103 protein-coding genes and 1 tRNA gene (1 of these 104 running past the window's edge) are annotated in these 115343 nt (G+C 56.0%); 62 read left to right on the top strand and 42 right to left on the bottom strand.

Features of this window, described 5'->3' with window-relative positions; all coding sequences use genetic code 11:
* Positions 1 to 109: 109 nt before the first annotated feature.
* Positions 110 to 874, top strand: a complete 765-nt coding sequence (locus AAF463_RS16355; RefSeq protein WP_101763005.1) for a transporter substrate-binding domain-containing protein — start codon at positions 110 to 112, stop codon at positions 872 to 874.
* Between the two features lie 138 nt (positions 875 to 1012).
* Here the strand turns inward: AAF463_RS16355 and AAF463_RS16350 are convergent, their stop codons facing one another.
* The 6 genes from AAF463_RS16350 to AAF463_RS16325 all read right to left on the bottom strand — a co-directional run bounded on the left by AAF463_RS16350 (position 1013) and on the right by AAF463_RS16325 (position 6358).
* A complete protein-coding gene (locus AAF463_RS16350) occupies positions 1013 to 1876 on the bottom strand; it encodes a ketose-bisphosphate aldolase (protein ID WP_101763006.1) in 864 nt (287 codons plus the stop codon).
* 128 nt (positions 1877 to 2004) lie between these two features.
* The gene (locus AAF463_RS16345) at positions 2005 to 2856 is read right to left on the bottom strand and encodes a class II fructose-bisphosphate aldolase (protein ID WP_101763007.1); all 852 of its coding nucleotides are present in this window, start codon (positions 2854 to 2856) and stop codon (positions 2005 to 2007) included.
* A gap of 9 nt (positions 2857 to 2865) precedes the next feature.
* Positions 2866 to 3957, bottom strand: coding sequence for a PTS fructose transporter subunit IIC (locus tag AAF463_RS16340; RefSeq protein WP_101763008.1), 1092 nt, complete (start codon positions 3955 to 3957; stop codon positions 2866 to 2868).
* An 11-nt stretch (positions 3958 to 3968) separates the two neighbouring features.
* Entirely contained in the window at positions 3969 to 4283 is a 315-nt protein-coding gene (locus AAF463_RS16335; protein WP_101763009.1) for a fructose PTS transporter subunit IIB, read from the bottom strand.
* Between the two features lie 24 nt (positions 4284 to 4307).
* A complete protein-coding gene (locus AAF463_RS16330; RefSeq protein ID WP_061720482.1) occupies positions 4308 to 4778 on the bottom strand; it encodes a fructose PTS transporter subunit IIA in 471 nt (156 codons plus the stop codon).
* Positions 4779 to 4795: 17 nt separating this feature from the next.
* Positions 4796 to 6358 carry a transcription antiterminator gene (locus AAF463_RS16325; protein WP_101763010.1) on the bottom strand — a complete coding sequence of 521 codons (1563 nt, stop codon included), beginning with the start codon at positions 6356 to 6358 and terminating at the stop codon, positions 4796 to 4798.
* Between the two features lie 407 nt (positions 6359 to 6765).
* Here AAF463_RS16325 and parC point away from each other — a divergent pair, with 407 nt between their 5' ends.
* The 3 genes from parC (at position 6766) to ftsP (ending at position 11362) form a co-directional block, all read left to right on the top strand.
* A complete protein-coding gene (parC, locus tag AAF463_RS16320) occupies positions 6766 to 9036 on the top strand; it encodes a DNA topoisomerase IV subunit A (protein WP_350261115.1) in 2271 nt (756 codons plus the stop codon).
* Positions 9037 to 9077: 41 nt separating this feature from the next.
* Entirely contained in the window at positions 9078 to 9815 is a 738-nt protein-coding gene (locus AAF463_RS16315) for a 1-acylglycerol-3-phosphate O-acyltransferase (RefSeq protein WP_101763012.1), read from the top strand.
* Positions 9816 to 9934: 119 nt separating this feature from the next.
* Positions 9935 to 11362 (top strand): cell division protein FtsP, encoded by a 1428-nt coding sequence (gene ftsP / locus AAF463_RS16310; protein ID WP_101763013.1) that lies wholly within the window; start codon positions 9935 to 9937, stop codon positions 11360 to 11362.
* 173 nt (positions 11363 to 11535) lie between these two features.
* Here the strand turns inward: ftsP and dkgA are convergent, their stop codons facing one another.
* On the bottom strand, positions 11536 to 12363 hold the full coding sequence (gene dkgA / locus AAF463_RS16305) for a 2,5-didehydrogluconate reductase DkgA (protein WP_222234869.1): 828 nt from the start codon (positions 12361 to 12363) through the stop codon (positions 11536 to 11538).
* A 205-nt stretch (positions 12364 to 12568) separates the two neighbouring features.
* Here dkgA and AAF463_RS16300 point away from each other — a divergent pair, with 205 nt between their 5' ends.
* Complete coding sequence (locus AAF463_RS16300; RefSeq protein WP_101761795.1) at positions 12569 to 13480, top strand: AraC family transcriptional regulator; 912 nt, start codon at positions 12569 to 12571, stop codon at positions 13478 to 13480.
* On the opposite strand, the gene AAF463_RS16295 is transcribed toward AAF463_RS16300, so the two are convergent.
* Both AAF463_RS16295 and metC read right to left on the bottom strand, forming a co-directional pair.
* Positions 13481 to 14143: a DedA family protein gene (locus AAF463_RS16295; protein WP_101761796.1), complete on the bottom strand. Its 663-nt coding sequence runs from the start codon at positions 14141 to 14143 to the stop codon at positions 13481 to 13483.
* Positions 14144 to 14241: 98 nt separating this feature from the next.
* Positions 14242 to 15432 (bottom strand): cystathionine beta-lyase, encoded by a 1191-nt coding sequence (metC, locus tag AAF463_RS16290; RefSeq protein ID WP_350261114.1) that lies wholly within the window; start codon positions 15430 to 15432, stop codon positions 14242 to 14244.
* A 260-nt stretch (positions 15433 to 15692) separates the two neighbouring features.
* Here metC and exbB point away from each other — a divergent pair, with 260 nt between their 5' ends.
* The 3 genes from exbB to AAF463_RS16275 all read left to right on the top strand — a co-directional run bounded on the left by exbB (position 15693) and on the right by AAF463_RS16275 (position 18377).
* On the top strand, positions 15693 to 16421 hold the full coding sequence (gene exbB / locus AAF463_RS16285) for a tol-pal system-associated acyl-CoA thioesterase (RefSeq protein WP_192236537.1): 729 nt from the start codon (positions 15693 to 15695) through the stop codon (positions 16419 to 16421).
* 5 nt (positions 16422 to 16426) lie between these two features.
* Positions 16427 to 16849, top strand: a complete 423-nt coding sequence (exbD, locus tag AAF463_RS16280; RefSeq protein ID WP_008103349.1) for a TonB system transport protein ExbD — start codon at positions 16427 to 16429, stop codon at positions 16847 to 16849.
* Positions 16850 to 17030: 181 nt separating this feature from the next.
* Positions 17031 to 18377 carry an MFS transporter gene (locus AAF463_RS16275; protein ID WP_350261113.1) on the top strand — a complete coding sequence of 449 codons (1347 nt, stop codon included), beginning with the start codon at positions 17031 to 17033 and terminating at the stop codon, positions 18375 to 18377.
* Between the two features lie 65 nt (positions 18378 to 18442).
* On the opposite strand, the gene AAF463_RS16270 is transcribed toward AAF463_RS16275, so the two are convergent.
* From AAF463_RS16270 to AAF463_RS16250, 5 genes are read right to left on the bottom strand one after another with little or no spacing between them, the layout of a single operon-like run.
* Complete coding sequence (locus AAF463_RS16270) at positions 18443 to 19408, bottom strand: spore coat U domain-containing protein (protein ID WP_192236297.1); 966 nt, start codon at positions 19406 to 19408, stop codon at positions 18443 to 18445.
* A complete protein-coding gene (locus AAF463_RS16265; protein ID WP_350261112.1) occupies positions 19405 to 21840 on the bottom strand; it encodes a fimbria/pilus outer membrane usher protein in 2436 nt (811 codons plus the stop codon). The genes AAF463_RS16270 and AAF463_RS16265 overlap by 4 nt, the downstream gene beginning before the upstream one ends.
* Positions 21840 to 22538 carry a molecular chaperone gene (locus AAF463_RS16260; RefSeq protein ID WP_210421269.1) on the bottom strand — a complete coding sequence of 233 codons (699 nt, stop codon included), beginning with the start codon at positions 22536 to 22538 and terminating at the stop codon, positions 21840 to 21842. Before AAF463_RS16260 ends, AAF463_RS16265 begins: the two co-directional genes overlap by 1 nt.
* A gap of 24 nt (positions 22539 to 22562) precedes the next feature.
* Positions 22563 to 23069: a spore coat U domain-containing protein gene (locus AAF463_RS16255; protein WP_240632893.1), complete on the bottom strand. Its 507-nt coding sequence runs from the start codon at positions 23067 to 23069 to the stop codon at positions 22563 to 22565.
* 26 nt (positions 23070 to 23095) lie between these two features.
* On the bottom strand, positions 23096 to 23665 hold the full coding sequence (locus tag AAF463_RS16250) for a spore coat protein U domain-containing protein (protein ID WP_101761803.1): 570 nt from the start codon (positions 23663 to 23665) through the stop codon (positions 23096 to 23098).
* Positions 23666 to 24213: 548 nt separating this feature from the next.
* Here AAF463_RS16250 and AAF463_RS16245 point away from each other — a divergent pair.
* From AAF463_RS16245 to AAF463_RS16235, 3 genes are all read left to right on the top strand, one after another.
* Positions 24214 to 26316: a bifunctional diguanylate cyclase/phosphodiesterase gene (locus tag AAF463_RS16245; protein ID WP_192236303.1), complete on the top strand. Its 2103-nt coding sequence runs from the start codon at positions 24214 to 24216 to the stop codon at positions 26314 to 26316.
* Positions 26317 to 26474: 158 nt separating this feature from the next.
* A complete protein-coding gene (locus AAF463_RS16240; protein ID WP_192412112.1) occupies positions 26475 to 28565 on the top strand; it encodes a bifunctional diguanylate cyclase/phosphodiesterase in 2091 nt (696 codons plus the stop codon).
* Between the two features lie 81 nt (positions 28566 to 28646).
* The gene (locus tag AAF463_RS16235) at positions 28647 to 30059 is read left to right on the top strand and encodes a PLP-dependent aminotransferase family protein (RefSeq protein ID WP_350262009.1); all 1413 of its coding nucleotides are present in this window, start codon (positions 28647 to 28649) and stop codon (positions 30057 to 30059) included.
* On the opposite strand, the gene AAF463_RS16230 is transcribed toward AAF463_RS16235, so the two are convergent.
* Complete coding sequence (locus AAF463_RS16230) at positions 30056 to 30538, bottom strand: YlaC family protein (protein ID WP_217549692.1); 483 nt, start codon at positions 30536 to 30538, stop codon at positions 30056 to 30058. The genes AAF463_RS16235 and AAF463_RS16230 overlap by 4 nt on opposite strands.
* A gap of 224 nt (positions 30539 to 30762) precedes the next feature.
* A complete protein-coding gene (locus AAF463_RS16225; protein WP_350262008.1) occupies positions 30763 to 32475 on the bottom strand; it encodes an FHIPEP family type III secretion protein in 1713 nt (570 codons plus the stop codon).
* Between AAF463_RS16225 and AAF463_RS16220 the strand changes: the two genes are divergently transcribed.
* From AAF463_RS16220 to AAF463_RS16195, 6 genes are all read left to right on the top strand, one after another.
* Positions 32453 to 33364, top strand: coding sequence for a flagellar motor protein MotB (locus AAF463_RS16220; RefSeq protein WP_233501758.1), 912 nt, complete (start codon positions 32453 to 32455; stop codon positions 33362 to 33364). The genes AAF463_RS16225 and AAF463_RS16220 overlap by 23 nt on opposite strands.
* Before the next feature lie 279 nt (positions 33365 to 33643).
* Positions 33644 to 34258: a cupin domain-containing protein gene (locus AAF463_RS16215; protein WP_110867284.1), complete on the top strand. Its 615-nt coding sequence runs from the start codon at positions 33644 to 33646 to the stop codon at positions 34256 to 34258.
* Between the two features lie 111 nt (positions 34259 to 34369).
* Complete coding sequence (locus AAF463_RS16210) at positions 34370 to 35809, top strand: circularly permuted type 2 ATP-grasp protein (protein WP_101761811.1); 1440 nt, start codon at positions 34370 to 34372, stop codon at positions 35807 to 35809.
* Complete coding sequence (locus AAF463_RS16205) at positions 35803 to 36732, top strand: alpha-E domain-containing protein (RefSeq protein ID WP_101761812.1); 930 nt, start codon at positions 35803 to 35805, stop codon at positions 36730 to 36732. The genes AAF463_RS16210 and AAF463_RS16205 overlap by 7 nt, the downstream gene beginning before the upstream one ends.
* Positions 36729 to 37529, top strand: a complete 801-nt coding sequence (locus AAF463_RS16200) for a transglutaminase family protein (protein WP_101761813.1) — start codon at positions 36729 to 36731, stop codon at positions 37527 to 37529. Before AAF463_RS16205 ends, AAF463_RS16200 begins: the two co-directional genes overlap by 4 nt.
* A 17-nt stretch (positions 37530 to 37546) precedes the next feature.
* A complete protein-coding gene (locus AAF463_RS16195) occupies positions 37547 to 38251 on the top strand; it encodes a proteasome-type protease (protein ID WP_101761814.1) in 705 nt (234 codons plus the stop codon).
* Between the two features lie 35 nt (positions 38252 to 38286).
* On the opposite strand, the gene AAF463_RS16190 is transcribed toward AAF463_RS16195, so the two are convergent.
* Entirely contained in the window at positions 38287 to 38907 is a 621-nt protein-coding gene (locus tag AAF463_RS16190; protein ID WP_101761815.1) for a response regulator transcription factor, read from the bottom strand.
* Between the two features lie 275 nt (positions 38908 to 39182).
* Here AAF463_RS16190 and AAF463_RS16185 point away from each other — a divergent pair, with 275 nt between their 5' ends.
* The 5 genes from AAF463_RS16185 to AAF463_RS16165 all read left to right on the top strand — a co-directional run bounded on the left by AAF463_RS16185 (position 39183) and on the right by AAF463_RS16165 (position 48315).
* The gene (locus AAF463_RS16185; protein WP_350262007.1) at positions 39183 to 40883 is read left to right on the top strand and encodes a lysophospholipid acyltransferase family protein; all 1701 of its coding nucleotides are present in this window, start codon (positions 39183 to 39185) and stop codon (positions 40881 to 40883) included.
* A gap of 566 nt (positions 40884 to 41449) precedes the next feature.
* Positions 41450 to 42517, top strand: coding sequence for an ABC transporter ATP-binding protein (locus tag AAF463_RS16180; protein ID WP_192412107.1), 1068 nt, complete (start codon positions 41450 to 41452; stop codon positions 42515 to 42517).
* Between the two features lie 49 nt (positions 42518 to 42566).
* Complete coding sequence (locus AAF463_RS16175; RefSeq protein ID WP_350262006.1) at positions 42567 to 43532, top strand: ABC transporter substrate-binding protein; 966 nt, start codon at positions 42567 to 42569, stop codon at positions 43530 to 43532.
* 2 nt (positions 43533 to 43534) lie between these two features.
* A complete protein-coding gene (locus tag AAF463_RS16170) occupies positions 43535 to 45271 on the top strand; it encodes an iron ABC transporter permease (RefSeq protein WP_350261111.1) in 1737 nt (578 codons plus the stop codon).
* Between the two features lie 200 nt (positions 45272 to 45471).
* The gene (locus AAF463_RS16165; RefSeq protein WP_192412104.1) at positions 45472 to 48315 is read left to right on the top strand and encodes a bifunctional diguanylate cyclase/phosphodiesterase; all 2844 of its coding nucleotides are present in this window, start codon (positions 45472 to 45474) and stop codon (positions 48313 to 48315) included.
* A gap of 85 nt (positions 48316 to 48400) precedes the next feature.
* On the opposite strand, the gene ftnA is transcribed toward AAF463_RS16165, so the two are convergent.
* Positions 48401 to 48907 carry a non-heme ferritin gene (ftnA, locus tag AAF463_RS16160; protein ID WP_137386484.1) on the bottom strand — a complete coding sequence of 169 codons (507 nt, stop codon included), beginning with the start codon at positions 48905 to 48907 and terminating at the stop codon, positions 48401 to 48403.
* Positions 48908 to 49145: 238 nt separating this feature from the next.
* Here ftnA and AAF463_RS16155 point away from each other — a divergent pair, with 238 nt between their 5' ends.
* The 11 genes from AAF463_RS16155 (at position 49146) to mrdA (ending at position 61932) form a co-directional block, all read left to right on the top strand.
* Positions 49146 to 50249 carry an amidohydrolase gene (locus AAF463_RS16155; protein ID WP_210081135.1) on the top strand — a complete coding sequence of 368 codons (1104 nt, stop codon included), beginning with the start codon at positions 49146 to 49148 and terminating at the stop codon, positions 50247 to 50249.
* Positions 50250 to 50488: 239 nt separating this feature from the next.
* A complete protein-coding gene (gene prfC / locus AAF463_RS16150) occupies positions 50489 to 52078 on the top strand; it encodes a peptide chain release factor 3 (RefSeq protein ID WP_101761823.1) in 1590 nt (529 codons plus the stop codon).
* A gap of 261 nt (positions 52079 to 52339) precedes the next feature.
* Positions 52340 to 52954 (top strand): molecular chaperone OsmY, encoded by a 615-nt coding sequence (gene osmY, locus AAF463_RS16145; protein WP_101761824.1) that lies wholly within the window; start codon positions 52340 to 52342, stop codon positions 52952 to 52954.
* A 93-nt stretch (positions 52955 to 53047) separates the two neighbouring features.
* Positions 53048 to 53209: a DUF1328 domain-containing protein gene (locus AAF463_RS16140; protein ID WP_007893192.1), complete on the top strand. Its 162-nt coding sequence runs from the start codon at positions 53048 to 53050 to the stop codon at positions 53207 to 53209.
* A gap of 179 nt (positions 53210 to 53388) precedes the next feature.
* Positions 53389 to 54441 (top strand): DUF6363 domain-containing protein, encoded by a 1053-nt coding sequence (locus AAF463_RS16135; protein ID WP_110867276.1) that lies wholly within the window; start codon positions 53389 to 53391, stop codon positions 54439 to 54441.
* Complete coding sequence (locus AAF463_RS16130; protein ID WP_350261110.1) at positions 54438 to 55217, top strand: TatD family hydrolase; 780 nt, start codon at positions 54438 to 54440, stop codon at positions 55215 to 55217. The genes AAF463_RS16135 and AAF463_RS16130 overlap by 4 nt, the downstream gene beginning before the upstream one ends.
* A 292-nt stretch (positions 55218 to 55509) precedes the next feature.
* On the top strand, positions 55510 to 56289 hold the full coding sequence (gene deoC, locus AAF463_RS16125; protein WP_350261109.1) for a deoxyribose-phosphate aldolase: 780 nt from the start codon (positions 55510 to 55512) through the stop codon (positions 56287 to 56289).
* Positions 56290 to 56446: 157 nt separating this feature from the next.
* The gene (gene deoA, locus AAF463_RS16120; protein WP_350261108.1) at positions 56447 to 57769 is read left to right on the top strand and encodes a thymidine phosphorylase; all 1323 of its coding nucleotides are present in this window, start codon (positions 56447 to 56449) and stop codon (positions 57767 to 57769) included.
* A gap of 94 nt (positions 57770 to 57863) precedes the next feature.
* Positions 57864 to 59087 carry a phosphopentomutase gene (gene deoB / locus AAF463_RS16115; protein ID WP_101761829.1) on the top strand — a complete coding sequence of 408 codons (1224 nt, stop codon included), beginning with the start codon at positions 57864 to 57866 and terminating at the stop codon, positions 59085 to 59087.
* 33 nt (positions 59088 to 59120) lie between these two features.
* Entirely contained in the window at positions 59121 to 59834 is a 714-nt protein-coding gene (gene deoD, locus AAF463_RS16110; RefSeq protein ID WP_008103284.1) for a purine-nucleoside phosphorylase, read from the top strand.
* Between the two features lie 223 nt (positions 59835 to 60057).
* On the top strand, positions 60058 to 61932 hold the full coding sequence (mrdA, locus tag AAF463_RS16105; protein ID WP_350261107.1) for a penicillin-binding protein 2: 1875 nt from the start codon (positions 60058 to 60060) through the stop codon (positions 61930 to 61932).
* Positions 61933 to 62006: 74 nt separating this feature from the next.
* On the opposite strand, the gene AAF463_RS16100 is transcribed toward mrdA, so the two are convergent.
* Positions 62007 to 63329 carry a PAS domain-containing methyl-accepting chemotaxis protein gene (locus tag AAF463_RS16100; RefSeq protein WP_350261106.1) on the bottom strand — a complete coding sequence of 441 codons (1323 nt, stop codon included), beginning with the start codon at positions 63327 to 63329 and terminating at the stop codon, positions 62007 to 62009.
* Between the two features lie 193 nt (positions 63330 to 63522).
* On the opposite strand from AAF463_RS16100, the gene AAF463_RS16095 reads away from it, so the two are divergent.
* Positions 63523 to 63598, top strand: a tRNA-Phe gene (locus AAF463_RS16095).
* 130 nt (positions 63599 to 63728) lie between these two features.
* Here the strand turns inward: AAF463_RS16095 and tssD are convergent.
* Complete coding sequence (gene tssD, locus AAF463_RS16090; RefSeq protein WP_350261105.1) at positions 63729 to 64220, bottom strand: type VI secretion system tube protein TssD; 492 nt, start codon at positions 64218 to 64220, stop codon at positions 63729 to 63731.
* 242 nt (positions 64221 to 64462) lie between these two features.
* The gene (locus AAF463_RS16085) at positions 64463 to 64981 is read right to left on the bottom strand and encodes a DUF2778 domain-containing protein (RefSeq protein WP_350262005.1); all 519 of its coding nucleotides are present in this window, start codon (positions 64979 to 64981) and stop codon (positions 64463 to 64465) included.
* Positions 64982 to 65341: 360 nt separating this feature from the next.
* On the opposite strand from AAF463_RS16085, the gene AAF463_RS16080 reads away from it, so the two are divergent.
* Positions 65342 to 65800, top strand: coding sequence for a GNAT family N-acetyltransferase (locus AAF463_RS16080; protein WP_350261104.1), 459 nt, complete (start codon positions 65342 to 65344; stop codon positions 65798 to 65800).
* A gap of 6 nt (positions 65801 to 65806) precedes the next feature.
* Here AAF463_RS16080 and AAF463_RS16075 read toward each other — a convergent pair whose 3' ends face one another.
* The 7 genes from AAF463_RS16075 to AAF463_RS16045 all read right to left on the bottom strand — a co-directional run bounded on the left by AAF463_RS16075 (position 65807) and on the right by AAF463_RS16045 (position 73773).
* On the bottom strand, positions 65807 to 67849 hold the full coding sequence (locus AAF463_RS16075; protein WP_350261103.1) for a pyridoxamine 5'-phosphate oxidase family protein: 2043 nt from the start codon (positions 67847 to 67849) through the stop codon (positions 65807 to 65809).
* A 10-nt stretch (positions 67850 to 67859) separates the two neighbouring features.
* Positions 67860 to 68477, bottom strand: a complete 618-nt coding sequence (locus AAF463_RS16070) for a glutathione S-transferase (RefSeq protein ID WP_101761859.1) — start codon at positions 68475 to 68477, stop codon at positions 67860 to 67862.
* A gap of 129 nt (positions 68478 to 68606) precedes the next feature.
* Complete coding sequence (locus AAF463_RS16065; RefSeq protein ID WP_101761860.1) at positions 68607 to 69119, bottom strand: DUF892 family protein; 513 nt, start codon at positions 69117 to 69119, stop codon at positions 68607 to 68609.
* A gap of 70 nt (positions 69120 to 69189) precedes the next feature.
* Complete coding sequence (locus AAF463_RS16060; RefSeq protein ID WP_101761861.1) at positions 69190 to 69372, bottom strand: general stress protein; 183 nt, start codon at positions 69370 to 69372, stop codon at positions 69190 to 69192.
* Positions 69373 to 69787: 415 nt separating this feature from the next.
* Positions 69788 to 71194: an MFS transporter gene (locus tag AAF463_RS16055; RefSeq protein ID WP_350261102.1), complete on the bottom strand. Its 1407-nt coding sequence runs from the start codon at positions 71192 to 71194 to the stop codon at positions 69788 to 69790.
* Between the two features lie 161 nt (positions 71195 to 71355).
* A complete protein-coding gene (locus tag AAF463_RS16050) occupies positions 71356 to 72444 on the bottom strand; it encodes a tartrate dehydrogenase (protein WP_350261101.1) in 1089 nt (362 codons plus the stop codon).
* Positions 72445 to 72462: 18 nt separating this feature from the next.
* Positions 72463 to 73773, bottom strand: a complete 1311-nt coding sequence (locus tag AAF463_RS16045; protein WP_350261100.1) for an MFS transporter — start codon at positions 73771 to 73773, stop codon at positions 72463 to 72465.
* A gap of 129 nt (positions 73774 to 73902) precedes the next feature.
* Between AAF463_RS16045 and AAF463_RS16040 the strand changes: the two genes are divergently transcribed.
* Positions 73903 to 74811, top strand: a complete 909-nt coding sequence (locus tag AAF463_RS16040) for a LysR family transcriptional regulator (protein WP_350261099.1) — start codon at positions 73903 to 73905, stop codon at positions 74809 to 74811.
* Positions 74812 to 74888: 77 nt separating this feature from the next.
* Here the strand turns inward: AAF463_RS16040 and AAF463_RS16035 are convergent, their stop codons facing one another.
* Positions 74889 to 76043, bottom strand: coding sequence for an IS481 family transposase (locus tag AAF463_RS16035; RefSeq protein ID WP_350260848.1), 1155 nt, complete (start codon positions 76041 to 76043; stop codon positions 74889 to 74891).
* A 265-nt stretch (positions 76044 to 76308) separates the two neighbouring features.
* Between AAF463_RS16035 and AAF463_RS16030 the strand changes: the two genes are divergently transcribed.
* From AAF463_RS16030 to AAF463_RS15980, 11 genes are all read left to right on the top strand, one after another.
* Complete coding sequence (locus tag AAF463_RS16030) at positions 76309 to 77268, top strand: LysR family transcriptional regulator (protein ID WP_309833313.1); 960 nt, start codon at positions 76309 to 76311, stop codon at positions 77266 to 77268.
* Positions 77269 to 77608: 340 nt separating this feature from the next.
* Positions 77609 to 79063, top strand: a complete 1455-nt coding sequence (locus tag AAF463_RS16025) for an NAD(P)/FAD-dependent oxidoreductase (protein ID WP_350261098.1) — start codon at positions 77609 to 77611, stop codon at positions 79061 to 79063.
* On the top strand, positions 79060 to 79542 hold the full coding sequence (locus AAF463_RS16020; RefSeq protein ID WP_350261097.1) for a hypothetical protein: 483 nt from the start codon (positions 79060 to 79062) through the stop codon (positions 79540 to 79542). The genes AAF463_RS16025 and AAF463_RS16020 overlap by 4 nt, the downstream gene beginning before the upstream one ends.
* Positions 79539 to 80105 carry a peroxidase-related enzyme gene (locus AAF463_RS16015; protein ID WP_137386449.1) on the top strand — a complete coding sequence of 189 codons (567 nt, stop codon included), beginning with the start codon at positions 79539 to 79541 and terminating at the stop codon, positions 80103 to 80105. Before AAF463_RS16020 ends, AAF463_RS16015 begins: the two co-directional genes overlap by 4 nt.
* Positions 80106 to 80115: 10 nt before the next feature.
* Positions 80116 to 80853 carry an amino acid ABC transporter ATP-binding protein gene (locus AAF463_RS16010; protein ID WP_101761870.1) on the top strand — a complete coding sequence of 246 codons (738 nt, stop codon included), beginning with the start codon at positions 80116 to 80118 and terminating at the stop codon, positions 80851 to 80853.
* 20 nt (positions 80854 to 80873) lie between these two features.
* Positions 80874 to 81689, top strand: a complete 816-nt coding sequence (locus tag AAF463_RS16005; protein ID WP_350261096.1) for a transporter substrate-binding domain-containing protein — start codon at positions 80874 to 80876, stop codon at positions 81687 to 81689.
* 82 nt (positions 81690 to 81771) lie between these two features.
* Positions 81772 to 82458 carry an amino acid ABC transporter permease gene (locus tag AAF463_RS16000; protein ID WP_154155525.1) on the top strand — a complete coding sequence of 229 codons (687 nt, stop codon included), beginning with the start codon at positions 81772 to 81774 and terminating at the stop codon, positions 82456 to 82458.
* 15 nt (positions 82459 to 82473) lie between these two features.
* Entirely contained in the window at positions 82474 to 83166 is a 693-nt protein-coding gene (locus tag AAF463_RS15995) for an amino acid ABC transporter permease (protein ID WP_217549359.1), read from the top strand.
* Positions 83167 to 83338: 172 nt separating this feature from the next.
* A complete protein-coding gene (locus tag AAF463_RS15990; protein WP_350261095.1) occupies positions 83339 to 83884 on the top strand; it encodes a helix-turn-helix domain-containing protein in 546 nt (181 codons plus the stop codon).
* Positions 83885 to 83926: 42 nt separating this feature from the next.
* A complete protein-coding gene (fabF, locus tag AAF463_RS15985; protein WP_350261094.1) occupies positions 83927 to 85189 on the top strand; it encodes a beta-ketoacyl-ACP synthase II in 1263 nt (420 codons plus the stop codon).
* A 191-nt stretch (positions 85190 to 85380) separates the two neighbouring features.
* The gene (locus AAF463_RS15980) at positions 85381 to 85803 is read left to right on the top strand and encodes a MarR family transcriptional regulator (RefSeq protein WP_192412083.1); all 423 of its coding nucleotides are present in this window, start codon (positions 85381 to 85383) and stop codon (positions 85801 to 85803) included.
* Here AAF463_RS15980 and AAF463_RS15975 read toward each other — a convergent pair.
* The 4 genes from AAF463_RS15975 to AAF463_RS15960 form a co-directional block, all read right to left on the bottom strand.
* A complete protein-coding gene (locus AAF463_RS15975) occupies positions 85786 to 86199 on the bottom strand; it encodes an ester cyclase (RefSeq protein ID WP_350261093.1) in 414 nt (137 codons plus the stop codon). The genes AAF463_RS15980 and AAF463_RS15975 overlap by 18 nt on opposite strands.
* A 198-nt stretch (positions 86200 to 86397) precedes the next feature.
* A complete protein-coding gene (gene uxuA / locus AAF463_RS15970) occupies positions 86398 to 87462 on the bottom strand; it encodes a mannonate dehydratase (RefSeq protein WP_350261092.1) in 1065 nt (354 codons plus the stop codon).
* Positions 87463 to 87580: 118 nt separating this feature from the next.
* Positions 87581 to 88285 carry a response regulator transcription factor gene (locus tag AAF463_RS15965; protein ID WP_277974090.1) on the bottom strand — a complete coding sequence of 235 codons (705 nt, stop codon included), beginning with the start codon at positions 88283 to 88285 and terminating at the stop codon, positions 87581 to 87583.
* On the bottom strand, positions 88282 to 91506 hold the full coding sequence (locus tag AAF463_RS15960; RefSeq protein WP_350261091.1) for a transporter substrate-binding domain-containing protein: 3225 nt from the start codon (positions 91504 to 91506) through the stop codon (positions 88282 to 88284). The genes AAF463_RS15965 and AAF463_RS15960 overlap by 4 nt, the downstream gene beginning before the upstream one ends.
* Before the next feature lie 350 nt (positions 91507 to 91856).
* Here AAF463_RS15960 and AAF463_RS15955 point away from each other — a divergent pair, with 350 nt between their 5' ends.
* Positions 91857 to 92804, top strand: coding sequence for a sensor domain-containing diguanylate cyclase (locus tag AAF463_RS15955; protein ID WP_350261090.1), 948 nt, complete (start codon positions 91857 to 91859; stop codon positions 92802 to 92804).
* A gap of 123 nt (positions 92805 to 92927) precedes the next feature.
* Here AAF463_RS15955 and treF read toward each other — a convergent pair whose 3' ends face one another.
* Positions 92928 to 94586: an alpha,alpha-trehalase TreF gene (gene treF / locus AAF463_RS15950; protein WP_350262004.1), complete on the bottom strand. Its 1659-nt coding sequence runs from the start codon at positions 94584 to 94586 to the stop codon at positions 92928 to 92930.
* Between the two features lie 413 nt (positions 94587 to 94999).
* Positions 95000 to 95854: an SDR family oxidoreductase gene (locus AAF463_RS15945; protein WP_192236378.1), complete on the bottom strand. Its 855-nt coding sequence runs from the start codon at positions 95852 to 95854 to the stop codon at positions 95000 to 95002.
* Between the two features lie 97 nt (positions 95855 to 95951).
* On the opposite strand from AAF463_RS15945, the gene AAF463_RS15940 reads away from it, so the two are divergent.
* Positions 95952 to 96314 (top strand): helix-turn-helix domain-containing protein, encoded by a 363-nt coding sequence (locus AAF463_RS15940; protein WP_101761882.1) that lies wholly within the window; start codon positions 95952 to 95954, stop codon positions 96312 to 96314.
* Positions 96315 to 96347: 33 nt separating this feature from the next.
* Here AAF463_RS15940 and yghX read toward each other — a convergent pair whose 3' ends face one another.
* A complete protein-coding gene (gene yghX / locus AAF463_RS15935; protein ID WP_137386438.1) occupies positions 96348 to 97238 on the bottom strand; it encodes a YghX family hydrolase in 891 nt (296 codons plus the stop codon).
* A gap of 565 nt (positions 97239 to 97803) precedes the next feature.
* On the opposite strand from yghX, the gene AAF463_RS15930 reads away from it, so the two are divergent.
* The 4 genes from AAF463_RS15930 to AAF463_RS15915 all read left to right on the top strand — a co-directional run bounded on the left by AAF463_RS15930 (position 97804) and on the right by AAF463_RS15915 (position 101490).
* Positions 97804 to 99225 carry a cytochrome ubiquinol oxidase subunit I gene (locus tag AAF463_RS15930; RefSeq protein WP_101761884.1) on the top strand — a complete coding sequence of 474 codons (1422 nt, stop codon included), beginning with the start codon at positions 97804 to 97806 and terminating at the stop codon, positions 99223 to 99225.
* A 1-nt stretch (position 99226) separates the two neighbouring features.
* A complete protein-coding gene (gene cydB, locus AAF463_RS15925; RefSeq protein ID WP_064738586.1) occupies positions 99227 to 100231 on the top strand; it encodes a cytochrome d ubiquinol oxidase subunit II in 1005 nt (334 codons plus the stop codon).
* A 1-nt stretch (position 100232) separates the two neighbouring features.
* On the top strand, positions 100233 to 100400 hold the full coding sequence (locus tag AAF463_RS15920; RefSeq protein WP_101761885.1) for a DUF2474 domain-containing protein: 168 nt from the start codon (positions 100233 to 100235) through the stop codon (positions 100398 to 100400).
* A gap of 223 nt (positions 100401 to 100623) precedes the next feature.
* Positions 100624 to 101490: a helix-turn-helix domain-containing protein gene (locus AAF463_RS15915; protein WP_192412078.1), complete on the top strand. Its 867-nt coding sequence runs from the start codon at positions 100624 to 100626 to the stop codon at positions 101488 to 101490.
* A 195-nt stretch (positions 101491 to 101685) separates the two neighbouring features.
* Here the strand turns inward: AAF463_RS15915 and AAF463_RS15910 are convergent, their stop codons facing one another.
* The gene (locus AAF463_RS15910) at positions 101686 to 101742 is read right to left on the bottom strand and encodes an SEC-C metal-binding domain-containing protein (RefSeq protein ID WP_137386906.1); all 57 of its coding nucleotides are present in this window, start codon (positions 101740 to 101742) and stop codon (positions 101686 to 101688) included.
* Here AAF463_RS15910 and AAF463_RS15905 point away from each other — a divergent pair, their 5' ends adjacent.
* From AAF463_RS15905 to AAF463_RS15895, 3 genes are all read left to right on the top strand, one after another.
* Complete coding sequence (locus AAF463_RS15905) at positions 101743 to 101886, top strand: hypothetical protein (protein WP_167391184.1); 144 nt, start codon at positions 101743 to 101745, stop codon at positions 101884 to 101886. It abuts the gene before it with no gap.
* Between the two features lie 274 nt (positions 101887 to 102160).
* Entirely contained in the window at positions 102161 to 102943 is a 783-nt protein-coding gene (locus tag AAF463_RS15900) for a siderophore-interacting protein (protein WP_350261089.1), read from the top strand.
* 89 nt (positions 102944 to 103032) lie between these two features.
* Entirely contained in the window at positions 103033 to 103572 is a 540-nt protein-coding gene (locus AAF463_RS15895; RefSeq protein ID WP_137386436.1) for a PadR family transcriptional regulator, read from the top strand.
* Between the two features lie 69 nt (positions 103573 to 103641).
* Here AAF463_RS15895 and AAF463_RS15890 read toward each other — a convergent pair whose 3' ends face one another.
* Entirely contained in the window at positions 103642 to 103929 is a 288-nt protein-coding gene (locus AAF463_RS15890; RefSeq protein WP_192412075.1) for a SelT/SelW/SelH family protein, read from the bottom strand.
* A gap of 220 nt (positions 103930 to 104149) precedes the next feature.
* Here AAF463_RS15890 and AAF463_RS15885 point away from each other — a divergent pair, with 220 nt between their 5' ends.
* The 5 genes from AAF463_RS15885 to AAF463_RS15865 all read left to right on the top strand — a co-directional run bounded on the left by AAF463_RS15885 (position 104150) and on the right by AAF463_RS15865 (position 110262).
* The gene (locus AAF463_RS15885; RefSeq protein WP_350261088.1) at positions 104150 to 106483 is read left to right on the top strand and encodes a TonB-dependent receptor; all 2334 of its coding nucleotides are present in this window, start codon (positions 104150 to 104152) and stop codon (positions 106481 to 106483) included.
* Between the two features lie 48 nt (positions 106484 to 106531).
* Complete coding sequence (locus AAF463_RS15880) at positions 106532 to 107554, top strand: ChuX/HutX family heme-like substrate-binding protein (RefSeq protein WP_350261087.1); 1023 nt, start codon at positions 106532 to 106534, stop codon at positions 107552 to 107554.
* Positions 107551 to 108393 carry an ABC transporter substrate-binding protein gene (locus AAF463_RS15875; protein WP_280172050.1) on the top strand — a complete coding sequence of 281 codons (843 nt, stop codon included), beginning with the start codon at positions 107551 to 107553 and terminating at the stop codon, positions 108391 to 108393. The genes AAF463_RS15880 and AAF463_RS15875 overlap by 4 nt, the downstream gene beginning before the upstream one ends.
* Positions 108394 to 108488: 95 nt before the next feature.
* Complete coding sequence (locus AAF463_RS15870) at positions 108489 to 109490, top strand: iron ABC transporter permease (RefSeq protein ID WP_350261086.1); 1002 nt, start codon at positions 108489 to 108491, stop codon at positions 109488 to 109490.
* Positions 109483 to 110262: a heme ABC transporter ATP-binding protein gene (locus AAF463_RS15865; protein WP_350261085.1), complete on the top strand. Its 780-nt coding sequence runs from the start codon at positions 109483 to 109485 to the stop codon at positions 110260 to 110262. The genes AAF463_RS15870 and AAF463_RS15865 overlap by 8 nt, the downstream gene beginning before the upstream one ends.
* A 72-nt stretch (positions 110263 to 110334) precedes the next feature.
* Here the strand turns inward: AAF463_RS15865 and AAF463_RS15860 are convergent, their stop codons facing one another.
* Positions 110335 to 111318, bottom strand: a complete 984-nt coding sequence (locus AAF463_RS15860) for an MDR family oxidoreductase (RefSeq protein WP_110868031.1) — start codon at positions 111316 to 111318, stop codon at positions 110335 to 110337.
* A 303-nt stretch (positions 111319 to 111621) separates the two neighbouring features.
* Here AAF463_RS15860 and AAF463_RS15855 point away from each other — a divergent pair, with 303 nt between their 5' ends.
* Positions 111622 to 113772 carry an ornithine decarboxylase gene (locus tag AAF463_RS15855; RefSeq protein WP_350261084.1) on the top strand — a complete coding sequence of 717 codons (2151 nt, stop codon included), beginning with the start codon at positions 111622 to 111624 and terminating at the stop codon, positions 113770 to 113772.
* A 146-nt stretch (positions 113773 to 113918) separates the two neighbouring features.
* Here AAF463_RS15855 and mltC read toward each other — a convergent pair whose 3' ends face one another.
* The 3 genes in view from mltC to mutY are tightly spaced (at most 53 nt apart) and all read right to left on the bottom strand, a layout consistent with a single transcriptional unit that may run on beyond the window.
* Positions 113919 to 114998 carry a membrane-bound lytic murein transglycosylase MltC gene (gene mltC, locus AAF463_RS15850; RefSeq protein ID WP_192236401.1) on the bottom strand — a complete coding sequence of 360 codons (1080 nt, stop codon included), beginning with the start codon at positions 114996 to 114998 and terminating at the stop codon, positions 113919 to 113921.
* 53 nt (positions 114999 to 115051) lie between these two features.
* Positions 115052 to 115324, bottom strand: coding sequence for an oxidative damage protection protein (locus AAF463_RS15845; RefSeq protein ID WP_007890330.1), 273 nt, complete (start codon positions 115322 to 115324; stop codon positions 115052 to 115054).
* Positions 115324 to 115343 carry the end of an A/G-specific adenine glycosylase gene (gene mutY, locus AAF463_RS15840; RefSeq protein ID WP_350261083.1) on the bottom strand. It continues 1066 nt past the right edge of the window, so 20 of the gene's 1086 nt are visible here — the last part of the coding sequence; its start codon lies beyond the right edge, outside the window; it ends in the stop codon at positions 115324 to 115326. Before mutY ends, AAF463_RS15845 begins: the two co-directional genes overlap by 1 nt.

Below are 115343 nucleotides of genomic sequence, written 5' to 3'. Positions count from 1 at the left end.
AGAAAAATGCGTGATCGATCACAACACTTTTGCTAATAAAGCAATAATACGCAGGGTTATGAAACAATCCGTGAGCAAACCAACATCAACTCCCATAAAAGAAGAAAACATGAAAACCGCGATACTGAGTGCATTACTTATGGTGACGGGCGCTGCTCAGGCGCAATCCCACCTCGATGACATCCGCGCAAGCAAAACCTTAAAAGTCTGTACTACCGGTGATTACAAGCCATATAGCTATTTGCGCAGCGATGGCCAATACGAAGGATTGGATATCAGCATGGCGCAATCGCTGGCGGCAAGTCTGGGCGCAAAAGTGCAGTGGGTGCCAACCACATGGAAAACCCTGAGCGATGATTTTGTGGCCAAGCAGTGTGATATCGCATTGGGCGGCGTATCAGTCACCCTCAAGCGTCAGCAGATCGCCTGGTTTGCTCAGCCGCTCGGTGTCGATGGAAAAATTCCACTGGTGCGCTGTGCTGATAAAGCGAAATATCAGACGGTTGAACAGATTAACAAGGCGAGCGTGCGCGTGATCGAACCGGCGGGCGGCACTAACGAAGCCTTCGTGCACAGCCATCTGCCGCAGGCAACGCTGCAGCTGGCTGACAATGTGGGGATTTTCCAGCAGTTGGTGGATAACAAAGCGGACGTAATGATCACCGATGCGTCTGAAGCGCTGTTCCAGCAGCAGCATTATCCCGCGCTGTGCGCCATCAATCCGGACAAACCGATGCAGTACGGCGAGAAGGCCTACATGATCCCGCGCGATGATATGAGCTGGAAGTTGTATGTTGATCAGTGGCTGCATCTCAGCACCGCCACCGGCGAATACGCGCAGATTGCTAAACAATGGTTGGGTGCGACTAAATAACAAAAGAGCGCGATAAATCGCGCCGCTACAAATATGTGCGCGTGGCTGATTACCATACTTAATATCTGCACATACCGTAGCGGCGCAATTTATTGCGCATTGCCGAGCACGTTGAAGATGCCAGGCTTACTACTTAACTCAACGATACAAACTCGCCTTACCCAACCCGCCAAACAGATTCATTTTGTAGCGAATGACTTCCTTCGCCGCCGCAATGGCATCGGGATAAATCACATTCGGATCCCACCAGGTTTCGCGTGCCAGAATCTCGCGCAGCTTAGCGAAATAGGCGAACTTCATGTCGCTGGAAATATTGATTTTGCCCACGCCCAGCGTCACCGCTTCCGCGATCTCGGCATCCGGATTTGCTGAACCGCCGTGCAGCACCAGCGGAATAGTGGTGCGCTGCGCAATGTCTCTGAGGATATGCATCTGCAGCTCAGGCTTCATATCTTTCGGGTAGATGCCGTGCGCGGTGCCAATCGCTACCGCCAGCGTATCTACACCGGTGCGCTGCACGAAATCCTCTGCCTGCGCCGGTTCGGTGTAGATCACTTTACTCACGCCGCCTTCCACTGAAGTGCCGGTATCGCCGATGGTGCCGAGTTCACCTTCCACCGAAACGCCCACCGCATGCGCCAGTTTCACCACTTCTTTGGTCAGCGCCACGTTCTCTTCATAAGGCAGCAATGAACCATCGATCATCACTGAGGTAAAGCCGCATTGAATAGCGCGCAGCACCTGAGCAATGGACGCACCGTGATCGAGGTGGATGGTGAACGGCACTTTGCTTTTCAGCGTGCGCTCGCGCACATAGCCAAAGAACTCATCAGTGACAAACTCCAGCTCGCTTGGATGGATGGAAATGATCGCCGGCGTATGGGTAGCTTCAGCTTCTTCAACTACCGCGCGGATAAAGCAGCTGTCGGCCACGTTAAAAGCGCCAATCGCGTAGCGGTGTTCACGAGTCGGTGCCAACATCTCTTTCATTGAAATCAACATGTTAATATTTCCTCAGCGTGATGTTTACCGGAGCCGACGCATGCGCCGACCCGATAGTGGATATGAATGTGAAATTGATAATGCGACCTTGTGTCGCCATTCATGGCGAACACCAACCAACCTGATGACTAAACCTTGCCCGCCGATCCCGACCAGCTTAGGTACTCCGCCACCACTTCGCGGCAGGCGGACTCCATCAGCCCAAGCACATCGGCTAACTCAGCGTGAGGATGCTGCTTCAAGGCCTGTTCCACCGCCATTTTTCCGGCATCAAACACCGCCGCGCCGACGTTGATCTTAGCAACGCCAAACTCACTGACGCGGCGAATATCCTCAGCGGGCGTGCCCGATCCGCCGTGCAGCGCCAGCGGTCGCGAAGAAACCGCCTGCAACTCCTGCAAGCGCTGAAAGTCGATCTTTGGCTTCACACCCGCCGGATAAAGCCCGTGCGCGGTGCCAACCGAGATCGCCAGCAGGTCGATATCGGTCTGTTCGATAAACGGCAGCACATCGGCCACCTGCGTCATCTTCACTGAGGCATCAGCCAGTTCGTAGGTTGGCGCATCGGCGATATGTCCTAGCTCGCCCTCGACGCACACGCCGGCGGTATGCGCCATCTTCACCACGGCGGCGGTCTGGCGAATGTTCTCGGCGAGCGGTTCAGAAGAGGCATCGATCATCAAGCCGGTAAAACCGGCGCGAAACGCCTGACCAATCAGCGGGAACGCTTTGCCGTGATCGAGTGCCAGCGCCACCGGCACGCTGGCGGTCTCGGCCAGCGCACGCACTAACGGCACCGCGACAGCAGGCGGGAAGTGCGCGCTGTGTCCCTGATAAACATTGAGGATCAGCGGAGCACGCTGCTGCTCGGCGGCCTGAATGGCGGCGCGCGCGGTTTCAAGGTTGAAACAGTTGATCGCTAACACCGCATAGCGCTGTTGGGCGGCGGCCTGAATCAGGTCGTTCATCATGGCAAACATGGTGGCTCCTTATTCCAGAGTGAATTTGATCTCTTCATCGCGGACGCCGGGAGCTTCCACGTCATCGAACTCTTCATCCGCCTGCGTCACCGGCTTTTTCAATACCGACAGCATCACGCCGCACACTGTGGTGCCGATGCCGAGTGCCAAACAGAACAGCCAGGGTTTGGTGAACAGCGGCACCACAAACATGCCGCCGTGCGGCACCGGTGCGCCGACGCCCCACACCATAATCAGCCCACCGGCGATGGCGGAGGCCACCACGCAGCTGCCGACCACGCGGAACAGGTCGCGCGCTGCAATTGGAATCACGCCTTCGGTAATCATGCAGATGCCCATCGGGAAGGCGGCTTTTAGCGCCTCTTTTTCCGCTTTGGTATATTTGTTGCGGCTCAGCAGATAAGAGAGCGTGATGCCGAACGGCGGAATCATTGAGCCGACAAACTTCACCGCTTCCGGTCCGTAAATGCCATCAACCAGCATACCGTCGGCGAACAGCGACATGGTTTTATTCACCGGACCGCCGAAGTCGAAGGTGGCCATCGCGCCGAGGATCGCGCCCATCACAAATTTCGAACCGCCTTGCATCGACTCCAGTAGGGCAATCAGCGCCTTCTGCAGCCAGACAATCGGCTGGCCGATGAAGGTCATCATCAGCAGCCCGGCGATAATGGTGCTCAGCACCGGCAGCACCATAATCGGCATCAAGCCCTGCATCGATTTCGGCAACTTAATGGTGCGGCGCAGCAGCAGCACGGTGTAACCGACCAGAAAACCGCCGAAGATGCCGCCGATAAAGCCGGTACCGATCTGCCCGCAGATAAAACCGACGATCAGGCCAGGCGCGAAGCCGGGACGATCGGCAATCGAGTAAGCAATCGCCGCGCTGATCAGCGGCACAATCAGCCCCATGCCCCAACCGCCGATCTGATTCAGCATCCACGCGAGAGTGCCGGTCTGTTTACCGACATCCGGCCCGCCGATCACCTGGCCGAGCGCGATGCAGATCCCGGCGGCGACGATCAGCGGGATCATCCACGAGATCCCGGTAAGCAAATGCCCTTTGATCTCCTGGCCGTACTGACGTTTGTTGTCACTCATGATGGATCTCCTCAGGCGCGCGCCAGTGAATCCGCCACTTTTTCGAGGAATTTCACCGGTGATTTGATCACTACTTCGGTTTTCACTCGCACAATGGGTTTGCCCTGAAAGCGCTCCTCGCCTTTGATCTTCACGTCAACGGCGAGGATCACCACGTCCGCAGCGGCGATATCTTGCTGCGTCAGCGCCGTTTCGGTGCCGATGGTGCCCTGAGTTTCAACGTGGATGGTGTGGCCCAGCGCGTGGGCCCCTTTAATCAGTTTTTCGCGCGCAATGTAGGTATGCGCGATGCCTGCCGTGCAGGCCGCTACACAGACGATATTCATGTGTCACCTCAGAGAGTTAGGGTGTTAACAGAGGTCGGTTTCGGCGTACTGACTAAACAGCCGGATGATATTGCTGGCATCGTTTTCCACCAGCAGTTGGGCTATCACCTCATCATCGGCCAGCGCACTGGCCACCTGCGACAACAGGCGAATATGGGTGGTGTTCTGATCTTCCAGTCGCACCGCGAACAGGATGATGCAGCGCACCTGGCTGCCATCGAGCGTTTCCCACGGAATGTCGTGTTGGGTGCGGCCGATGGCGAGCGTGGTTTGTTTCACCGCGGCGGATTTACCGTGCGGGATGGCGATATGATTTTCGAAGCCGGTGGAACCTTCAGCTTCCCGCAGCCAGACGTCTTCAATAAAGGCAGCGCGGTCGCTGATGGCGCCGTCGTGGTAGAGCAAATCGGTGAGCTCATGAATCGCTTGCTCTTTGGTGGTGGCGGTCAGCGCCAGGTTAACGCGGCGTGGCGTCAGAATGCGCGAAATATCCATGATCAATCCTCATTCAATTAATGTTCAGCCAAAGCGCAGGAGGCGCCGTCGGGCAGCTGGCTGCCAATCATGGCGTCAGTCACCCGCCGAATATCGTCATCGTTAAAAAAGGCGCTGACATACACCGCCGGAACCGCTCCGGCGTTGAGGTGAATAGTAGTAATCACCAAATCCACCGTTTCTCGCTGGCAAAACTCCGCGTGATTACTGGCGGAAACCACGCCGACAATCTCCCAATCCGGGAAGGCGCGCAGAATGCGACTCTTCAAAAGGTGCGAGGTTCCCACGCCGCTGGAGCACACCACCAGAATGCGTTTGTGGGCGATTTGTCGCTCCAGCGCTGCCTGGAAATGCACGCACAGATAACCTATTTCGTCATCCGCCACCGATGAAAGTCCCTGGCTGCGCGCGGTTAATTGCATCGCCTGTTGCGTTAATGAAAATATTTCCTTCATCTCCTGCTGAATATCCTCCAGCAGCGGATTACGAATATGAATATGATATTTGAGTCGATTTAATAATGGCTTTATATGAACTAATAATCCTTCAAATAATAATCGGTCCTGCGCTAAGTCCTGCTGAATAAATGACGCGAAGCGATCGATTAATTCACAGGTTATTTTTACTGATTCAGCGGTGGAAAATTGATTATGCAGCGGCGCGTTATCGCCACGCTCTTCCACCACAATGCCGGACGAGACAATATATTGATAAATAAAACCCACTTCATCGGCTGGCAATGCGCAGCACATGCGCTGTTCAATCTGCACCACCATATTTTGGGCAATCTTAAGAATGCGCTGGTCGAGATCCTGCGCGCTGGTCAGGGTTTCCAGCGCCAGCGCGTTACCTTGCGCCATGCGATGCATCATGATCAGAATATGGGTGCAGAGATTGAGGTACCACGCGTCGCCCAACGGATAACTCAGTTGCTGCTCCATTTGCTGCAGCAGCGCCTGCACAAAAGCCACATCCTCGTCGCCAAAATAGTGCACCAGCGCTTGCTGGCTGCCGGGATCGAGGCGTGGTAGCAGCGGCGTGCCGGCTACGTTCTGCTGCATCACATCATTGATCAGCGAGACCATCGCCTGGCGCAGCGTCTGCTCATTGCCTTCGATGTGGGTGCCGCCGGGGCCGCGCTGCAGCACCAAACCCAGCGGCTGCAGCCACTCTTCGATCACCTTCAGGTCATTCACAATCGACGCATGACTGATAAAGTAGCGTTCCGACAATTTACTGATTGAAGTCGCGCGTGGCGCATCACTCAGCAGCTGCGAGGCAATCTTCACCCGTCGGCTGTTGTGGCTCAGCGCATCCGAACTGCTTTCGTCGCCGTTAAGCTGCTGCTCCAGTTGCAGACGCTGCTGCAGATCGTCTACCCGCAGACGTATGCCGCGTCCCGGCATTTTTTCCAGCTGCAGCGACCAGTCGCGAAGCCAACTCTCCAGCCACTGCAAATCGCGCTGGATGGTTTTCTCCGACACGCCAAGCTGTAAAGCTAATTCTTTTGTCGGCTGCGGTGCGGCATGATGCAGCAGCAATTTTACTAATCGGTGTTGTCGCGAAGTCAGTATTTGCATTCGTTCACCCTTATTTTGGCAAAACGTTTATGGCTAATTGGTGGTTATATTTATTCCATGCCAGAAATCAGACGCGCAAAAATGTGGGGCTTGTGGAGTATGAATTTAGGAGAGTAATCACTAAGCAACAATACTAAATGTTGTCCCGGCTTGCGGACACCATTAATACGCTAAATGCCTCGCGATATTAATTGCGAAGTTGCTCACAGATTATTGCCGATATTCACTGTGAGATGGCTCCCATTCCGTTTTAATTTTCCAACCAATATCACGCTATTTAATGCAAGACGATTCTGTTTGCTGAACGGGCTTCTCTGTGACTAAACCGCACGAATAAGGTAATATCCTCGCCAAATGACCGCCGGATGTCCCGCCGTTGCGGGCCACGAAGTGAGGATGCGAGCTGAATGAGCGAATTGACGCAGGATGGTGCAGAGCGTCTTGCCCTGCACACGTTTACCGAAAACGCGTACCTGAACTACTCCATGTACGTGATCATGGACCGCGCGCTGCCGTACATCGGCGATGGCCTCAAGCCAGTGCAGCGCCGTATTGTGTATGCCATGTCGGAATTGGGTCTCAATTCCAATGCCAAATTCAAAAAATCGGCGCGTACCGTTGGTGACGTGCTGGGTAAATACCATCCGCACGGCGACAGCGCCTGTTATGAAGCGATGGTGTTGATGGCGCAGCCGTTCTCCTACCGCTATCCGCTGGTGGATGGCCAGGGAAACTGGGGTGCGCCGGATGATCCAAAATCCTTCGCCGCGATGCGTTACACCGAATCGCGCCTGTCTAAATACGCTGAAATCCTGCTGGGTGAACTCGGTCAGGGCACGTCCGATTACATCCCGAACTTCGACGGCACCATGCAGGAGCCGAAGATGTTGCCGGCGCGTCTGCCCAACATTCTGCTCAACGGCACCACCGGCATCGCCGTGGGGATGGCGACCGACATTCCGCCGCATAACCTGCGCGAAGTAGCGGAAGCAGCGGTCAAGCTGATCGACAACCCGAAAACCACGCTGAATGAGCTGCTGGATATTGTGCAAGGTCCGGATTACCCGACCGAAGCGGAGATCATCACGCCACGCAGCGAAATCCGTAAGATTTATCAGAGCGGTCGCGGTTCGATTCGCCAGCGTGCGGTGTGGAAAAAAGAAGATGGTGATGTGGTGATCACCGCGTTGCCGCATCAGGTGTCGGGCGCACGCGTGCTGGAGCAGATCGCTAACCAGATGCGCAATAAAAAGCTGCCGATGGTAGAAGATCTGCGTGATGAGTCCAACCACGAAAACCCGACGCGTTTAGTGATTGTGCCGCGCTCCAATCGCGTGGATCTCGAGCAAGTGATGAATCACCTGTTTGCCACCACCGATCTGGAAAAAAGCTACCGCGTTAACCTGAATATGATCGGACTGGATAACCGTCCGGCGGTGAAAAACCTGCTGGAAATCCTCTCTGAATGGCTGGTGTATCGCCGCGATACCGTGACGCGCCGCCTCAACTATCGTTTAGATCGCGTGCTGCGTCGCCTGCATATTCTTGAAGGTATGCTGGTGGCGTTCCTCAATATTGATGAAGTGATCCACATCATCCGTACCGAGGATGAGCCGAAGCCGGTGCTGATGTCGCGTTTTGACATCAGTGAAACCCAGGCCGAAGCGATTCTCGAACTGAAACTGCGCCATCTCGCCAAACTGGAAGAGATGAAGATTCGCGGCGAGCAGGCGGAGCTGGAAAAAGAGCGCGATCAGCTGCAGGCGATTCTGGCGTCCGAGCGTAAGATGAGCAATTTGCTGAAGAAAGAGCTGCTGGCCGATAGCCAAACCTACGGCGACGATCGCCGTTCGCCGCTGCACGAGCGCGAAGAAGCCAAAGCGCTGAGCGAAACCGAGCTGGTGAGCGCTGAGCCGGTGACCATCGTGCTGTCGCAAATGGGCTGGGTGCGCAGCGCCAAAGGCCACGATATCGATCCGGCGGGCTTAAGCTACAAAGCGGGCGACAGCTATCTGGCCGCCGCACGCGGCAAGAGCAATCAGCCGGTGGCCTTTATCGACTCCACCGGACGCAGCTACACGCTGGATCCGACCTCATTGCCGTCCGCGCGCGGACAGGGCGAGCCGCTCACCGGCAAACTGACGCCACCGCCGGGCGCGGTGATTGAGCAGGTGCTGATGGAGCCCGACGATCAGAAGCTGTTGATGGCCTCTGACGCCGGTTACGGTTTCATCTGTACCTTTGCCGATCTGGTGTCGCGCAACCGTGCCGGTAAAGCGCTGCTGACGCTGCCGGAAAACGCCAAAGTGATGACGCCAATGGCGGTACATTCGGGCGATGATATGCTGCTGGCAATTACCCAGGCCGGACGCATGTTGATGTTCCCGGTTGGCGATCTGCCGCAGATGTCGAAAGGCAAAGGCAACAAGATCATTTCGATTCCTGCAGCGGAAGCCGCGGCGGGCACCGACAAACTACAATGGTTGCTGATTCTGCCGCCGGGCGCGTCAATCACCGTATATGTCGGTAAACGTAAGCTGATCATGCGTGATGAAGATCTGCAGAAAGTGCGTGCCGAGCGCGGTCGTCGCGGCAGCGTGGCGCGTGGCCTGCAACGCATCGATAGCGTAGAAGTGAATGCACCAGCGCGTCCGAAAGCCGACGCGAGTGAAGAGTAACGCTGTAATTCAGGCGATGGAATGTCCCATTTGAGGAATCTATGTTACTAATTTTACGAGCAATTATTGTTATTGTTTATTCGATTCTGGTCAGTATTGTTGGCTGTATCTGGTGTCTGTTTTCACCGCGTAATCCGCGTCACGTCGCAACCTTCGGCCATCTACTCGGTCGTCTGTCGACGGTGTTTGGTCTCAAAGTGGAACTGCGTAAACCGGCGGAAGCCGCGCATTATGGCAACGCGATCTATATCGCTAACCACCAGAACAACTACGACATGATCACGGCGGCCAAAATCGTGCAGCCGACCACCGTGACCGTGGGCAAGAAAAGCCTGCTGTGGATTCCGTTCTTTGGCCAGCTCTACTGGCTGACCGGTAACCTGCTGATTGACCGTGATAACCGCTCCAAAGCGCACGGCACCATCGGTGAGTTGGTGGAGCAGTTCAACAAAAAGCGCATTTCGTTCTGGATGTTTCCGGAAGGGACGCGCAGCCGCGGTCGTGGTTTGCTGCCGTTCAAAACCGGTGCGTTTCATGCAGCGGTAGCAGCCGGTGTGCCAATCATCCCGATTGTGGTTTCCAACACCCACGACAAGATCAAGCTGAACCGCTGGAACAACGGTTTGGTAATTGTGGAGATGTTGCCGCCGGTCGATACCTCGCAGTTTGCCACCACCTCGGTGCGTAAGCTCGCCACGCACTGCCGTGAATTAATGTCGACTAAACTGGAAGAATTGAACGCCGAAGTCGCCGAACGCGAAAAAAACGGTAAACTCTGAGCAGCCAAAATGGGGCAGGTGATCATCTGCCCCGTTCTCAAGCCACACAGCAACTCATCATTAATTAGAACAACATGGACACGGCGTCCTCACGCCACGCTCAAAAGGTCTGAAGTTTTATGTCTTGCAGCAGACGTCAGTTTATTCAGCTTTCTGCCGGTGTCGCACTGGCTTCCGGTGCTATGCCTTTCGCCGCCCGCGCCGCCGCGCCATTGGGCGATACGCCACTTCCTATTCCACCGCTGATTGAATCACGTCGCGGTCAGCCGCTGTTTCTCACCTTGCAGCGCAGCCATTGGTCGTTCAGCGGCAATAGCAACAAAGTGCCGGTGTGGGGCTTTAACGGCATGTATCTCGGCCCAACGGTGCGCGTGTATAGCGGCGACGATGTGAAGCTGATTTACAGTAACCGCCTCAACGAACCGGTATCGATGACCGTCAGCGGTTTGCAGGTGCCGGGCGCGTTAATGGGCGGTGCGCCGCGCATGATGTCGGCCGGAGCTGATTGGGCGCCGGTGCTGCCGATTCGTCAGGGCGCGGGCACATTGTGGTATCACGCCAATACGCCAAATCGCATGGCACCGCACGTCTACAACGGACTCGCCGGCATGTGGCTGGTGGAAGATGACGTCAGTAAATCGCTGCCGCTACCGAAGCATTATGGCGTCGATGATTTCCCGCTGATTATTCAGGACAAGCGCCTCGATAACTTCGCCACGCCGGTTTATAACCCGCCCTCCAGCGGCGGTTTTATGGGCGACGTGCTGCTGGTGAACGGCGTGCAAAATCCCTATGTCGAAGTCTCACGCGGCTGGGTGCGTTTGCGTTTGCTGAACGGCTCGAACGCGCGCCGCTTCGATCTCACCTTCTCCGATAATCGTCCCTTTACGGTTATCGCCAGCGATCAGGGCTTCCTGCCTGCGCCGGTGGCGGTGCAGCTGCTGACGTTGGCTCCCGGCGAACGTCGCGAAGTGCTGGTGGATATGTCACAGGGCGATGAAGTCTCGATCATGGCCGGAACGGCGGCGGGTTTGATGGATCGCCTGCGCGGATTGTTTGAGCCGTCATCGATTCTGACCAATACGCTGGTGCTGAGCTTACGCCCAACCGGTTTATTGCCGCTGGTGACTGACAATCTGCCGATGCGTTTGCTGGCGGATCAGATTCTTGATGGCGTGGCGGTGCGCACGCGCGAATTCCGCATTGGCGATAGCGAGCCGGGCATTAATGGCGTGTTGTGGGACATGAACCGCATTGATACCACCGTGCAGCAGGGCACCTTTGAGCGCTGGATTATCCACGCCGATCGCCCGCAGTCGCTGCATATTCAGGGCGTGATGTTCCTGATTAAGAACGTCAATGGCGCGCAGCCGATGGGCGAAGATCGCGGCTGGAAAGATACCGTTTGGGTGGATGGCAGCGTGGAGCTGCTGGTGAGCTTCCCGCAGAGTTCGTCGGATCACTTCCCGTTTGTCTATTACAGCCAGACGTTAGAGATGGCGGATCGCGGGACGGCGGGGCAGTTATTGGTGAATTCAGCGTCTTAATGCCCTCACACCAGCCCTCTCCCGCAAGCGGGCGAGGGAGCAGAGCGAGCAAAACGCACCTTACGGTTCCCTCTCCCGCAAGCGGGCGAGGGAGCAGATTGAGCAAAACGCACCTTACGGTTCCCTCTCCCGCCTGCGGGAGAGGGTTAGGGTGAGGGGAAACGCGCGCCATTCTACCCGTTAAACGCCTCCGGATCCGGTCCCAAACGGTTACCGCTATCCAGCCTACTGATCTCACTCACTTCAGTTTTATCCAACCTAAAATCAAACACCTGGAAATTCTCACGAATGCGTTCCGGGGTAATCGACTTCGGAATCACCACCAGGCCGCTATCCAGATGCCAGCGAATCACGATTTGTGCCGGCGTCTTGCTATATTTTTTCGCCAACTCGCGGATAATCTCCTGATCAAACACGCCTTTACCGCCTTGCGCCAGCGGGCTCCAGGATTCGGTTTGAATCTGGTGCAGCGCATTCCACGCATGCAGCGTGCGCTGTTGCAGCATCGGATGCAGCTCGATCTGGTTCACCACCGGCGACACGCCGGTTTCATCGATCAAACGCTTCAGATGCGCCTCGTGGAAGTTACATACGCCGATGCTCTTGGTTAAGCCCTGTTGCTGCAGCTCAATCAAGCCTTTCCAGGCTTCAACGTAGTTATCTTTTTCCGGGCACGGCCAGTGCATGAGATACAAATCCACCTGCTCTAACTGCAGCTTCTTCAGGCTGGTTTCCATTGCCTGTTGCCAGTTGGTCTGGTCGTCGTTCCACAGCTTGGTGGTGATAAAAATGTCATCGCGCGCCACGTCGGTCTCTTGCAGCGCTTGCCCAACCGCTTCCTCATTTTTGTAGATAGCGGCGGTATCGATGGAGCGATAGCCGACTTTCAGGGCTTCCAGGATAGCGTTGCGCGCATCCTCAATGCTCGCTTGCCACACGCCGAGGCCAAGCTGCGGCATCATGTTGCCGTCGCGCAATTTAATAATGGGTTGATCTGCCATAATTGCTCCTTATCTGTTGCAGGGACTTACCGTAGAAAAGATGTGCTTAAGTCTAGTCAACAAACCTCACCTCAGGATCATTGTGGCAAGCGGGCGGCACTTTTGCCTGATGGATTTCTACAAGAATCTTGCCTGATTCTCCAGAATAGTGGAGCTTTGCACAGCCTTACGGCAAACTGACTTTTTAGCTGCCCAAGAGAGATGCATGCCAAACGACGCCCTTTGCCGCCAGCTAGCGCAGCGCGTAGTTGCGCTGATGAGTGACCTGCATAAGCCGCTGTGCGCGGTAGAAAATGTCAAATTGATCTATGCCTGCGAAACCTTGCCGCGAACGCCGATGATGTATCAACCCGGCATCGTGATTCTGTTTCAGGGGCGTAAAACCGGCTATCTCGGCAGCACCGTTTTCCACTACGACGCCACCAAATATCTGATGCTCACCGTACCGCTGCCGGTGGAGTGCGAAACCGAAGCCACGCTGGCGGAGCCGCTGGCCGGCATGTGTTTGAGCGTGGATGTCGCCAGCCTGCAGGATTTGCTGATGGATATCGGCGATGACGAGCAGTTCCAGCCGCAGGCACAAACTTCCGGCATCCATTCGGCGTTCATGAGCGAAGAGATGCTGTGTGCGGCCGAACGCTTGCTGGATGTGATGAATAACCCGCGCGACGCCCGCGTGCTGGGGCCGCAGCTGGTGCGCGAGATCATCTATTACGTGTTAACCGGACCGATTGGCGGCGCGCTGCTGTCGCTGGTCAATCGTCAGACGCAGTTCAGCCAGATTGCGCGCGCGCTGCGTCGCATCGAAAATCATTTCGCGGAGAGTTTGAGCGTCGACATGCTGGCCGCTGAAGTGAACATGAGCGTTTCGGCGTTTCATCATAACTTCAAAGCGGTGACGCAAACCTCGCCGCTGCAATACCTTAAGCGCTATCGCTTGCATCAGGCGCGCCTGATGATGCTGCAGGATGGCATGAAAGCCAGCGCGGCGGCGGTGCGCGTCGGTTATGAAAGTCCATCGCAGTTTTCGCGTGAGTTTAAGCGCTATTTCGGCGTGACGCCGGGAGAAGAGGCGAGCCGCGTGCGTCAAACCTTACCGTTTGACGCCGCGTCGTAATCAGGAGAGTTTCTGGCGGCGTTTTTTCCAGATCACCACAATGCTGCCGGCCAGGCCGATAAACAGCAGCGCGATCGGCAGAATCATCAGGATCGCCATCACCTGATCTTCATGGCGCTTGATAAAGGGCACATGGCTGATGCCGTAGCCCAGCGTCACCACAATCCCAACCCACAACAAGCCGCTCAGCCAGTTAAACAGCTGGAAGCGGCCATTGTTTAAGCCGGAAATGCCGGCCATGGTCGGCAGCAAGGTGCGCACAAACGCCAGGAAGCGGCCAACGAGCAGCGCCATCAAACCGTGGCGGTTAAACATATTCCACGCGCGCTGATGATATTGCGCGGGCAGATGCAGCAACCAGCTTTTCACCAGTTTGGTGTTGCCGAGCCAGCGTCCTTGCAGATAGCTGAGCCAGCAGCCGAGACTGGCCGCCGTGGTCAGAATCACAATGGTCGGCACGAAGTCCATCACACCTTTGGCGACCATCGCGCCCGCCAGTAACAGCAGGCTATCGCCCGGCAGGAATGACGCGGGCAGCAAACCGTTTTCCAGAAACAGCGTTAAAAACATCACGCCGTAGACAATCCAAACCACATCCGGATTGCCGAGCGCGGCAAAATCCTGATGCCAAAGCGCCTGGACAATCTCATGTAAAACACCCATCAGCTATTCCATCGAGTCACAAGGAGTCTAATTTTAACCTTCTGTGGCATCGCATACGTTGATCTCTCATCGCCGCCACAGCGTGGTTTATCTTCTGTTTAACTTCTTAAACGTGCAAAACCGGCTTTAAGATCATCCAGCAAGTCATCGACATGTTCGAGGCCGATATGCAGACGCACCAGCGTGCCGTCAAAATCCACGCCGCCCGCCGGACGAATCGCCGCCAGCTCTTCAGGCTGGTTCGCCAGAATCAGGGATTCATAGCCGCCCCACGAATACGCCATGCTGAAATGGTGGAAGTGATCGAGGTAATTTGCCAGCTGCTCACGGCTCAGTTTTTCATGCAGGATGAACGAGAACAAACCGCTACTGCCGCTGAAATCGCGCTGCCAGAATGCGTGGCCTTTACACTGCGCCAGCGCCGGATGATTAACGCGCGCCACTTCCGGCTGCGTGGCCAGCCATTCGGCCACCTGCAATCCGCTCTCTTCATGCTGACGCAGACGTGTGCCCAGCGTACGAATGCCGCGGCTCGCCATATAAGCGGTATCGGCATCGACCATTTGGCCCATCAGATAGGAGTTCTCGCGCAGCTGCGGCCAGCAACGCTCATTTGCTACCGCCGTGCCAATCATCGCGTCGCTGTGACCAATAATGTATTTGGTGCCGGCCTGAATCGAAATATCGATGCCATGCTCCAGCGCGTTAAACAACACGCCCGCCGCCCAGGTGTTATCGATCATGATGATCGCCTCCGGCGCTTTGGCGCGCACGGCGGCAACAATCGCGGGAATATCCTGCACTTCCATGGTGATCGACGCCGGTGATTCCAGGAACACCACGCGCGTATTCGGCTGCACCAGTTCGCCAATTTCGCTGCCGATGCAGTGATTGAAATAGGTGGTGGTGACGTTCAGCTTACTGAGAATTTTCGAGCAGAAATCCTGCGTCGGTTCGTAGACCGCGCCGCTCACCAGAATATGGTCGCCGGCTGCGACAAAGGACAAAATGGCATTAGAGACCGCCGCCGCGCCGCACGGATAGAGCGCGCAACCTGCGCCGCCTTCCAGCTCGGTCATGGCGTCTTGCAGCGAGAAATGGGTGAGGGTGCCGCGACGACCATAAAACAGCTCGCCTGACGCGCGGCCAGCGGTAGCACGTTTCTTGTCGGCGACCGTGTCAAAAACCAGGGATGAAGCGCGTTGAATTACGCTGTTAACTGAGCCTTGCGTGTAACGTTTACTGCGTCCCGCGCTGACAAGCGTGGTGTCTATTTTTTTCGTTGCCATCACTGCCTTTCCTGACATTTCCCACAAAACATTCACGTTACCACGAATCAGTGTAGCGGGTTGAGCCTGATTGCGGATTATCAGAGTGAGGCCAGTATTGCGCATAACATCCGCTAACTTGTGGAAATCGCGGGCATCTTTGCTTTGTAAATAGTAATGAGAACCACTATCACTTCGGTGATGTTTTTTGCTATGATCCGCGCTTCAATCGTGAACTGTGCAACAGAAGTTGGAGATGCAGCGTGGTAGCCAGTGATTTGATGCAAACGGATCTTTCCGTTTGGGGCATGTATCAGCATGCCGATATCGTGGTAAAGATTGTGATGATTGGCCTGTTACTGGCTTCGGTTGTCACCTGGGCAATTTTCTTCGGTAAGTTTGCTGAGCTGAGCGGGGCGAAACGTCGCCTGAAACGCGAGCAGCAAGCGCTGGGCGAAGCCCGCTCATTAAACGATGCTTACCGTGCTGCTGAAAACTTCAAAAGCAACAGCCACAGCGCTGTGCTGCTAAACGACGCGCAGAATGAGTTGGAGCTCTCCGCTGGTACTGAAGATCTGGATGGCATCAAAGAGCGCACCAGCTTCCGTCTCGAACGCCGCGTGGCTGCATTTAGCCGTCATGCCGGTCGCGGTAATGGATTCCTCGCCACCATCGGTTCCGTTGCGCCGTTTATCGGTCTGTTCGGTACCGTTTGGGGCATCATGAACAGCTTCATCGGCATCGCGAAAACGCAAACCACTAACCTTGCAGTCGTCGCGCCGGGCATCGCCGAAGCGCTGCTGGCTACCGCGATTGGTCTGGTGGCGGCAATCCCCGCCGTGGTTATCTACAACGTCTTCGCGCGTATGATTGCCAGCTACAAAGCGTCGCTGGGCGATGTCGCCGCGCAGGTGATGTTGCTGCAGAGCCGCGATCTGGATCTCGGCAACGTGGATACCGCGAAAGAAGCCAACCGTCCAGCGGCGGCACAGAAACTGCGCGTAGGATAAGTATTATGGCGATGCGTTTAAACGATGACTCGGTCGGCGATGGCGAAATGCACGAAATCAACGTGACGCCGTTTATCGACGTCATGTTAGTTCTGCTGATCATCTTTATGGTCGCCGCGCCATTAGCTACCGTCGATGTGCGCGTTAACCTGCCAGCATCGACCAGCGCGCCGCAGCCGCGTCCGGAAAAACCGGTTTATCTCTCCATCAAGGAAGATAAGCAGATCTTCATCGGAAACGATGCGGTCACCAAAGAGACGCTGGTGAATGCGCTGACGGCACAAACCGAAGGCAAGAAAGACACCACCATCTTCTTCCAGGCGGATAAATCGGTGGATTACGCCACCCTAATGGAAGTGATGGATCAGCTGCGTGAAGCCGGTTATCTGAAGATTGGTTTGATGGGCATGGAAACGGTGAAGAAGTAACGTCACTCCACTTAGCCTTGCCGTAAAGGTCGCTCCCGTAGCGGCCTTTTTTAATGCCTGCACGCAATTTGTTAATTTATTGTTACTATTGGTCGTATTTTTGTAAACTGCAATGGTGAAGAAGATCACGTTTATTCCTGGCCCGGCACGCTACAACGGAAGAAAAACCAGGAAGGACAATATGAGCGCGAGTCACTCTTTACAAAAGTCGCCGCAAAGCGGTGCCAAAACCATCTTTAGCGTTACCAGCGGTAACTTCCTTGAGATGTACGATTTCATGGTGTTTGGCTATTACGCCACGGCAATCGCCAAAACCTTTTTCCCCGGCGATGATCCCTTTGCCTCTCTCATGCTGACGCTGATGACCTTCGGCGCAGGCTTCCTGATGCGCCCGCTCGGCGCGATTATTCTTGGTGCTTACATTGACCATCATGGCCGTCGTAAAGGCTTGCTGTTAACGCTCGGCTTGATGGCGATTGGGACCTTAACCATCGCGCTGGTGCCCGGATACGCCACGCTCGGTGCCGCCGCACCGATCCTGATTCTGCTCGGTCGTTTATTGCAGGGCTTCTCGGCGGGCGTTGAGCTGGGCGGCGTCTCGGTGTATCTGGCGGAAGTGGCGCCGAAAGGGCGCAAAGGCTTCTATGTCAGTTGGCAATCGGGCAGCCAGCAGGTTGCGGTGATCTTCGCCGCGCTGCTCGGTTTGGGCCTGAACCATCTGCTGGCGAAAGACGCCGTCACCGAATGGGGCTGGCGTATTCCGTTCGTGGTGGGATGTATGATCGTGCCGTTCCTGTTCTATATCCGCGCTATGCTGGAAGAGACCGAAGCCTTCAGCCAGCGTAAACATCACCCCTCAATGCGTCAGATTATGCGTTCGGTCGGGCAGAACTGGGCGCTGGTGCTGGCAGGGATGTTGATGGTGGTGACCACCACCGTAATGTTCTACATGATCACCGCCTTTACCCCGACGTTCGGCAAAACCGTGCTGATGATGAGTGACAAACAGAGCTTCCTGGTGACGCTGTTTGTCGGCATCTCCAACCTGTTTTGGCTGCCGGTGATGGGTTCGCTGTCGGATCGCATCGGTCGTCGTCCGCTGCTGATTGTCTGCACCCTCTTGATGATTTTAACTACCTGGCCGGTGCTGCATTGGCTGGTGGGAGCGCCGACCTTCTCCCATCTGGTTGAGGCCGAGCTGTGGCTGTCGTTCCTGTATGCCAGTTATAACGGCGCGATGGTGGTGTATCTGGCTGAGATCATGCCGGCAGAAGTGCGCGCTTCGGGTTTCTCACTGGCCTACAGCCTGGCAACCGCGCTATTTGGCGGTTTTACGCCAGCGGTGTCGAGCTATCTGATTCATGCGACAGGCGATAAAGCGATGCCGGGCGTGTGGCTCTCTTTTGCTGCGGTGTGCGGATTGGTCGGCACGCTGCTGATTGGCCGCATGGTGAAGCAATATCAAGCGCAACATCGTTCCCCTCACCCTAACCCTCTCCCGCAAGCGGGAGAGGGAATGTTTAGGTAACGGCGCGATCAGCTCCTTCTCCCGCCTGCGGGAGAAGGCTGGGATGAGGGACTGCGCGCACCCCGCTAAAACGACACATCCACCACCACGCTATCGGTATAATTCCCCGCCGCGGGCGTATTCTGCGTGGTCAAAATCTGCGCCGTATAGGTAAAGTTGCGCGTCACGGTATCCGCATTCAACGATGTCGAGGTGGTGCTGCTCCAGCGATCGGTGCCGGTCGGTCCCCAGCGCGATGTGGTGGTGGTGCCTTTGTAGATGTCATACGCCAGCCGGTTAGTTCCGCTCGCCATCTGCCGCGTGGTGCCGCTGTAGTAACTGCCGTTGCTCAAGCCCACGGTATAAGTGCTGCCCTTCGAACACACCACGTTAATCGTCTGCTGCACCGTTGAGAAACTGCCCACCAAAGGCGCGCTGCCAAAACTGACGTTGGGCGCAGTGATGGTGGTGCAATCGTTGGTCACCACCAGATTCACGGTAATCGGCATCGCCGTACCGGTGCTGGACTGCACCGTTCCCACACACAATCCTGCCACGTTCAACCCGGCGCACACCGTATAACTGACGGTCAACGTAATAGTGGTGGTGTAAGTTCCTGCGGCGATCACCTGTCCGGGAATGGTACGGAAATAGAGCGGAATATTGAAGTTAAGGGTGTTTCCCAACGCCAGCAGCGAGGCTGAACTCCAGCGATAGCTGCCGCCCTGCTGTAATTCGGTGGCGCAGGCGCTGTCGATACACAGCTGAATCGGAATGTTATCGGTGCCGCCGCTGGCGGTTTTCAACACGGCGCGCGTGCCACTGAGGTTTGAGGCGGTGGTAAAAGCGTAGGTAATGTTATCGGAGCCCAGCAGCGAAAGTGTACCCGAACCGCAGTTGACGTTAGTGGTGCTTGAGGTGTTATTCACCGTTGAAGCGACGGAAAACGTGGTAACCGATCCGAACGTGGCGGCGGGGGCCGATAAGCTACACAACGCATAGCTGGTGCCCGGCAGTAAAAACAGCGCCAGCAGGAGCAGAAGCTTTCTCATGGTGAAATCCCTGACGGTGAATTATCCGCGCTGCTCACCGCAGAGCCTTGCGGCGGCGGTGGCAGCGGGCAGGTAAGCGGTCCGTAAGTTTCCAGCGCTTTTGGCTGCCCGTCGGCGATAGCCAGTTGCGTATCGCAGCTGCGTCCATCCGGCGTCACCACATGAATCGGGTTATTAGCACCGAGATCTTCCATCCACACAATGCCGTCCCAGCCGACATATTCGGTGGCCTGATTCGGACGTAACACCTGGCTGGAAATCGGCAGCGGCTGATGATTGCTGTCATGCAATACCACGCTGGCGGCGCGCAGACGCTCCACCGGGAAGTTGAGCAGATAGCCACTCTTACGCTTCACCGCAAAGCGCTGTTCAACTTTCGGCGCGGTGCGATCGGCGGGCAGATCCAGCGTATCGATATCGTACTTCGCACCGTAATAGCTGCTGATCGATGGCACCAGCAGATAGCCTTGTTTATCGGTGCGGCCCATGGTCTGGTTCTCATAACGCACCGTGACATCCGGATAATCGGTTTTCACCACCACAAAGGCATCGTTAATGTCGTTGGCAGCGAACACGCGGTTATCCATCAATACCACCGAGCCGGTAAAATCGGCCCATTGCGTGGTGTTGTCGTTATCGCCGTAGAAACCGGCTGAGGTATCAATTTTGTTATTGCGATAACGCAGGCTGCCCTGGCGATAATCGCCGCTGTCGCTGGCCTGATTAGCCCAGGCCGCATCCCAGGAGAAGCCACCGTCGGTGGGCATCGCGCGCGACACATACAGACGCTGGCTGTTATTGCCCTCCTGATCGCGTTCCGTACTTACCGAGGCGTTGCTCTGTTCGCCGAAAGGGATGATTAGCGAAATGGCGCCGCTCCAGTTGCCCTGATCCTGATCGCGGCTGGCGGAGATATACAGGCTGCTGTTGCCCCACAGATTTTTACTCCACGACAGATTTAATAAACGGGTGCGGTCACCGTTGCCGCCGGAGATATCAAAATAAGCCAGGCCAAGGCTGCCGTAGTCACTTAGCGACACGCTAGCGGTGTATTGCGCGCTGCGTCGTGCCAGCGAGTAACTGGTGTTCGCGCTGTCACCACGGCTGCCGACCAACGCGAGATTCCCGAAATCGACGCTGCGAATGATGTGCTGGGTTCCCAGGCTGAACCAACTATTGTTGTACTGATAGCCCCAGCTGTATTGCGTGCCGGGATTACCGTCCATCTGGCTCTGCGCCAGCGCGCCATTCACCACGCCAAAACTGCCCAGTTTCACCAAGCCACCCGCACCGCCCATCGCCACGCTGTCGCTGCCTTCCGCATGGCTCTCCAGCGTCAGCCAGTCGTTCAGCCCGTAGCGATAGGAGCCGCTGGCCGCCGCCGCACCGTAATCAAAATTGTTGATGCCGTAGTTTTCGCGAATGGCACCGGCGGAGAATGAATAATCGGATAACCCGGTTTTCAGCAAGCTGCTGGAGACGTAAAACGGCAGCGTGGTGGTGACTTGTCGGCCCACCGCATCGGTGGTGGTGATCACTGCATCGCCGGCGCCGTTAACGAAAGGGACATTGGTGAGCGACCACGGGCCCGGTTGCACGTCGGCCTGTGTGCTGCGATAGCCGTTGATAAACAGATCGACCGAAGAGGGCACCGCCGCCTGGCCGGAAAAGGCGGGCAGCGGATAGGTCACCAGATCCGGCCGTACGCTGAAGTCGCGGCCAATCTGCACGCCACCCAGCCGCACGCTGTTGCTCCAGCTCAGCGCATCAGTAACCAAATCCCCGGCGCGCCAACTGATCGCTGCGTTCTCGTTTTCATTACTGAACCACGTATCGTAGCGAATATAGCCTTCCTGCTGACCGGCAACGCCACCTTCCAGTTGCTGCACGTAAACGCCGTTGGTAGAAAACTGACCAGCCGGGCCAAACAAGCGCAGTTCGTCCCAGCTGGAGAGGCGCGAACCGGCGTTATCGGTACGGGTGGCGTAAAAGTCATAGTTGAGCAGCGCGCCATTGCTGGCGAGACCGGGAAAGCGCGGTGCATGCTGTAACTGGCCAATGGTTTGACCCGGCAGCCAGGCAGGTGGCACCGTCAATAACAGGCGCTGGCGTCGTTCGTCATACTCCACTTTCGCTCCGCTGAGTTGATTGACATCGATCTGCTGGCCTTGCAGTTTCTCGGCCGGAATACCGGCGCGTTGCAAATCGCCGCGTCGCAACCAGAAATCACCATTCTTACGTTCAACCGGCACGATGTCGCCACGTTCGCCCTGATTCACCACCAGTTCCAGCATGTATTGCTGACCGCTGGCGTTATTCTCCAGCGCAGGCGGCGGTGGCAGTTCGGAGAAGGTCTCCGCGCTGCTACTCATCGGACTGATACAAAGCACGCTGGCGACGGCCAGCGCGCAGGGATGCGGCGTAAACTTCATCAACGCGCGGCCGCGCTGCTCCAGTGACCTTTATTCATTTCGGCCGACAGCTCACCGCTCACGCTGCGGGTTAACGGCCAGCGATGGCTGCTGTTGGCCAGCACATAGCCAAACAAGCCGTTGCCCATTTTGCGTCCGCCAATGGTGACGTTACTTAAGCGCGCGTGGCCATTACCGCGATTAGTCAGCTCCAGCCAGCGTTTGCCGCCGCTGTTCACTTCCTGCCAGCTCAGCTGCGGTTTTGCCGTGTCGCGCGTCACGCCGCTGCCGTAGATGAACAGCGGCACCGAATAGCGCATCTGGAAAGTGAGTCCGGCCTGATTCTCGCCTGGCGTGCGCGGCGTAGGGATCTCATCCAGCACCACGCGAAAGGCCACTTCACGTCCGGCTTCAGGTGGCGTTTGCTTAATTAAACGCACCAGCTGCTTCTGCCCTGGCTCGAGGCGCACCATCGGCGGGCTCGCCACCACTTGCTGCTGGGTTTGATACTGCTCCTGGCCGTTAACCTGCTGCCAGCTGAAGATGCGCACCTGCATCATGGTGGTGGCATTGCCGCGATTCTCCAGCCACAGCTCGCTGGCTTTATCTTCCGGATCAATCGCCGGATCGATCGGCCACACCATCAGCGAATTGGCGGCATGCACCGCAGGTGTTAGGGCCAAAGATAACAACAGGATCAGGGCGCGCAGGTTCATCATCATTCCTCCTTTTAAGTGACGCCATCACCAACTCAGCGTGACGGTTAAAGTGTCGGTATAGGTCCCGGCGCGCGTGGGGCCGGGCAGCGTTAATAAGCCGTAAATCGGCAACGTGATGTTGTTGGCATTGCTGTAGCTCAGCGCCATCGGGCTATTCACCGGAATAGCCGTGGTGTGTGCCGCATTGGTATACAGGCTGTACGCCACGGTATTGGTGTTACTGGTGTGTTTGAGATTGCGCGTGGAGGTGTAATGACTGCCGCCGTTGATGCTCATACTCACGGCGGTGCCTGGCGTGCAGGCGAGCGTGATGGTGGTGCTTTGCACATAGCTGGCGCTGACGCTGCTTGCGGCCACGCCAGATTGGGTACCAAAATTAAGCGTGCCAAATACCCCGGTATTGGTTCCGGAGACAACACAGCCTGCCACTACTGATGCTGAAACCTGAAACGTTGCGGTCGGCAACCCCCAGGCGGAGACGCTCCCTATCAGCAGGGCAAGGCCGCCTGCACTGTGCACCCACCGCTGCACCACGGCCTCCCTGATTATCCTTTCCCTCAGTAATTCACCGCCACGTTGATGGTGTCGGTGTAGGTCCCTGCCGGAATCAAGGGGTTAAACCCGCCGCCCACAACCTGACCGTAAATGGCGTAGTTGGTCCCGAGTGTAGGATCGGTGGTACCACTGGCAGCGATATTGGTGTTGTTGGCGATGGCGGTAGTGAATGCGGCGTCGCTATACAGCGTATAGGCAATGCCTTGCGTATTGTTGGAGCCGAGGATCAGGTAGCGTGGCTGGCCACTCACCGTACCGTAAACGGTCGCCGGTGCAGCGTTGCTGCTGGTGACCTGCACGTTGAAAGTTTGTCCGGTGGTGCAGCGAACAAAGATGCCGTTACCTGCTGCGCCAACCAGGGTGGCATTGAGTGTATCAAAAGTGGCTGCGCTGCTACCAAAGTTCAGGGTACCGAAGTTCACTCCCGCCGTGGCCGATTGACCGTTCACCAAACAACCGGTGGTCAGCGTCAACGTCGCATTGATGGTTCCCGTTGTGGTGGCGGCAAAAACAGCATGAGGTGCCAGTGCGGCGCTTAGGCTAGACGCCACAAGAAAAAGCTTGAGTTTCATAATCATTCCTTACTGATTATCCAAGGTCAGTGCTTTTTCACCTGGTCATACATTTATGGAAATACATCCGAAATCAAACAAGAACCGCAATGGACTCGACAGCGTAAGCGCCTGCCGCCTAAGAAAATTCCTGGATGGCGGATTAAAGATTTATATTAGTTTTCTTTACTATAGATCAGCAAATTGGCCCCTGTATGCAGATGGTTCAATTTTTCCCTAATCAATTCACACTTTTCGCCGATAACTCAGTAATCACAAGGGGTAGCGAGCGGTTAAAAAAACCAAATAGACGATGATTTCACCCTCTACCGCGCGCTTCGGTTCAATGTTATGTTCGTGCATTAATCAGATATTATTAATTTTTTGCTTAACGACTGACGATGAAAATAAAAAAAATCCGCACGACAACTCCAGATTTTTCTGGACCAGTTCTGTATTGAACTGCGCCGCAGAGGGACATTAATCGCCCTTGATCGGCGCTTTATCATTCTTGTTTTGTTTTGACGACACCGCACCCGCTCCGCAGCGGGTGGAGTTTAGGAGCGCACATGCTGCTGGTTACCTGGGATAGCGTTCTGGTTACCGTTTCACTGATCGTGGCCTTCATTGCCGCGTTCACCGCCTTAGATACCGCCGGGCGTGTGGCCGTTTCACGCGGTTATCTGGCAACACTGTGGTTGATCGGCGGGGGCACCGCGATGGGCATCGGCGTGTGGGCAATGCACTTTATTGGCATGCTGGCGATGATGATGCCAATGACCATGCGCTACAACGTCGAGCTGACCGCCATCTCATTGCTGGTGGCGATTATCAGCGCCATCTTCGCCTTTGCGCAGGGCGTGCAGGGCAGTCATCTCACCCGACGCCGCTTAATTCGCGGTACCCTTATCATGGGAAGCGGCATCATTGTCATGCACTACCTCGGCATGAACGCGCTGATGATTGCCACCCCGATTTACTGGAATCTGCCGCTGGTGGCGCTCTCGGTGCTGATTGCCTACGCAGCATCAGGTGCGGCGTTATGGCTGGCCTTTCATCTGCGGCAGGGCGAAAGCCTGCTGCTGCTGCGCGCCTGTGCAGCACTGGTGATGGGCATTGCGATTGCCGGCATGCATTACACCGGCATGGCGGCAGCAGAATTCGTTATGCCGGTGAGCATGCAACATCACGGCGCCAGCGAAGAGGGAATGGCGGTGTGGGTCACGATTATCACGCTGAGCATTCTGGGGCTGATGTTGCTGATATCGATGCTGGATGCGCAACTGCGTGCCGCGCGTCTCGCTGCCAAACTCAAGCGCGCCAACAGCGAGCTACGTCAGCTGGCGATGCATGACAACCTCACCGCGCTACCAAATCGCGTGATGCTGGAGCAGCAACTCACCACGGCGATCAAGCAGGCGACGCTGCAGGATGAAAACTTCGCGCTGATGTTCATGGATCTCGATGGTTTCAAAGCCATTAACGACACATGGGGCCATCACGTTGGCGACCGCTTGCTGATCGCGGTAGCCGATCGTTTGCGCGATGAACTGAGTGAGGAGATTCTTTTGGCGCGTCTGGGCGGCGATGAATTCGTCATACTGTGCCCGCAATTTCATCTGCATCAGGCCACCAAACTGGCGCAGCGTTTGGTTCAAATCATTGATGCGCCTTTCGAACTCGATCGCTATTCGCTGCGCGTCTCGCTCAGCGTCGGTATCGTTATCTTCCCGCTGCATGGTCGCAGCCAGCAGGAGCTGATGTTCAACGCCGACTCCGCCATGTATCACACCAAACACAGCGGGCGTAACGGCTGGTGCCTGTTTGAACCGGCGATGAGCGCGGTGGCGCAGCATCAGTTGGCGCTGGCTAACGATCTGTGGAACGCGCTGGAGTATCAGGAGATGCGCCTGTTCTATCAGCCAAAATTCCGCGCGGGTGGCACCGTATTGATGGGCTTCGAGGCGCTGCTGCGCTGGCAGCATCCGCGTCGCGGCCTGCTGATGCCCGATATGTTCCTGGCGCGCGCCGAGAAAACCGGGCAAATTGTCGCGCTGGGTAACTGGGTGATCAATGAAGCCTGCCGCCAGCTGAAGCAGTGGCACGATGAAGGTAACGGCGACTGGACGGTATCGGTCAATCTCTCGGCTCTGCAGTTCCAGCAGCGTGATTTGATTGAGAGCGTGCGCCAGGCATTGCAGCGCCATCAAATCCCTGACGGGGCGTTGATGCTGGAAATTACCGAGAACATTGCGATGCGCGATCCGCAGTTCAGCCAGCAGCGCATTGCCGAACTGCATCGTCTTGGGGTGAAAGTGGCGATTGATAACTTCGGCATCGGCTACGCCAACTTGCTGCACTTGAAACACCTCGAAGCCAGCGAGTTGAAAATCGACCGCGCCTTTATCAACAGTTTGCGCGCCGGCAGCGAAGACGCCACGGTAGTCACTGCGATGTTGACGCTGGCACAAACGCTTAACCTGCGCATGGTGGCGGAAGGGGTCGAAACCGAGGAGCAGCAGCGTTTGCTCACCGGGTTAGGCTTCGACACGCTGCAAGGTTATCTGCTCGGCAAGCCCACGCCAGCCGATCGCATCGGTGAATTTACCGCTGCGCTTGCGGCGCCGCTGGCCTTTAGCGATAACGTGGTGCCGCTGGCGGGCGCGCAATAAACAATTTTTAGTTTCTTCCCCATTGGAAGGTTTCATCGTTCAAAAACTCATATCGGCAGTTACGCTGCCGATAATTCCTACAATAAAACCAATAGACCGCACTTTTTTAACAACAACACCACAGCTGACTTACACCGGCTTTTACTTGGGAAATCACTATGTTAGTGACTTCGTACGATTCGTTTACCGTCATCGTCTCGATTCTGGTAGCGATGCTGGCCTCGTTTACTGCGCTTGATATGGCAGGGCGCGTGGCTTCCTCAACTGGCAAGGTGGCGCTGGTTTGGTTATTCGGCGGTGGATTCGCTATGGGCGTGGGCATCTGGGCGATGCACTTCATTGGCATGCTGTCGATGAGCCTCGATATGGTCATGAGCTATGATCCTACGCTCACCGTCACCTCCATGGTGGTGGCGGTATTAGCCTCGGTTTTTGCGCTGTGGCTGGTGTGCTCAACGCCCACTTTGCCGTGGCTGCGACTGTGTGGAGGCGCTGTGGTGCTGGGTTCCGGCGTTGTAGCAATGCACTACACCGGCATGGCGGCGCTGATGTTTACGCCCGGCATCACCTGGAATTGGGGTTGGGTGGCGGCATCGGTGGCGATTGCGCTGGTGGCCTCAGGCGCCGCGCTCTGGCTGGCGTTTAACCTGCGCGAAGGTCACGGCCGCGTCACCGCGCTGCGTTTAGGCGCATCGGTGGTGATGGGCTGTGCGATTGCCGGCATGCACTACACCGGCATGGCGGCGGCCAATTTCCCGATGCACAGCCATGCAACGCACATGGGCGTAAACAGCAACTGGCTGGCGGTGGTGGTGACGGTGGTGACGCTAGCGATCCTCGGCATTACTTTGCTGGTCTCAATGCTCGATGCACGTCTGCAAGCGCGCACCTCGATCCTCGCCCACTCGCTGGCGGAAGCCAACCGTGAGCTGGCACAGCTGGCGCTACACGATAACCTGACGCGTCTGCCCAACCGTATTTTATTGGAAGATCGTCTGGAGCAAGCCCTCAATAAAGCCAACCGTGAGAAAACGCAGTTTGCGCTGATGTTTATGGATCTGGATGGATTCAAAGCGGTAAATGACGCTTTTGGCCATCACGTGGGCGACAACCTGCTGATTGGCGTGACCGAGCGCATGACCGAACAGATGAAAGGGCACTACACGCTGGCGCGCATGGGCGGCGACGAGTTTGTGCTGCTGCTGGAAATTGATGAACCCAATGATGCCGCAGCGGTTGCTGATACGCTGGTGAAAGCGGTGGATCGCCCATTCGATATCTCGCGCTATGAGCTGGTGGTGTCGCTGAGTATTGGAATTGCGGTTTACCCCGGTGACGGCAAAGATGATCGCGAGCTGATGTTCAACGCCGATGCCGCCATGTATCACACCAAGAACAACGGCCGCAACGGTTACACCTTCTTCCAGCCGTCAATGAACACGCTGGCGCAGTCGCAATTGCAGCTGAACAACGATCTGTGGCAAGCGCTGGATAACGAAGAGTTACGCCTGTTCTATCAGCCCAAATACTGCGCGCCGAGCGGCCCGATCCTTGGCTTTGAAGCGCTGCTGCGCTGGCAGCATCCTTCACGCGGTCTGCTGGCGCCGGACGCCTTTCTGCCGATGGCGGAAAAGACCGGCATGATCATTAACATCGGCAACTGGGTGATCAACGAAGCCTGTCGCCAGCTACGTGCCTGGCATCTGCAGGGTCATCCGCACTGGTCGGTGGCGGTCAATTTGTCGGCTGTACAATTTGAGCAGAGCAATCTGGTGGAAACCGTTACCGAGGCGCTGACGCAGCACCAGATTCCGGCTGAACTTTTGACGCTGGAAGTGACCGAAACCACGGCGATGCGCGATCCGGAAGAGAGCGTGCGTATCCTCACCGAACTCACCAACATGGGCGTAAAAGCCTCGATTGATGATTTCGGCACCGGCTATTCCAGCTTGTTGTATCTCAAGCGGTTACCGGCCAGCGAGCTGAAAATCGATCGCGCTTTTGTTAATGAACTGCAGGCGCATTCGGAAGATGCCACCATCGTCTCCGCCATTGTCGCGCTGGCGCAGTCGTTGCATCTGAAAGTGGTCGCCGAAGGGGTAGAAACCCAGGATCAACAGGCGTTCCTCACCGGTTTAGGCTGCGATACGTTGCAGGGCTATTTGCTGGGTAAACCGGTGCCGCCGGAACGCATTGGCGAGCTGCCGAATTTTTATCAAGAAGAGTTAGCGCTGGAGCAGGTGCCTTAACGCCTTCATTCCCTCTCCCGCTTGCGGGAGAGGGTTAGGGTGAGGGAAACTAGCCGCCAAATCCTCTACATCGGAGTTCGGGTGGCGAAATATCAGCAGTTGGTCGAGCAGCTTCGCACGCAAATCGAGGCGCGCATCTGGCCGCCGGGCGAAAAACTGCCGTCGCTACGTCAGCAGGCGGAGCAGAGCGGGTTGAGCCTGATGACGGTGATGCACGCCTATGAAGTGCTGGAGAGTCAGGGCTGGATCGTCTCAAAGCCGCAATCCGGCTATTACGTGGCGCCGCGCGCCGCCGAAAGCCGTCCGCGACTGCCCACGCAAGAGATCGGCAAAACCGATCAGGCGGATACCAACAGCTTCGTGTTCGACGTGCTGCAAGCCACGCGCAATCCCGCCATCATGCCGTTTGGCTCAGCCTTTCCCGATCCCGAACTCTTCCCGCAGCGCCAGCTGATGCGCTCGCTGGTAAAAGTCTCACACAACTTAAAGCCCACCGATGCGCTCAACAACCTGCCGCCAGGCAATGAAGCGCTGCGCAAAATTCTCGCCCAGCGCTACGCACAGCAGGGCATCACGCTGTCGCCGGATGACATCGTCATCACCAATGGCGCAATGGAAGCGCTCAACCTCAGCCTGCAAGCCGTCACCGAACCCGGTGATTGGGTGATCCTCGAAAACCCGTCGTTTTATGGTGCGCTCCAGGCGATTGAACGCCTGAAGCTGAACGCGATTGCCATCGCCAGCGATGTCGAACACGGCATGGATCTGGATGAGCTGGAGCAGGCCTTGCAGCGCTGGCCGGTGAAAGCCTGCTGGCTGATGACCAACCGGCAAAATCCGCTCGGCTTCACCCTGAGCGCCGAGCGCAAGCAGCAGTTGGTGGAACTGCTGGCGCGCTACAACGTGGCGATGATTGAAGACGATGTGTATGGCGATCTGTATGAAGGCCATGACAAACCGCTGCCGGCTAAAGCTTTTGATCTTGATGGCAACGTGCTGCACTGCGGAAGTTTCTCGAAGAATCTAGTGGCGGGATTTCGTGTCGGTTGGGTGGCTGCCGGACGTCATGCGCAGCGCGTGCAGCGTATTCAGTTGATGAGCACGCTCTCGACCAGCGCGCCGATGCAGCTGGCCCTGGCCGATTTCCTCAGCACGCGCAGCTACGATACGCATTTAAAGAAGCTAAGGCAGACGCTGGCTAAACGTAAGCAGCTGGCGCAACAGGCGCTGCGCCGGGTATTACCTGCTGAGGCCAGCATCAGCGATACGCCGGGCGGTTATTTTCTCTGGGTTGCGCTGCCGGCGCAGATCAATACTACTGAGCTGTATCATTTGGCCTTGCAGCAGGGCATCAGCATCGCGCCCGGCCAGCTGTTTTCCAGCAGCGAAGGCTTCAGCCACTGTTTCCGCTTCAACACCGCCTGGCCGTGGGATGCACGCGCCGAGGCGGCGGTAGAGACGTTGGGAAAACTGATTGGCACGCTAAACGGTTAAACCTGGGCCGCCTGCTGGTGGCCCCAGGTGAGATAGTAAACGTCGTAGAAATCCACTTCACCTTTCTGCTTCATCAGGCGATCAATGCCGCTGCGTACGCGCTCCGGCGTCTGGGGGTTATCGAGGATCTTATCCAGTGCTTGTTGAGAAACCGGCTGCACGTAATACCATTCGCCGTTATAACAAACGCGCAAATCCAGCGTGTCGATATCTTCGAAGCGATATTTCGGGTTGATATCCATCAGCATCAGCACGCTCATCACCACCACAAACACCGTGGCAAACCAGAACGCTGGCCAGCCGAGCATGTCGGTTGAAAAGATCAGCGCCACGCACAGCGCGTAGCACAGATACATAATGGCCCAGAGCCCCGGATGGGTTTTGAGGAAGGAAAAGCTAAAGCGCGGCAAATTATCACGCTGTCCTTCGCGGTTCAGCGTGGCGATTTCGTCGAGCAGGATTTGTTTGATCGCGTCCATTGTTCACCTCTAATTATCACTGCCTGCCAGTAAAGCACATAACAGTGAAGCGAATTAGAGACAGATTCGCTGTGTTTTTTTATAACAGTTGCGAGGGGCCGGTGTTTCCCTCACCCTAACCCTCTCCCGCAAGCGGGCGAGGGAACCGATTGAGCCCGTTCTAACTACCCTTTCTACTTGTGGGAAAGGGCCGGGGTGAGGGCATCAAGCCGCAGAGTAATAAATCAAGAAACCTGACCCACAATCTGCAAATTCGCATCATCGGGCACTTCGTTGTACGACAGCACATTCAATCCATTGGCAAACAGACGGGCGTAGCGCGCAATCAGCGGGCGCAATTGCGGCGTTACCAGCAGCACCTGCGTCAGGTTCTGCGCTTTCAACTGCTCCACCATCACCGGCAGCGTGCTCTGCAGCTGCGTCAGGATATTCGGATCAACCGGGAAGCTATCCAGCGCCACTTTGCCGGCTTGTTGTGCCTGATTCAGCGCCGCCAGCAGCAGATTCTCCAGGCTGTTTTCCAGCGTATAAGCCGACAGCGGTTTGTTGTCCGGCGCAATCGCCGCCACCATGGCGCGACGCAGGGCATAGCGCACATCGGAAGTCAGCAGGATCGGATCTTTGGTGATCGCCGCGCTCTCCAGCAACGTCGTCGCGATGGTGGTGATGTCTTTCAGCGACACCTGATCGTTCAGCAGCAGACGATACACTTTCAGCTGCAAGCTGAAGTTCACCGCCGCATTCACATCTTCCGACAGCTTAGGCGCCACATTCGCCAGACGCTGATGCAGCTGAGTGATGTCATCGTAGTTAAACAGCTCCGGCAGATTCTCGCGCACCACTTTATTCACATGGGTGGCCACCACGCTGGCGCAATCCACCACCTGATAACCCAGGTTCAGCGCTTTGGCTTTCTGCTCGGGCAGAATCCACGTCACCGCCATGCCGTAGGCCGGATCGGTATCCAACACGCCATCGATTTCGCCGTACTGTTCCGGCGTCGGGATCGCCATCAGACGATCGGCATGCACTTCGCCGACGGCGGTGCGCACGCCATTGATCTTGATCGCGTACTGCGCCGGCTTGAGGTGGAAATCCTCGCGCAGCGCAATTTCCGGCAGCAGCACGCCGCTGGTTTCCGACACCACTTGCCGCACGCCACGCATACGCAGCGTCAGCGGCGCACCTTTGCCTTTATCCACCAGCGTCACCAGCTTGTAGCCGAGATTCAGCCCGATCGGCTCAACCATCGGGATAGTGTCCCAACCGATGGCGGGCTGATCGTCCGGCTGCGTCAGCGCCTGGTTGATCGCTTCCATAGCGTGATGATCTTGCGTCGGCGCTTTGATTTTCTGGCTTTGACGCCACGCAGCGAACAGCAGCAGGCCGGTAAAGATTAGGAACACCAGATGCGGCATGCCCGGCACCACCGCCAGCACAAACATCACGGCCGCAGCGGTATACAGCGTACCTGGCTTAGCCAGCAGCTGAGACTTGATGTCATCGCCCATGTCCGCACCATCGCTGATGCGCGTCACGATAATCGCCGCTGCCGTTGAGAGCAGCAGTGAAGGAATTTGTCCGACTAAGCCATCACCGATGGTCAGCAGGACATATTGTTCAAACGCTTGTCCTGCCGGTAAACCGTATTTGAATACGCCAATCAAAATACCGCCAACCACGTTAATCAGCAGGATCATGATGCCGGCGATGGCGTCGCCGCGTACGAATTTGGACGCGCCATCCATTGCACCGTAGAAGTCGGCTTCGTTTGCCACATCCTGGCGACGCGTGCGCGCCTGTTCCTGATTGATTAACCCGGCATTGAGATCGGCATCGATCGCCATCTGTTTGCCTGGCAACGCATCAAGCGTAAAGCGCGCCGAGACTTCAGATATACGTTCGGCACCTTTGGTGACCACCACAAAGTTGATCATCAAACGCGGCGGCAAAAAGGCACACCATGCGCATCATGGCGGCGCGTGGAAAGTGGCCTTTGCGGACTTCACGTTGGCGATGATGGCGCTGTTTATGGTGCTGTGGATCATGGGCGCGGTGAGTGAAGAGGAGCGTAAAGAGATCGTCGCGCAATTGAACGGCACGTCGGTTTTTGATGGCACCAATTTCAATCCTTTTGACGTTGAGAACTCCGGCGGATCGGCGATTATCGGCGAAACCATGGCAATTTCCCCGCCGACGCAACCAGCGACTGTCAGCCCAGATAAGGCTGACATCAGTTTGAACGCCGGCAGCAAGCCACAGGAAGATTTAGACAGCGTGCTGTCACGCTCGGATGCGGAGTTGGTGCTACTACACAACCAGCTGCAACGGATGATCAACAGCTATAACGCGCAAAATTACCTGATGCTGGAAACCTTGCCACAAGGGCTGCGCATCCTGATTCAGGACGATCAGGATCGCATGATGTTCCCACGCGGTAGCGCGGTACTAACGCCATTCTTCCAGAAACTGCTTACCGAGCTCGGCCCGGTGTTTAACCGCATCGACAACAAAATCATGATCAGCGGCCACACCGATGCCGCGCAGTACAGCGGCAACGCCGCCTACAACAACTGGAATCTGTCTGGCGATCGTGCGCTGGCGGCACGCCGCGCGCTGGAGCGTGGCGGGCTGGAGAGTGCGCGCGTATTGCAGGTTAATGCCATGGCGTCACGCATGCCGCGCGATCATGACGATCCCATGAGTGCGCGTAATCGCCGCATTGAAATTCTGGTGTTAACCGATGCCGCTGCAGAAACCCTGTTCCAGTTTTATGGCCGCGAAGGGGAGAATGTTGTGAAACCTATCGCTGAGCGCCTGCGATAACCTGTCAGTGCCTTTGAATCGCTTTTTTTGATTCGGCCGGTGGCGAAATCCACCGGTTTTTTTTGCATTAAATTCATGCCGCTTTGCGGCCTGGTGCGCATAAATGCGCGCCAGTTAGGGCGACCCTTATTCACCCGCACGAGATGTTAATTATGTTGCTAATAAATTTGGCTTTAGTTAGCTAAATCATTCTTTTTTGTGAATTTTGTTGGTGGGCGCACATTGCAATGCCACTTTGGTAAGCCACACTTAAGCATCGTGATTAACCGGAGAAAGAGTATGACTGCCAACCACTCCAGCCTGCTGTTACTGATGTCTTTCGCCGCCGGCACCTTTTCCGCTGGATCCTCCAGCAATCCGCAACATCTGATGTTATCGCTGCCGTCGGGCGGCGTGCCCAACAGCCCGCTGCCGCTGATCATCTGGCCCGGCATTGTGCCGTATGACGATGAAAATCCGACGGAAGACAGCGCCGCCTGGTTTGAAAAAACCTTTACCCGCAACGGCTGGCCCGCCGCATGGCGTGCGCCGATCTTTCCTTATACGCATTACCATCCGAACACCCATGAAGTGCTGGGTGTTGCGGCTGGCTGGGCGGAAGTGCTGTTCGGCGGCGACAGCGGTCGCATGGTGACGCTGCGTGAAGGCGATGCGGTACTGATCCCGGCGGGCGTCGGCCACAAACAGGTGTTTGCCTCAGAGGATTTTTTCACCGTTGGCGCCTATCCTGAAGGCATGTCCCCGGAAACCGTGCGTGATGAGCCGTCGCGTTTACGTACGTCGAAGGAGAAGATCCAGCAGGTGCCGCTGCCATCCCGCGATCCTTTTACGGGTGGCGAAGGCGCGATGACGGAGATCTGGCTGCCAATCGCGCAGCAGCTAATGCACCAGTAAAGTGCAAAACAGCCATTTCCGTTGACGCGGCGCGTGTGCCTTATTGGGGCAAGCCTCTGGCACAGTTTGTGCAGGAGAGAGTGAGGTCCTCTGACAAGCGCCGGGTAAATCATGAAAGAAAGCTACCAGATAGCATCACAATTCTATGATGAGATGTGGCTGAGCGATGGCCAACACCGCGCTCACTACCAGCAATACTGGGAATGGTTACAACAGGCGGACAAAGAGGCAGTGGCGCGCAAACGTGAAGAAGCGGAACTGCTGTTTCATCGCGTCGGCATCACCTTCAACGTCTACGGTGATGACGGCGGCGCGGAACGTTTAATTCCTTTCGACAGCGTGCCGCGCATCATACCTGCCAGCGAGTGGGCGATGCTCGATCGCGGCATTCGCCAACGGGTACAAGCCCTTAACGCCTTCCTGCACGACATCTACCATCAGCAACTGATCCTCAAAGCCGGCATCGTGCCCGCTGAACAGGTGCTGGTGAACGATCAATATCAGCCTTGTATGCAAGGCGTCGATCTGCATCGCCACATCTACGCGCACATTGTTGGGGTAGACATGGTGCGCAATAACGACGGCGAATATTACGTTCTCGAGGACAATCTGCGCACGCCGTCTGGCGTCTCCTATATGCTGGAGAACCGCAAGATGATGATGCGCCTCTATCCGGAACTGTTCGCCGGGCAGCACATCGCGCCGGTAGAGCGTTATCCTTCGCATCTGCTGCAAACCCTGCGCGAAAGCTCGCCGGTCAACGATCCGGTGGTGGTGGTGCTGACGCCGGGCCGCTTTAACAGCGCCTACTTCGAGCACAGCTTCCTCGCGCAGCAGATGGGCGTTGAGCTGGTGGAGAGCGCCGATCTGTTCGTCAAAGATGGCGCGGTGATGATGCGTACCACCGCCGGGCCGTGCAAAGTCGATGTGATCTATCGTCGCGTTGATGATGCCTTCCTCGATCCGCTGGCGTTCCGCCCGGATTCGATGCTCGGCGTGCCGGGCTTGTTGTCGGTGTATCGATCCGGCAACGTGGTGCTGGCGAACGCGATCGGCACCGGCGTCGCCGATGACAAATCGATCTATCCCTACGTCCCGGACATGATCCGTTTCTATCTTGATGAGGATCCGATCCTCAATAACGTACCCACCTGGCAATGCCGCAAACCGCAGGATCTCACCTACGTGCTGGCCAACCTGGCGAAAATGGTGGTGAAAGAGGTGCACGGCGCAGGCGGTTACGGCATGTTGATTGGCCCGGTGGCGAGCCAGCAGGAGCTGAGTGATTTCCGTGATCGCCTCAAAGCGCGCCCGGAAAACTACATCGCGCAGGACACGCTATCGCTCTCCACGTGTCCAACCTTTATCGATAACGGCCTCGCGCCGCGCCACATTGATCTGCGCCCGTTTGCGCTGTGCGGCGCGGATATTCGTCTGGTGCCCGGCGGCTTAACCCGCGTGGCGCTGAACGAAGGTTCGCTGGTGGTGAACTCGTCGCAGGGCGGTGGCACCAAGGACACGTGGGTTCTGGAGGATGACGCATCATGCTAAGCCGCACGGCCAGTGGCCTCTATTGGATGGCGCGCTATCTTGAGCGCGCAGAACAACTTGCTCGCGTGTTAGACGTGACCAACCGTTTGTCGTTAATGCCGGTGCGCGGTGACCAGGGCGACGATCTGCTGCTGCCGCTTAATCTCACCGGCACGCGTGAACTGTTTGAAACCCTCAACGGCCGCTTCACCATGCCGCAGCTGTTCAACTTTTTCGCCCTCGACGATCGCAATCCGTGCAGCATTTTCAGCTGCTGGCAGGAGGCGTGGAACAACGCGCATGCGGTGCGCGGCAGTTTGTCGTCGGAAGTGTGGGAGAGCATCAACTCGACGTGGATTGAGATGCGCAATACGCGGCGGCGCGGTATTACCAGCGCCAACGCCGATAGCTTTTTCGATTGGGTAAAAGAGCGCTCGCACCTGTTTCGTGGCGCGATGTTCGGCACCTTGCTGCGCGGTGATGCCATGAGTTTTATCCGCATCGGCACGCTAATGGAGCGCAGCGACGGCACCGCGCGTTTGCTGAGCGTCAATCAGCAACTGCTGGAACAACAGTCCGATTCGGTGCGCGAATATTATCGCCTCGACACCTTGCTGCGCGCGGTGTCGGCGCGTGAAGCCTACAACGCCATCTTTAAGCAGCAGCTGTTGCCGGATCTGGTGAATGAGATGCTGATCCTGCGCAGTGAAAGTCCGCGATCGCTGCACTCCTGTATTGATGAGATCGCTACCCAGCTCGAGCAGATCGGCAGCAGCGGCGAAGATCGTCCGCGTTATCTGATCACCGTGCTGCTGGCGGAAATCAGGTTTAGTACCTGGGAAAGCCTGACCCAGGAAGGGTTAACGCACTGGCTCAATGCATTCCTGACGCGCCTGAACGCGCTGGCAGACAGCATCAATCACACCTATCTGGAGGCGAAATGAGACTGAACATCGAGCACAAAACCCGTTACGCCTACGAGCAGCAGGTGACACTCAGCACCCAGTATCTGCGTTTGACGCCGCAAAATTCGGTGCATCAGCAAATTATCTCGTGGGATTTGGAGCTGCCCTGCGCAGCCACCTGCACGCAGGATGCTTACGGCAACGTGATGCATGTGCTAACGCTGGATACGCCGCATCAGCAACTCGATATCGCCGCGCGCGGTGTGGTGGAGATCCTTGATGCCGGCGAGTGGGCACCCGATCCGGAGTGCGCGTTGTCGCCGCTGGTGTTTCTGCGCGCCACGCCGCTGACGCTGCCCAATCCCGAGATCCGCGAGTTTGCCCAGCGCTACTGGCGGCCGGAAAAGCCGCTCGCCAGCCTGGAAAAGTTGATGGATGAATTGCTGCTGAAGATGCCGTATCGTCCCGGCAGCACCCAGGTAACTGATACCGCCGCGAAAGTATTTGCCGCAGGCAGCGGCGTTTGCCAGGATCACAGCCACGTGTTTCTCGCCTGCTGTCGCACTCTGGGGATTCCGGCGCGCTATGTAAGCGGCTATCTCTATACTGAAAACGTTGAGCACGTCGCCACTCACGCCTGGGTTGAAGCCTGGCTGGATGGCAGTTGGCACAGCTTTGATATCACCAATAATACCCGCAGCACACGCCAGCATTTACGTCTGGCGGTTGGTGTGGATTATCTCGATGCCTGTCCGGTGCGCGGTATGCGGCTGGGCGGCGGCGGTGAAGATATGCTGGCGGTGGCTGCGGTGCTTCAGGTGCATGCGCAGCAGTAATCAGAACAGGCGTAACTATGACTTATTGTGTGGCAATGCGTTTATCGTCAGGGATGATTTTTGTCTCTGATTCGCGGACCAATGCGGGCGTCGATCATATTTCCTCGTTCCGTAAACTGCATGTGTTTCAGGTCGATGATGAACGCACGCTGGTGCTGCAAAGCGCTGGCAATCTCGCTACCACGCAGAGCGTGCTGAGCCTGCTGCGACGTCATAACGGCGATAACGATCAACCCAATTTGCTGAATGGACGATCGCTGTATGACATTGCGTTGATGGTAGGTGAAACGCTGCGCGAGGTGATCAAGCGCGATGGCGAGGAGTTTGGCGGCACGCTGCTGCTGGGGGGACAGATTCGTGGCGAGGAGCCGCGTCTGTTCCAGATCTATCCGCAGGGCAATTTCATCGAAGCCAGCGTTGATACGCCTTATTTCCAGATTGGTGAGAGCAAGTACGGCAAACCGATTATTGATCGCGTGCTGCGCTATGAAACGCCGCTCAGTCAGGCGATGCAGTGTGCGTTAATTTCAATGGATTCAACGTTAGCGAGTAATATTTCGGTGGGATTACCGCTGGATGTGATGGTCTATCGCACCGACAGTTTCAGCGATAGCGAGCAATATCACATCACCGAACAGCATCCCTATTTTTCACAAATTCGTCAGCTGTGGAGCAAAGGATTGTTGAGCGTGTTTTCGCAGCTGCCACCGTTAAAACTCTAATTGAGTGGGGTCGCCATTTATGGCGACCCGATCTTTCACACCAACTCATTCAATTTTGCTGTCATATTAATGCCACTAATCCCTTTTAAACCTAATTTACGCAGGATTTTTATTTTATAGGTACTCACCGTTTTACTACTGAGTTGTAATTGTGAGGCGATCTCTTTATTTGTCATTCCCGACGCCAGTTTCACCAATACCATCAGTTCCCGGCGCGTCAGGCTCATCAATTTTTCACTCTCAATTAACTCGTTTACCTCGGCCGCTTCCTCCGTTACCGGATAAAAACGCTTACCACATTCCACCTCTTTTATTGCGGTAAGGAGAGTGTCTAAATTGCCGCGTTTACACACATAGCCTTCCACGCCTAATTGCAAGCAACATCGTTGATAAAAAAGGCTTTCTGAAGCGGTATAAACAATGATTTTGAGGTCTGGCAACGCGCGCTTGATGTCCGTAATCAACGGAATGCCAGCGCGTCCAGGCATGGTGAGATCGAGCAGTAAAACGTCCGGACGTGTCCTATGCAGCTCGGTTATTAACAGATCGCTTTTATTAGCAGTGCCAGCAATGGCGTAGTGATATGACTGCAGTAATGCCTGAATGCCCGTACAGATTAACGGATGGTCATCAACAATAAATACCGAATGAATCATATGTGTAGCCCAGAGGAAAAAATAAAAAATAAACGCAAAGTTAAAACACCCTTTAACAAACAATTTAACTGGTGTGACCAGATTAATTCACGCTGCTTAACAATAAGCTTTAAGTCATGTCTTGAATTTGGGGTTTTAAGGTCAGTTTTTGTTTTTTATGCGCAAGAACAATGCAAGTGGCTGCTTTTTAGGCTCTCACGACGCTGCAGTCATAAATCTGAAAACAAGCCGTTTTAACGTCGAAGCGATAAACCGCTGCGTGTAAAAGGTGAATGATGTTTTCCGTTGATCAGCTTCTCGATACCTACTGGCCAGGTCATCAACCGGCAAACTGGCAGAAAAGCGCCCTGAAATGGGCCGTTCGCGAACATGAATTCCAGGCGTTTGCCGCCCGCTATCGTCATCTGAAAGGCGTGGATATGGTGGAGCAGGTACTGGAGCATCTTGATGTGCGCTGTGAACTGAGCGAGCGCGATTTGGAGCAGATTCCCACGCGTGGCCCGGTGGTGATAGTTGCCAACCATCCGCTCGGTGCACTGGATGGTTTAGCATTGCTGGCGGCGGTTTCGCAGGTGCGACGCGATGTGAAAATTGTTGCCAACCGCATGTTGATGATGCTGGAGCCGATCAACAACATGATGTTGCCGGTGGATAACATGGGCAACCGTACCAGCCGCGAACAGCTAACGCGCATGCAGCAGCATCTCGATAATCAGGGCGTGCTGATTATCTTCCCGGCGGGTGAAGTGTCGCGCCTTTCCAGCCGAGGCGTGCGCGATCGTCACTGGCATCACAGCTTCTTACGCCTCGCGGCCCGCGCTCGCGCGCCCATCGTGCCGGTGCACGTGGTGGGGCGCAACAGCCTGGCATTTTACGCCGCCGCAAAAATTGCCTCGCCGCTCGCGTTACTGATGCTGGTACGCGAAATGTTTCGTCAGCGCGGTTCGCGCATTAAGTTGCACATCGGCGAACAGATCCCGTTTGCCAACTGGCATGATGGCCACACGCCGGGCAAAGAGCTGGCGAAGCGGCTGCGCAAACATCTGTATCGCATTGGTCAGGGACGACGCGGCTTGTTTCAGACCGAAGCGGCGATTGCGCGGCCGGAAGATCGCGCCGAACTGAAAAAAGCGCTGATGGAGAGCGAGCGACTCGGCACGCTGCCGGATGGCAAGCAGATCTACCTGTGGCGACGCAACGGTGCCAGCTGGGTGCCGCTGCTGCGTGAGCTCGGGCGCTTACGGGAAGTGGCATTCCGCGCGGTGGGTGAGGGCAGCGGGCGGCGTCGCGACCTCGACAAATACGATGACGATTACTATCACCTGATTCTGTGGGACGACGATGCGCTGGAGATCGTCGGTGCCTATCGCTTTATTCCGGGCGCCGAGCAGCTGGAGCGTCGTGGGCTGGAAGGCATCTACAGCGACAGCCTGTTCCACTATGACGAGCGCATGTTGCCGATCATCAATCAGGGGCTGGAGCTGGGCCGCAGTTTTATTCAGCCTGCCTATTGGGGCAAACGCGGCCTCGATTATCTGTGGATGGGCATTGGTGCCTACATCGCTAAATATCCCGAAACCCGCTACTTATTTGGTCCGGTCTCGATCTCGGGCGGCATGCCGCTGGCGGCGCGCGATCTGCTGGTGGCGTTCTATCGTCTCTATTTCCCTACCGAACTGCCGCTGGCGACTTCACGCCGCCCTTATCCAGCCTCGTTACCGGAAGTGCTGGCGCAGTTCAGCGGCGATAATTACAGCGAAGATTTACGCCGGTTGAAACATCTGCTGGCGAATCTCGGCACCGCCATTCCCACGCTCTACAAGCAATATTCCGAGGTGTGCGAGCCGGGTGGCGTGCAGTTTATCGATTTCGGCAGCGATCCCGATTTCAATAACTGTATTGATGGCTTAGTGCTGGTGGATCTCACGCGGGTGAAGCCCGCGCGTTATGAGCGTTATATCGGCATGCATCTGTGAATCGCGTCATGCCGCTTAGTTAAGCACGGAGCGGCTTTCGTTCGCCTTGAACCTGGGCAGTTGCAGCACTTCGGTGCGGCGACCGAGCAGAGGACGCCTGGCCGCGCCCTCTGCACTCCCGGGCCTTGCGCCAGCCCAACCCGCCGCTTCGCGGTGCCTTCACTCATTCACGATTCCTGACGGACCGGCGGCGATTCGCTCCTGCTCAGCGCCGCCTCTCGCCGCATCCCTGCGGCTCGCCCTGGAATCTCTCATTCGTTCAGCGGGTTAGGATGTTGCCCCAACACCCGCGCTGCAGCAGTGGTGCGTATCCTTAACTCAAAATCGCTATCCATCCGCTGGGATTGCCATTCATGGCAACCAGATGCGCATAAATGCAGACTCTCGAAAAACCAAGCCAGGCATTCTGAGACGGCTGGATGCTTAGCGGGCGATACCCCTGCGATGTCAGCGCGCTGATTATCAGACAAGCATTACGCCATTTAGGGCGACCAGCTGCAATGTCATGGAATCGTCATCACAGTGTCGTAGGGTCTTAGCCGGACGGTTAGCGAAAGGCCAGAAACATGGCATCAATCACACTGCGCGGGCTGCGCAAATCCTTTGCGGCGCAGCCGGTATTACAAGACATCTCGCTGCAGATTGCGCAGGGGGAATTTATCGCCGTATTAGGCCCGTCGGGCTGTGGCAAAACCACCTTGCTGCGCCTGCTGGCCGGTTTTGAAACCGCCGATGCCGGAGAGATCCACGTGGGCGAACGCTGCTTCGCTGCGCCGGGCGTGCATCTGCCGCCGGAAGATCGTCAGCTTGGCGTGGTGTTCCAGAGCTACGCACTATGGCCGCATATGACGGTGGCGGAAAATGTTTCCTACAGTCTGAAAGTGAACGGCGTCGCGCGTGCCGAGCGCGAGCGCCGCACGCAGCAGGCGCTGGAGCTGGTGGGATTGGAAGCGTTCGCCGCCCGTCGTCCCGCCGATCTCTCCGGCGGTCAGCGTCAGCGCGTGGCGCTGGCGCGCTGTTTAGTGGCGCAACCGACCTTAGTTCTGCTCGATGAGCCGCTCGCCAACCTCGATGTCCACCTGCGCGCCACCATGGAAGAGGAGTTCCGCCGCTTCCATCATCACAGTCACGCCACCTTGCTCTACATTACCCACGATCAGCATGAAGCGATGGCGCTGGCCGATCGCATCGTGGTGATGGATGCCGGCCGTGTGATGCAGTTCGCCACGCCGCAAACGCTGTGGCGCGAACCGGCGAACGCCATGGTCGCGCGCTTTATTGACGACGGCAAAGTGCTGCCGATCAGCGATATCGAACCGCTCGGCGAGGGCCGCGCTTATGCCACGCTGTGCGGTATGCGCGTGTCGTTACGCTGCGCGCCGCATCAGCGTCCGCAGCCGCAGGCGCAAGCCAGTTTTCACGCAGTCGATTTCCACTTAGCCGCGCCGGGCGAACCACAGTTTGCCGCGCGCGTGCAGCGGGTGATCTACCGCGGCGGCCACTATCAGCTCAACGTGACGCCGCTGGCCGCGCCCGAATGCAGCATCACGCTGCTGCTGGCCGATCAGCCTTTACCCGTTGTCGACGCCACCGTGGGTGTGGCGCTGCGTGACGGCTGGATTCTTCCTTCTTAATCTTCTAAACCTTCAGGGAAATGCTATGCGTACGACGTTAAACGTGTTGATGTTAGCCAGTGGATTCGTAATCTCTGCCGCCAGCTTTGCCGACGAGGCGCCAGCAGGGAAATTGGTGGTTTATACCTCGCAGGCACCCGAAATTGCCCAGCAAACCATGGATGCGTTTAAAGCCGCCTATCCCAATGTGCAGGTCGAGTGGACGCGCAACGGCACCACGCAGTTAATGAACGTGCTGCGCACCGAAATGATGAGCGGCGAAGCCAAGCCGGATGTGCTGCTGATTGCCGACGCCATCAACCTCGGCGCGCTGAAAAACGAAAACCATCTCTACAGCTACAGCGATGCGCCGCTTAGCCACATCAATCCATCGTTTTACGACAAAGACAAAACCTTCTTCGGCACCAAAATCATCGCCACGGTAATTGCCTACAACACCCAGCATGCGCAGCCGATTGATAGCTGGAACGCGCTGGCGGTGGAAGCCAACAAAGGGCAGATTGCGGTACCAAGCCCGCTTTACTCCGGCGCGGCGCTCTACAAGCTGCACACCGATATCAACACGCCATCGATTGGCTGGAGCTTCTACAAAAAGTTGGCGGCCATCGGCATCGCGCCGCAGGGCGGCAACGGCCCGGCGCTGAAGGCGGTCGCCAGCGGGCTGGATAAGTACGGCATCATCACCGACGCCGACGTGATTCTGGCGAAGAAAAAGGGTTCGCCGGTGGATCTGGTCTATCCCAAAGAGGGGGTGTCATATGTCACCGAACCGGTTGCCATCATGAAAACCGCGCACAACCTGCCGGCCGCCAAAGCCTTCGTTAACTTTATGCTTTCCGAGCCAGGCCAGAAGCTGGTGGTCGAGCAGGGCAACCGTCCGGTGGATGATCGCGTCTCAGCACCGGAAGGTTTCACGCCGATCAATAAAATCAAGCTGCTGTCGCCGGACGTGGCGAAAGCGATCAAAGAAGATGCGGCAGTGCGCGATCGGTTCACCGCGCTGTTTGGTGGCTAAGCATGAGCGTGTTGAGCAACGAATGGCGCAATGTGACGCGCAAAGCGCCGCGCGTTAACAGCGAACGGCTGATTCTGGCGCTGCTGGTGTTGCTGATTGGTTTGCTGTCGGTGGCGCCGCTGATGCGGCTGGTGTGGACCGCCATTGCGCCCAGCGGCGTGCCGGATATCGCACGCTTAACGCGCCTGCTGGCGAGCGATCGCGTGTTGATCGCCAGCGCCAATACGTTGCTCATCGCGCTCAGTTCTACTTTGATTTCCGTGGTGCTCGGCACCGCCGCTGCGTGGCTGGTGGCGCTTAGCGATCTGCGCGCCAAAACCGCGTGGGTGTTTGCGTTTATCCTGCCGCTGATGATTCCGCCGCAGGTGACGGCGCTGGCCTGGCTGCAGGCGCTGGCTCCGAGCAGTCCGCTGGCGCTGCTGTTCGCCACGCTGGAGTTGCCGTGGTTTGCGCCCGGCGAGCAGCCGCTCTACTCCTTAACCGGCATTGTGCTGCTGCTCGGCACGCACAATGCGCCGTTGGTGTTCCTCACCGTGCGCGCCGGTTTGCGCCGCTTGCCCGCCGATTTGGTGGAAGCGGCGCAGGCCAGCGGTGCGTCACGCGCGCGCATCCTGTTCACCATTGTGCTGCCGCTGGCGCGCCCGGCGATTTTTGCCGGTGCCGCGCTGACCTTCGTTGCGGCGGCGGGCAACTTCGGTATTCAGGCGATGCTGGGGATTCCGGCGCGCGTGCCAACGCTGATCACGCTGGTATATCAGCAGTTGAACGGCATTGGTGCGAGCGCGCTGCCAAACACCGCGGTGTATGCGTTATTGATTGCGGTAATTACGCTGGCGGGCATGGCGGCCAGCGCCTGGTTGGGCGGACGCCATGATGTGCGCGTCAACGGTGCACCGCGCCTGTGGCAGCAATCGCTGGGGCGCGGGCGTATGGCGGTTGAGGGCGTCGCCTGGCTGTGGATGGCGCTGACCTTGCTGTTGCCGCTCAGCGCGCTGTTGATCACCGCGCTCACCAGCGGTTTTGGCCAGGCGCTGAGCTGGCAAACGCTGACGCTGGAGAACTTCTGCGCCGCGTTGTGGGGTTATCCGGCGGTGCGACAGGCGTTTCTCACCAGCCTCGGATTGACCACGCTGGCGGCGCTGATTTTAACGGTTTGCGCGCTGTTTCTCGCCTATTTCCTCAGCTGGCGGCGAACCAAATTAGTGCGCGGTTTGTGGCTGGCGAGTGAACTGACTTACGCGCTGCCGGGCATTGTCACCGGCGTAGCGGCGATGCTGTTCTTCCTGCGTCCGCTGCCGATCGTCAATGTCTCGCTGTATGGCACTGTGTGGATCATCCTTGCCGCCTATCTGGCGAACTTCCTCGCGCTGGTGCTGCGCCCAACGCTGGCCGGATTCGCCCAGTTGGAACCGGCATTAGATGAAGCGGCACGTTTGTGCGGCGCCGGTTTTCTGCGCCGCATGCGCGACATCTTATTGCCACTGGCGGCACCTTCGGCGCTGGCGGGCAGCGTGCTGGTGTTTCTCACCGCGCTGAATGAAATCCAGGTTTCGGTGCTGCTGGTCACCTCGCAAACGCAAACCATCGGACCGACCATCGTATTCCTTGATGAAGGCGGATCCGCGTCGCTGGCGGCGGCGGTGGGCTGCCTGATGATTGTGGTGGTTTGCTTATTAATGGCGGTTGCCACACGCCTGACGCGACGCTTGCCGCACGGCATTTTACCGTGGCAAGCGTAACGCCAGCCTGCCGTCAACGTATGATGATTTGTGAAGTATCCTACTGAACATTTTCTCGCCACTGCCGATAACATACCTACCAACATTTGTCTGCGGATGAATAGCGCTTGTCAGCGCTGCGTATTTGCGCTTAAGTCTGCATGATAATTAAGAATTTTCTTAAGTTTCGACGATACCAGCCCAGCAATAGGCGAATAACAATGAATAATAACTCTGACGTCATGTACCGACTTTTGGTACAGAGCGTGGTGGATTACGCCATTTACATGCTCAAACCCGATGGCACAGTGGCGAACTGGAATAGCGGCGCGCAGCGCGCCAAAGGTTACACGCCCGATGAAATCGTAGGGAAGAATTTTGCGCTGTTCTACAGCGAAGACGATCGTAAAAACGGCGCGCCGCAGCGCGGACTGGCGACCGCAACAGCAACCGGGCGCTTTGAAACCGAAGGCTGGCGTTACCGTAAAGATGGCAGCGCATTTTGGGCGCATGTGGTGATCGACGCCATCCGCGATGAGTTTGGTGAGCTGCTGGGTTTTGCCAAAATCACCCGTGACTGCACCGAGCAGCAAGAGCAGCAGCGCAAACAGCGCGAGCAGGAACAGCGCTTTCGCATGCTGGTGGAAGGCGTCAGTGATTACGCCATCTATATGCTCGACTTGGACGGCAACGTGGAAAACTGGAACGTAGGCGCACAGCGCGCGAAAGGCTACGTTGCCGAAGAGATTGTTGGACAGCACTTCTCACGCTTCTACAGCGCCCAGGATCGTAAAAACCATATCCCGGAAAAAAATCTCACCACCGCCTTCAAAACCGGTCGTTTCGAAGACGAAGGCTACCGGTACCGCAAAGATGGCAGCGCATTTTGGGCACATGTCATCATTGACGCGATTCGTGATGATGCCGGCAAGCTGATTGGCTACGCCAAAATCACCCGCGACTGCACCGAACAACAGGCGCTGCTGCGTAAACAACACGAGCAGGAGAAGAACTTCCGTCTGCTGGTGGAAGGCGTGCGCGATTACGCCATCTATATGCTGGATGTGCAGGGCCGCGTGGTGAACTGGAACAACGGTGCACAGCGCGCTAAAGGTTATCTGGCTGACGAGATTGTCGGTCAGCACTTCTCGGTGTTTTACAGTTCAGCGGAACGTCATGCCAATGCGCCCGAAGCTAACCTCGGCATTGCGTTGAAAACCGGGCGTTTTGAAGATGAAGGCTGGCGCTACCGCAAAGATGGCTCGGCATTTTGGGCCCACGTTGTTATCGAAGCGATTCATGATGAAAGCGGCAAACTGATCGGTTTCGCCAAAATTACCCGCGATATCACCGAACGGCGTGAGAACGAGCAGCAACTGCTGCGCGCGCGGGATCTGGCGCAGTCGCAGAGCGCGAAAATGTCGGAGCTGTCGGGTTTTCTCGACACCATCATCAGCAATATTCCCTCATGCGTGATCGTTGAAGATGCCATCAGCCGTGAAATCCTGATGGTGAATGACAAAGCTGAGCAGCTGTTTGGCATTAACAAAGCGCTGATCATGCACAAGCGCCCGCACGAATGTATGTCGGCGGAGCTGGGTGATTACTTCAACAGTCTGGCGGATGTGGCGCTGCGCAGCGAAGGCATCCACTCGCGCGAACAGCTGCTGCTGACGGCGGGCGGCGAGCGCATTCTGCATACGCGTGCCACCACCATCAGCGGCAAAGATATGCGTCAGAACTACGTGATGCTGATTGTCGAGGACGTGACCGATCAGCGCGAAGCCGATGCGCGTATTCGTCATATGGCGCATCACGACAATCTCACCAGCCTGCCGAACCGTGTGCTGTTCCGCCAGAAGCTGAGTGAAGCGCTGCGCGTCGATAGTCAGAACCACCAGGTCAGCGCCACGCTGTGTCTCGATCTCGATAACTTCAAAAACGTCAACGATGCGCTCGGCCACCAGATTGGTGATGACCTGCTGCGCGTGGTCGCGAAACGCCTGCGCAGCGCGCTGCGCGATCACGATACGCTGGCGCGCATTGGCGGCGATGAGTTTGCCATCGTGTTACCCAATGTTCGTGCTGCCGATGAAGCAGCGGTGGTGGCGCAGCGGCTGATCGAGGCGATTCGTCCGCCGATCAACGTTGAAGGGCATAATCTGTCGGTGGGCTTGAGCGTTGGCATCGCGCTCACCTCGCAGGCCACCAACACGCCGGAGCATATGCTGCGCTGCGCCGATATGGCGCTGTACGAAGCCAAACGTAATGGCCGTAATCGCTTCGAACACTTCACCATTGAGATGGACAATCAGGCGCGCAGCCGTCGCGTGATTGAGAACGATCTGCGTGATGCGATTTCTGGTCGTCAGCTCAAGCTTTACTATCAGCCGATTACCAACGAGCAGGGCATCATCGGCTATGAAGCGCTGATGCGCTGGCATCACCCGATCAAAGGGCTGATCATGCCGAACGACTTCATCCCGATCGCTGAAGAGACCGGTTTGATTCACATGCTCGGCGCCTATGCGCTGTATGAAGCCTGCCGCGAAGCGCAGAGCTGGAACACCGAACAATCGGTGTCGGTGAACCTGTCGCCGCTGCAGTTTAAAAACAGCTCGCTGGTGTCGGTGGTGGAAGGTGCGCTGCGGGAATCCGGGCTGGCGCCGCATCGGCTGGAAGTGGAGATCACCGAATCAGTGCTGCTGGACGACACGCTCGGTAATATCCGCACCTTGCAGAGTTTGAAAACGCTTGGCGTGCAGATTGCGCTGGATGATTTCGGCACCGGCTACTCGTCGCTCAGTTATCTGCGTTCATTCCCGTTCGACAAAATCAAAATCGATAAGTCGTTTATCAACGATATGGGCGACAGCCGCGAGGCGCTGGCGATTATCCGCGCCATTACCGGCATGAGCCGCAGCCTCGATATTCAAATTACCGCTGAAGGCGTGGAGAACGGCGAGCAGTTTGCGAAGCTGCGCGAAGAGGGGTGTACGCTATTTCAGGGCTATTTCTTTGGTCGTCCGCAGCCGTCGGAGTTGCGGTTGAAAGAGTTGGAATAGATTCGCGCCATTGATCGTGCCGCTACATAAAAAAACGCCCGACATGTCGGGCGTTCTCAATTTTTGCTGTGTGTAATCTTTATTATTATGCGCCGTGGCCGTCGACGGACATGTGGCCGAGATCTTTGTCCACCAGGAACAGGCCTTCGCCTTTGTTGCCGACCATCGCCAGTTTATCCAGCACGGTTTTGAACAGCTTCTCTTCTTCATGCTGCTCGGCAACGTACCACTGCAGGAAGTTGAACGTTGAGTAATCCTGGGTGGTTAAGGCGGTGTGCACCAGCTCGTTGATTTTTTTGGTAATCAGCTGCTCATGCTTCAGCGCTTCTTCCAGCACGTCGTTCAGTGAATTCCAGCTAATCGCCGGCGCCGCAATGCTGCCCAGCACCGGCAAAGCGCCGGCATCGCTGACGTAATCGAACAGCTTCTGCATGTGCTGCATCTCTTCGCGAGAATGCATTTTCAGGAATGAGGCGGCACCTTCATAGCCTTTATCGCAGCACCAGGCGCTCATCTGCAGATAGAGGTTGGCAGAGAAGAATTCGAGGTTCAGTTGGTCGTTTAAACGCGAGGTCATTTCAGCAGTTAACATGGCTGAGTCCTTTTTAATTTGTCAGGTGAAGTACGGCGAATTATGCATCAATCTATACTTTTTTGTGAAGGGTTTTTCGCAAAAAGGTTGAATTTATCTTATTGATTGTAAATGGAATTATTCCACATGTTGAATGCGAGGAGTTCTCACTTTTGACTAATTTTCATTCACGCTGGATTGATTATAGCTGCGCATCGGGCGATGCTGAGGCTTGCCTTTACTTGTCAGGAGCTTAGCGGTGTCGAACGTCTTAGAGCATTACCATTTTCTGCATGAAATTCCCGAACTGGGTTTTCAGGAATTTAAAACCTCTGCTTATATTGCCGATCAGCTGGAGAGCGCCGGAATTAAGGTGACGCGCGGCATCAATAACACCACCGGCATGGTGGCGGAAATCGACAGCGGCGTGCCCGGTCCGGTGCTGGCGCTGCGTGCGGATATGGATGCGCTCGGCCATATCATTGATGGCGTAGCCTGTGCGCGTCACACCTGCGGCCACGATGGCCATTCGTCGGTGGTGCTGACGGCAGCGCAAGAGCTGATGAAAGAGGGCGCGATCAAGAAAGGGCGGCTCAAGCTACTATTCCAGCCGGCGGAAGAGCTCGGTGCGGGTGCGCTGGCGATGATTGAGGGCGGCGCGCTGGAGGATGTGGAGATGATTCTCGGCTTCCATGTGCGTCCGCTGGAAGAGTGTCATGTGGGACAGGCGACGCCAGCGGTGATTTACTCTGCCTGCAGCACGCTGGAAGCCACCATCAAAGGTGCACCGGCGCATGCGGCGCGTCCGCATTTGGGCGTCAACGCGCTGGATGCGGCGGTGCAAGCGGTACAGGCCGTCAACGCCATCCATCTGCCGCCGGGTTTGACCTGGAGCGTGAAAGCTACACGCTTTCTGTGCGATGCGGGCGTGACCAACTCGGTGCCGGATGAGGCGCGCGTGGTGTGGGATCTGCGTTCGCAGGAAAACGCGCCAATGGCGGTGCTGAAAGAGAAAGTCACGCTGGCGATTCAGCACAGCGTGGCGGCGCTGGGTGCCACGGCCGACGTGGTGGTGCTAAAAGAGATGCCGGCGGCAGAAATTCATGAGGAAGCTACGGCGGTGATTCGCGCGGCGATTGTCGACGTGCTGGGCGAAGCCGGTTTGCTGGATACCAAAACCACGCCGGGCAGCGAAGATTTCTTCTATTACCCGGTGAAAAACCCGCAGGTGAAAGCCGGTTTCTGGGGATTGGGAACCAATCTGGTGCCGGGTTTACATCATCCTGAGATGCGCTTTGAGCTGAGCTCGCTGGAGATTGGCGTGAAGATCTTCAAGGCGGCAGTGGTGCGGGTGTTGGGGTGATTAGAGGGTTAGGGTGAGGGCCATTAAGGGCACCGATTCCCCCTTTCTGCGAAATATTGTATGCTATGCCGCCTCAATGCTGACGGGATTCAGGACTGCCGCCAATGTAGATCGCACACCTCTTGCTGTGAACCGACGCCACTGCGTCGCCATTGGCCGCTTTATCCTGCGGAATGACCTCGAAACGATTTATTCGCAGCGCGCTGTCCGCGTGTTGCCCTTGAAGAAGAATTCACTCAATGTCTAATGCCTCCTTTTTAGAAGAAGTGGCGCGCCGCCGTACCTTTGCGATCATCTCGCATCCGGACGCCGGTAAAACCACAATCACCGAAAAAGTGCTGCTGTTCGGACAGGCGATTCAAACCGCCGGTACCGTCAAAGGCCGCGGCTCCAACCAGCACGCGAAATCGGACTGGATGGAGATGGAGAAACAACGTGGTATCTCCATCACCACCTCGGTGATGCAGTTCCCGTATCGCGACAGCCTCGTGAACCTGCTGGATACGCCAGGACACGAAGACTTCTCTGAAGATACTTACCGTACGCTGACGGCGGTTGACTGCTGTTTGATGGTGATCGACGCCGCAAAAGGTGTTGAGGATCGCACCCGCAAGCTGATGGAAGTGACGCGCCTGCGCGATACGCCAATCATCACCTTTATGAATAAACTCGACCGTGACATCCGCGATCCCATGGAGCTGCTGGATGAAGTGGAGAGTGAGCTGAAGATCGCCTGCGCACCAATTACCTGGCCGATTGGCTGCGGCAAGTTGTTCAAAGGGGTTTATCACCTCTACAACGACGAAACTTACCTGTATCAAACCGGTAAAGGCCACACCATTCAGGAAGTGCGCATTGTTAAGGGGCTGGCGAATCCAGAACTGGATGCCGCAGTAGGCGAAGATCTGGCACAGCAGCTGCGCGATGAGCTGGAGCTGGTGCAGGGCGCTTCGCACGAGTTCGATCAGGAGCTGTTCCTGAGTGGCGAAATCACGCCGGTGTTCTTCGGCACCGCGCTGGGTAACTTCGGCGTTGATCATATGCTGGATGGCCTGGTTAGCTGGGCGCCGCGTCCAATGCCGCGCAACACCGACGCGCGTTTGGTGGAAGCAAAGGAAGAGAAATTTAGCGGCTTCGTGTTTAAGATCCAGGCAAACATGGACCCGAAGCACCGCGACCGCGTCGCCTTTATGCGTGTGGTATCCGGCAAGTACGAAAAAGGCATGAAGCTGCGTCAGGTGCGAACCGGTAAAGATGTGGTGATTTCCGATGCACTGACCTTTATGGCCGGCGACCGTTCGCACGTAGAAGAAGCCTATCCGGGCGACATCATTGGTCTGCACAACCACGGCACCATTCAGATTGGCGACACCTTTACGCAGGGTGAAAACATGAAGTTCACCGGCATTCCGAACTTCGCGCCAGAGCTGTTCCGCCGTATCCGTCTGCGCGATCCGCTGAAGCAGAAACAGCTGCTGAAAGGGCTGGTTCAGCTGTCGGAAGAGGGCGCGGTGCAGGTGTTCCGTCCGGTGCACAATAACGATCTGATTGTGGGCGCGGTCGGTGTGCTGCAGTTCGAAGTGGTGGTGGCACGCCTGAAAAGCGAATACAACGTTGAAGCGATCTACGAAGCCATCAACGTCTCAACCGCTCGATGGGTTGAGTGTGATGATGCGAAGAAATTCGACGATTTCCAGCGTAAAAATGAAGTGAACCTGGCGCTCGATGGCGGTGATAACCTCACGTATATCGCGCCAACCATGGTGAACCTCAACATCACTCAGGAACGCTATCCTGACGTGAGATTCCGCAAAACGCGCGAGCACTAATCGCCGTTGCCAGCAGGGCCTGTGATTTTCACTGGCCCTGTTTTGTTTGTTACAGACTCCTCCTAATTCCGCTGTTTTTTTCTCTTTTTGGCGATATATCAACCACAAGAGCCAGCAAAAGCTGTAATCCCTACTACTATTATCCTGTCGGACGAGAAAAGAGACCTTTCGGGTTTCATTACGTCCAGTAACTCAGCAACGCCGTTCGTTGCTGGCGCATCCGCGATAACGGATGAGTTAACTGATAGAAGGATGATATCGATGAATAAGACTAAGATTGCTAAAACCCTGATTGCTGCCCTGGCCGGTTCTGCTCTGCTGAGCGGTGCGGCGTTTGCAGATGAATCACTGTCGCAGAAAGCACAGCAAACCTCCGACAGCGCGGGTGCGAAGATCGATAGCTCTATGAAAAAAGTCGATGGCTATATGGATGACAGCGGCATCACGGCTAAAGCCAAAGCGGCGCTGGTGGATGATGACGCAATTAAAAGTACGGATATCTCCGTCAAAACGCACGATGGCGTGGTGACACTGAGCGGCTTCGTGGCTTCTCAGGATCAGGCTGAAAAAGCCGTCGCGCTGGTGCAGAAAGTCGAAGGTGTGAAATCCGTCAGCGACAAACTACACGTTAAAGACAGCAAAAATGCTTCTCTGAAAGGTTATGCGGGCGATACCGCAACCACCAGCGAAATTAAAGCTAAGCTTTTAGCAGATGATATCGTGCCATCACGCAACGTTAAGGTTGAAACCACCGACGGCGTGGTGCAGTTATCAGGGGAAGTGGCGAATCAGGCACAGTCCGACCGTGCTGAGAAGATCGCCAAAGCCATTGAAGGCGTGAAAAGCGTGAAGAATGACCTGAAGGTGAAATCTTAACGCGAGCGACTCGGCACCAGCAGGTGCCGTTTCGTAATAAAAACAAAGGTGTAAATAAGCAGTTCGATTTTCACAATGGTAAAGGAGAGGCTTATGTTTCGTTGGGGTATTATCTTTCTGGTCATCGCTCTGATTGCTGCGGCATTAGGTTTCGGCGGTCTGGCGGGTACGGCAGCATGGGCAGCTAAAATTGTCTTCATTGTCGGTATTATTCTGTTCCTCGTGAGCCTGTTTACCGGGCGCAAACGACCCTGACTACTTGCGTCTCAATAGACGCTAACCCGCGAGTCACCTAAAGCGGAGACCGGTCTTGTGCGGCATACTACGAAGCCGCAACGATTGCAGAAGCAATTGGTCAGGGAACGACAATGACTGGTTCTCCGGGATGCTGCTTCGGCGACTCCCTCAGAGCAAGCAACACTGAGGGACATCCATTGGGCACACGTATTCCGTTGACATTAGGTTCATTCGAACCGCTGGCTTTAACTCCTTTCAAATCAAATAAAATTGCCTTGGTGTGCGAAGGCGGCGGTCAGCGCGGCATCTTTACCGCAGGCGTGCTGGACGAATTTCAACGCGCAGGCTTCAATCCTTTTCAACTGTTACTCGGCACCTCGGCCGGGGCGCAAAACCTGTCGGCTTTTGTCTGTGGCCAGCCTGGCTACGCGCGACGCGTGATCTCCCGTTACACCACCAGCAAACTGTTCTTTGATCCGCTACGATTCGTGCGCGGCGGGCATCTTATCGATCTCGATTGGCTGATCGATATCACTAAACAGGAATTCCCGCTGGCGCTCAATACCGCCGAAGGGCTGTTTGCCAAAGGCAGCGAATTCTATATGTGCGCCTGCCGCAGCGATGATTACCGCGCCGAGTACTTCAACCCGATCAGCACCAACTGGCACGACATCCTAAAAGCGTCCAGCGCGATCCCCGGTTTTTACCGCAGCGGCGTGCAGATGGATGGCGTCAGCTATCTCGACGGCGGCATCAGCGATGCGATTCCGGTACGCGAAGCTGCGCGCCGTGGCGCGGATACCATTGTGGTGATCCGCACCGTGCCCTCGCAGGTGTCCTACACGCCGAAGTGGTTTAAACGCATGGAACGCTTTTTGTCCGACAGCGCATTGCAGCCGATGATCAACATCCTGCATCAGCATGAAGAGAGCTATCGCGAGATTCAGCAGTTCATCGAGCAGCCGCCGGATAATCTGCGCATCATCGAAATCTGTCCGCCAAAACCGCTGGCGAGCATGGCGCTTGGCAGCCGCTTGTCATCGCTGAATCAGGATTACCATTTAGGTCGCCGCAGCGGGCGCTATTTCCTCGCCACGCTTGGTCAATGGTTGAGTGATGCTGAGCCGCTGGTGCGTTCAACCACGGTTACGCCGCCGGCAGCGGTGGCGAATGCGCCTGACAATCGCCCGCTGATTACGCCCGCGCTGGCGGAAAACGATGCCGATTTTGATAAAGGCTCGCTGGCATGAAGTTTATCGACACGCATTGCCACTTCGATTTCCCGCCGTTCGTTGATGATGCGCACGCCAGCATCGCGCGCGCTGCGCAGGCCGGCGTGGAACGCATCATTGTACCGAGCGTGGATGCCAGCCGTTTCGCGCTTGTGACGCAACTGGCGCAGCAGCATCCGGCGCTGTATGCCGCGCTGGGCCTGCATCCAATCAATATTGCTGAGCATCAGGAAGATGCGCACCTTGATGAATTAGCGCGCTGGCTGAAAAAGCCCGATAGCAAGCGTGTGGCGATCGGCGAGATCGGTCTCGATCTCTATATGGACGATGCGCAATTTGCCAAACAGACGCGGCTGCTCGATAAGCAGCTCAAGCTGGCGAAGCAGCACGATCTGCCAGTGATTTTGCACTCGCGCCGCACCCACGATCAATTAGCGCTGCATTTACGTCGTCACGATTTACCGCGTCGTGGCGTGGTACACGGTTTTGCGGGTAGCCACCAGCAGGCGGAGCGCTTTATTCAGCTTGGCTATGCCATTGGCGTTGGCGGCACTATCACCTATGAACGCGCCAGTAAAACCCGCAACACCATCGCCAACCTGCCGCTCAAGGCGTTATTACTGGAAACCGACGCGCCCGATATGCCGCTGCACGGTTTTCAGGGCCAGCCCAATCGTCCGGAGCGGGCGCGCAATGTGTTTGACGTGCTGTGTCAGTTACGCAGCGAATCCCCTGAAGAGATCGCCGATGCGCTGTGGCATAACAGCCAGCAGCTGTTCGCCTTGCCTGCCTGATTCTCACCCCAACAGATTCTGCATTTACGCTGCCTTACGCCTGATTAGCTACATTGATAAAGCTGAGAGTACACTTTTGCGTCCATTTTTGTGATAATAATAACAATGGCCATCACGGCGCATTCCCGCCTGGTTAGCAATTATTTGTGATAATTATCACTAAATAATTGTATTTAAATGACAGGTTTTCTTTTTCATGTGACGTGAAGCGCAATTTAACGTCACGGTAGTTGTTAGAATTATCACATTCCCCGGTGGGTTGTGCCCGCCGATCTGAATTTTGGAGAGCATCATGACCGACCTGAAAGCAGCAGCACAGCGCGCATTGCAACTGATGGATTTAACCACCCTGAACGAAGACGACACCGACGAGAAGGTGATCGCGTTGTGCCGTCAGGCGAAATCCCCAGCCGGTAACACCGCTGCCATCTGCATCTATCCGCGTTTCATCCCGGCAGCACGTAAAGCGCTGCGCGAGCAGGGCACGCCGGAAATCCGCATCGCCACCGTCACCAATTTCCCGCACGGCAGCGATGACGTTGAGATCGCGCTGGCCGAAACCCGCGCGGCCATCGCCTACGGCGCTGACGAAGTGGATGTGGTGTTCCCGTATCGTGCGCTGATTGCCGGCAACCGCGATATCGGTTTCGAGCTAGTAAAAGCCTGTAAAGAAGCCTGCGCGGCGGCGAACGTGCTGCTGAAAGTGATTATCGAAAGCGGCGAGCTGAAAGATGAAGCGCTGATTCGTGCCGCTTCGGAAATCGCTATCGATGCGGGTGCCGATTTCATCAAAACCTCCACCGGTAAAGTGCCGGTCAACGCGACGCCAGAAGTGGCGGCGATCATGATGCAAGTGATCCGCGACAAAGGCGTGAAGCAGCAGGTTGGTTTCAAACCGGCGGGCGGCGTGCGCACTGCGGAAGACGCGGCGCTTTATCTGCAGCTGGCGGAGGACATTCTGGGTGAAGGCTGGGCGGATGCGCGTCATTTCCGCTTCGGTGCCTCCAGCCTGCTGGCAAGCCTGCTGAATACGCTGGGCCACGAAACCGCGACCAGCAAAGCCGGTTATTAATCTCTTTCGCTGATGGTTCTGCGATTCGTAGCGGCGCGATTTATCGCGCTGGTTTTTACGCTTCAGCCCCGACTTAACATCGCGCGATAAATCGCGCCGCTACGGCAGGTGCAAGCTGCCGTACCATTTCAATTTCTATCCCTCCAGGGAGGCAACCGTGTTCCTGCCACAAGAAATTATTCGTAAAAAACGCGACGGCCAGGCGCTGAGTGAAGCGGAGATTCGCTTCTTCATCAACGGCGTGCGCGACAACAGCGTTTCGGAAGGTCAAATTGCCGCATTGGCGATGACCATCTATTTCCATGATATGACGCTCGACGAGCGCGTGGCGCTGACTATGGCGATGCGCGACTCCGGCACGGTGCTGAACTGGAAATCGCTCAATCTCAACGGCCCGATTGTTGATAAACACTCCACCGGCGGCGTTGGCGATGTCACTTCGCTGATGCTCGGCCCGATGGTAGCGGCGTGCGGCGGTTATGTGCCGATGATCTCCGGGCGCGGCCTCGGCCACACCGGCGGCACGCTGGATAAACTGGAAGCGATTCCGGGCTTTGATATCTTCCCGAGCGACGATCGTTTCCGCCAGATTATTAAAGACGTCGGCATCGCGATTATTGGCCAGACCAATTCGCTGGCGCCGGCCGACAAACGTTTCTACGCCACGCGCGATATCACCGCCACCGTGGATTCCATTCCGCTGATCACCGCATCGATCCTCGCCAAAAAACTGGCGGAAGGATTGGATGCGCTGGTGATGGACGTGAAAGTGGGCTCCGGCGCCTTTATGCCGACCTTCGAAGCCTCAGAAAATCTGGCGCAGGCGATTGTTGGCGTCGCCAATGGCGCAGGTTGTAAAACCACCGCGCTGCTCACCGACATGAATCAGGTGCTGGCTTCCACCGCCGGTAATGCGCTGGAAGTGCGTGAAGCGGTACAGTTCCTGACCGGCGAGGTGCGCAATCCGCGCCTGCTGGAAGTGACGATGGCGCTGTGCGCGGAAATGCTGATCTCCGGCAAACTGGCTGAGAATGACGCCGATGCGCGCCAAAAGCTGCAGCAGGTGCTGGATAACGGCAAAGCCGCTGAAGTGTTTGCCCGCATGGTGGCGGCGCAAAAAGGGCCGGTGGATTTCATCGAGCGCATGGACAGCTATCTGCCCGCGCCAACGCTGAGCAAAGCGGTATACGCCGATGGCGCCGGTATCGTCAGCGCAATGGATACGCGTGCGCTCGGCATGGCGGTGGTTGCGCTTGGCGGGGGGCGCCAGCGCGCCAGCGACAGCATTGATTACAGCGTGGGCTTGAGCGACGTGACCACGCTCGGCACGCAAGTTGACGCGCAGCGTCCGCTGGCAATTATCCACGCCGCGTCGGAAGCGCAGTGGCAGCAGGCCGCCGCCGCCGTTAAAGCAGCCATCACGCTGAGCGACACTGCGCCAGCGATCACGCCGGTAGTTTATCGTCGCATTAGCGAATAACTGGCGCTTCTTCGTGCCAGGCAGCGGCCGTTCGGGTATACTGATCTGATCGCTTTTTTTTGACTTGTCATCGCGCATTGCGCAGGAGACTTGCATGAAACGTGCTTTTATTATGGTTCTCGACTCCTTCGGGATCGGCTCCAGCAAAGACGCCGATAAATTCGGTGATGAAGGATCGGACACGCTCGGCCATATCGCCGAAGCCTGTTTCGAAGGCCGCGCCAATGAAGGTCGCGAAGGCCCGCTGCACTTACCGAACCTGACCAAACTGGGCCTCGGCAAAGCGGCTGAGCTCTCTACCGGTCGTTTCCCGCCAGGCCTCGATCCCAACGCGGAAATCATCGGTGCGTATGCTTACGCCAGCGAATTGTCGTCCGGTAAAGATACGCCGTCGGGCCACTGGGAAATCGCCGGCGTGCCGGTGCTGTTTGATTGGGGCTACTTCAGCGATAAAGAGAACAGCTTCCCGCAGGCGCTGCTGGATACTCTGGTGAAACGTGCCGATCTGCCGGGATATCTCGGTAATTGTCACTCATCGGGCACGGTGATCCTCGACCAGCTCGGCGAAGAGCACATGAAAACCGGCAAGCCGATTTTCTACACCTCGGCGGATTCGGTTTTCCAGATTGCCTGCCATGAAGAGACCTTTGGCCTCGATCGCCTGTACGAACTGTGTGAAATCGCCCGTGAGGAGCTGACCAATGGTGGCTACAACATCGGTCGCGTGATTGCGCGTCCGTTCGTGGGCGACAAAGCGGGTAACTTCGAGCGTACCGGCAACCGTCACGATCTGGCGGTGGAGCCGCCTTCAGCGACCATGCTGAAAAAACTAGTCGATGAGAAGGGCGGTGAAGTGATTTCGGTGGGTAAAATTGCCGATATCTACGCCGAGCAGGGCATCACGCAGAAAGTCAAAGCCACCGGCTTAGACGCGCTGTTCAACGCTACCATCGAGCAGATGAAGAAAGCGCCAGATACTTCGATTGTGTTCACTAACTTCGTTGATTTTGACTCAACGTGGGGACATCGTCGCGATATCGCCGGTTATGCGGGCGGACTGGAGTTGTTCGATCGTCGTTTGCCAGAGCTGATGGAATTGGTGAAAGAGGGCGACATTCTGATCCTCACCGCCGATCACGGCTGCGATCCAAGCTGGAAAGGCACCGAGCACACGCGTGAGCACATTCCGATTCTGATCTACGGCCCGAATGTGAAGCCAGGATCGCTGGGATACCGCGATACCTTCGCGGATATCGGCCAGACCATCGCAAAATATTTTGGCCTGTCCAGCATGGACTACGGCAAGAGCATGCTGTAAAACAGCGCCCCAAATTTAATAAGGAAAATAACCATGGCAACGCCTCATATTAATGCAGAAATGGGTGATTTCGCGGACGTCGTGCTGATGCCAGGCGATCCGCTGCGCGCAAAGCACATTGCGGAAACCTTCCTCGAAGATGTGGTGGAAGTGAACAACGTGCGCGGCATGCTGGGTTACACCGGGACTTATAAAGGCCGCAAGATTTCGGTGATGGGTCACGGCATGGGCATTCCATCCTGCTCGATCTACACCAAAGAGCTGATCACCGACTTCGGCGTGAAGAAGATTATCCGTGTCGGTTCTTGCGGCGCAGTGCGCGCAGACGTGAAACTGCGTGACGTGGTGATTGGTATGGGTGCCTGCACCGATTCCAAAGTGAACCGCATGCGCTTCAAGGATCACGACTTCGCGGCGATTGCTGACTTCGACATGGTGCGTAACGCCGTTGATGCCGCGAAAGCGCTGGGCGTTGATGCGCGCGTGGGTAACATCTTCTCCGCCGATCTGTTCTATACGCCAGATCCGCAGATGTTCGACGTGATGGAGAAGTACGGCATTCTGGGTGTGGAGATGGAAGCGGCGGGTATTTACGGCGTGGCAGCAGAGTTTGGTGCGAAAGCGCTGACCATCTGTACCGTGTCGGACCACATCCGCACCCACGAGCAGACCACGGCGGCTGAGCGTCAGACCACCTTTAACGATATGATTAAGATCGCGCTGGAGTCAGTGCTGCTGGGCGATTAATCTCTTTTCCCTCACCCTAACCCTCTCCCGCACGCGGGAGAGGGGACCAGTCGGCGCTTTTTTTCTCCCTCTCCCGGTGGGAGAGGGCCGGGGTGAGGGCACCAGACCGCACCATTCCGTAAACATCTGACACACTTTTACCCAGGCTTGTGCATCTTCGTGCTGGCTCTGAAACAATCTCTGCTTATCATTAGCGTGATAACAAAGAGACTAAGCCCACCTGATGAATTTCCGTAATTTCGAAGCAGAAGAAAAGCTGTTTGCCCGCCGTGCGATTGTCGCTTTTGCCCTGGTTGTCATCTGCTTTACCATCTTAGGCATCAACCTGTATCGCCTGCAGGTCGATCAGCACAGCTATTACCAGACGCGTTCCAACGAAAACGACATCAAAATGATCCCCATCGCGCCCACGCGTGGATTGATCTTCGATCGCAACGGCATTCCGCTGGTGCGCAACGTCAGCTGGTATGACATTCACATCACGCCGTACAAAATCGACAACATGCAGGAAACGCTGAAAGAGCTGACGCCGATTGTCGATCTCACGCCGGAAGAGATTGAAACCTTCGAGCACGAGCTCAAACAGAACAGCCGCTACAAGCCGGTTGAACTGAAAGCGGAACTGACTGACGAAGAAGTCGCGCGCTTCGCCGTCAATCAATTCCGCTTTAGCGGCGTCACCGTCGATACCTATCAGGACCGTGAATATCCTTACGGTGCCGACCTGGCGCACGTGCTTGGCTATGTTTCGAAAATCAACGATAACGACTACAAACGCCTGAACGCAGAAGGCGTTGGCGAGAACTACGCGGCTGACCACAACATCGGTAAGCAGGGCATTGAAGGCTATTATGAATCGCTGCTGCACGGCAAAACCGGCTATCAGGAAGTGGAAGTGGATAACCACGGCCGCATCGTGCGCGTGCTGAAAGAGGTGCCGCCGGTGGCCGGTCAGAACATCACGCTGACGCTCGATCTGCATCTGCAGCAGTACGTCGAGAGTCAGCTAGCCGGGCAACGTGCGGCGGCGCTGATTGAAGATCCCCACGACGGCAGCGTGCTGGCGATGGTTTCCGCGCCGAGCTACGATCCCAATCCGTTCGTCAAAGGCATCAGCTACAAAGCCTATAAAGCCCTGCTGCAGGATAAAGACCTGCCGCTGATCAACCGCGTTACGCAAGGCTTGTATCCACCGGCGTCCACCGTGAAGCCTTATATGGCGATGTCGGCGCTGCTGACCAAAGTCATCACACCGAGCTTTACCCTATTTGGCGCGCCGACCTGGACGCTGCCGGGCACCGATCGTAAATATCGCGACTGGAAAAAAACCGGTCACGGCATGCTGGACGTCACCAAAGCCATCGAAGAGTCGGCGGACAGCTTCTTCTATCAGGTGGCGTTTATGATGGGCATTGATCGCATCCACACCATGCTGAGCCAGTTTGGCTACGGAAAATCGACCGGCATCGATCTTAACGAAGAGTACGCTGGATTGCTGCCGAGCCGCGAATGGAAGCAGAAGGTGCACAAACACGTGTGGTATCAGGGCGATACCGTTTCAGTGGGCATTGGGCAAGGTTATTGGGTGGCGACGCCGATTCAGATGGTGAAAGCGATGGTGGCGCTCATCAACAACGGGCGTGTGATCAATCCCCATCTGCTGGAGAAATCACAGCGCGGCAAGGAGGTGCAGCTCTACCAGGCAAAACTACCGCAGCCGCAGATTGGCGATGCTAAATCGCCGTATTGGTCGCTGGTGCGCCACGCCATGTTCGGTATGGCGAATGCGCCGAACGGCACCGGCTACAAATACTTTCACACCGCGCCGTACGGCATTGCGGCGAAATCCGGCACCTCGCAGGTATTCAGTCTGAAACAGAATCAGGTGTATAACGCCAAAATGACGCCGATGCGCCTGCGTGACCACATCTTCTACACCGCGTTTGCGCCGTTTAACGATCCCAAAGTGGCGGTGGCGTTGATTCTGGAAAACGGTGGCAACGAAGGCGTCACGGCGGCACCACTGATGCGCAATATTCTCGACCACATTTTTATGCCGGAAGCCGCACCGCCGCCGGTGGCGACGGCGGCGCAGTAAACCATGCGGCCATGGCAGGTTATTGTCATGCCGCCTGGTTTGTGGGGGCGCGGTGCATTGCGACCTGCAGTGCATCACTCCTCTCGCAATGTCGCGGTAACATGCCCAATCGCGCGCACCACTTCGCTGGAACTGTCACGAATATCCGCCATCATGCCGCCAGCTTCTTTCGCCAACCCCACGCCCTGATCGGCGCGTTTCAGGTTGGAGGCGATACCTTTCAGCGCTTTCTCCGCCAGCGTATGGTTCTGCTGCACCATGTTCTCAATTTCGGTGGTGGCGCGGTTGATGTTGGCCGCCAGCGTGCGCACTTCATTGGCCACCACGGCAAAGCTGCGACCATGCTGACCGGCGCGCGCCGCTTCCACCGCGGCGTTCAGCGCCAGCAGGTTGGTTTGATCGGCAATCCGGCGAATACTCTCAACAATGGCGCCAATGCGATCCGACGACTGACTCAGATCGTTGATATCACCAGAAATGCCGTGCAGCTCGCCCGCCAAATCATTCATGGTCTGCACGCTGTTCTCTATCACCGTGGCGCCAAGGCGCGTGCTTTCGCTGGTTTGCAGCGCGGTTTGATACGCCTGCTGCGCCGCGTCGCGCTCTTGCTGATTCTTCTCCACCTGCGCGGTGACATCGGTAGCGAACTTCACCACTTTGTACAGCTCGCCGGTTTCGTTAAACACCGGATTGTAAGTGGCGCGCAGCCACACCGTTTGGCCGCGTTTATTCAGGCGCTGGAACTGGCCGGAGATAAATTCGCCCTGATTCAGCTTGTGCCAGAAGCGGCGATATTTGTCGCTGTTGCGCATCTCCGGCGGGCAGAACTGGCTGTGATGCACGCCGATCACTTCTGACGCGTTATAGCCCATGGTTTTCAGGAAGTTGTCGTTGGTCATCAACACTTCGCCCTTGAGATTGAAGGCGATCACCGCCATCGAACGCTCAATCGCGGTGGTCATGGCGCGCTGCTCTTGCGCGTCCATGATGCGCGCGGTGATATCGCTCGCCAGCTTGACGATTTTAATCACGCGGCCGCTGCGATCCTGCACCGGCACGTAATTCGCCTCCAGCCAGATAGGACGGCTGTGTTTCGCCACGCGCAGGAATTTATCGCTGAAGCCTTCGCCGCGATTCAGGCGTCGCCAGAAGTCGCGGTATTGCGGTGAGTTGAGCATATCGGCGGTGCAGAACATGCTGTGATGCTGACCAACAATCTCTTTGAGCGTGTAACCCATGCGCTCGAGAAACAGCTCGTTGGCAGTAAGGATCTTCCCTTCTGGGGTGAATTCGACCATGGCGATGGCATCTTGTAATGAACTGAGCGTTGCCTTGCTATGACCGCGTTTTTGCCACGCAAGGCGTGACAGTATTCCTGATGTAATAGTGCTGAACATGGTGGACCTTATTATTGGTATCGGATGTCAGCAAGGTTATCGGCACAAGCGACTAAAAATTCACCTATACCAGCGATAGGCGAATGAATTTTTACCGGTTGGTCTGAAGGTTGCTGTAAAAGGCATCAGTCAGCTGATTTTTGCCGAAAAGCGTTTGACGGTGCCGCGCGAGTAGGGTTTAATGCGCCCCGTTGCCCGGATAGCTCAGTCGGTAGAGCAGGGGATTGAAAATCCCCGTGTCCGTGGTTCGATTCCGCGTCCGGGCACCAACATTCTGAAAACCCAGCTTATGGCTGGGTTTTTGCTTTTCTGGGTTTCATCACTCTTCATACAATCTTGCGACGATTACGGCTCGACGTGGTGCTTGAGTCTCTGCATCTCAAAAGCAGGAAGGTTGTTTTAAGCGGTTGGACGCTCGTTCCATGCATCCGTGTATTGGATATTGCCATCCACAATTCGCCACGTGATTTTCTCATATTGCAAACTGACGCTTTCCGTATGGTTTAGTTTGTCATTGCCTGCAAGCTTCACATTTGCCACGCCGCAGTTAACGCCGGTGACTTTCACGTTTTCCATCAGCACCGTGTAATAGCAAACTTCCTGGCCAGCATCGCTAATGTTATAGAAGCGAAGTTCAGCGCTTTTTAACGTCTGCCCGGTGGCTGCTGCCTTGTACAGATAAGGCGTGGAGCTATCCACTTCTTTCTCAATCATCATTGATGAATGCTGGCGCGTACCGGTGATCCTACCGTTAGATCCGTCCACTGGCAGGTTGATGCCGTGGCTCATGCCGATAATTTCAATGCTGCCTTCACGGTCGTGAACATCGACAGATCCTCGAATATCTGCGCCACCATCATCTTTAAGCCACATATACGGAGGGATTGGCATTTTACTTGTTCCTTATTTTTTTGATCAACTTCATGGTTATTAAATAAACAGCCGTGGTGATGGACACCACGATGACAACATCAATGTAGAAATAGGCGTCGTAGAGAGTTTCAATGTTGGATTCGCCGCTTATTAACACGGCAACCTTTCGTGCGAAATTCTGTGAGATGTACGTTTCAGCGCCACCGAGCGATCTGCCAATAACAAGCGTTATTAGTATGAAGAAAACGCATTTTGCGGCCCTACGGGCAAGTGTTTGAGCCATTGGCAACAACCTCAATTAATCCTCGGGCCATCAGCGAAGGCTTGCCTGGCACGGGCACCATTAATGTGTTCATAAACGCCTGGCGGATACGCGCATAATCGGAGTTGTGGGGGATGGTGATGCAACCTTCTGATACGGTTCCCGGATGAAGCCGGAACAGTTCGCGGCGCACGCCCTGATACCAGGTCTCGTCGTCAATGGCTGAGTCTTCTCGGTAGAGTGCAAACCATTCACTTCGGCCAAAGGCCACGCCTTTCGTGTACTTGTTCCAGGCGTCCTGTAATTCCGCCTTTCGCTTACCAAAGAAACCATCCGCGCCGCGATCGACAACCCAGTATTTCCCGGGTGGCAATGGGCCGTCGCCCGAAACTGCGCCGCATCCACCTCGATTTCGATAAGCGCCGTTACCAGAAAACGCCATGAAAACGCCGACGCCATAGATGTTTAACGGTGCGTAATCCGCGCCGTTCAGAATAAGTGTTCCATTCAGTGCCATCGTTCCCTCATTAATCATGTAATAACCTTGAGTGATAGTAACAATGAATGGAATATAGTGCCAAAAATTGTTAGGGATTCTTATGGGTTGATCTAACGTTTTGAACTAATGTTTTTTTTGAATGGCGTAGTTTTTATTTTTTTTATTTAATATAAAACAGTTTGATATAAATATTTATCTCTAAAATTTGTTTGATAAAATCAGCACTGCCAATTGAATTATTGATAAGACTTTAAAAAGGTTAACTCCAGAAATCAGCCTAACCACAGCAGCTATGTCCAAATAAAGAATCGCTTGTCGCCCACAACAATCCTTCATAAATTCTCTTACACCCCAACCAAATTATCGTAGGCCGCAGAGATGAGTGAGTTCGTTACAGAGGAGTGGAACGAAGAGGGTTATTTGATCAGCACGGACGAAAACAAACTGGACCTCGCCGCCATACACCGTTATCTCACCACTTCGACATGGGCAGCAGGCATTGATGAAGAGACGGTTAATGCTTCGATACAAAACAGCCTTAACTTCGGTCTTTATCATCAAGGCTTACAGATTGGCTTTGCGCGGCTCATCACGGATTACGCCACCTTCGCTTATCTGTGCGATGTTTATGTGCTCGACGCGTATCAGGGAAACGGCCTGGCACGCTGGTTGATGGCGTGTATTCATGCGCATCCGGTTTTTGCGCGGCTGCGCAGAATTACGCTGTTCACCAGCACGGCGCCGTGGCTGTATGAAAAGTTTGGCTATCAACCGATTAACCAGCCGAACTACGCGTGGACGATTACCCGGCCTGATATCTACAAAAACAAAGCGTGATAAATCTTACAGCGCCAGCTGAATCGCCTGCACCTCATCCTCCTGCTGCGCCGGCCGCGCGCAGCAGATCAGCACTTCATCATCCGCCACTTGCGCGCTCGGTGGCGTTGGGTAAGTCACCGCGCCTTGCAGCAGTTTGGTTTTACAGCTGCCGCAATGTCCGGCGCGACAGCTGTACGCTGGGCTCAGGCCACGCGCTTCAGCCAGCTCAAGCAGCGAACCGGTATCCGGCGCCCAACGCGCCTCTTTCAGTGAATCCATGAACTTCACCGGCACCGATTGGGTTGCTACCGGCAATAGCGGTTTTGCTTCTTTAACAATATCGTTGGTGCGCTGCAGCGACGACGGCCCAAAGGCTTCGGCGTGAATGCGATCGTCGGCGATATTCAAGGCGCGCAGCCCGTCGTACAGCGCCTGGGTAAATTGCGGCGGACCGCACAGATAGAAGTCGTAATCGTTAAACGGCAGCACCCGCGAGAGCAGCGCCATATCGATGAGGCCGGCAAAATCGTAATCAACATCCGGTTCTGCATCCGCCGTCTGGCTTAGCACGCGCACCAGTTTCACCGCGCCGTGCGCCGCCGCCAGCAACTGGTCGAGTTCGCGCACAAAAGGGCGCTCGGCTTTGCTGCGCGCCGACTGGAACAGAAACGTAGGGCGCAGGCGCTGTTTGCGCACTCCTTCGTATATCAGATGTCGCAGCATCGCCAGCATCGGCGTGATGCCCACGCCGGCGGCAAGCAGCACCGCCGGACGTGGTTCGCTGGCGTCGAGAGTAAAATCACCCGCCGGCGCACGCGCTTCCAGCGTATCTCCGGTGTGGAGATGATCGTGCAGGTAACGCGATACCACGCCATCGCGCTTGACGCTGATGCGGTAAAAATTCTCCGATGGCGCGACCGAAAGCGTGTAGGCGCGCATCAGCGGCTTATCCGTACCGGGCAACTGCAGGCGAATCGGCAGATGTTGACCGGCCAGATGCGGCAACAGACCCGCGCCATCATCCGGCACTAAATGAAACGAGCGGATCGTGGCGCTCTCATCCACCACCTTAATCACCTTGAACGGACGCCAGCGCGAAGCCAGATCTGCTGCACGCAGGCGTTCGGCGGCGGCTTGCCAGTCGCCGGTCATCAGTGAACTGGGTGCGACGCCATCCGGCGGCGTTAACCAGCGTAAGGCGAGGGCGGCACGACGACGCACGATACGGCGCGGGCGAAACGTCCACAGCCGCTCGGCACCCTGAAAGGCGGCGATCTCGGGCGAGTCGAGAATCACTTTGGCATCGCCGCTCAGTTGCAGCGTGTCGCCGCTGGCGTAATCAACAAACAGCAATCCCGCTTTGCCATTCTGGTGAATGTTGCCCAGCGTGGAGAAAAACAGATTGCCGTTGAAGTCGGGAATGGTCAGCAGGCCATCTTCACTGACGCGCACGAAACCCGGTTTGCCGCCGCGATGCGAGGCATCAACCTGGCGTTCGGCATAGGTGGCGACGTAGAAGGTATCCGCCGCGCCGATGCTGGCGCGCGCGGCATCATCCAGCGCGCTCAGGGTTTCCACCTCACCGCGATAAGGTTCGGCGGGAGGATGTGCAAAGTGAAAGTCACGCAGCTGGATATAGCGCGGGCAGTTGCCAAAACTCTGCTCCACCTGCACGCGAAAACCAGCGCCAATCGCCTGCAGCACGCCGTTCATGCGGTTACGTCGCCGCGTATGCAGTTCGATGCCGAGCAGCCCAACCGGCGCGCCATCCTGCATGCCCGCCGCCGCGGGATCGCCTTGATGCGGACGCGCCTCGATATCCAGCGTGGTGGCATTGGGCGAGAAGATAAAACCGGGTTGGCCTTCCAGCAGCGTGGCCCACGCATCGCCGTGCGCATCCACGCTGCCCGCCACAATAAACGGCAGCTGCGCGTAGAAGTCGCGGTGTTGATCGGGCATGTGATCGCGGATCACGCGCTGGCCGACGTCCGCCATGCGCTCCGCCACACCCGCCTGTTGCTGAAGCGCAATTTCACCCTGATGCCAAACCGGTAGTTTCTTGCTCATGATGGTGGACTCAGGCGATGCTGCGCAGGCCAGCCGCAGTTTGAGGGAAGGGCACAAAGCCCGGCAGCGCTTCGATGCGACGCAACAGCGCGTTCACCGCCGGATAGCCGGAGAGATCGACATTGCCTTCTGGCGCACCCACGATATAGCTGTACTGCGCAACGTCGGCAATAGTCGGGCGATCGCCAACCAGCCATTCACGGCCTTCGAGATGCTGCTCAATGCGTGACAGCACCAGATGCGCGCGGGCAATCACCTCTTCTGGATTGAACGGGCGGCCAAATACGGTAATCAAACGCGCCGCGGCTGGACCAAAGGCGATATCACCGGCTGCCACGGTGAGCCAGCGCTGTACCGCCGCCGCGCCCAGCGCATCTTCCGGCAGCCATTCGCTGCGACCGCTTTTCTTCGCCAGATAGACCAGAATGGCGTTGGAATCGGCAATAAACACGCCGTCATCCTCCAGCACCGGCACCTGACCAAACGGATTCATGGCGAGGAATTCCGGCGTTTTGTTTTCGCCAGATTTGAGATCAACATCGATGACTTCATGCGGTAAATCCAGCAGCGACAGGAACAGACGTGCGCGGTGAGCATGACCAGAAAGCGGGAAGTGATAGAGTTTCATGTTGCGGTTCCTTAGGTGTTGCTCGGGATAATCCCGAGCCTTGCCATAAGGTTCGCACAGACAATTTAGCGGCAGAATAGCCGGGTTAGCGAAGTCATTGTTGCGAAAAATGGAAGAATCGTGCGGGAGCTACTTCTTAGCTTCCACGCCTGGCGTAGCGGAGCGAACCAAATACTGTTCGGTCACGTCCGGCAAATGCGTCAAGGTCCAGTCGGCCATGGCGATTTCCTGCTCGCGGATGCGCGAGAAGATATCGGCACTTTCGTGATCGTTGAGATGCTGCGCCGCCGCAATCAGTGAGGTGTAACTGGCAATCTCAAGGTGCTCAAACACGTGGCCGCTGATCGCGCCTTTCACCACTTCATCTTCCACCATCACGCCGCCAATCGACTGACCGAAAGCAGAGATTTTGCCGGCGAGGTCTTTCAATACCGATTGAGAAGTGGAGTAGCGATCGATCACGCTCTGCACCAGCGTCTGATGTTCACGGGTCTCAACAATATGCTGTTCGATACGCAGTTTAAGGTCGGGATAGTGTTCAAGGCGCGAGGCCATTTTTTCCAGCATGCTTTCAGCCTGTTTTTCCATGGCATGGGCATCTTTTACCCAATCGAGAAAGTGCTCTTCGCTGTTGTGGCTCATAATATTTTCCTGACAAATAAATAAAAGGAGATTGCGGCTGTTGCCGAATTACCGGCCAGCCGCAATAACGTTATGCGGGAGATTTATCGACGACTCGACGGCTTTTTTTACCGCCTTTTCGTCCCGCTTCAATCGCACGTTCTGGATTATTACGAAAATTGCCGCCGCTTAATTGGCCGCCTTTTTTACCCGCTTCGCGGGCTCTTTCCGGGTCCATGGCAAAATTGCCAGAACCGCCACGTGGTGCTGTCATAATGAATACCTCAGATAAAGGGGATAACGCATATTTCATTTGCTACTTAAGGTTAGCCCTAAAAGCCAAACGTACAACCAATTGCAATTAGGAATTATCCTAAGAGGATTGAAATTGTTCAGTTATTTTTCATACTTAAAATAAGTTGATTTGGCAAAAAAGATAATTAAAGCTTCGCGATTAATGGGTGAGAGAAAATAATTGACCGCTGCGCTTATAATTTTTCTCTCTTCCAACGTGATGAAATGAATTAAAATTCCTGATGCTTTTATTTTTTTCTTAGAGAGAGAGTGTCGACCAGATCATTAGCCATAATCTTAAAAGGGGTTTAATAAATATAAATGCTAATAAAAAAGGGATTATTTTAAGCGAAGCGCACTATTTCTGCTTTTTAACCATAAATAGTGCGTTGGGATTATTTTACCAGCACCTGCGCACCGGCGTTTTTCTCCAGTCGCGTTACGTCAAATAGCGACAGCAGCACCAACAGCGCCACACCGGCAAAGGCGATATGAATATCGCTTTGCGCAATTTCGCTATGCTCCTGCCACAACATGGATGCGCGCAGGAACAGCGCCGCCAGCGCAATACCCGCGCTCATGCTGAACTGGAAGAAGATGCTGAACACCACCGAGGCATCGCTCATCTTGTTTTGCGGCACATCGGCGAAGCCCAAGCTGTTGTAGCAGCTGAACTGCAGCGAGCGCGACAGCCCGCCAACAAACAGAATCGCGGCAATCGCGAAGTAGCCCAGCGACGGATTGAGCAGCAAGCAGCCGAGCATCGCCGCAAGGCTGATCATGCCATTGAACATCAGCACGCGACGAAAGCCCCAGCGCTTCATTAACCAGGTTGTCGCTGGCTTCATCGCCAGGTTTCCGGCAAATACCCACAGCACCATCGCACCGGCCTGCGCCGCGCTCCAGCCAAAGCCCAGCTGAAACAGCAACGGCAGCAAATAGGGCACCGCGTTGATCGAGGCGCGGAACAACGAGCCGCCAATCACCGCATTACGGAAGGTGGCAATTTTCATCGCGCTAAACGGCAGCAGCGGCTGCGCATGGCGGAAGCTGTGACGATACGCCAGCCAGCTGCACAGCATGCCCAGCAGCAGCAACGGAATGCCAAAACTGAGATGCATCTTCCCGAGCGCTTCCAGCGCGATAATTAATGAGGTGCAGGCGGTGGCGGTAAGCACAAAGCCGCGCACATCAAACGGCCGCCGCTGTTCGCTTTTAAACTGCGGCACCAGATAAGCGGTGGCGATGATAGCAAGGATGCCGAGCGGAATATTGAGCCAGAAAATCCACGGCCAATGGCCGTAAGTGACAATCAATCCGCCCAGCGGCGGGCCGAGCACCGGCGCAATCAGGCCCGGCCAGGTAATAAAGGCGATAGTTTTCACCATGTCCTTTTTTTCGGTGACGCGCAGTACCACCATGCGACCGACCGGCACCATCATCGCGCCGCCAACCCCTTGCAGAATGCGGCTCAACGTGAACATCGCGAGCGTGTCGCTCAATCCACACAGAATCGACGCGAGGGTGAAAATCAGGATCGCGCTGGCAAAAACCGTACGCGCACCAAAGCGCTCCGCCAGCCAGCCGCTCATCGGAATGAACACCGCCACCGCCAGTAAATACGCGCTGACGCCAATGTTCAGCGCTACCGGGCTGGAGGCGAAGTCGCGCGCCATCTGCGGAATCGCGGTGGTGATCACCGTGGCATCGAGGTTTTCCATAAAGAAGGTCACGGCAACCAACAACGCTAACAGCAGGGTGCGATGGGAGTTCGGTCTGGCTTCTCTGCCTGAGTCGATCATGCGAGGTCCTGCGAAAACAGAAGGATGCAAAGACTTTTAATGAAAAGCGCGGCAGGTGCAAATCAAAATCACAGAATGCATGAGTCGTAGCGGCGCAATTCATTGCGCGATAAATCGCGCCGCTAAGCAATGTGCGATGACAGGATGCGCACTGGATAAAATCAGATGGTTTCTGCCACGGTAGCTTTTGCCTCAATAAACGCTATCACCGCTTTCGTCACCTCTGCCGTATTCGCCGTGCCGCCAACATCCGGTGTCAAAATGCCCTGAGCGCAGACATATTCAATACCTTGCATAATCAGCGCCGCAGCATCCCGCTCGCCGAGATGCTCCAGCATCTGCACCGCCGTCCAGAACGTGGCGATCGGGTTGGCGATGCCTTTGCCGGTGATATCAAACGCCGAGCCGTGAATCGGTTCGAACATCGACGGGAAGCGACGTTCAGGATCGATGTTGGCGGTGGGCGCCACGCCTAAACTGCCCGCCAGCGCGCCGGCCAGATCCGACAGAATATCGGCGTGCAGATTGGTGGCGACAATGGTATCGAGGCTCTGCGGATGCAGCGTCATGCGATGCGTCATCGCATCCACCAGCATTTTGTCCCACTGCACGTCCGGGAACTCCTGCGCCACTTCGGCGGCAATCTCATCCCACATCACCATGCCGTGACGCTGGGCGTTGGATTTGGTCACCACCGTCAGCAGCTTGCGTGGGCGTGACTGCGCCAGTTTGAAGGCATAACGCATTATGCGCGTCACGCCAACGCGGGTGAAGATCGCCACTTCGGTGCCGACTTCTTCCGGCAAACCACGATGCGCGCGCCCACCATTACCGGAATATTCGCCTTCTGAGTTTTCCCGCACAATCACCCAGTCGAGATCGCCGGGGCCGCGCTTGCGCAGCGGCGAGGTGACGCCCGGCAGAATTTTGGTCGGACGCACGTTGGCGTACTGGTCAAAGCCCTGACAAATCGGCAAACGCAAACCCCACAGCGTGATGTGATCCGGCACGTCGGGCGCGCCGACCGCACCAAAGTAAATCGCATCAAACGTCTTCAGCGTTTGCAGGCCATCTTCCGGCATCATTACGCCGTGTTGCTTGTAGTAATCCGAGCCCCAGTCAAAGGTTTGCACCGTAAACGTCAGCTGCGGATCGTGACGCGTCAAGGCGTGCAGCACGGCTACGCCAGCAGAGATCACTTCCGGGCCAATACCATCCGCAGGAATCGCGGCAATTGAGTAGTTACGCAAGATGTTTCTCCAGTTAGGTCAATGTGTATGAGGATGAGCAAGCTCTGCGGGATGCGGTGTTTTGCCGCGGGCAGAGAGAATCAGAACTACAATCGCCGATAGCACCAGCAGCCCGGCAACAAAATAGAGTCCCCACGTATAGCTGCCCGTTTGCTGACGGATCACGCCAATCATCATCGGGCCGACAAAACCGCCAAGGTTGCCGATAGAGTTGATGGTGGCGATGCCCGCGGCCGCCGCGGGACCGCTCAGGAACAGCGTCGGCATGCTCCACAGCGGCGGTTTGGAGGCGCTGATGCCGACGGTGACCAGCGTCAGGGCGATAATCACCGTAAACAGCGTGCTGACGTTCCCGGCATAAATCAGTCCGGCAGCCGCCAGCAAACAGGCACCGATAACATGCCAGCTGCGCTCTTTGGTGCGGTCCGAATGGCGCGCCCACAGAATCATGCCGATCACGCCCAGTACCGCCGGGAAGGCGTTGAGGAAACCAATTTCTATTGAGGACGCGCCGAAGCTGCGGATGATTTGCGGTGACCAAATGCCCAACGTGTACAAGCCTGCGGATGTGCCGAAATAGACCAGCGCCAGCGCTAACACACGCTTATCGGCCAGTCCGCGCCAGGCGCTGCTGTGGCTTTGATTGGCCGCGCGCGCCTGTTCTTCGGCTTGCATGGTCTTTTCCAGCCACGCCCGTTCTTCATCGGTGAGCCACTTGGCTTTCGCCGGGCGATCGGTGAGGTAAAACAGCACCACGATGCCGAATATCAGTGCCGGCATCGCTTCCAGCACAAACATCCATTGCCAACCGGCGTAGCCAAGCAGGCCATGCATCTCCAGTAATGCGGCGGAAATGGGCGAACCTAACGCAGTGGAAAGTGGGGCCGCAGCCATAAAGATGGCGGTAACCTGCGCACGTTTCGCCGCCGGGAACCAGTAACTGAGATAAAGGATGATGCCGGGGAAGAAACCGGCTTCCGCTACGCCAAGCAGAAAGCGCAGCAGGTAGAAGCTGGTGGTGCCCTGCACAAATGCCATGCAGCCGGAAACCAATCCCCATGTGATCATGACGCGCGCAATCCAGATGCGGGCGCCGACTTTATGCAGAATTAAATTCGACGGCACTTCAAACAGAAAATAACCGAGGAAAAAGATTCCAGCACCAAAGCCAAATACCGTGGGCGAGAAACCTAAATCCTGATTCATAGTTAATGCAGCAAAACCAATATTGACGCGATCGAGAAAAGCGATGAAGTAGAGCAGCATGATGAAGGGCACAATGCGTAACGTCACTTTACGCATCACCCTTTTTTCGAGGTGAGAGTTCATATTAAAGTGCTCCAGATTGTGTAGGGTGGTGTTATTTTTTGTAATCGAGTTCAGTATGCAGTTTTACTTTGGCTTATCATCAGATGTGGATTATATAAACTATTTGCATAATCAACGGGTGAGGGGAATGTGGATATAAATCAATTGCGTTGCTTTGTTTCGGTCGGTAAAGAACTGCATTTTGGCCGCGCCGCACAAAAGATGGAAATGATGCCTGCGTCACTTTCTCGCTTCATTCGTTTACTGGAAGAGGACCTCGGCGTGCGTCTGTTAAATCGATCGACGCGTAATGTTTCATTAACTGCCGAAGGCGCGCTCTTTTTTGACGACGCCAGCAAATTAATCGATCAATTTGATGCGCTGGCGAAACGTTTTAAAGTGGGATTAAAAGATGAACGCCGCACATTACGTATTGGTGCGATTGATAGTGCCGCGCGTGGATTAGTTCCGGCGTTACTTAATTTATTTGTTCCGCTGCATCCGCACAGCGATATTCATATTATTGAAGACAAAACTATTAATTTAATTCCGAAATTAAAGTCGGGTTGGCTGGATATGATTTTTATTCGCGAGCCGCAAAGTATTGATGCGTCATTAGCGGTGCGCTTTATCACGCGCGAAAGCTGCGTGCTGGCGGTGCCGATTCAGCATGCGCTGGCGGATCGTGAACGGGTGGCGGTGGCTGATTTTCAACACGAAGCGATGATCATTCCAGACCGGCGCACACGCCCGCACAGTCACGATCTCACCATGAGCCTGTTTAAACTGGCGGGATGCACGCCGCACATCGCGCAGTTTGCCGAAGAGAAACAAACCATTCTGAGCCTGGTTGCTGCGGGGCTGGGATTGGCGGTGGTGCCCGCCTCGTATCGCACCATGAACAGCGACAGCGTTAGCTATATTGCGCTGGATCTGCCGGAGCAGATTAAAAGATTGCCATTGAGCATTGCCTGGCAGAAGGGCAACGAAGATCGGTTTCTGCGCGAGATGCTGCGCCTGTTGCATGAGCATCAGCGTGAGCTGACGGAGAAGTTGTGATTTCCCTCACCCTAACCCTCTCCCTGTACAGTCCGGGGACATGGTAGACAGGTGTTCGGGGACATGGTGAACACTTTTTAACATCCTTTACCCATGGTGATCGACTTTTTCTTCAGGTCGATCACCCCCACTTTTGTGCTGTACCACCATACCTCGTAGCACCCGTCTTCCTGCATCTCCTTCAGGCCAACGTGCTCTCCCCTGAACGCCTTGCCTGCCTTCAGACTCAGGCCTTTTATAGTCAGCTTCCCACTGATATCTACCTTCCTGACCATCACGCCCTCGTCGTATTCCGCTGACGTTACGCTGGCGCTGTACTGCCGAGCCGATGGCTGATAGCGCGACGCCGGCACCGCCATATCCAGCGCCTCATGCGGGCGTTCAAGGTTATAAACCGTCCGCCAGTGATCGAAGGCGCGCTGCAGCTCACCGTCGTCCGCGAACCACTTCCCCTGCAGCACTTCAGCCTTCAGGCTGCGGTGAAAGCGCTCCAGCTTGCCCTGCGTCTGCGGATGATAAGGCCGGGAGTGCCCCACCCGGATACCCTGTCGCATAAGCCACAGCTCGACGGCCGTCCAGGTCCCGGTAGTGTCGCCCCACGGCGAACCGTTATCCATCGTCATCCGGTCCGGCAGGCCGTAACGTTCAAAGACGCTGACCAGCTGCTTCTGCACCGTCTCACGCCGCTCGTCAGCGCAGTGTACGAGGCACAGCGAGAAGCGGGAGTGATCGTCAAGGAGGGTAAGCGGGTGGCAGCGGCCGCCGCCAAAGGGAAAATGCCCCTTGAAATCCATCTGCCAGAGCTGGTTCGGGGCCGCATGTTCAAACCGGCCCGTGGCCGGGACACCCGGAGCTGAGCCCGGCAGCAGGTCGTGGCGGGCCATCAGGCTGTGGACGGTGCTGAAGGCGGGCATGCGGTGTCCGCGGTCTTCGAGCCAGCGCTTTATCTTGCGCGCGCCCCAGTGCTGATGAAGTTCATGCGCCATACGAAGCAGGTCAGTGATGTCGTCAGACGAGCGGTTGGGAGAGTGATGGGGTATGCAGGGGCGGTCCTCAAGACCGGATTCTCCCTCTTCAGCCCAGCGGCGAAGCCACTTGTAGGCAGTGGCGGAAGAAATGCCGTAGTGACGGCAGAGTGCGCGGATGTTCGCCCCGTCTTGCGAGGCGAACAGAACAAACTCTTTACGTAATGACATGGTATCTCTCGCATCCCAGGACATAAGCGACTCCATAAACGGGTTCTTATGCCTTAGTTGTAAGTGTCTACCATGTCCCCGAACAAGTGTTCACCATGTCCCCGGACTGTACACTCCCGGAGGGAGAGGGAACTGGCCGCTGCGGAGTCTAACAATTCCCTCTCCCGCCTGCGGCAGAGGGCCAGGGTGAGGGGCAATGCGCACTTTCCACCCTGTGGCTAATTCCCACCACTCTCTCTATGATGAAAACTTTCCCGCGCCAATGTCGGGAACGATCAATGAGTTAGGGAAAAATTGCGCGATGACCATTTTAAACGACCTGGATTTGCGGCAGCTGGAAGCCTTTTCGGCGGTGATCTCTGCCGGTAGCGTCACGGCGGCGGCGAAGGCGCTCAATCGCTCGCAGCCGGCGGTGTCGCGTTTGATTCAGGAGCTGGAACAATCGCTGGGTTATCCGCTGTTTATCCGCAACGGGCCGCGCATTCATCCTTCGGAAGAGGCGCTGCAGCTGCATCAATACGTGCAGAAAGCGCTGCTCTCGCTGCAGCAGATTCGCCTGCGCGCGCAGGAGATCGCCCATCAGCAGCATCGTCCGCTGAGCATCGCCGCCACGCCGGCATTGGCGGCGGGTTTGCTGCCGCAGGCGCTGGCCGCGCTGAATCTGCAGAACAAAGTGCAGATCATCAGCGAATCCGCAGTGCAGACGGCACATGCGGTGATCACTGCCGAAGCCGATCTCGGTTTATGCAGTTTGCCGCTGGAGCATCACGCGGTAGAGCTGCACTGGATTGGGCAGTCGCAATGCGTGGTGGCGCTGCCAGAGCATGACGAGCTGGCGGCGCAATCTCAGCTGTCGTTAAGCAGTCTGGCAGGACGCCGTTTGATTGCGCCGTGGAGCCCGCAGCGGTTGCGCGGACGCTACGAAAAAGCGCTGAAAAAAGTCAAAACGCCGCTGCACGAAACCATCGAAACCAACTCCTCCGCCAATATTCTTGGCTGCGTGCGCGCCGGGCTGGGCGTGGCGATTCTCGAACCGGTCACCGGTTGGGGCATGCCGCTGGCCGGTGTGGCGATCCGTCCAATTGAGGAGGATATTCCCTACTACTTTGGCGTGATCACGCCGCAGGGAAGACAGATTTCAGCTGCCGCGCAGGCGCTGGTTGAGGCGTTAGCCAGCGCGGCCGCCGATTTGCTGCCGGGTTTTGAGCGTCTGCCCGCCAGCGAGCATCCGCGTATTATGCGGTTGATTAATCAGGATTAAATATCTCACCCCAATCGTGTTTTTTAGCGGTGCGATAAATCGCGCCGCTACGAAATGTACGTGATTTCAGTCATCAGCCTGCGTATGAAAAATCTTGTTTTAAAAGCCTTATAACATTTTCAGCATAAGATATAAGAAATCCATTGGTCAAAAGCTGAGCGCGATTATTGACTCTGTTTTAGGGCAAGAGGATTATGCGAAACCTTAGCTCTTACTATGTGATTTAGTGATTAATGACCATTAACTATGTGTTATCAGGATAATGGAAATGCACCGTCACTGACGCGCTTTGGTGGTTTCGTCCGCACTCTGGCCGCCGCTTATTTCTGGGAAAACATGTATGACTTATGCCGCCGATGGCCTTGCCGCGCTGGAAGCTCAGCTTCAGCAGGATCTGGAATATCTTGAACTGCCCGCAAAATCCTGGGTGCCCGAGCGCACGCAGGATGGCGCACCCGTGCGTGACGTGGTGGTGATCGGCGCGGGCATGTGCGGGCTGGCGGCGGTGGCGAAATTGCAATTCAGCGGCATCAGCAATGTGGTGGCGTATGACGCCGCACCCGCCGGGCTGGAAGGTCCGTGGGTGACCTTTGCGCGCATGGAAACGCTGCGTTCACCGAAATCTCTGCACGGCCCGGCGCTCGGCATGGCGCAACTGACGTTCCGCGCGTGGTTCACTGCGCAGTGGGGCAAAGAAGCCTGGCAAGCGCTGGATAAAATTCCCAAAGCGCAGTGGATGGATTATCTGATTTGGTATCGCAAGGTGCTGAATCTGCCGGTGCGTAACAATGTGCGCGTCACCCAGATTGGCTTTGCTGGCGATCTGATTACGCTCGATGTTAGCGGTGCCGAAACCGGCCGCATTTACACTCGCCGTTTGGTGCTGGCCACCGGACGTTCTGGTCTTGGCGGCTTCGCCGTGCCGGATTTTCTGCAAGGTATTAGCCGCCAGTTCTGGGCGCATTCCGCTGACGACATCGATTTCGCAGCCCTAAAAGGTAAACGCATTGCGGTGATTGGCGCAGGTGCATCGTCAATGGATAACGCCGCCACCGCGCTGGAAAACGGCGCGGGCGCGGTGGACCTGCTGATTCGTCGCAAGCAGATGCCACGCATCAACAAAATGACCGGCATCGGCAGTCAGGGCGTGGTGCACGGCATGCATCAGCTGCCGGACGCGTGGAAATGGAAGTTTGTCGATTACACCGCTACCACGCAAACGCCGCCGCCGCGCTCCTCGACGCTGCGCGTATCGCGTCATGCCAATGCTCGCTTCTTGCTTGATTGCGGCATCAAAGCGGTTAAGCAAGAGGCCGATGGGCTGCTGATCGAAACTACGCAAGGCGCGCTGCGCTACGACTACCTCATTGCGGCCACCGGCTTTAGCAACGATTTCCACGGCCGCCCGGAGTTTGCCGCGCTCGCGCCACATATCCGCAGCTGGCGCGACGGACGTTATCAGCCCGAAATGGGCGCGCCGCGTGCCAATCTGTTGGAAGCGCCGGATCTCGGCCCCGCCTTTGAATTTCGCGAACTGACACCAGGCGCATGCCCGCTATTGGCGCACATTCACTGCTTCAACGATGCCGCAATGCTGACGCACGGCAAAGTCTCCGGCGATATTCCGGCGGTGAGCGCCGGTGCCGATCGTCTGGTGCGCGGCATTACCGCTTCGCTGTTTGCCGAAGACGTCGAGCAGCATTACGCCAACTTACAGGCTTTTGACACCCCTGAATTGCAGGGCGATGAATGGGTGGATTCCACGCCCTTACTCAACCAGGAGAACGCGCAGTGAGTGACGCAATTGATCGCGCAGTCGGCTTAAACGCTGAAGATGCGCTGTACGGCACGCGCCGCCTGCGCCCGGAATTTGTTGACGGCGCGGAGCAGTGCCGCATCTCGGTGCTGGCACCCAACGACGATCAGGGTTTAGCGCCGGATGTACGTTTTGCGCTGGCGCAGCGCATGGCGCAGCTGAATAACGATGCCGCGCTGCAACAGGATTATCAGACGCAGCTGGCGGCGTTGCAGCCGTCAGAGGCGCTGCTGGCGCTGGCGGCAGGCGCCACCGAGCTGCCAGAACCGCTGGCGACCATCGCGCGCCACGCCGATCTCGTCACCCAGCAGCCAATGCACGCCACCGAGCAGCACATCCGCCTGCTGGAGCAAGCCGGATTGACTCATCCACAGATTGTGGCGCTCTCCGAGCTGATTGCTTTTATTAACTTCCAGACGCGCGTCGCGGCCGGATTACGCTTGTTGAGGTCTGCATGATTCCGTCGGTTAATCTCAAGCCGCTGCACTGGCATCCGTATATCGCGCCGGTTGAGGTAGAAGAGGCCACGCCCGCGCAGCTCGATGCGATGAAAGTGACGCCATCGAATAAGAAGATCTCCGAATATGTGCGCACGTTAGCGCACGATCCCGACAGCTACGTGGCGCGTACCGTGCTGTTCAACGCCATTATGTATGTCGATGGCGGGCTGGATCGCGCGGATCGTGAACTCGGCGCGCTGGGCGCATCGATCGTCAACGGCTGCAAATATTGCGCGGTGGTGCATGCGCGTCGTCATGCGCAGCTGGCGGAGAGCGATGCGGTGGTGAGCGCCATCTACTTTGATCGTGCGGATGTGCTCGGTGAGCGAGATGCGGCGATCTACCGTTTTGCCCGCCGCCTGTCGGTGACGCCGTCAGAAGCCAGCGTCGAAGATATGGCGGCACTGCGCGCGGTCGGCATGAACGATCAGGAGATTATCGATCTGATCCACGCCATCGCCATTTTTGGCTGGGCCAACCGTCTGATGCATGTGCTTGGCCATGCTGACCTGCACAAATAAGGGCTGCTGCATGTTAGAACTCAACGATATTACGCTCTCTTACGGCAGCACGCCGATTCTGAAAGGTGTCGATCTGTCGGTGAAACGCGGCGATGTGGTGTCGATCATCGGGCCAAGCGGCACCGGCAAAACCACGCTGCTGCGCTGCATTAACTATCTGGCGAAACCGGCGTCGGGCACCATTCAGCTCGATCAGATCCGCATGGATTATCAGTCACCGGATAAAGCGGCGATCCAGGCGATCCGCCTGCGCACCGCGATGGTGTTCCAGCAGTTCAACGTGTTCAAAAACATGACGGTGCTGGAAAACGTGATGGATCCGCTGATCGTCATTCAACGCAAAAGCAAACAGCAAGCGCGCGATATCGCCGTGCAGGAGCTTGAGCGAGTGGGATTGGGCGCCAAACTCGATCACTATCCGTCGCAGCTTTCCGGCGGTCAGCTGCAGCGTACCGGCATCGCCCGCGCGCTGGCGGTGCGTCCTGATGTGATGTTGTTTGATGAACCGACCTCATCGCTCGATCCGGAGCTGGTGGGCGAGGTGCTGAAAGTGATTAAAGATGTGGCGTCCTCCGGCATTACCTCGCTGCTGGTGACGCACGAAATGCAGTTCGCCAAAAGTATCTCGAACCGTATCGTCTTTATGGATCAGGGCGTGGTGGCCGCGCAGGGCAGCCCGACTGAGATGTTTGATAATCCAACCCTGCCGCGACTTGCTCAGTTCCTCAATTCAGAACGCGTATTCTAATAATTAAAGGAATCAACGACATGCCTGCAATCAAAACCACTTTACGTCGCCTGGCCGCGACTGGCATCATCGCGCTGGCACTCATCAGCGGTAACAGCTTCGCCGACGCGGTGCGCACTATCAAAATCGCCACTGCGGCGGAGTCTAAACCGCTGTCGTGGGGCGCGATTGGTCACGAGCCGCAGGGCTACGAGCCGGACGTGCTGAAAGCCATCAACGCTAAACTGCCGCAGTACAAATTTGTGATGGAAGGTGCGGCGGATATCGCCCAGGAAACGGGCCTCGCCACCGGCAAATATGACATGGCGACCGGCGGTTATTACAAAGCGCCAACGCGCAGCAAACAGTTCCTGATCCCGGATGCGCCGATCGGTGCCAGCCTGATGAAGATCTACAGCCGCAGCGATAGCACCATCAACAGCATGAAAGATCTGGTCGGCAAGAAGATTGTGCCGGTTACCGCCGGCGGCGGCGTGTACAAATTCGTGACGCAGTGGCAGCAGGACAACCCGAACGACAAAGTTGAGATCAAAGCTTCGAGCGCTGGCGTGCCTTATCCGGATCGTCTGAAAGAGGTGCAGCGTGGCAAATATGATGCGCTGATCCTGCCTTCGAACCTCGGCGAGCAAACGGTGATCGACAACCAGAAACTGGCGATCAAAGCCAGCGAGCCGGTTGCCATCAACAACACTTACGTGCTGATTCACCGTTCTGCCGAGAACCAGGCGCTGAACGATGACATCAACAAAACGCTGCAACAGCTGAAAGCGGACGGCACGCTGGATAAGCTGGCGCAGAAGTGGTTCGGTGAAGACGTCACGAAGTACATGAAGTAAGGATTCACTAAAGCTGCGCCCGGTGCTGAGCCGGGCGTTGCTTCATTGTTAGCAGGAGTGTTTCACCGTGAATCTGACTTCGATGATTCCCGAGCTGCTCTCGGCGCTGCCGTTGACGCTTGGCATAATGTTTGTCGCGATGATCGTCGGGTTCTTCCTGGCGCTGATCGCCACCGTATTCCGCGTGCGCCGCATCCCGGTTATCAGCCAGTTTGTGGATTTGTACGTCTCATACGCGCGCAGCGTGCCGGTGGTGCTGCAGCTGTTTGTCGCGTTTTATGGCTTGCCGCTGGTGGCCGAGCAGTTTGGCTTCAGCGATTTTGTCACCGCCAACATCGCGGCGATGATTGGCCTGAGTCTGTATCACGGCGGTTATCTGTCGGAAGTGATGCGCCCGGCGTTTCTCGCCGTGGAGAGCGGCCAGCATGACGCCGCCGACAGCATGGGCTACAGCTTCCGCCAGAAAATGCTGCGTATTGTCGGTCCGCAAGCGGTGCACTATGCGCTGCCGGGTTACGGCAATGCGATTATCTATCTGATTCATAACGTGGCGCTGGTGATGTACATCGGTGCGGCGGATGTGATGGCGACTGCGCATCTGATCATGGAACGCGACTACAACCAATATCAGTTCGGCACTTATCTGGTGCTGGCGGTGCTCTATTCGCTGCTGTGCGGCGTGGCCTGGTTGATTATCCGTTTCTTCGAACAACGTCACGCGAAGTACAGCTCGAAAACTGCTGCACGCGTCAAATTCACCAGCGTCTGATAAGGGAGAGAAACCATGTTTGATCTTGAGGTTTTACTGCCGGACTTCTGGAGCATTCTCGATGCGGTGCCGGTGACGCTGCTGATGGCGGTGACGGTGTTTATCTGTTCAACGCTGCTCGGCGGGCTGTTTGCCTTTGTTGAACATCGCCGCCTTCCGGTGCTGCGTCAGTTGGTGATCGCCTACAAAATTGCCTTCAAAGGCGTGCCGATGGTGGTGGTGATTTTCCTCGCCTATTACGGTTTGCCGCCGGCGCTGGATTTCGTTGCCACGCTGATTGGCGTGAAAGTGAATGCGCACTCGCTGCCGAACTGGGTGATCATCATCGTTGCCCTAAGCGCCTGTGTTGCAGCGTTTCAGGCGGAAGTGTGGAAGGGCGCGCTCAACTCCTTTGATAGCGGACAATCGGATGCGGCGCTGTCGCTCGGTTACAGCGGCGGCCAGCTGTTCCGCCGCGTGATGTTCCCGCAGATTATCGTGGCGGCGATTCCCGATCTGGCCAACGCCTTTATGGTGATCATGAAAGCGCTGTCGCTGGCGTTTGCCATCGAAGTGGTGGATATCTTCGCCCAGGCGCAACTGACCGCGGCGCTGAATTTCTACTACCTCGAAGCCTTCCTGGTGGCGGTGGTGTTTTACATGGTGATTGCCTATGTGGTGACCAAGATCGCCGATAAGATTGAGGCGAGATTGCGGGTACGGACCTGACCAAATCCGCGCGATAAATCGCGCCGCTACGATCAAGTGCGCCCAACCGTAGCGGCGCACTTTATTGTGCAAAGAAGCCACCGCCAAATCACTTTCATTCTGCAAGTTACTTGCAAAATGAAAGTCACTCTGCAACAGTATCCGCCATCAAACCGATGCGGGATAGCCAACCTTGAAAAACCAAACGCTCCACAACATGCCTTGTCCCATCGCGCGCAGCCTTGGGCGCATTGGCGATGGCTGGAGCATACTGATTATGCGCGATGCGCTGGCCGGTTTTACGCGCTTCGATGAGTTCCAGAAAAGCAGCGGTGTAGCGCCCAACATATTGTCGCGGCGGCTGAAAGAGCTGGTGGACGATGGCTTGCTGGAGAAGGTGTGTTACAGCACCAGCCCGGCGCGCTTCGAATATCACCTGACGGCCGTCGGTCGCGATTTTCGCGGCGTAATTCTGGCGCTCACCGAGTGGGGCAGCACGCATTTCTCGCCGGAAGGTCTCCAGATGCAGCTGGTGGAAAGCGCTACGCAGCGTCCGGTGAAGATGCAGCTGGTCGATAGCGAAAACGGCCAGCCGCTGACGCTGGATAACTATCAGATGGTGCCCGGCCCGGCAGCGGAGCCGATGATGCACTATCGCCATGATTATCTGCAGAAAAAACGCGCTGGAGATAACACCCAGAAATTTGCGCCGCCGCCGCTGCACCAGCCGCAGTCATAACGCTAACGCGCAAGTAAGCATCCGCAGATTAAGGAATGAAAAATGAAACGAATTGTCATTACCGGCATGGGGCTGGTATCGCCGCTGGGCTGCGGCACGGAAGCGGTTTGGCAGTCGCTGCTGGCGGGAAAATCGGGCATCAGCGCCTTGCCGCCGGAGATGGTGCAGGATATCACCTGCAAAGTGGCGGGACAGGTGCCGACGCTGGAGCAGGATCCCCAGCACGGTTTTAATCCCGACGGGATTATCGCCGCCAAAGATCGCAAGAAAATGGATCGCTTTATCGAGTTCGCGCTGGTGGCGGCGCATGAAGCGCTGACGCAAGCCAACTGGTTCCCGCAGGACAGTGCGCAACAGCAGCGCACCGCCACGGTGATCGCCACCGGCATCGGCGGCTTTAACGAAATCGCCAACGCGGTTGAAACCACCGCCGAGCGTGGGCCGCGTCGCTTGTCGCCGTTTACCATTCCTTCGTTTCTCGCCAATCTGGCCGCCGGACACGTTTCGATTGCACACGGTTTTCGTGGGCCGATTGGCGCGCCGGTGACGGCGTGCGCGGCGGGTGCGCAGGCGATTGGCGATGCAGCACGGCTAATTCGCAGCGGCGAAGCGGATATTGCGCTGTGCGGCGGCACCGAAGCGGCGATCCATCGCGTGAGCCTGGCCGGATTTGCCGCAGCGAAAGCGATGTCGGGCGGCTTTAACGATCGTCCAGAGCAGGCTTCGCGTCCGTTTGATCGCGACCGCGACGGTTTTGTGATGGGTGAGGGCGCGGGATTGCTGGTGATTGAATCGCTGGAACATGCGCAGGCGCGCGGCGCGACACCGCTGGCGGAGCTGGTGGGTTACGGTACCAGCGCGGACGCTTACCACCTCACCGCCGGCCCGGAAAATGGTGAAGGGGCACGCCGGGCAATGGAAACCGCGCTGGCGCAGGCGGGCATTACGGCGAGCGAGGTGCAGCATATCAATGCGCATGCCACGTCGACGCCGGTCGGCGACAAGGGCGAATTGGCAGCAATTAGCTCGCTGTTTGCTGGCAGCAAGGTGGCAATCACTTCCACCAAATCGGCCACCGGACATCTGCTCGGTGCGGCGGGTGGCGTGGAAGCGATCTTCTCGATTCTGGCGCTGCGCGATCAGGTTGCTCCGCCGACGCTCAATCTGCAGCATCCGGATGAAGCGGCTGTTGGGCTGAATCTGGTGGCACTCAAGCCACAGCCGACGGCAATGACCTATGCGCTTTCCAACGGTTTTGGCTTTGGCGGCGTGAATGCCAGTTTGTTGTTTAAAGCCTGGCAATAGGTTTCCTAATGCTCGTCAGTTAAGACATGAAAACCCTTAATCACTGAGAGCACACATTGTAGCGGCGCAATTCATTGCGCGATAAATCGCGCCGCTACGAAATGTGCGGTGATTTGATAGGGTGCTTAACTGAGGCATTAGGCAATAGGTTTCCTATAATGGACCGACGATAGCGCGCAGGAATCGCCCCTTTGAGCACTGAAAATGAAACCCAGCAGCTGGCGGAAGAGCTCCGTAAGATAGTCAGCCATTTGGTACGTAACGTCCGCGTCAGCACCGCGACCGTGCGCACCTCGCAATATGAAACCTTAGATCTGCTCGACAGCCATGACGCGCTTTCTATCGCCGATCTCGCGCGGCTGCGCGGCGTGAAGCATCAAAGCATGCGATTAGTGATTAACGAACTCGAGGCGCAAGATTTGGTGCTGCGACAAAAAAGCGCGCAGGACGCGCGGGCGCAGGTGATTGTGCTGAGCGATCAGGCGCGCGCTGCGTTGGCGGCCGCACGTCAACAGCGTGCCGACTGGCTTGCGGCGCGCATCAATGAAACACTCGACCAGCAGGATCGCGACGATCTGCAAAAAGGGCTGGCTGCGTTACGCAAACTGCTTTAACTGCGTTATCACCGCCGCCAGAGTGTTCATGCCCCAATGTTCCGCGTATTTTCCCTCTTCAATTCGCACCATATCGATCACCGCGATCGTTACGGGTAAACCGGTGGGCGCGATGCCCATCAGCGATCCGCTGTGAACGCCGGTTATTGTTTTGCGCGTGGTGACCCAATCGCGCTCGGCGATTTGATCTTCAATGTGCACCTGAAGATGGGAGAAAGCGGGGCGCAGGATCTGATCGAAGGTGTGCCAAAGACTTTCGCGATCGCTGGGCGCGCCGGCTGGCGCTGAGCGGTTAATGAAGTTTTCGCCGACGAGTTGATCGAAAGCCTGGCGATCGCCTTCGGCAATCACCTGCTGATTGAATCGACGCACAACGGCTTTGTTATGTTCTGACATGGTGATTCCCCGCTGAATATGTACAGTTTGACTGTATATATTTAACGGCAAGTGGGGAAGGCGAGTTTGTCAGGTTGTGCGGTGATTATGGTGCGCGCTGATGCCCTCACCCCGGCCCTCTCCCACGGGGAGAGGGAGCAAAAAGTTCCTCTCCCGCTTGCGGGAGAGGGTTAGGGTGAGGGACAAAGCGCACCCAACTCAGCGCTTACTCAGCGCTTCCCACAATCCCAGCAGATAGGTGGTGCCTAGCGCGCGGTCGTACAAACCGTAGCCCGGACGGCCGGTTTCGCCCCAGATAAAGCGGCCGTGATCCGAACGGATGTAGCCATCGAAGCCGTTGTCATGCATTGATTGCAGCACTTTATACATATCCAGCGAACCGTATTCGGTTGGGTGCGCGCACTCGTAGAAATCTTTATCCTGGATAATCTTGATGTTACGCACATGGGCGAACGGAATACGTTTGCGGCGCGAGAACTCCGCCAGAATGGCGTAAACATCATTACTCGGATCTTCGGCAATCGATCCGGTACACAGCGTGATGCCGTTAGCCTCGGAATCGACCACGTTACAGATCCAGTCGAGATCGTCGCGGTTCTTCACCACGCGCGGCAGGCCGAAGATCGAATAGGGTGGATCGTCCGGGTGGATCGCCATCTTCACGCCCACTTCTTCACATACCGGGATCACCGCTTTCAGAAAGTAAGCGAGGTTTTCACGCAGCTTAGCGTCATCAACATCTTTGTATTGGGCAAACAGATCCTGCACTTTTGCCAGACGCTCCGGTTCCCAGCCCGGCAGGGCGAAACCATTGGCGTTGCCCAGCACTTCCTGCACCACTTCGTCGAGGCTCTTATCAATGCCTTTCTTCTCGAACGCCATGGTGAGCGAGCCGTCTGGCAGCACGTAGTTCATGTCGGTCTTCATCCAGTCGAACACCGGCATGAAGTTGTAGCAAATCACTTTCACACCCGCTTCGGCCAGGTTACGGATGCTCTGCTGATAATTTTCGATGTAACGTTCGCGGCTTGGCAGACCGATTTTGATGTCGTCGTGAATGTTGACGCTTTCGATCACTTCCACGGTCAGCCCGGCGGCATGCACCTGCTTAACCAGCGCGTTAATTTTCTCTTTCGGCCAGGTTTCACCTACCGGCACGTCATACAGCGCGCCCACGACGCCGCGCACGCCCGGCACCTGACGAATATATTCCAGCGAAACTTTATCTTCTTTCGGACCAAACCAACGCATTGTCAGTTGCATAATGTCATCCACCGTTATCGTGTCTGTGATAACTGATAAACTACCATTCTAGTAAACATCATGACAGCGCGGTGCGGCGAATAAGCCTTGATCCGCGTCACAGAACACAATTTATGCATCAGTGATGAAGCACAATTTCACCGAAATGCTCTTTGTATTTAAATAATTCCAAATCAGATCGCAGACCCAATTTACGCAGTGCAGTCTGTTTTTGCCCGCTGATGGTTTTACGGCTGCGCGCATATTTTCCGGCGATTTGCGTAATACTTAATCCATCCAGATAGCAACGGATCACCTCGATCTCACGTGGGCTGAGATTGCGCAGCAGCAGCGTGATATCTTCGCCAGTTTGACGCGGCAATAAATAGTCATGCATTTCCCGATCGCTTTCCTGAAACTTATCCATCTCCAGCAGCATATCGGCGGTGAGAAAACGCTTGTTACGGCATACCTGATGCAGGGCGGTAATCAGCACTTCCTGGTCTTCACTTTTACCCACAAAGCCATGCACACCCGCTTTTAACAGCAGTTGCACTATTGCCGGTTTTTCAACTGCCGAGGAGATCAGGATTTTTAAATCGGGATATCGCGCGCGCAGCTGTTTCACCATCTGCAGGCCGTCGAGTTCGTCCTCGCCAAGCATGTAGTCCAGCACCAGCACGTCCACTGAATGACGCTGCAAAAATGCCATCAGCTGTTGGCGTTGCGAAAAGGCGCCAGCCAGGTCCAGCAGCGCTTCCTGCGCCAGACGATACTGAATTGCTTTGCCGATCAGTGGATGATCATCTAATACGGCAACCTGCCAGATTGCATCTTGTTTCATGGTTTCACCTCATTATCAGGATTATTTTTTAGTGCGTGGAGGAAGATCGCTTCCAGTTCGGCCACTGCTGTAGCGACTGCGGGAATCAGCTGCTGCAGAAACGCACTCTCTCGTTGTTCGGCTGCCTGCTCGGCGGCAAGGCAACTCTGTTGTAAGCTTTCAGCGCGCAGTAATTTGGCGCTGCCAAGTAATTGATGTGCAGCGTGGTGTGCGCCGGGGAAGTCCTCCGCCATGGCAGCTTGCTCCAGTTGTGCAAGATCGCGCGCATTTTGCTGCTGAGCGGTGGTGACCAGATCGCGCCAGGCTTGCGGATCATTGGCTGCGAGGTTTTCCAGGGTAAGCAGGGTTTCATTGCGCACACTGCTGGCAGCGCTGCCAGTGACCACTCGCAGCAGCTGGGTGCGCTCCAGCGGTTTAAACAGGCAACCATCCATGCCAGCCTGCGTCGCGAGTTGTGCAACACGCTCTTCTGCCATCGCCGTCAGGCCATAAATCGGGACTGCGCGGCGATTCATTAGCTTCTCCTCAATACGTAACTGGCGGGTAAATTCAAAGCCATCCATGCCAGGCATATTGCAATCGGTGATGACACGATCAACGTCATGTTCGCGCCACAGTGCCAGCGCCGCTTCACCGTCTTCTGCCACCAACACATGATGCCCGGCGTAACGCAACTGTTGTGCCAGCAGCAGGCGATTGGTGGCGTTGTCATCCACAACCAGCATTCTTAAGGATGCGTGCACAACGTCATCAACTGGCTCAGCTTCTGCTTCAGTCAGCGTGGCGGGCTGGGCGATGAAGCGCAGCATAAATACGCTGCCCTCATCGGGCTCGCTCTCTACATGCAGCTCGGTTCCCAGCATCACCGCCAGACGGCGACAGATGTTGAGACCCAGTCCGGTGCCACTGACGCGATTAGTGCCCTGATCCACCTGAACAAAGGGCTCGAAAATCGCCTTTTGCTGTTCTGGCGTGAGACCCACCCCACTGTCGCAGACTTCCAGTACGTATTCGGGTTTAGTGATATCTGCCTGGTAAAGCGCCACTTCAACTTCACCCCGCGCGGTAAACTTAATGGCATTGCTGACCAGGTTCGCCAGGATCTGCTTCAACGCCACGGGATCGAACAGCACGCTGTCCTGATCGATATCCAGCATGACATTGAGCGCCAGCCCTTTATTTAGCGCCACCTGACGGAATAGCGCTTCAGTGTCGTAAACCACATCGCTCAGTGACATCGGCATGTGGCGAATGCTGAAATGACCGGATTCGATTTTCGCCAGGTCGAGAATATCGCCGACCAGCGAGAGCAGTGAACGAGAAGATTCCCACGCCAAATCGATATTCTTTTGCCGCTGCGCTTCGTCGCTCTGACCTAAATGTTCAATCTCCAACAGGCCAATCAGTGCCGCCAACGGCGTGCGGATTTCATGGCTCATATGTGAAAGGAAAGTACTTTTCGCCTCGCTGGAGCGCAGTGCCGCACGCTTCGCTTTACGCACGTCCTCTAACAAGGTTTCGATCGTGTGCAGTTGGTTACTGATTTCACGCTCGTGCTGGCGCTGCCTCGCCAGCGACGATTTCAGCAGATGGTTGCGCCACAGGAAAAAAAGCAGGCAAATGCCGGCCACCGCAGCAATACGCAGCACGTAACTGCGATAGCTCTGCCAGGACGTGCTGGTGGCGGGCGGCGTGTACTTGATCCAGCGCTCCATCAGTGACTGCATGGTTGGCTGCGGAATATCGGACAGCGCTTTATTCAGGATGGAATTCAGATGCTCATCCGCCACATTGGTGGCCATCGCCATGCGAAACATCGGCAACGGTGCGACAAACGCCACTTTGAAGCGATCGTTGAAGTGGTTATTCAGCAAATATTGCGCCGATTCGTAGGGCACGATAAAGCCGTCAACCTCTTTGTCCTGCAGCTGCCCGAGGGAGTCGAGCGAAACCGCATTTTCACTAAAATCGATGGTTGGCCAGCGGCGACGCAGATCAAAGCGATAATAAGAACGCTCGTAGATGCCGATGCGTTTCCCTGTCATCTCATCGAAACTGTGCCAGTTACTGTCGCTGCGGGTCATCACCACCCAAGGCGAATAGACATAAGATCGCGTGTATTGAATCTGCGGGCTCTGCTTTGACGCGCCGTCACTCACCACAATCAGGGAATCGCGTTGATTAACCAGCGCATCGCGCATGTTGCTCAAGCCCCGCATTGGGTTGTAATGAAAACGAATACCGGTGCGTTGCGAGATGAGATTTAACAAATCAACGCTGAGTCCGGCGACACGCTGTTTGCTGTTGAGAAAGGTGAAAGGCAGATGTGTAGGGTCGTAATTCACCGTGATATCGCAGTGCTCCGCCAGCCATTTTGCTTCGGCTTCGCTAAGGTCCAAAGGATGATTCTTCACCACCGACTGGTAATCAAGCCCCCAGGCTTCGGCAATTTGTACGGCATTACGTAGCGGGATATTTTTAAGAATTTCATTAATGGCGTCGATCAGCTCAGCATTGTCCGCGCGGGCGGCAAAGCGCGCATCCACATCATTCACGTAAGGCGTGCTATGGCCTTCAATGATGTTCTGCAAGCCGCGCTGCGACAAATAACGCTGCGTGGCGGAGTTGCTCCAGAACACCATGTCCTCATTAAAAGCGGTATCGGTATAGGCCCAGAGCGGCGGTGAGGCGGGCGCTAATGTGGCTTCGGGATAGCGTTTATGCAGCAGCGCTTTCAGTTCGTCGTCACCGTAGTACATCAGGCGATAGCGGCTGTCATTCAGCTGACGATCAAATTTTGCCTGGCGGCGGCTAATCAACACGCTTTGCGCCAGCGAATAGGAAATACTCAGCGCCAGTTTGGTCTCATGATTAGCAGCCTGCGGGTAGTAAGGAATTAAATCGACTTGCTTGTTATTGAGCGCGTTAACCAGATCGAGACGGGTGTTATAGCGCTTAACTTCGACCGGGCGATTCAGCGTTTTCGCGATGATGGCCAGATAATCGGCGGACAGTCCTTCAAAGGTGTCCTCTTCGAATTCAACCGAATAGGGTGGTAACGTGTGGCTCCATACGCCAACGCGCAGCACCGAATGACGTTTTAGCCACTGTTGGCTCTCTGCATTTAGCGTCACTTCAGGGGAAACCAGACCGTAACGCGGCGTGAATTTTAAGGTGGTGGCGCTCCAGGCCGACAGGCAAAAGCCCAACAAAAAAATCATGCTAAAAATGCGTTTGCCCACGAATTGATTCTCAGTTTTCTTTGCTGCTTTAGGCACTGCCGTGCGGCGGTGCGGCCCTCTGGCTGCGCTTTAATGCGCCAGTGACCCTTCACAGCGGCACGAAGCTCAACGGTTATTAAATGCTTTTTAAGAAATTTCTTACGTATGTAGGCGGGGCTTACTACAGGCTGGTACTTAAGTAAGTTAAGTCAGCTGTTTTGACAGGAAACTTTCGACGTAACTCCTGAAGTTTCTCCAATTTGCCGCTGCTAATCGGCTTTTCATTTGTTTTATTTACAGAAACTTCCCGGCAGGCAAAATAGCGCTTATTTCCTCTCCTTCAGCCAACCATGTCAGAAGAAGCGCTGCGTCAGCAGATTCAGAACCTGAAAAAGCATAATGCGCGGTTAAAGCGTATAGCGCATGACGCGCGTAATAAGCTGAGTGCAGCGCTGGATGGAACCGGTTTATGTTTGTGGCAGCTGGATATTCCCAGCGGCAAGCTGGTGATTTTTAATCGTCGCTGGGGTGCGATGCTGGGTTTTCAGCCGAAAGAGACCAAAGCGCAGTTCGATGTGTGGCGCGAACGCCTGCATCCGGATGACGCCGACGAAGTGCTCAAAGCTTTTTACGATCACATTGAAGGGCGCGCGCCTTATTACGAAGCGCTGCACCGCATGCTGGGCAAAAACGACAACATTAAATGGGTGCTGGATCGCGGACGCGTTACAGAATGGGACGCAGCGGGCAATCCGCTCAAAGTCACCGGTACGCATATCGATATGACCAAAGAGAAGCAGTACGAAGCGCAGCTCTCATCGCTGGCGCATCACGATCCGCTAACCGGAATGACTAATCGCCATGCGCTCAATACGCAGTTCAGCAGGATGAAAGCGCAGGGCCCGCTGTGCGTGGCGTTTATCGATCTTGATAACTTCAAACACGTCAACGATACCTTGGGACATCGCAGTGGTGATGAGGTGTTGATTCAGCTGAGCCAGCGCATCATCGACGTGGTGCCGCCAAACGTGGTGATTGGCCGACTCGGCGGCGACGAGTTTGTGCTGCTGATGCCGTTCCTGATCGACTATCCGAAAGTGCGCATTATGATGCAGGCGGTGCTGGATGCCGCGCTGACGCCGTTTGATATTGATAATGGACATGCGCAGATTGGTGCGTCAATTGGCATTGCGCAGGTGCAGGAACGCGACAGCTTCGATGAAGCGCTGACGCGGGCCGATGAGGCGATGTATCAGATTAAGAAGAATGGTAAGCAGGGGTTTGGGTTGGCGGGGTAGCTTTTACCCTCGCCCTAACCCTCTCCCGCAGGCGGGAGAGGGGACTGATCGAGCTTACATATGGCAGCGTTTCCCTCTCCCTGTGGGAGAGGGTCAGGGTGAGGGCATCAAGCCGCACCAATCTCAATCCGCCAGCAAATGCCCATACATGGTCATCAATCTGCGGGTGACGCCATTAGTCCAGCCGAAGCCGTCCTGCAGCGGATATTCGCCGCCGCCACCCGGACGGGCGCGATCGCCGCTGATGTCATACTTCTCCACCATCTTATGATGCAGAGAATAGAAATTATTCACCGTATTCAGCCAGTTAACGGCAATTTCTGTCGCCAGCGTCTCTTCACCGTAGTGATTCAAACCGACCACCGCCATCCACTGCAACGGCGCCCAGGCATTGGGTTTATCCCATTGTTCGCCGCTCTCCACCATCGAGGTTAACAAACCGCCTTGCGTCAGTAACAGATGGCGCAGCGCAACGGCCTGCAGGTGCGCCTGCTCGGGCGAGGCGAGGCCGAGGAACAGCGGCACCACCGCAGCAGCGGTGAAGGCGCCAAAGCGTTCGCGACGCCAGTCGTAATCGCGGTACACCCCGGCAGTGTTATCCCACAGATAGCGATGAATCGCCTGCTTCCGCGCATCGGCTTTTTTCTGCCACGCCAGCGCCGTTAACTCTTCACCTTTAGCGTGCGACAGCGTCGAAATCATCAGCTCCAGCTTGTAGAGGAACGCGTTGAGATCGATCGGAATAAATTGCGTGGTACGGATACTCGCCAGACGCTGCGGATCACGCAGCCAGCGTGAAGAGTAATCCCAGCCCGATGCGGCACCGGCACGCAGATCGCGATAAACCTCGTTGGCCGGACGACCTGATTTCTTCGCGGTTTCAATATCTTCCAGCCACGACTCATCGCGCGGCGTGTCGCGATCGTCCCAGTAACGGTTGAGCAGCGAACCATCTGGCATGCGCACCACGTGGCGATAGGCCTGATGCGGCATCAGCTCACCCGCGCCGTCCATCCAGAACTGGTACTCTTTCATCAGCTGATCGAGATAGCGTTTCGCACCGCGAATGCCATCCTCTTCAAACAGTTCAACCATCAGCGCAAACACCGGCGGCTGCGAACGGCTGAGGTAGTAAGTACGGTTGCCATTCGGCACGTGACCGTAGTTATCAATTAGCCAGGCGAAGTTATCCGCCATATGACGCAGCAGATCGTCGCGTCCTGCATCGGCGAGGCCGAGCATGCTGAAGTAGGAGTCCCAGTAATAGGTTTCTCCAAATCGGCCGCCGGGCACCACGTAAGGTTTCGGCAACGGCAGCAGCGATGAGTGCGCTAAATGTTGCTGTGGCATTTTGGTTAACACCGGCCACAGATCGTCAATATGTTCGGTTAAGGTTTTATCTGGATTGGAAACATAAAAGCTCTCATTCACCTGAGGTGAATAAAAATGTTCGTGCACGAATGCTTCCAGATCAAAACCCGCTGCGCGTTTACGGCGACGAAAACGGATTAAAATATCCAGCGGATCGAATTTTGGTGCGCAGTCCGGAAACGTTTTACTGTCAGCAAATATGTGCGATGTCTGTACCTGCTCAAACAGTTCCATGTAGCGATCGGCAGGCGTCAGCGCATCCGGCGCGGGCAAACCTTCAATCAGCTCGGGTTCCGGCTCCGAATCCTGCATACCTTCGCGAACGAACTCGTGAGGATTATATTGATACTCCAGTTCAGCATCAGCGCGTCGATCCTCGAAAGCGTTATATTGCTGTTGGTTAGTATTAATAGCAGCCTCCTGGTAAATTCTTGAATGCGTAAAGAACAAATTATAGAGCTCTGAACGGGCGAAACAACAATGCGATTTATCTATGAACGTAATAAATCATGTCGATGGATCCGGTGTTTTTATGAATTTTCAGTGATTACAACGGACTATATTTCAGGAAATGAAAGCGGCTTTTAGGATGGATGTTTAAATAGCTGCACAGAAATATCTGTATTTAAGAAAATCGCTAAAATTTGCGCAGAAAAGCGTGGAATGGCTTGATCAATTTATGGCAAACGCAGCGGAGATTGAGCTGTATTTCCCTCACCCTAACCCTCTCCCGCAGGCGGGAGAGGGAACCGATAGAGCTAAAATGTGGCAGCGACTCCCTCTCCCCGTGGGAGAGGGCCGGGGTGAGGGCATCAGACCGCACCTTACTTCTGCAACGCCGCCTTTATCACGTCCGCATACGGCGTAGTGGGGCGACCAATCAGTTTGCTTAGCGTATGGCTATCGTCAAACAAACCGCCTTTTTCGGCGCCGGCATCTGAATCTGCCAGCATCTCTGACAAGCCCTCTGGCAAACCGGCACCTTTCAGCGCGGCGGCAAATTCGGCTTGTGGCAGATTGATGTAATCCACTTGCTCGCCAGACTGTTTAGCAATTTCGGCGCTGAACTGCGCCAGCGTGTAGCTGTCGTCGCCAGCCAGTTCATACACCTTGCCCGCCTGATCGTCACGGCTGATCACTTCGGCCGCTGCCGCCGCATAGTCAGCGCGCGCCGCGGAAGCGATGCGACCTTCGCCGACCGCACCAATAAAGGCATGATGCGCCAGCGCGGGCGCAATACTCGCCGCGTAGTTTTCGGTGTACCAGCCGTTACGCAGCAGCGCGAAAGGAATGCCTGAGGCTTTCAGCTGGGCTTCAGTCGCACGATGCTCAACGCCTAATCCCAACGGCGAGGTATCGGCATGCAGTAAGCTGGTGTAGGCGATAAAGCCAACGCCGGCGGCTTTAGCCGCATCGATCACCGCCTTGTGCTGCACTTCACGCTGGCCGACTTCACTGGAAGAGATCAGCAGCAGTTTATCGACACCGACAAAGGCGCTTTGCAGCGTTTCCGGTTGGCTGTAATCCGCCGCTCGCAGCGTTACGCCCAGCGCCTGCAGATCGGCCGCTTTCTCGGGCGAACGCACCGCCGCAATGATTTCGCTAGCCGGCACTTTTTTCAATAACGCGTTAATCACCAGACGGCCCAGTTGGCCTGTGGCACCTGTAATCGCAATCATGTTGTTCTCCTGTTGAACTGGTATGAAAACAGCCTAAGCGATAAACTAACTTTTAGTAAGTACTTACAGATTTGTTAGTTTGGAGAAGCTGAGTTAAATGTCTGAAAAGTTGAGTGAAAAGTTTACGCGCGGTGAGTTGCTTAACGTGAATTGCCCGTCACGCGACGTGTTGAAGCGCATTACCAGCCGCTGGAGCGTACTGATTTTGCTGGCGCTGCGCGAAGAAACCCTGCGTTTTAGCGAGCTGCGCCGCAAGATTGGCGGCGTCAGCGAACGTATGCTGGCGCAGACGCTGCGCTATATGGAAGAGGATGGTTTTGTTGAACGCATTGCCTATGACGTGGTGCCACCGCACGTTGAGTATCGTTTAACGTCGTTAGGCCGCGAAGTAGAAGGGCAGGTGACCGGACTGGCGGATTGGCTGGAGAGCAATGTGCATCGGATTTTGAAGGCGCATTGAGAAGGGCCGCCATTTATGGCGACCGCCGCACGCTCAAGCGCGTAAATACTTCTCAAACCAACCCAGCGTGCGGCTCCACGCTAATTCGGCGGCGGCTTTGTCATAACGCGGCGTTGAATCATTGTGGAAGCCATGATTCACACCGGGATAAACATAGCCTTCATAGATTTTGTGATTGGCTTTCAACGCCTCTTCATAGGCTGGCCAACCTTCGTTGATGCCTTTATCCAGCGCGGCGTAGTGCAGCAACAGCGGCGCTTTGATGCGCGGCACATCTTCCGCTTTAGGCTGACGGCCGTAGAACGGTACCGCGCAGGCCAAATCAGGAAACGCGACGGCCGCCGCATTGGCTACGCCGCCGCCGTAGCAGAAGCCGGTGATACCCACTTTGCCGGTGCCCTCTTCGTGGTGCATCAGGAAATCAATCGCGGCGAAGAAGTCATTCATCAACTTGGTGGGGTCGACTTTGGCCTGCATCACTTTGCCTTCATCATCATTCCCCGGATAACCGCCCAGCGAGCTCAAACCATCGGGTGCCAGCGCGATGTAACCGGCTTTCGCTACCCGTCGCGCCACGTCTTCGATGTAGGGATTGAGGCCACGATTCTCGTGCACCACTACCACCGCAGGCACTTTGCCGGATGCATTGGCCGGTCGCACCAGATAGCCGCGCACCTCGCCGTGACCTTGCGGTGACGGATAGTGAATGTATTCCGGTTTGATCGCCGGATCGGTAAATTCCACCTGCTGCGCCAGCGCATAATTGGGGCTCATGGCGCTGAGCAGCGTGGCGCCGGTCATGCCGGCGATGGTGAATTTCGCCGCCATCGCGATAAATTCGCGTTTGCTGATTTTGCCGTGCGCGTAGTAATCGTAAAGCTCGAGCAGTTCCTGAGGGAAATCCTGTGCAGTAAGACGGGCCATAACCTCTCCTTCGCTGTTTAACTGGTTGATTACTGCTCTAAAAAAGCACAGCTTGTCGCCGCTGGCAAATACCATGCCGCAGTAGGTTAACGTCACTGCGTTTACATCACCTGTTTAATAAACAGCAGAAATATATCTTTTTGTTCTAAAAATATTAGCTTTTAATTAACAATCCTGATCATCCTGCGCTGTCCGGAAATATTTACATGCTCAACGTATTTACCGTAAATAACGCCATTTTTCTTCGCACTAAAAAATAAATAAATGAAGTGCTTACCTGATAAGCACAGCGGGAATAGGCGGAAAACAATAACAATATTGTCACAATGAATGAGGGTGATTAACCTTAACGTCGTGATTTTTAAAGTATTAGTTTCTGCTGAAAACAATGATCGAAATCAAAAAACACTGTTATAGTTTTACCGACTTCCCCTGTATCTTTTTGTTCGCACCACTTCCTTTTACATTGGCGCGACATTTCTTTAAGCACGGCGAAATAACCGCTGCGCTCTGCTTGTTAATTATAAGTAAAAATTCGGTGTAATTTGTGGCAATGAGGTAAGCAATGTTTGGATTAGACGCCTTTCATCTGGCCAGGATTCAGTTCGCATTTACTGTTTCCTTCCATATCATCTTTCCAGCCATCACCATCGGTCTCGCCAGTTTCCTGGCGGTGCTTGAAGGGATGTGGCTGAAAACCCGTAACGAGACCTATCGCGATCTCTACCATTTCTGGTCAAAAGCGTTTGCCGTTAACTTCGGCATGGGCGTGGTATCCGGATTGGTGATGGCGTACCAGTTCGGTACTAACTGGAGCGGTTTCTCACAGTTTGCTGGCAGTATCACCGGCCCGCTGCTCACCTATGAAGTGTTAACCGCCTTTTTCCTTGAAGCGGGCTTCCTTGGCGTGATGCTGTTTGGCTGGAACCGCGTCGGTCCGGGCTTGCACTTCTTTGCAACCTGCATGGTCGCGCTCGGCACCATCTTCTCCACCTTCTGGATTCTGGCGTCAAACAGCTGGATGCATACGCCGCAGGGCTACATCATCCAGAACGGCATCGTGGTACCGGAAGATTGGCTGAAAATCATCTTCAACCCCTCGTTCCCTTATCGCTTGTTCCACATGTCGGTCGGTGCCTTCCTGGCCAGCGCCTTCTTTGTCGGCGCGTCGGGCGCATGGCATTTACTGCGCGGTAACGACAATCCAGCGATTCGTAAGATGTTCTCGATGGCGCTGTGGATGGCGCTGATCGTGGCACCGATTCAGGCGATGATCGGTGATGCGCACGGCCTGAACACCCTTGAGCATCAGCCTGCGAAAATCGCGGCAATTGAAGGACACTGGGAAAACAAGCCGGGTGAAGCCACGCCGCTGATTCTGTTTGGTGTGCCGGATATGGAGCAGGAGCGCACCAAGTACGCACTGGAAATCCCGTACCTCGGCAGCCTGATTCTGACGCACAGCCTGGAGAAGCAAATTCCTGCGCTGAAGAGCTTCCCGAAAGAGGACCGTCCAAACTCCACCATTATCTTCTGGTCATTCCGCGTGATGGTGGCGCTGGGCCTGCTGATGATTACGCTCGGCGTGGTGTCTTTGTGGCTGCGTTTCAAAGGCCGTTTGTATCACTCGCGTCCGTTCCTGTGGTTCACGCTGTTGATGGGTCCATCGGGTTTGATCGCCATTCTGGCCGGTTGGTTTACCACCGAGATTGGGCGTCAGCCGTGGGTGGTATATGGCGTGCAGCGCACCATTGATGCGGTCTCGGCACATGGCGATATGCACATGAGCATCAGCCTGCTGGCGTTCATTCTGGTCTACTCGTCGGTGTTTGGTGTCGGTTATCTCTACATGATGCGTCTGATCAAAGAGGGTCCGGTGACCGGCGAAGGTAAAGAGGTTGATCACGGTGGTCCGGGTCAGCATCACACGCCAGCGCGTCCGTTGTCGGCGGCCAAAACCCATAGCGAAAAGAGTGGGGAGCACTAAGATGATCGACTTTTCAATTATCTGGTTTGCCATCATCGTGTTTGGCACCTTGATGTACATCGTGATGGATGGTTTCGATCTCGGCATTGGCCTGCTGTTACCGTTCAATAAAGATCCCATCGAACGCGACATGATGGTTAATACCGTTGCCCCGGTTTGGGATGGCAACGAAACCTGGCTGGTGCTGGGCGGCGCGGCGCTGTATGGCGCGTTCCCACTGGCCTACTCGGTGCTGCTGGATGCGCTGTCGATTCCTTTGACGGCGATGCTGATTGGCCTGATCTTCCGTGGCGTAGCGTTTGAGTTCCGCTTTAAAGCCACGCTAGAACACCGTGCGTTCTGGGATAAGTCATTCATTGCCGGTTCACTGCTGGCCACCTTCAGTCAGGGCGTGGCCGTGGGCGCTATCCTGAATGGTTTCCCGGTGGTTGGCCGTGAATATGCGGGTTCAGCGATGAGCTGGTTAGCGCCGTTCCCGCTGTTCTGCGGCGTCGGTCTGGTCATCGCCTATGCACTGCTGGGTTGTACCTGGCTGATCATGAAAACTGAACACGATCTGCACCGTAAGATGTCTGCGCTGGCGACGCCGCTGACGCTGACGTTGCTGCTGGTGGTGGGCATTATCAGTATCTGGACGCCGCTGACGCACGCGGATATCGCGCAGCGCTGGTTCTCGCGTCCGAACCTGTTCTGGTTCCTGCCGGTTCCGGTACTGGTGGTGCTGTGTTCGTGGGGGATTGTGCGCGCCATCAAACGTGAAGCGCATTACTCGCCGTTCATCCTGACATTGGCGCTGATTTTCCTTGGCTTCTCGGGCCTCGGTATCAGCATCTGGCCGAACATCATTCCACCGTCAATCACCATCTGGCAGGCGGCGTCTCCGGCGAGCAGCCAGGCGTTTATGCTGGTGGGCGGCCTGCTGATTATTCCGGTAATTCTGGGTTACACCTTCTGGAGTTACTACGTGTTCCGCGGAAAAATCAAAGCCGACGAAGGATACCATTGATATGAAAACCGAGGTCAGCAACATGAAAACTCACTCTGAAACGAAGATTCCGTGGTGGAAGCAGGTGATGTGGCTGGTAGTCATTTACGGCGCAAGCGTGCTGGCACTCGGTGTGGTGGCATCACTGTTTCGTATGATGATGACGGCAGCAGGCATGCGTTCGCACTGAGCCCGCGCACCGCTTCAAGCAGTTGATATCACCGCAAGGTCGTCATTCGTGACGACCTTTTTTCTTTTCGTGCGCGATAAAAACGTTAGTAACCTAAGCAATTAATGCTTTTCCCGTTGCGCTACCTTTACTCTTCCTTACGTTGGTAATACGTTTTTGTTATATTTATGTGACGAATAACGCAAATTCATGACGTTAACCACCTCATTCGACTATCAAAATCATGCTCAGCCTGAATGTAAAAAAACAGTACATCAACGATCTGGTGGACTGGATAGAAGCGAACCTGACCGACGAGCTCAACATCGATCTGATTACCCTGAAATCCGGTTACTCCAAATGGCACATGCAGCGCATGTTCAAAGAGATGACCGGACAAACGCTGGCGTCCTACACGCGCAAACGTCGTCTGACCATGGCGGCGATGGCGCTGCGTTTGACCAGCATGCCGCTGATCGATATTGCGGTGCGCTTTGGTTTTGATAATCAGCAGAATTTTACCCGTGTGTTTAAAAGCCACTTCTCGATGACGCCGGGTGCTTATCGTCGCATTCCGGAAATGCTGATGAAGGATTTCCACAGCCGCATCTCCACGCAGCGTGAGTGGGTCAATGCGCGTCTGGCGCAGAAGCCGGAGATTCAGCTGTGTGGCGAAGTGATTGAGTGGGAATGCCGCTTCGGGGAATACATCGATCATCAAAATCATGTGGTGGCGCAGCATACGCGCGATTTCATCGCTTTTGCCGGTCAGCATGTGAACCGCGGCTGGCTGGGCTTTCAGTTCAGTCCGGGCGTGCATTCTGCCGACCAGCAACACATCAGCCTGTTCCAGGCGCTGGAGAGTCAATACGCCGACGTGCTGCCGCGTAACGTGCAGAACTGGACCGGCGAGAGGGGTTTGTGTGCGGAGATTGACTGGCACGGCGCGCCGGAAGAGATCAACGCGTTCACCGCGGAGATTTACTACAACCATTTGCCAGCGCTGGGCGTAGCACGCCGTGCGGGCAAAGATTTGCTTAAGCTGGATCTGAAATACAGCACGCCCGATCTGCTACAAGGCACCTTCTATATTCCGGTGACGGATAAGTAATGCATAATTCGTGCGGTAAACCGTGACAAACCGCACGATTTTATAAACTCACTGGTGTAATGAGCGTAAAATTCTTCATTGAAACCTGATTGGCCGCGTAAATCACCAGCCGCCACACATCAGGCTGGATAATCACCTGCATTTCTGGTCCATTCCGGGCCGCTATAGTGAACAGACAAAAAAATTATGCGACTTCTACCGTTGTTCCTCATGACAGCGCTTGTAGCGTTTTCTTCGCTGGCAAGTGCACAAATGGCTGAGCCTTTTTCACCGCCGGGCGGACTGCATCCGCATCAACCGCATTGTGCGCAGCATGAAATTCTGGGCGACAATGTGCTGCCGAAACATAGCCAGGATGATGGCAGTTTCGTGACCTGCGGCAATCGCCAGGCGTAATCCGTTTTTAAAATCCGTGACCGCTGCAATCTAAGCGCGGTCTCGGCAGTCAAACGCATCTATGTATTGCGCAATAAATTGCGCCGCTACAATTCCAGCTTGTCATTTGCACCTTATCCCTCACTGCTCTTCATCGTAGCGGCGCGATTTATCGCGCTGTTTTAACATGCCAATTTTCCAATAGCATTTTTCGGCATTGCGTCGAAGATATATCATAACTATTCTCTCCCCATCAGATGAGAATGACTTTCACTATCTTTTAGGGAGACACTACTTGCAAACTCACCCTTCCAAACGCGCGCCACGTCGTGTGCGCAATGAACTGCGTTTCCGCCACATCAGCGTGGTCAGCAAGACGCTGATTGCCGGTGAATTCTGGCGCATTGTTTTCAACGGCAGCGATCTGGCCGGCTTCAACTCGCCATCGTTTGACGATCACATCAAAGTGTTCTTCCCGGAACATGCCGGTGCAGAGCTGGCGCTGCCGCAGATCACCGATGAAGGCATCGTTTGGCCGAATGGCGTGCGTCCTGCCGCGCGTGATTACACGCCGCTGGAATTTAACGGCGTCGATTCTCTGACCATCGATTTCTACATCCACGACGGCGGCGTTGCCAGCAGCTGGGCAAGCCAAGCCAAAGTGGGCGATCGAATCGCGATGGGCGGTCCGCGCGGTTCGTTGGTGATCCCGGCGGATTACGCCTGCCAGATTTACGTCTGTGATGAGACCGGTCTGCCCGCCTTTAAACGTCGTTACAGCGAAATCCAGGCGCAGGAAATTCACCTGCTGGCCTATGCCGATGAAGCCACCGGCCGCGATTATCTCGGTGATCTGCCAAATGTGCAGGTGAGTTGGTTGGGCAGCGGCACAATGCAGGCCGATAACCTGGCACCGATTAAGGCGCAGCTGGATAGGATTGCGCTGCCTGCCACTGAATACTTCATCTGGCTGACGGGCGAGGGCGAAGCGGTGAAACTGCTGAGCGATTACTTCACCCAGGGACGCGGTGCACATACCGATTTCGTGCGCGCCGTAGCTTATTGGCATCAGAAATAACGCCAACGCCGCGCGCGCTGCCGCCTGTGTTGAATTTTGCCAGGTGGCAGACTACTATCAACCTCCCTTAATTAGCGCTCAGGAAGGCAATGAAACAGCAGCGGGATTTTCCATGGCAGTCCGATCACGCACAGCGCACCGTCTGTGCAGGCGCACGCAAGAAGCGTCGGGAGCGGATGCTGGATGCCAGCGATATCCGCTTGTTAATGCTGCACTTTCTCGCCATCAGCTCTGCGCACGGGTATGAGCTGATTAAATCGGTTGAAGAGCTCTCCAAAGGGGAATATTCACCCAGCCCCGGCATTATCTATCCTAACCTGACGCTGCTCGAAGAGATGGATGCGATTCGCGTGGTCGATGCCCAGGCATCGCGTAAAGCCTATGCGCTGAATGAAGGCGGCGAGGCGCTGCTGGCGGAGAATCGTGACAATGTGAATGCGATTATCGAGCGCTTAACCTCGCTGGCGATTCTGGTGAATAACCGCAGCATTCCGCAGGTTGAACAGGCGATTCATCTGATCAAACACACCTTGAATCATCGTCTGGCGCAGGAAGAGATTTCGGATGAGGCGCTGGAGATCGTGATCAGCGCGCTGCAGGAAGCGGCGGAAAAAATCGCTAAAAGTTAGCAGGTCGCCATGAATGACGACCTTAGGTGCGTGTACATCCGTTTATTCCGATAACGCACGAACCCCAAATCAACTCTTCTTCTTATCCACATGCCCTAACGCGCGATCCGGCCAGCAGACGTCGCGCACGCGCTGCTTCAGCGCTGCCGCATCCGGGAATCCGCCTTCCTGCTTACGCTCCCAAATCACCTGACCATCAATGGTAATCTCAAACACGCCGCCGGTTCCCGGCTGTAGCGTTACCGCGCTTAAATCCTCGGCAAAGGTATGCAGCAACTCCTGCGCCATCCAGGCGGAACGCAGCAGCCAGTTACATTGTGTGCAGTAATGAATGGTAATCGCCGGTTTCTGTGACATAACGTGTCTCATTTAGATAATGAAGTTAACAAAATGTGCGGTCCAAGATACATCTTAGCTTACTGCTAGTTGATAATGATTACCACTTGCATTACATTCCTTTCGACATCATTTATTACAAAAAATAAGTCCATAATTTTTACGGTCTTTTAACCAAGGTCCGTACTTTCCGGCAGCAAGCAAGTGAGCGAATACTAACAATTAACCAGGTATTTCGCGCATGTCTTCACTCTTTCAGGGAACAGCCCAGCAACGTCTTTTCAAAGTTGCCATCTTATCTTCAGCTATTCATGCCGCTTACAGCTTTGCCGCCAGCGATAGCACCAGCAATGAACCGGTTCTCACCGTCACCGCGCCAAAACAGCAGGCCGGCAATAAAACCACCATCACAGCACAAGAGCTGCAAAAACGCGGTGCGAACGATTTCGGTTCGATCATGCGTTATGAGCCGCTGATCAGCGCCACCGGATCCAGCGGCGGATCCTCTGCCGGCAAAAGCGGTTTCGACCGCGCGGGTTACACCGGTTACAACATTCGTGGTCTGGAGAGTAACCGCGTCGGTATGGATATCGACGGCATTCCGATTCCGGATGCCACCGGCCGCCCTTACGTCAGCCGCACCGGCAACAACACCTTTGGTATTGGCCGCGATTACATCGATCCCTACCTGTTCGGCAGCGTTGATATTGAGAAGGGCGCCACGGCGGTGGATCAGCCGAATACCTCGATTGGCGGTAACGTCTCATTCCACAATAAAACTGCTGACGATTACCTTAGCAGCGACAAAAATACTTATTTCGGTTACCAGAGCGATTACGACTCATCGAATCGCAGCTGGCACAACGGCATCACCGCCGCTGCTGGCGATGACGAGCTGCGCGGCCTATTTGTTTACAGCCGTCGCGATGGCCAGGAAACCCGCAACAACAGCGACGTGAAACAGGCTTATCCGGCCAACTGGCACTCTGACGCCTTTATGACATCCGGGATCTGGCAGCCGAACGATCAGCACAAGCTGAGCGCCACCTTTGATTACTATCACAAAACCAACCACAGTCATTACGATACCTGGGACACCAGCGGCAACACCGTTTGGGGCACCGCGCAGCAGCAGAGCGATACGCGCCGTTGGGGCATCAATCTGGCGGATGAGTGGACGCCGTATAACGACTTTATCGATACGCTGACCACGCGCCTTTACTGGCAGCAAACTCAGGCGCACGACAATACCTATCTGCCGACCAGCGCCAGCCAGTACGGCTTTGTCTATTCCGATTTCAACGTCGATAGCTATGGCTTCGACACGCGCGGCACCAAAACGCTGGGCCGCCACGAGCTGAGTGCCGGTGTCAATGCGCGCCTGGACAACAGCGAGCGTCCGTTCCGCCAGGAACCAGCGCCGAGCGCCTTTAGCGCCATCACTCAACCGCAGTCTGACAGCCGCACTTTCGCGGTGGCAGGATACCTGCAAGATAAGATCAATTTCGATCTTGATAGCCACAACTTCGCGGTCGTTCCCGGCGTGCGCGTAATGTATCAAAGCACCAAGCCGAAAAATCTCGGCGATCTCACCACCGGCAGCACGGTGCTGACCGAAGAGCAGGTTGATGCGCTGTATGGCAAAACTAACTCCGATACGCAGGTGCTGCCATCGCTGACCTTCCAGTACGATTTAACGCCAGCGCTGACCACCTATCTGCAATACAAACGCGGCGTGCAGTTCCCCACTACCAGCCAGCTGTATGGCTCATGGAACCTGGGTTCCAGCTATGCGGGTAGCGCGCAATATGCGCTGATTGGTAACACCGATCTGAAAACCGAAACCAGCAACAACTTTGAGTGGGGCCTGAAAGGCCAGGCGACAGAAGGCGTAACGGTCAACACCTCGGTGTTCTATAACCAGTACAAAAACTTCATCGCCTACACCCGCTATCGCCGCGCCACCAATCCGGAGATGTTCGCCAACGTTCCGAGCAACATCTACACCAGCTATCAGGCTGAAAACCGCGATAAGGCCTACATTTATGGTGCTGAGATATCCACCAAAGTGAATTACGGCACCTGGTTCCCGCAGGTCGATGGCCTGAGCAGCACCTTTGCGCTGGGCTATAACGAAGGTAAATCCAAGTCCAGCTACGCCGGTGACAAGTACATCGATCTCGATAGCGTCGCGCCATTGAAAGCGATTGTTGGCCTGGCGTGGGATGACAAAGCGCGCGGCTACGGCGCAGCGCTGACCGCCACCTTCGTGAAAGGCAAGCAGGCCACGGCGACCAACCGCGAAAGCTACACCAACACCGGCACGGCGATCACTGATTCCACCACGGAATATATGCGCGTGCCGGGTTACGGCATGGTGGATGCAACGGCTTACTGGCAGGCGACGAAAAACGTCAAGCTGAGCGGCGGTATCTACAACATTACCGATCGCAAATACTGGGATTACACCAGCAGCCGCACGCTGACCAGCAGCAACGCCCAGGAACGCAACGACATCAACCTGGCGGTGATGCCAGGCCGCACCTTCCAGTTGGGTGTGAACGTCGATTTCTAATCCCTTTTCGCCCTGCGGCAGCGCAGGGCATTTTCATGGAGCAAGGCAATGAACTCACGTTACGATCACTATCTGGCGCTGAAAGGCGAGCATCCGAAAAAGTACGCGCGCGATCTCGCCGCTCTGATGGGCATTGGCGAAGCGCAGCTGTGTGAAGCGCGTGTCGGCCAGGATGCAAAGGCGTTAAAAGCCGATTTCCCTGCGCTGCTGGCAGCACTGGCGGCGGTAGGTGAAACCAAAAGCATCACCCGCAATGAATATGCGGTTCACGAGCAGGTGGGCAAATATGAAAACCTGCACCTCGGCGAACACGCCGGACTGATTCTCAACCCGCGCGCGCTCGATCAGCGTCTGTTCCCGCATCAGTGGCACAGCGCGTTCTTCCTGCGTGAGCAGAGCGCCCACGGTGAACGTCAAAGCATCCAGATTTTTGATCGCCACGCTGATGCGGTGCTGAAAATCTACACCACTGAAAATACCGATCGCGCCGCGTGGGATGCGCTGATTTCGGCGTTTGTGCTGGAAAACGCGGCGGCGTTAGATCCGCAGCCCGCCAGCGCGCCGCAATACAGCGGTACGGTTGATGCCAGCAAAGTGGAAGCCGAATGGCGCGCCATCACCGATGTGCATCAGTTCTTTGGTCTGCTGAAGCGCCACAACATTTCGCGCCCGCAGGCGTTCCGCGCGGTGGCGGACGATCTGGCGCGTCAGGTGAGTAATGACTCGCTGGCGCAGCTGCTGGATCTGGCGCAGCAGGATGGCAACGAAATCATGATTTTTATCGGCAACCGTGGCTGCACGCAGATCTTCACCGGCGCAGTGCAGAAGCTGATGCCGATGGATAATTGGATCAACATCTTCAATCCCACCTTCACGTTGCATTTAATGGCGGATCACATCAGCGAAAGCTGGGTAACGCGCAAACCGAGCGGCGACGGCTTCGTCACCAGCCTGGAACTGTTTGCCGCCGACGGCACGCAGATCGCGCAGTTGTACGGTCAGCGCAGCGAAGGCACGCCGGAGCAGGCGCGCTGGCGCGAGCAGGTGATGTCGCTGGAGGCGTCAGCATGAGAAAACTTCTGTTGCTGCTAACTGCGCTGGCGCTGCCCGCTGTTGCGGCCGAGCGGGTGATCTCGATTGGCGGTGACGTCACGCAAATCATCTATGCCTTGGATGCGCAGCAGGATCTGGTAGCGCGTGACAGCACCAGCCAGCATCCGGCGCAGGCCAACAAGCTGCCGGATGTCGGTTATATGCGGCAGTTGAATGCCGAAGGGATTCTGGCGCTGAAACCGACACTGGTGCTAAGCAGCGAGCTGGCAAAACCGTCGCTGGTGCTGCAGCAAGTGGCGCAAGCTGGCGTAAAAGTGGTGGATGTCACCGGCAAAAACAGCCTCGACGCCATCGCGGAAAAAATCGCTACCATCGGCAAGGCGCTGCATCGTGAAGAGGAAGCCAACGCGCTGATCGAGAAGGTCAACAAGCAGCGCGCGCAGATCCCACAAAAACCGTTGCCGATCAAAGTGCTGTTTATCATGGCGCACGGCGGTATGCGCACTCAGGCGGCGGGCGCACAAACTGGCGCGGACGGCGCGATTCGCAGCGCGGGTCTGATCAATGCGATGGCGGCGGTGCCGCACTATCAGCAGCTGTCGCAGGAAGGTGTGATTGCGGCGGCACCGGATTTGATCGTGGTGGGTGAAGATGGCCTGCGTACGCTGGGCGGCGAAGAGAAAGTGTGGTCGCTGCCAGGTTTGGCACTGACGCCAGCCGGTCAGCATCGCGCGTTGCTGGTGGTGGATGAGATGGCGCTGCTGAGCTTTGGCCTTGATACGCCGGGCGCGATTATCAAACTGCGCCACGCAGCCGAAGCGGCTTCCCCGTCATACTTCAAGCCGCAGGCGCGTTAGCTGCGTGTTCTCACCCCAGTCACTTGCTTGTGTAAGCTCCTGGGGATTCGAACACTTGCTGCCTTCCTGCACCTTGAATTATTTAGGGGAAAAATATGGCGAATACATCCGTGATGCGCTGGCTCGGTTTGATGACCATCTGCATGCTGATAGTGATGCTGATGGCGGCCAACTTCGGCGCGATGCCGCTTTCAATGCGCACTTTGTTGCGTGCGCCGCTCAGCGATATGGCGTGGCAAATCTGGATCAACATCCGTCTGCCGCGCGTGCTGCTGGCGGTGCTGCTCGGCATGGCGCTGGCGGTGTCCGGCGCGGTGATGCAAGGATTGTTTCGCAATCCGCTGGCCGATCCCGGTTTGCTCGGCATCAGCAGCGGAGCGGGTTTAGCGGTGGCGATATCGATCGTTATCCCGCTCGGCTTGCCGCCGCTGCTGGCGCTGTGGCTGCCAACACTCGCCGCCTTTATGGGCAGTTTGGTGGTGACGCTGCTGATCTTCAGCTTTAGCCGTCTGGCGCTGGGCAATTTGTCGCGCTTGCTGCTGGTTGGTATCGCCATCAATGCCTTATGCGGCGCGGCGGTCGGCGTGCTGTCGTGGCTGAGTAACGATCAGCAACTGCGTCAGCTGGCGCTGTGGGGCATGGGCAGTTTGAGTGCGGCGCAGTGGCCGAGCCTGGCGGTGTGCGCGGTGCTGATTCTGCCGGCGCTGATAGCGATTCAGCTGCGCGCGCGTCGTCTCAATTTGCTGCAGCTCGGCGAAGAGGATGCACATTACATGGGCATCGACATTAAGCGCACGCAGCGTCAGCTGCTGGTGTTGAGCGCGTTGCTGGTAGGCACCGCCGTGGCGGTGAGTGGCATTATCGGCTTTGTCGGTTTAGTGGTGCCGCACCTGATGCGTTTCTGTGTCGGCAGCGATCATCGCTGGATGCTGCCCGGTTCGGCGCTGGCGGGCGCGATTTTGCTGCTGCTGGCCGATACGCTGGCGCGCACCGTGGTGGTGCCAGCGGAAATGCCGGTGGGACTGTTAACCAGCCTGCTGGGCGGCCCGTGGTTTCTCTGGCTGATTCTGCGTGAGCAAAGGGGGATGAATGAATGACTGCATGCAGGCGCGCGGGCTGCGATTTAGCCACGGCTCACGCGCGTTGATCGACGACGTTTCCCTGACTTTGCAGCCTGGCGAAATGATCGCCCTGATCGGCCCCAACGGCGCGGGGAAATCCACGCTGCTGCGCTTGCTGACCGGCTTTCTCACGCCGCAAGCGGGCGAGTGCTGGCTCGGCGATCGTCCGCTAAACAGTTGGCCGCGCGAACCGCTGGCGCAGCGCCGCGCGGTGATGCGTCAGCAAAATAGCGTCAGTTTTCCGCTGCCCGCCGCCGATGTGGTGGCGATGGGCCGCGCGCCCTGGCCGCGCGCTCAATCCAAAGCGGTGATTGACGAGGTGATGCACATTACCGGCAGCCTTGAGCTGGCACAGCGCGACTATCGATCGCTTTCCGGTGGGGAGCAGCAGCGCGTACAGCTGGCGCGCGTGCTGGCTCAGCTGTGGCACGATGACGGGCCACGCGGCTGGCTGTTTCTCGACGAACCCACTTCCGCGCTGGATCTGTTCTGGCAGCAGCACAGTTTGCGTTTGCTGCATCGTCTGACGCGCAACGGACGCTTCAGCGTCTGCACCGTGCTGCACGATCTTAACCTCGCGTCGCTGTGGTCGGATCGCGTGCTGTTACTGCATCAGGGCAAGCTGGTGGCGGAAGGCGCACCCAATGAGGTGATGACCGAACACACGCTGACGCGCTGGTATCAGGCGGAGTTGGATGTGGTGATGCAAGATGAGAAGGGCAGACCGCAGATTCAACTGCGTGCCTGAAACCGTAGCGGCGCGATTTATCGCGCTCTGTGAAAAGACGCGCCATAAATTGCGCCGCTACGTAATGTGCGATTATCTGCAATCGACGATCAATCTGCCGCGTACTTTACCGGCCAGCAGCTGCTCGGCACCTTCGCGCGCTTCGCTCAGCGGAATCACCTTGGTTAACTGCTGTAGCAGGTCGCCATCCACCAGTTCCGCCAGGCGCTGCCACGCCTGCTGCCGCAGCGGTTTTGCACACATCACGCTATCCACGCCCGCCAGCACCACGCCGCGCAGTATGAACGGCGCGACGCTGGTCGGCAGATCCAAACCTTGCGCCATGCCGCACGCGGCTACCACGCCATCGCGCTTGATGCCCGCTAACACATTGGCCAGCGTGTGGCTGCCGACGCTATCAATCGCCGCCGCCCAGCGCTCTTTCGCCAGCGGTTTGCCCGGCTCGCTCAGCTCTGCGCGATCAATAATCGACGTCGCGCCCAGCGTGTTAATCAGGTAATCGCTGTCGCTGGCGCGACCGCTGGACGCGATCACCTCATAGCCGAGACGTGCCAGCAAGCTGACGCTGAAGCTGCCAACGCCGCCACTCGCGCCGGTGACTAAAACCGGGCCGTGCTGCGGCGTGATGCCCTGTTTTTCCAGCGCCAGCACGCACAACATGGCGGTGAAGCCCGCGGTGCCAATTGCCATGGTTTGTAGCGGGCTGAGTGCGGCCGGCACTTTTACCAGCCAGTCGCCCGAGACGCTGGCTTTCTGCGCCAGTCCGCCCCAATGCTTTTCGCCTACGCCCCAGCCGGTGAGCAGCGCCACATCGTCCTGCTGCCATTCAGCATGGCGGCTGCTGATCACCCGACCAACGAAGTCGATGCCCGGCACCATCGGGAATTGCCGCACAATCGGGCCTTTGTTGCAGATGGCGAGCGCGTCTTTGTAGTTGAGCGTGGAGTAGCTTACTTCGAGGGTGACATCCTGATCGGGCAGTTGTTTTTCTGACAGATCTTTCAGGGATGTGCGATATCCCTGTTCATCATTTTCAATGACCAATGCCTTGAACATGCAGCCTCCGGCTGGTTGAGGAAAGTGGGGGTATAGTACTCCTTTTTTGCCCTCACCCTAACCCTCTCCCACAGGTGGGAGAGGGAACTGATCCAGCATACCTTAACTCTCGCTCGGACGGCACCCTCGCCCGCTTGCGGGAGAGGGCTGGGGCGAGGGGCCAGCGCAGCGGTTGTTCCGGCAAAAAAAAGATGACATGATTGCGCCCCAGTTAGTGTTCAACTCCCAGATTGACTTCGCCGAGGAAACCTCCTCATTGCTGTGCCATCGGCACCCACTCATCCTCTCTCAGGGATTTGTGTTATGAACCCATTGAAAATTGCTGCCAGCGTTGCTGTAGCGCCAACCCTTAGTCTTAACACTGCGCGCGACGTGGTGACGCTGGACAATACCGACTTTACCGATGTCGCTGCGGTCGTGATCACCTTGTCGGACACGCGCAGTGGCGTGCTGACGCTATTGCGCAAGGTCGGCTTTAATCTGCCGGTGTTTGTCGCCAATGCGTTCGATGAAGAAGTGCTGAAGCTGCCGGGCATCACCGGCGAAATCAACGGCGCGCCAGAAGAGTGGGACGCGCTGGAGGACGCCGCGCAGGCGTATGAAGCCGAGTTGCTGCCGCCATTTTTCGACACGCTCACGCGCTACGTCGATATGCAGAACAGCACGTTTGCCTGCCCGGGACATCAGGGTGGTGCCTTCTTCCGCAAACATCCGGCGGGACGTCAGTTCTATGAGTTCTACGGCGAGAACGTCTTCCGTTCGGATATGTGCAACGCCGACGTCAAGCTCGGTGATCTGCTGATCCACGAAGGCTCAGCCAAAGATGCACAGAAGTTCGCGGCGAAAGTGTTTAACGCCGACAAAACCTACTTCGTGCTTAACGGCACCTCCAGCGCCAATAAAGTGGTCACCAACGCGCTGCTGACGCGCGGCGATCTGGTGCTGTTTGACCGCAATAACCACAAATCCAACCATCACGGCGCACTGATTCAGGCGGGCGCCACGCCGGTGTATCTGGAAGCGGCGCGTAATCCGTTTGGCTTTATCGGCGGCATTGATGCGCACTGTTTTGACGATGCTTATCTGCGTGATCAAATTGCCAAAGTGGCGCCCGATCGGGCCAACGATCAACGTCCATTCCGCCTGGCGATTATTCAGCTCGGCACTTACGACGGCACGGTGTACAACGCGCGTCAGGTAGTCGATCGCATCGGACATCTGTGCGATTACATCCTGTTTGATTCGGCGTGGGTTGGCTACGAGCAGTTTATTCCGCTGATGGCCGGCTGTTCGCCGCTGACGCTGGAGTTAAACGAGAACGATCCGGGCATTTTTGTCACGCAGTCGGTACACAAGCAGCTGGCCGGTTTCTCACAGACGTCGCAAATCCATAAGAAAGACAATCACATCCGTGGGCAGCAGCGTTTCTGTCCGCACAAACGCCTCAACAATGCGTTTATGCTGCACGCCTCAACCAGCCCGTTCTATCCGCTGTTTGCCGCGCTGGATATCAACGCCCGCATGCACAAAGGCGAGGCCGGACGCAGCATGTGGCACGAGTGCGTCACCATCGGCATTGATGCGCGTAAAGCGATTCTGGAACGTTGCGAAATGATTCAGCCGTTCCTGCCGGAGAAAGTGCACGGCAAGCTGTGGCAAGCGGCGGAAACAGAAGCCATCGCCGCCGATCCCGCTTACTTCAGCCTTGAACCGGGCGCAAAGTGGCACGGTTTTGAGGGTTACGCGCAGCAACAGTATCTTGTAGATCCCTGCAAGCTGCTGCTTACCACCACGGGGATTGATGCCGCCAGCGGCGAGTACACCAGCTTCGGCATTCCAGCGACCATTCTGGCCAACTATCTGCGCGAGAACGGCATCGTGCCGGAGAAATGCGACCTCAATTCGATTCTGTTCCTGCTGACGCCAGCAGAAACGCCGGAGAAGATGGCGCATCTGGTGGCGATGCTGGTGCAGTTTGAGCAGCACGTGCGCGAGGATGCGCTGCTGGCGGAAGTGCTGCCGAGCGTGTATCGCAAGAATATTGAGCGCTACAAAGGCTACACGCTGCGCCGCTTGTGTCAGGAGATGCACGATCTCTACGTCAGTTTTGACGTTAAGGATCTGCAGAAAGCGATGTTCCGCTCAGCCTGTTTCCCGCCGGTGCAAGTGAATCCGCAGGATGCGCATCAGGCCTATATTCGTGGCGAAGTGGAGCTGGTGAAGATTGCCGATGCTGAAGGGCGCATAGCGGCCGAAGGCGCGTTGCCATATCCGCCCGGCGTGTTGTGCGTGGTGCCAGGCGAAGTGTGGGGCGGCGCGGTACAGCGCTATTTCCTCGCGCTGGAAGAGGGCATCAATCTGCTGCCGGGCTTCTCGCCAGAGCTGCAAGGGGTTTACACCGAAGAAGATGAGCACGGGCGTAAGCATCTGGTGGCGAATATGATGGTGAGCTGATTGCACTTGCCCTTGCCCTCACCCTAACCCTCTCCCGCAAGCGGGAGAGGGAATGTTTAGAGGGCGCTCATTGTTACGTACGTGCTGGATCGGCCCCTTCTCCCGCGAGCGGGAGAAGGTTGGGATGAGGGACAAACCGCATCAGCTTAAAATCGTCGATAACTGCGCTGCGCCTGGCTCACTTTATACAGATAACGCCGTGATTCTGCCGATGGATGGTTGGTGGTCAGCGTCTGGTAAACTTCCGTCGGCGACATACTATTTATTGACGAGAACGCGCGATCCTTATCGCTGGAGAACACGCGTAGCACGCTGCCCGCGCCGCCGTTGTACGCCGTAATCACCGCATAACGCCGTGATGTCGGATCCTGAATCCCACCTAAATAACTTCTCTGCAGCAGCGACAAATACGCGGTGCCCGCATCAATATTATTCTCAGGATCAAGCAGATAGCTGCGGCTCGGTTTGCCACCTTTGCCCTTCATACGGAACACATCAACACCGGCGGTATGCTGCACCACCTGCATTAACCCCAGCGCATCAGCGTGGCTCACCGCATACGGGTTGAAGCTCGATTCAATCTGCATAATCGCCAGAATCAGTGACGCATCCACGCCATATTGTTCAGCGGCTTTACGCACCATTGGCAGATATTTGTGCGCACGTTTGTCGAGGTGATTTGGCACCATCGGAATGGTAACCGACCAGATGACGTGCAATCCGGAGGTGCGTTTCTGCAGTTTGTTTTGAATCAGATAATCAGCAAAGCTGCCGGCGCGGCCCTGCCAGCGGATCGGCTGGCCGGTATTATCCAGCACCTGGCCGTACAGCAGCGGCTCTTTACTGATTTGAATATCATTGGCATCGGAGTAGAGATCGACATTGCCCGGATCTTCGCCAATCAACAGCGTGGTGATGATCGCCTGACGCAGGCTAGCCATCGGATCGGTGCCGGAAATGGTCTCAATGGTGATGCTACCGCTGTCAAAGTTGATGTGGCTGCGGGTGTAATAACCGTCGCTATATTTGACGTAATCTTTCGGTCCGGCGATCAGAACTTCATTGATTCCCCAAATGTTTTCAATATTGTGGGCAAACTGGCCCATCAAAATATCGAAACCGTTGGTGTCCTTGACCCACTCTTCATGAAACTGCGATTTTTTTTGTCCGGAGCAGGAGACCAAAAGTGGTGCAATCACCAAGAGCGCTATCAGTTTTTTATTCATTGTTAATGCGTGCCTGAATCGAAAAGAGGGCCTCAAAGGGAAGCCCTGAACGGTTATTTTTCTGGCGGGGTGTAACCTTCAATGTGCACATCTTTGCCTTCGAACAGGAAATTGATCATCTCCTTCTCCAGCACTTTGCGATCTTCCGGGTTCATCATGCTCAATTTCTTCTCATTGATCAGCATGGTTTGCTTGGACATCCACTGCTGCCAGGCCTCTTTGGAGATCTCATTAAAGATGCGCTTACCCAATTCGCCAGGATAGAGCTGAAAGTCCTGACCTTCAGCGTCGCGTTGCAGATAAGTACAAAAAATGGTGCGGCTCATTACTCTTCCTCTTCGGTCA

Source organism: Pantoea sp. BJ2, from assembly GCF_040255075.1.
Taxonomy (GTDB): domain Bacteria; phylum Pseudomonadota; class Gammaproteobacteria; order Enterobacterales; family Enterobacteriaceae; genus Pantoea; species Pantoea leporis.
The sequence above is the reverse complement of the archived record's forward strand: the minus strand, read 5'-3'. Positions and strand labels throughout refer to the sequence as shown.

Bases quoted from the DNA above. Each gene is read 5' to 3' on its own strand.
- AAF463_RS16075 (WP_350261103.1), bottom strand. From the start codon at position 67,849: ATGAGCAAGAAACTACCGGTTTGGCATCAGGGTGAAATTGCGCTTCAG.
- AAF463_RS15890 (WP_192412075.1), bottom strand. From the start codon at position 103,929: ATGTCACAGAAACCGGCGATTACCATTCATTACTGCACACAATGTAAC.
- AAF463_RS15895 (WP_137386436.1), top strand. From the start codon at position 103,033: ATGAAACAGCAGCGGGATTTTCCATGGCAGTCCGATCACGCACAGCGC.
- AAF463_RS16185 (WP_350262007.1), top strand. From the start codon at position 39,183: ATGTTTTCCGTTGATCAGCTTCTCGATACCTACTGGCCAGGTCATCAA.
- AAF463_RS16005 (WP_350261096.1), top strand. From the start codon at position 80,874: ATGCCTGCAATCAAAACCACTTTACGTCGCCTGGCCGCGACTGGCATC.
- AAF463_RS16175 (WP_350262006.1), top strand. From the start codon at position 42,567: ATGTTAGCCAGTGGATTCGTAATCTCTGCCGCCAGCTTTGCCGACGAG.
- AAF463_RS16195 (WP_101761814.1), top strand. From the start codon at position 37,547: ATGACTTATTGTGTGGCAATGCGTTTATCGTCAGGGATGATTTTTGTC.
- fabF (WP_350261094.1), top strand. From the start codon at position 83,927: ATGAAACGAATTGTCATTACCGGCATGGGGCTGGTATCGCCGCTGGGC.
- AAF463_RS16300 (WP_101761795.1), top strand. From the start codon at position 12,569: ATGCCAAACGACGCCCTTTGCCGCCAGCTAGCGCAGCGCGTAGTTGCG.
- exbB (WP_192236537.1), top strand. From the start codon at position 15,693: ATGCAAACGGATCTTTCCGTTTGGGGCATGTATCAGCATGCCGATATC.
- AAF463_RS16345 (WP_101763007.1), bottom strand. From the start codon at position 2,856: ATGTTTGCCATGATGAACGACCTGATTCAGGCCGCCGCCCAACAGCGC.
- AAF463_RS15845 (WP_007890330.1), bottom strand. From the start codon at position 115,324: ATGAGCCGCACCATTTTTTGTACTTATCTGCAACGCGACGCTGAAGGT.
- AAF463_RS16015 (WP_137386449.1), top strand. From the start codon at position 79,539: ATGATTCCGTCGGTTAATCTCAAGCCGCTGCACTGGCATCCGTATATC.
- AAF463_RS16180 (WP_192412107.1), top strand. From the start codon at position 41,450: ATGGCATCAATCACACTGCGCGGGCTGCGCAAATCCTTTGCGGCGCAG.
- prfC (WP_101761823.1), top strand. From the start codon at position 50,489: ATGTCTAATGCCTCCTTTTTAGAAGAAGTGGCGCGCCGCCGTACCTTT.
- AAF463_RS15860 (WP_110868031.1), bottom strand. From the start codon at position 111,318: ATGTTCAAGGCATTGGTCATTGAAAATGATGAACAGGGATATCGCACA.
- AAF463_RS16010 (WP_101761870.1), top strand. From the start codon at position 80,116: ATGTTAGAACTCAACGATATTACGCTCTCTTACGGCAGCACGCCGATT.
- AAF463_RS15945 (WP_192236378.1), bottom strand. From the start codon at position 95,854: ATGATTGCGATTACAGGTGCCACAGGCCAACTGGGCCGTCTGGTGATT.
- AAF463_RS16350 (WP_101763006.1), bottom strand. From the start codon at position 1,876: ATGTTGATTTCAATGAAAGAGATGTTGGCACCGACTCGTGAACACCGC.
- AAF463_RS16340 (WP_101763008.1), bottom strand. From the start codon at position 3,957: ATGAGTGACAACAAACGTCAGTACGGCCAGGAGATCAAAGGGCATTTG.
- yghX (WP_137386438.1), bottom strand. From the start codon at position 97,238: ATGGCCCGTCTTACTGCACAGGATTTCCCTCAGGAACTGCTCGAGCTT.
- AAF463_RS16260 (WP_210421269.1), bottom strand. From the start codon at position 22,538: ATGATGAACCTGCGCGCCCTGATCCTGTTGTTATCTTTGGCCCTAACA.
- mltC (WP_192236401.1), bottom strand. From the start codon at position 114,998: ATGAATAAAAAACTGATAGCGCTCTTGGTGATTGCACCACTTTTGGTC.
- AAF463_RS15855 (WP_350261084.1), top strand. From the start codon at position 111,622: ATGAACCCATTGAAAATTGCTGCCAGCGTTGCTGTAGCGCCAACCCTT.
- AAF463_RS16225 (WP_350262008.1), bottom strand. From the start codon at position 32,475: ATGATCAACTTTGTGGTGGTCACCAAAGGTGCCGAACGTATATCTGAA.
- AAF463_RS16130 (WP_350261110.1), top strand. From the start codon at position 54,438: ATGAAGTTTATCGACACGCATTGCCACTTCGATTTCCCGCCGTTCGTT.
- AAF463_RS16045 (WP_350261100.1), bottom strand. From the start codon at position 73,773: ATGAACTCTCACCTCGAAAAAAGGGTGATGCGTAAAGTGACGTTACGC.
- AAF463_RS16205 (WP_101761812.1), top strand. From the start codon at position 35,803: ATGCTAAGCCGCACGGCCAGTGGCCTCTATTGGATGGCGCGCTATCTT.
- AAF463_RS16000 (WP_154155525.1), top strand. From the start codon at position 81,772: ATGATTCCCGAGCTGCTCTCGGCGCTGCCGTTGACGCTTGGCATAATG.
- AAF463_RS16190 (WP_101761815.1), bottom strand. From the start codon at position 38,907: ATGATTCATTCGGTATTTATTGTTGATGACCATCCGTTAATCTGTACG.
- AAF463_RS15995 (WP_217549359.1), top strand. From the start codon at position 82,474: ATGTTTGATCTTGAGGTTTTACTGCCGGACTTCTGGAGCATTCTCGAT.
- AAF463_RS15915 (WP_192412078.1), top strand. From the start codon at position 100,624: ATGCTCAGCCTGAATGTAAAAAAACAGTACATCAACGATCTGGTGGAC.
- deoC (WP_350261109.1), top strand. From the start codon at position 55,510: ATGACCGACCTGAAAGCAGCAGCACAGCGCGCATTGCAACTGATGGAT.
- AAF463_RS16325 (WP_101763010.1), bottom strand. From the start codon at position 6,358: ATGCAAATACTGACTTCGCGACAACACCGATTAGTAAAATTGCTGCTG.
- AAF463_RS16355 (WP_101763005.1), top strand. From the start codon at position 110: ATGAAAACCGCGATACTGAGTGCATTACTTATGGTGACGGGCGCTGCT.
- mrdA (WP_350261107.1), top strand. From the start codon at position 60,058: ATGAATTTCCGTAATTTCGAAGCAGAAGAAAAGCTGTTTGCCCGCCGT.
- AAF463_RS16085 (WP_350262005.1), bottom strand. From the start codon at position 64,981: ATGGCACTGAATGGAACACTTATTCTGAACGGCGCGGATTACGCACCG.
- AAF463_RS15875 (WP_280172050.1), top strand. From the start codon at position 107,551: ATGAGAAAACTTCTGTTGCTGCTAACTGCGCTGGCGCTGCCCGCTGTT.
- AAF463_RS16335 (WP_101763009.1), bottom strand. From the start codon at position 4,283: ATGAATATCGTCTGTGTAGCGGCCTGCACGGCAGGCATCGCGCATACC.
- AAF463_RS16060 (WP_101761861.1), bottom strand. From the start codon at position 69,372: ATGACAGCACCACGTGGCGGTTCTGGCAATTTTGCCATGGACCCGGAA.
- cydB (WP_064738586.1), top strand. From the start codon at position 99,227: ATGATCGACTTTTCAATTATCTGGTTTGCCATCATCGTGTTTGGCACC.
- AAF463_RS16100 (WP_350261106.1), bottom strand. From the start codon at position 63,329: ATGTTCAGCACTATTACATCAGGAATACTGTCACGCCTTGCGTGGCAA.
- AAF463_RS16215 (WP_110867284.1), top strand. From the start codon at position 33,644: ATGACTGCCAACCACTCCAGCCTGCTGTTACTGATGTCTTTCGCCGCC.
- AAF463_RS16140 (WP_007893192.1), top strand. From the start codon at position 53,048: ATGTTTCGTTGGGGTATTATCTTTCTGGTCATCGCTCTGATTGCTGCG.
- AAF463_RS16210 (WP_101761811.1), top strand. From the start codon at position 34,370: ATGAAAGAAAGCTACCAGATAGCATCACAATTCTATGATGAGATGTGG.
- AAF463_RS15930 (WP_101761884.1), top strand. From the start codon at position 97,804: ATGTTTGGATTAGACGCCTTTCATCTGGCCAGGATTCAGTTCGCATTT.
- AAF463_RS16170 (WP_350261111.1), top strand. From the start codon at position 43,535: ATGAGCGTGTTGAGCAACGAATGGCGCAATGTGACGCGCAAAGCGCCG.
- AAF463_RS16250 (WP_101761803.1), bottom strand. From the start codon at position 23,665: ATGAAACTCAAGCTTTTTCTTGTGGCGTCTAGCCTAAGCGCCGCACTG.
- AAF463_RS16270 (WP_192236297.1), bottom strand. From the start codon at position 19,408: ATGAGAAAGCTTCTGCTCCTGCTGGCGCTGTTTTTACTGCCGGGCACC.
- AAF463_RS15865 (WP_350261085.1), top strand. From the start codon at position 109,483: ATGAATGACTGCATGCAGGCGCGCGGGCTGCGATTTAGCCACGGCTCA.
- deoD (WP_008103284.1), top strand. From the start codon at position 59,121: ATGGCAACGCCTCATATTAATGCAGAAATGGGTGATTTCGCGGACGTC.
- AAF463_RS16065 (WP_101761860.1), bottom strand. From the start codon at position 69,119: ATGAGCCACAACAGCGAAGAGCACTTTCTCGATTGGGTAAAAGATGCC.
- AAF463_RS16330 (WP_061720482.1), bottom strand. From the start codon at position 4,778: ATGGATATTTCGCGCATTCTGACGCCACGCCGCGTTAACCTGGCGCTG.
- AAF463_RS16245 (WP_192236303.1), top strand. From the start codon at position 24,214: ATGCTGCTGGTTACCTGGGATAGCGTTCTGGTTACCGTTTCACTGATC.
- AAF463_RS16070 (WP_101761859.1), bottom strand. From the start codon at position 68,477: ATGAAACTCTATCACTTCCCGCTTTCTGGTCATGCTCACCGCGCACGT.
- AAF463_RS15920 (WP_101761885.1), top strand. From the start codon at position 100,233: ATGAAAACCGAGGTCAGCAACATGAAAACTCACTCTGAAACGAAGATT.
- AAF463_RS16315 (WP_101763012.1), top strand. From the start codon at position 9,078: ATGTTACTAATTTTACGAGCAATTATTGTTATTGTTTATTCGATTCTG.
- AAF463_RS15955 (WP_350261090.1), top strand. From the start codon at position 91,857: ATGTCAGAAGAAGCGCTGCGTCAGCAGATTCAGAACCTGAAAAAGCAT.
- exbD (WP_008103349.1), top strand. From the start codon at position 16,427: ATGGCGATGCGTTTAAACGATGACTCGGTCGGCGATGGCGAAATGCAC.
- AAF463_RS16230 (WP_217549692.1), bottom strand. From the start codon at position 30,538: ATGGACGCGATCAAACAAATCCTGCTCGACGAAATCGCCACGCTGAAC.
- AAF463_RS16240 (WP_192412112.1), top strand. From the start codon at position 26,475: ATGTTAGTGACTTCGTACGATTCGTTTACCGTCATCGTCTCGATTCTG.
- parC (WP_350261115.1), top strand. From the start codon at position 6,766: ATGAGCGAATTGACGCAGGATGGTGCAGAGCGTCTTGCCCTGCACACG.
- AAF463_RS15870 (WP_350261086.1), top strand. From the start codon at position 108,489: ATGGCGAATACATCCGTGATGCGCTGGCTCGGTTTGATGACCATCTGC.
- AAF463_RS16080 (WP_350261104.1), top strand. From the start codon at position 65,342: ATGAGTGAGTTCGTTACAGAGGAGTGGAACGAAGAGGGTTATTTGATC.
- ftnA (WP_137386484.1), bottom strand. From the start codon at position 48,907: ATGTTAACTGCTGAAATGACCTCGCGTTTAAACGACCAACTGAACCTC.
- AAF463_RS16265 (WP_350261112.1), bottom strand. From the start codon at position 21,840: ATGAAGTTTACGCCGCATCCCTGCGCGCTGGCCGTCGCCAGCGTGCTT.
- AAF463_RS16295 (WP_101761796.1), bottom strand. From the start codon at position 14,143: ATGGGTGTTTTACATGAGATTGTCCAGGCGCTTTGGCATCAGGATTTT.
- AAF463_RS16025 (WP_350261098.1), top strand. From the start codon at position 77,609: ATGACTTATGCCGCCGATGGCCTTGCCGCGCTGGAAGCTCAGCTTCAG.
- AAF463_RS16165 (WP_192412104.1), top strand. From the start codon at position 45,472: ATGAATAATAACTCTGACGTCATGTACCGACTTTTGGTACAGAGCGTG.
- AAF463_RS15880 (WP_350261087.1), top strand. From the start codon at position 106,532: ATGAACTCACGTTACGATCACTATCTGGCGCTGAAAGGCGAGCATCCG.
- uxuA (WP_350261092.1), bottom strand. From the start codon at position 87,462: ATGCAACTGACAATGCGTTGGTTTGGTCCGAAAGAAGATAAAGTTTCG.
- AAF463_RS15960 (WP_350261091.1), bottom strand. From the start codon at position 91,506: ATGATTTTTTTGTTGGGCTTTTGCCTGTCGGCCTGGAGCGCCACCACC.
- deoB (WP_101761829.1), top strand. From the start codon at position 57,864: ATGAAACGTGCTTTTATTATGGTTCTCGACTCCTTCGGGATCGGCTCC.
- AAF463_RS16275 (WP_350261113.1), top strand. From the start codon at position 17,031: ATGAGCGCGAGTCACTCTTTACAAAAGTCGCCGCAAAGCGGTGCCAAA.
- AAF463_RS15885 (WP_350261088.1), top strand. From the start codon at position 104,150: ATGTCTTCACTCTTTCAGGGAACAGCCCAGCAACGTCTTTTCAAAGTT.
- AAF463_RS16035 (WP_350260848.1), bottom strand. From the start codon at position 76,043: ATGGAGTCGCTTATGTCCTGGGATGCGAGAGATACCATGTCATTACGT.
- tssD (WP_350261105.1), bottom strand. From the start codon at position 64,220: ATGCCAATCCCTCCGTATATGTGGCTTAAAGATGATGGTGGCGCAGAT.
- metC (WP_350261114.1), bottom strand. From the start codon at position 15,432: ATGGCAACGAAAAAAATAGACACCACGCTTGTCAGCGCGGGACGCAGT.
- AAF463_RS15905 (WP_167391184.1), top strand. From the start codon at position 101,743: ATGGCTGAGCCTTTTTCACCGCCGGGCGGACTGCATCCGCATCAACCG.
- AAF463_RS15975 (WP_350261093.1), bottom strand. From the start codon at position 86,199: ATGTCAGAACATAACAAAGCCGTTGTGCGTCGATTCAATCAGCAGGTG.
- AAF463_RS15965 (WP_277974090.1), bottom strand. From the start codon at position 88,285: ATGAAACAAGATGCAATCTGGCAGGTTGCCGTATTAGATGATCATCCA.
- ftsP (WP_101763013.1), top strand. From the start codon at position 9,935: ATGTCTTGCAGCAGACGTCAGTTTATTCAGCTTTCTGCCGGTGTCGCA.
- AAF463_RS15940 (WP_101761882.1), top strand. From the start codon at position 95,952: ATGTCTGAAAAGTTGAGTGAAAAGTTTACGCGCGGTGAGTTGCTTAAC.
- AAF463_RS16030 (WP_309833313.1), top strand. From the start codon at position 76,309: ATGACCATTTTAAACGACCTGGATTTGCGGCAGCTGGAAGCCTTTTCG.
- osmY (WP_101761824.1), top strand. From the start codon at position 52,340: ATGAATAAGACTAAGATTGCTAAAACCCTGATTGCTGCCCTGGCCGGT.
- AAF463_RS16055 (WP_350261102.1), bottom strand. From the start codon at position 71,194: ATGATCGACTCAGGCAGAGAAGCCAGACCGAACTCCCATCGCACCCTG.
- dkgA (WP_222234869.1), bottom strand. From the start codon at position 12,363: ATGGCAGATCAACCCATTATTAAATTGCGCGACGGCAACATGATGCCG.
- AAF463_RS16200 (WP_101761813.1), top strand. From the start codon at position 36,729: ATGAGACTGAACATCGAGCACAAAACCCGTTACGCCTACGAGCAGCAG.